At 70.9% G+C, this 113448-nt stretch carries 107 protein-coding genes, 1 tRNA gene and 1 pseudogene (2 of these 109 only partly in view); 57 read left to right on the top strand and 52 right to left on the bottom strand.

The genetic code is table 11. The features are described from left to right. Positions 1-245: the 5' portion of a phosphoenolpyruvate carboxylase gene (ppc, locus tag G4Z16_RS20960; RefSeq protein WP_425508097.1), read on the bottom strand. It extends 2560 nt beyond the left edge of the window; 245 of the gene's 2805 nt are visible here — the first part of the coding sequence; it begins with the start codon at positions 243-245; its stop codon lies off the left edge, out of view. 264 nt (positions 246-509) lie between these two features. On the opposite strand from ppc, the gene G4Z16_RS20955 reads away from it, so the two are divergent. Continuing rightward, the gene (locus tag G4Z16_RS20955; protein WP_197352247.1) at positions 510-1517 is read left to right on the top strand and encodes an acyl-CoA desaturase; all 1008 of its coding nucleotides are present in this window, start codon (positions 510-512) and stop codon (positions 1515-1517) included. Then, complete coding sequence (locus G4Z16_RS20950) at positions 1514-2209, top strand: TetR/AcrR family transcriptional regulator (RefSeq protein ID WP_197352246.1); 696 nt, start codon at positions 1514-1516, stop codon at positions 2207-2209. Before G4Z16_RS20955 ends, G4Z16_RS20950 begins: the two co-directional genes overlap by 4 nt. A 54-nt stretch (positions 2210-2263) precedes the next feature. On the opposite strand, the gene pip is transcribed toward G4Z16_RS20950, so the two are convergent. The 3 genes from pip to G4Z16_RS20935 all read right to left on the bottom strand — a co-directional run bounded on the left by pip (position 2264) and on the right by G4Z16_RS20935 (position 4775). Further along, positions 2264-3238, bottom strand: a complete 975-nt coding sequence (gene pip, locus G4Z16_RS20945; protein ID WP_197352245.1) for a prolyl aminopeptidase — start codon at positions 3236-3238, stop codon at positions 2264-2266. 107 nt (positions 3239-3345) lie between these two features. Further along, complete coding sequence (locus tag G4Z16_RS20940; RefSeq protein ID WP_197354800.1) at positions 3346-3723, bottom strand: VOC family protein; 378 nt, start codon at positions 3721-3723, stop codon at positions 3346-3348. Between the two features lie 74 nt (positions 3724-3797). After that, positions 3798-4775: a methyltransferase domain-containing protein gene (locus G4Z16_RS20935; protein ID WP_197352244.1), complete on the bottom strand. Its 978-nt coding sequence runs from the start codon at positions 4773-4775 to the stop codon at positions 3798-3800. 71 nt (positions 4776-4846) lie between these two features. Between G4Z16_RS20935 and G4Z16_RS20930 the strand changes: the two genes are divergently transcribed. Further along, on the top strand, positions 4847-5344 hold the full coding sequence (locus tag G4Z16_RS20930; RefSeq protein WP_197352243.1) for a MarR family winged helix-turn-helix transcriptional regulator: 498 nt from the start codon (positions 4847-4849) through the stop codon (positions 5342-5344). A gap of 264 nt (positions 5345-5608) precedes the next feature. Further along, a complete protein-coding gene (locus G4Z16_RS20925; RefSeq protein WP_197352242.1) occupies positions 5609-6376 on the top strand; it encodes an SDR family NAD(P)-dependent oxidoreductase in 768 nt (255 codons plus the stop codon). Between the two features lie 52 nt (positions 6377-6428). Here G4Z16_RS20925 and G4Z16_RS20920 read toward each other — a convergent pair whose 3' ends face one another. Further along, on the bottom strand, positions 6429-7334 hold the full coding sequence (locus G4Z16_RS20920) for a response regulator transcription factor (RefSeq protein ID WP_197352241.1): 906 nt from the start codon (positions 7332-7334) through the stop codon (positions 6429-6431). Between the two features lie 296 nt (positions 7335-7630). Between G4Z16_RS20920 and G4Z16_RS20915 the strand changes: the two genes are divergently transcribed. Next, positions 7631-8068, top strand: coding sequence for a GNAT family N-acetyltransferase (locus tag G4Z16_RS20915; RefSeq protein ID WP_197352240.1), 438 nt, complete (start codon positions 7631-7633; stop codon positions 8066-8068). Here the strand turns inward: G4Z16_RS20915 and galK are convergent. The 9 genes from galK to G4Z16_RS20870 form a co-directional block, all read right to left on the bottom strand. Further along, positions 8055-9212, bottom strand: a complete 1158-nt coding sequence (gene galK / locus G4Z16_RS20910) for a galactokinase (RefSeq protein ID WP_197352239.1) — start codon at positions 9210-9212, stop codon at positions 8055-8057. The two genes, G4Z16_RS20915 and galK, sit on opposite strands and share 14 nt — an antisense overlap. Beyond that, entirely contained in the window at positions 9209-10261 is a 1053-nt protein-coding gene (gene galE, locus G4Z16_RS20905) for a UDP-glucose 4-epimerase GalE (protein WP_197352238.1), read from the bottom strand. Before galE ends, galK begins: the two co-directional genes overlap by 4 nt. Then, a complete protein-coding gene (gene galT / locus G4Z16_RS20900; RefSeq protein WP_197352237.1) occupies positions 10215-11405 on the bottom strand; it encodes a galactose-1-phosphate uridylyltransferase in 1191 nt (396 codons plus the stop codon). The genes galE and galT overlap by 47 nt, the downstream gene beginning before the upstream one ends. Positions 11406-11628: 223 nt before the next feature. Continuing rightward, positions 11629-12315 carry a response regulator transcription factor gene (locus G4Z16_RS20895; RefSeq protein ID WP_197352236.1) on the bottom strand — a complete coding sequence of 229 codons (687 nt, stop codon included), beginning with the start codon at positions 12313-12315 and terminating at the stop codon, positions 11629-11631. A 263-nt stretch (positions 12316-12578) separates the two neighbouring features. Next, positions 12579-14399 (bottom strand): outer membrane protein assembly factor BamB family protein, encoded by a 1821-nt coding sequence (locus G4Z16_RS20890; protein WP_197352235.1) that lies wholly within the window; start codon positions 14397-14399, stop codon positions 12579-12581. A gap of 304 nt (positions 14400-14703) precedes the next feature. Further along, a complete protein-coding gene (locus tag G4Z16_RS20885; RefSeq protein WP_197352234.1) occupies positions 14704-16584 on the bottom strand; it encodes an ABC-F family ATP-binding cassette domain-containing protein in 1881 nt (626 codons plus the stop codon). Positions 16585-16882: 298 nt separating this feature from the next. After that, positions 16883-17782 (bottom strand): DMT family transporter, encoded by a 900-nt coding sequence (locus G4Z16_RS20880; protein WP_197352233.1) that lies wholly within the window; start codon positions 17780-17782, stop codon positions 16883-16885. After that, a complete protein-coding gene (locus tag G4Z16_RS20875) occupies positions 17779-18276 on the bottom strand; it encodes a YbaK/EbsC family protein (protein WP_197352232.1) in 498 nt (165 codons plus the stop codon). Before G4Z16_RS20875 ends, G4Z16_RS20880 begins: the two co-directional genes overlap by 4 nt. 231 nt (positions 18277-18507) lie before the next feature. Next, entirely contained in the window at positions 18508-20154 is a 1647-nt protein-coding gene (locus tag G4Z16_RS20870; RefSeq protein WP_197352231.1) for a penicillin-binding transpeptidase domain-containing protein, read from the bottom strand. A 640-nt stretch (positions 20155-20794) separates the two neighbouring features. Between G4Z16_RS20870 and G4Z16_RS32970 the strand changes: the two genes are divergently transcribed. After that, on the top strand, positions 20795-22135 hold the full coding sequence (locus G4Z16_RS32970; protein WP_197352230.1) for a calcium-binding protein: 1341 nt from the start codon (positions 20795-20797) through the stop codon (positions 22133-22135). Positions 22136-22251: 116 nt separating this feature from the next. Here the strand turns inward: G4Z16_RS32970 and G4Z16_RS20860 are convergent, their stop codons facing one another. Then, on the bottom strand, positions 22252-24051 hold the full coding sequence (locus tag G4Z16_RS20860) for a dolichyl-phosphate-mannose--protein mannosyltransferase (RefSeq protein WP_197352229.1): 1800 nt from the start codon (positions 24049-24051) through the stop codon (positions 22252-22254). Positions 24052-24265: 214 nt separating this feature from the next. Between G4Z16_RS20860 and rsmI the strand changes: the two genes are divergently transcribed. From rsmI to G4Z16_RS20835, 5 genes are all read left to right on the top strand, one after another. Then, positions 24266-25117, top strand: a complete 852-nt coding sequence (rsmI, locus tag G4Z16_RS20855; protein WP_197352228.1) for a 16S rRNA (cytidine(1402)-2'-O)-methyltransferase — start codon at positions 24266-24268, stop codon at positions 25115-25117. Between the two features lie 218 nt (positions 25118-25335). Continuing rightward, the gene (locus G4Z16_RS20850; RefSeq protein ID WP_197352227.1) at positions 25336-26169 is read left to right on the top strand and encodes a TatD family hydrolase; all 834 of its coding nucleotides are present in this window, start codon (positions 25336-25338) and stop codon (positions 26167-26169) included. A gap of 244 nt (positions 26170-26413) precedes the next feature. Then, positions 26414-27865: a ubiquitin-like domain-containing protein gene (locus tag G4Z16_RS20845; RefSeq protein ID WP_246530974.1), complete on the top strand. Its 1452-nt coding sequence runs from the start codon at positions 26414-26416 to the stop codon at positions 27863-27865. 86 nt (positions 27866-27951) lie between these two features. Then, on the top strand, positions 27952-28803 hold the full coding sequence (rsmA, locus tag G4Z16_RS20840; RefSeq protein ID WP_197354798.1) for a 16S rRNA (adenine(1518)-N(6)/adenine(1519)-N(6))-dimethyltransferase RsmA: 852 nt from the start codon (positions 27952-27954) through the stop codon (positions 28801-28803). Beyond that, on the top strand, positions 28800-29747 hold the full coding sequence (locus G4Z16_RS20835) for a 4-(cytidine 5'-diphospho)-2-C-methyl-D-erythritol kinase (RefSeq protein WP_246530973.1): 948 nt from the start codon (positions 28800-28802) through the stop codon (positions 29745-29747). The genes rsmA and G4Z16_RS20835 overlap by 4 nt, the downstream gene beginning before the upstream one ends. Before the next feature lie 44 nt (positions 29748-29791). Here G4Z16_RS20835 and G4Z16_RS20830 read toward each other — a convergent pair whose 3' ends face one another. The 4 genes from G4Z16_RS20830 to G4Z16_RS20815 are packed head-to-tail and all read right to left on the bottom strand — an operon-like array spanning position 29792 to position 32905. Then, positions 29792-30982, bottom strand: a complete 1191-nt coding sequence (locus G4Z16_RS20830) for an AAA family ATPase (RefSeq protein ID WP_197352226.1) — start codon at positions 30980-30982, stop codon at positions 29792-29794. Positions 30983-31010: 28 nt separating this feature from the next. Further along, positions 31011-31814: an SDR family NAD(P)-dependent oxidoreductase gene (locus G4Z16_RS20825; RefSeq protein WP_197352225.1), complete on the bottom strand. Its 804-nt coding sequence runs from the start codon at positions 31812-31814 to the stop codon at positions 31011-31013. A gap of 12 nt (positions 31815-31826) precedes the next feature. Further along, on the bottom strand, positions 31827-32069 hold the full coding sequence (locus G4Z16_RS20820) for a DUF397 domain-containing protein (RefSeq protein WP_197352224.1): 243 nt from the start codon (positions 32067-32069) through the stop codon (positions 31827-31829). Beyond that, the gene (locus G4Z16_RS20815) at positions 32066-32905 is read right to left on the bottom strand and encodes a helix-turn-helix domain-containing protein (RefSeq protein WP_197352223.1); all 840 of its coding nucleotides are present in this window, start codon (positions 32903-32905) and stop codon (positions 32066-32068) included. The genes G4Z16_RS20820 and G4Z16_RS20815 overlap by 4 nt, the downstream gene beginning before the upstream one ends. Positions 32906-33300: 395 nt before the next feature. Between G4Z16_RS20815 and G4Z16_RS20810 the strand changes: the two genes are divergently transcribed. Both G4Z16_RS20810 and G4Z16_RS20805 read left to right on the top strand, forming a co-directional pair. Further along, entirely contained in the window at positions 33301-33507 is a 207-nt protein-coding gene (locus G4Z16_RS20810; protein ID WP_197352222.1) for a hypothetical protein, read from the top strand. Between the two features lie 1918 nt (positions 33508-35425). Continuing rightward, a pseudogene (locus G4Z16_RS20805) lies at positions 35426-37132 on the top strand (ATP-binding SpoIIE family protein phosphatase); the annotation flags it as partial. A 73-nt stretch (positions 37133-37205) separates the two neighbouring features. On the opposite strand, the gene G4Z16_RS20800 reads toward G4Z16_RS20805, so the two are convergent. From G4Z16_RS20800 to G4Z16_RS20785, 4 genes are all read right to left on the bottom strand, one after another. After that, entirely contained in the window at positions 37206-37523 is a 318-nt protein-coding gene (locus G4Z16_RS20800) for a hypothetical protein (RefSeq protein WP_197352221.1), read from the bottom strand. Then, a complete protein-coding gene (locus G4Z16_RS20795; RefSeq protein ID WP_197352220.1) occupies positions 37520-38338 on the bottom strand; it encodes an SAM-dependent methyltransferase in 819 nt (272 codons plus the stop codon). The genes G4Z16_RS20800 and G4Z16_RS20795 overlap by 4 nt, the downstream gene beginning before the upstream one ends. Positions 38339-38573: 235 nt before the next feature. After that, complete coding sequence (locus tag G4Z16_RS20790) at positions 38574-38831, bottom strand: DUF397 domain-containing protein (protein ID WP_197352219.1); 258 nt, start codon at positions 38829-38831, stop codon at positions 38574-38576. Continuing rightward, positions 38828-39709: a helix-turn-helix domain-containing protein gene (locus G4Z16_RS20785; protein ID WP_246530972.1), complete on the bottom strand. Its 882-nt coding sequence runs from the start codon at positions 39707-39709 to the stop codon at positions 38828-38830. Before G4Z16_RS20785 ends, G4Z16_RS20790 begins: the two co-directional genes overlap by 4 nt. A 182-nt stretch (positions 39710-39891) precedes the next feature. Between G4Z16_RS20785 and G4Z16_RS20780 the strand changes: the two genes are divergently transcribed. Continuing rightward, positions 39892-40344 (top strand): ATP-binding protein, encoded by a 453-nt coding sequence (locus G4Z16_RS20780; RefSeq protein ID WP_343070874.1) that lies wholly within the window; start codon positions 39892-39894, stop codon positions 40342-40344. A 36-nt stretch (positions 40345-40380) separates the two neighbouring features. Here the strand turns inward: G4Z16_RS20780 and G4Z16_RS20775 are convergent, their stop codons facing one another. Genes G4Z16_RS20775 through G4Z16_RS20760 form a run of 4 tightly spaced genes read right to left on the bottom strand, consistent with a single transcriptional unit; the run spans position 40381 to position 44625 of the window. Next, entirely contained in the window at positions 40381-41670 is a 1290-nt protein-coding gene (locus G4Z16_RS20775; protein WP_246530971.1) for a serine hydrolase domain-containing protein, read from the bottom strand. A 48-nt stretch (positions 41671-41718) separates the two neighbouring features. Beyond that, complete coding sequence (locus tag G4Z16_RS20770) at positions 41719-42543, bottom strand: energy-coupling factor ABC transporter ATP-binding protein (protein ID WP_197354793.1); 825 nt, start codon at positions 42541-42543, stop codon at positions 41719-41721. A gap of 23 nt (positions 42544-42566) precedes the next feature. Beyond that, on the bottom strand, positions 42567-43328 hold the full coding sequence (gene cbiQ, locus G4Z16_RS20765; RefSeq protein WP_197352217.1) for a cobalt ECF transporter T component CbiQ: 762 nt from the start codon (positions 43326-43328) through the stop codon (positions 42567-42569). Position 43329: 1 nt separating this feature from the next. Next, complete coding sequence (locus G4Z16_RS20760; RefSeq protein ID WP_197352216.1) at positions 43330-44625, bottom strand: energy-coupling factor ABC transporter permease; 1296 nt, start codon at positions 44623-44625, stop codon at positions 43330-43332. Between the two features lie 271 nt (positions 44626-44896). On the opposite strand from G4Z16_RS20760, the gene G4Z16_RS20755 reads away from it, so the two are divergent. From G4Z16_RS20755 to G4Z16_RS20745, 3 genes are all read left to right on the top strand, one after another. After that, positions 44897-45310: an SsgA family sporulation/cell division regulator gene (locus tag G4Z16_RS20755; protein ID WP_197352215.1), complete on the top strand. Its 414-nt coding sequence runs from the start codon at positions 44897-44899 to the stop codon at positions 45308-45310. A gap of 291 nt (positions 45311-45601) precedes the next feature. After that, positions 45602-49189 carry a S41 family peptidase gene (locus G4Z16_RS20750; protein ID WP_197352214.1) on the top strand — a complete coding sequence of 1196 codons (3588 nt, stop codon included), beginning with the start codon at positions 45602-45604 and terminating at the stop codon, positions 49187-49189. A 40-nt stretch (positions 49190-49229) separates the two neighbouring features. Further along, positions 49230-49421, top strand: a complete 192-nt coding sequence (locus G4Z16_RS20745) for a hypothetical protein (RefSeq protein ID WP_197352213.1) — start codon at positions 49230-49232, stop codon at positions 49419-49421. 66 nt (positions 49422-49487) lie between these two features. Here the strand turns inward: G4Z16_RS20745 and G4Z16_RS20740 are convergent, their stop codons facing one another. The 3 genes from G4Z16_RS20740 to G4Z16_RS20730 are packed head-to-tail and all read right to left on the bottom strand — an operon-like array spanning position 49488 to position 53049. Then, on the bottom strand, positions 49488-50378 hold the full coding sequence (locus G4Z16_RS20740) for an SDR family oxidoreductase (protein ID WP_197352212.1): 891 nt from the start codon (positions 50376-50378) through the stop codon (positions 49488-49490). Beyond that, complete coding sequence (locus G4Z16_RS20735) at positions 50375-51451, bottom strand: alpha/beta fold hydrolase (RefSeq protein ID WP_197352211.1); 1077 nt, start codon at positions 51449-51451, stop codon at positions 50375-50377. The genes G4Z16_RS20740 and G4Z16_RS20735 overlap by 4 nt, the downstream gene beginning before the upstream one ends. Then, positions 51451-53049, bottom strand: coding sequence for a flavin-containing monooxygenase (locus G4Z16_RS20730; protein ID WP_197352210.1), 1599 nt, complete (start codon positions 53047-53049; stop codon positions 51451-51453). Before G4Z16_RS20730 ends, G4Z16_RS20735 begins: the two co-directional genes overlap by 1 nt. Before the next feature lie 367 nt (positions 53050-53416). Here G4Z16_RS20730 and G4Z16_RS20725 point away from each other — a divergent pair, with 367 nt between their 5' ends. Further along, complete coding sequence (locus G4Z16_RS20725; RefSeq protein ID WP_197354792.1) at positions 53417-54232, top strand: MerR family transcriptional regulator; 816 nt, start codon at positions 53417-53419, stop codon at positions 54230-54232. A gap of 325 nt (positions 54233-54557) precedes the next feature. Here G4Z16_RS20725 and G4Z16_RS20720 read toward each other — a convergent pair whose 3' ends face one another. The 4 genes from G4Z16_RS20720 to G4Z16_RS20705 form a co-directional block, all read right to left on the bottom strand. Beyond that, positions 54558-55292, bottom strand: a complete 735-nt coding sequence (locus tag G4Z16_RS20720; protein WP_197352209.1) for an SRPBCC family protein — start codon at positions 55290-55292, stop codon at positions 54558-54560. A gap of 4 nt (positions 55293-55296) precedes the next feature. Beyond that, on the bottom strand, positions 55297-55695 hold the full coding sequence (locus tag G4Z16_RS20715; RefSeq protein ID WP_343070873.1) for a VOC family protein: 399 nt from the start codon (positions 55693-55695) through the stop codon (positions 55297-55299). Positions 55696-55709: 14 nt separating this feature from the next. After that, positions 55710-56315 (bottom strand): ArsR/SmtB family transcription factor, encoded by a 606-nt coding sequence (locus tag G4Z16_RS20710; RefSeq protein ID WP_197352207.1) that lies wholly within the window; start codon positions 56313-56315, stop codon positions 55710-55712. 529 nt (positions 56316-56844) lie between these two features. Next, positions 56845-57648 carry an exodeoxyribonuclease III gene (locus tag G4Z16_RS20705; protein WP_197352206.1) on the bottom strand — a complete coding sequence of 268 codons (804 nt, stop codon included), beginning with the start codon at positions 57646-57648 and terminating at the stop codon, positions 56845-56847. Between the two features lie 23 nt (positions 57649-57671). Here G4Z16_RS20705 and G4Z16_RS20700 point away from each other — a divergent pair, with 23 nt between their 5' ends. After that, positions 57672-58148 carry a GNAT family N-acetyltransferase gene (locus G4Z16_RS20700; RefSeq protein WP_197352205.1) on the top strand — a complete coding sequence of 159 codons (477 nt, stop codon included), beginning with the start codon at positions 57672-57674 and terminating at the stop codon, positions 58146-58148. On the opposite strand, the gene G4Z16_RS20695 is transcribed toward G4Z16_RS20700, so the two are convergent. Beyond that, positions 58130-59023 carry an ACP S-malonyltransferase gene (locus G4Z16_RS20695; protein ID WP_197352204.1) on the bottom strand — a complete coding sequence of 298 codons (894 nt, stop codon included), beginning with the start codon at positions 59021-59023 and terminating at the stop codon, positions 58130-58132. The genes G4Z16_RS20700 and G4Z16_RS20695 overlap by 19 nt on opposite strands. 206 nt (positions 59024-59229) lie before the next feature. Here G4Z16_RS20695 and G4Z16_RS20690 point away from each other — a divergent pair, with 206 nt between their 5' ends. From G4Z16_RS20690 to G4Z16_RS20670, 4 genes are all read left to right on the top strand, one after another. Further along, the gene (locus tag G4Z16_RS20690) at positions 59230-60039 is read left to right on the top strand and encodes an SAM-dependent methyltransferase (RefSeq protein ID WP_197352203.1); all 810 of its coding nucleotides are present in this window, start codon (positions 59230-59232) and stop codon (positions 60037-60039) included. A gap of 87 nt (positions 60040-60126) precedes the next feature. Beyond that, on the top strand, positions 60127-61134 hold the full coding sequence (locus G4Z16_RS32625) for a nucleoside triphosphate pyrophosphohydrolase family protein (protein WP_246530969.1): 1008 nt from the start codon (positions 60127-60129) through the stop codon (positions 61132-61134). Next, positions 61131-61637 (top strand): HIT family protein, encoded by a 507-nt coding sequence (locus G4Z16_RS20675; RefSeq protein ID WP_246530968.1) that lies wholly within the window; start codon positions 61131-61133, stop codon positions 61635-61637. Before G4Z16_RS32625 ends, G4Z16_RS20675 begins: the two co-directional genes overlap by 4 nt. Before the next feature lie 63 nt (positions 61638-61700). Continuing rightward, positions 61701-62615: a phosphatidylinositol-specific phospholipase C gene (locus G4Z16_RS20670; protein WP_197354789.1), complete on the top strand. Its 915-nt coding sequence runs from the start codon at positions 61701-61703 to the stop codon at positions 62613-62615. Positions 62616-62640: 25 nt separating this feature from the next. On the opposite strand, the gene G4Z16_RS20665 is transcribed toward G4Z16_RS20670, so the two are convergent. The 3 genes from G4Z16_RS20665 to G4Z16_RS20655 are packed head-to-tail and all read right to left on the bottom strand — an operon-like array spanning position 62641 to position 63629. Continuing rightward, a complete protein-coding gene (locus G4Z16_RS20665) occupies positions 62641-62943 on the bottom strand; it encodes a hypothetical protein (RefSeq protein WP_197352202.1) in 303 nt (100 codons plus the stop codon). Between the two features lie 35 nt (positions 62944-62978). Beyond that, positions 62979-63359, bottom strand: a complete 381-nt coding sequence (locus G4Z16_RS20660) for a cupin domain-containing protein (protein WP_197352201.1) — start codon at positions 63357-63359, stop codon at positions 62979-62981. A gap of 21 nt (positions 63360-63380) precedes the next feature. Beyond that, positions 63381-63629 carry an SCO4226 family nickel-binding protein gene (locus G4Z16_RS20655; protein ID WP_197352200.1) on the bottom strand — a complete coding sequence of 83 codons (249 nt, stop codon included), beginning with the start codon at positions 63627-63629 and terminating at the stop codon, positions 63381-63383. 207 nt (positions 63630-63836) lie between these two features. Between G4Z16_RS20655 and G4Z16_RS20650 the strand changes: the two genes are divergently transcribed. Beyond that, positions 63837-64328 (top strand): hypothetical protein, encoded by a 492-nt coding sequence (locus tag G4Z16_RS20650; protein WP_197352199.1) that lies wholly within the window; start codon positions 63837-63839, stop codon positions 64326-64328. 327 nt (positions 64329-64655) lie between these two features. Here G4Z16_RS20650 and G4Z16_RS20645 read toward each other — a convergent pair whose 3' ends face one another. Beyond that, on the bottom strand, positions 64656-65225 hold the full coding sequence (locus G4Z16_RS20645) for an HAAS signaling domain-containing protein (protein WP_197352198.1): 570 nt from the start codon (positions 65223-65225) through the stop codon (positions 64656-64658). Positions 65226-65262: 37 nt separating this feature from the next. Then, entirely contained in the window at positions 65263-65616 is a 354-nt protein-coding gene (locus G4Z16_RS20640; RefSeq protein WP_197352197.1) for a PadR family transcriptional regulator, read from the bottom strand. A gap of 312 nt (positions 65617-65928) precedes the next feature. Between G4Z16_RS20640 and G4Z16_RS20635 the strand changes: the two genes are divergently transcribed. From G4Z16_RS20635 to G4Z16_RS20610, 6 genes are all read left to right on the top strand, one after another. Continuing rightward, positions 65929-66879 (top strand): 5-dehydro-4-deoxyglucarate dehydratase, encoded by a 951-nt coding sequence (locus tag G4Z16_RS20635; protein WP_197352196.1) that lies wholly within the window; start codon positions 65929-65931, stop codon positions 66877-66879. 88 nt (positions 66880-66967) lie between these two features. After that, positions 66968-68299 (top strand): gluconate:H+ symporter, encoded by a 1332-nt coding sequence (locus tag G4Z16_RS20630; protein WP_197352195.1) that lies wholly within the window; start codon positions 66968-66970, stop codon positions 68297-68299. Positions 68300-68361: 62 nt separating this feature from the next. Then, entirely contained in the window at positions 68362-69690 is a 1329-nt protein-coding gene (locus G4Z16_RS20625) for an enolase C-terminal domain-like protein (RefSeq protein WP_197352194.1), read from the top strand. A 158-nt stretch (positions 69691-69848) separates the two neighbouring features. Further along, the gene (locus G4Z16_RS20620) at positions 69849-70436 is read left to right on the top strand and encodes a DinB family protein (protein ID WP_197352193.1); all 588 of its coding nucleotides are present in this window, start codon (positions 69849-69851) and stop codon (positions 70434-70436) included. After that, on the top strand, positions 70433-70894 hold the full coding sequence (locus G4Z16_RS20615) for a VOC family protein (RefSeq protein ID WP_197352192.1): 462 nt from the start codon (positions 70433-70435) through the stop codon (positions 70892-70894). The genes G4Z16_RS20620 and G4Z16_RS20615 overlap by 4 nt, the downstream gene beginning before the upstream one ends. Positions 70895-71149: 255 nt before the next feature. Next, on the top strand, positions 71150-72670 hold the full coding sequence (locus tag G4Z16_RS20610) for a PstS family phosphate ABC transporter substrate-binding protein (protein WP_197352191.1): 1521 nt from the start codon (positions 71150-71152) through the stop codon (positions 72668-72670). Positions 72671-72724: 54 nt separating this feature from the next. On the opposite strand, the gene G4Z16_RS20605 is transcribed toward G4Z16_RS20610, so the two are convergent. Together G4Z16_RS20605 and G4Z16_RS20600 are read right to left on the bottom strand one after the other, a co-directional pair. Further along, positions 72725-73270: a DUF1707 SHOCT-like domain-containing protein gene (locus G4Z16_RS20605; protein WP_197352190.1), complete on the bottom strand. Its 546-nt coding sequence runs from the start codon at positions 73268-73270 to the stop codon at positions 72725-72727. 259 nt (positions 73271-73529) lie between these two features. Continuing rightward, entirely contained in the window at positions 73530-74072 is a 543-nt protein-coding gene (locus G4Z16_RS20600) for a GNAT family N-acetyltransferase (RefSeq protein ID WP_197352189.1), read from the bottom strand. A gap of 95 nt (positions 74073-74167) precedes the next feature. Here G4Z16_RS20600 and G4Z16_RS20595 point away from each other — a divergent pair, with 95 nt between their 5' ends. From G4Z16_RS20595 to G4Z16_RS20505, 19 genes are all read left to right on the top strand, one after another. Next, on the top strand, positions 74168-74455 hold the full coding sequence (locus tag G4Z16_RS20595; protein ID WP_197352188.1) for a GrpB family protein: 288 nt from the start codon (positions 74168-74170) through the stop codon (positions 74453-74455). A 167-nt stretch (positions 74456-74622) separates the two neighbouring features. Beyond that, on the top strand, positions 74623-75312 hold the full coding sequence (locus G4Z16_RS20590; RefSeq protein WP_246530967.1) for a GntR family transcriptional regulator: 690 nt from the start codon (positions 74623-74625) through the stop codon (positions 75310-75312). Between the two features lie 273 nt (positions 75313-75585). Then, on the top strand, positions 75586-77106 hold the full coding sequence (locus G4Z16_RS20585; RefSeq protein WP_197352187.1) for an NCS1 family nucleobase:cation symporter-1: 1521 nt from the start codon (positions 75586-75588) through the stop codon (positions 77104-77106). Between the two features lie 67 nt (positions 77107-77173). Beyond that, the gene (locus G4Z16_RS20580) at positions 77174-77899 is read left to right on the top strand and encodes an aspartate/glutamate racemase family protein (protein ID WP_197352186.1); all 726 of its coding nucleotides are present in this window, start codon (positions 77174-77176) and stop codon (positions 77897-77899) included. Positions 77900-78006: 107 nt separating this feature from the next. Further along, positions 78007-79383 carry an allantoinase AllB gene (gene allB, locus G4Z16_RS20575; protein ID WP_197352185.1) on the top strand — a complete coding sequence of 459 codons (1377 nt, stop codon included), beginning with the start codon at positions 78007-78009 and terminating at the stop codon, positions 79381-79383. 744 nt (positions 79384-80127) lie between these two features. Next, on the top strand, positions 80128-80907 hold the full coding sequence (locus G4Z16_RS20570) for a HalD/BesD family halogenase (protein WP_197352184.1): 780 nt from the start codon (positions 80128-80130) through the stop codon (positions 80905-80907). A gap of 28 nt (positions 80908-80935) precedes the next feature. Beyond that, complete coding sequence (locus G4Z16_RS20565) at positions 80936-82063, top strand: fatty acid desaturase (protein WP_197352183.1); 1128 nt, start codon at positions 80936-80938, stop codon at positions 82061-82063. A 182-nt stretch (positions 82064-82245) separates the two neighbouring features. After that, on the top strand, positions 82246-82521 hold the full coding sequence (locus tag G4Z16_RS20560) for a hypothetical protein (RefSeq protein ID WP_197352182.1): 276 nt from the start codon (positions 82246-82248) through the stop codon (positions 82519-82521). After that, a complete protein-coding gene (locus tag G4Z16_RS20555) occupies positions 82518-83882 on the top strand; it encodes a DegT/DnrJ/EryC1/StrS aminotransferase family protein (protein ID WP_197352181.1) in 1365 nt (454 codons plus the stop codon). The genes G4Z16_RS20560 and G4Z16_RS20555 overlap by 4 nt, the downstream gene beginning before the upstream one ends. A gap of 4 nt (positions 83883-83886) precedes the next feature. Beyond that, positions 83887-84975 carry an ornithine cyclodeaminase family protein gene (locus G4Z16_RS20550; protein ID WP_197352180.1) on the top strand — a complete coding sequence of 363 codons (1089 nt, stop codon included), beginning with the start codon at positions 83887-83889 and terminating at the stop codon, positions 84973-84975. 23 nt (positions 84976-84998) lie between these two features. Beyond that, positions 84999-86261 (top strand): ATP-grasp domain-containing protein, encoded by a 1263-nt coding sequence (locus G4Z16_RS20545; protein ID WP_197352179.1) that lies wholly within the window; start codon positions 84999-85001, stop codon positions 86259-86261. Continuing rightward, the gene (gene purD / locus G4Z16_RS20540; RefSeq protein ID WP_197352178.1) at positions 86258-87601 is read left to right on the top strand and encodes a phosphoribosylamine--glycine ligase; all 1344 of its coding nucleotides are present in this window, start codon (positions 86258-86260) and stop codon (positions 87599-87601) included. The genes G4Z16_RS20545 and purD overlap by 4 nt, the downstream gene beginning before the upstream one ends. A 120-nt stretch (positions 87602-87721) precedes the next feature. Further along, positions 87722-88765: an NAD(+) diphosphatase gene (gene nudC, locus G4Z16_RS20535; protein ID WP_246530966.1), complete on the top strand. Its 1044-nt coding sequence runs from the start codon at positions 87722-87724 to the stop codon at positions 88763-88765. Between the two features lie 33 nt (positions 88766-88798). Then, on the top strand, positions 88799-90100 hold the full coding sequence (locus tag G4Z16_RS20530) for an ATP-grasp domain-containing protein (RefSeq protein ID WP_197352177.1): 1302 nt from the start codon (positions 88799-88801) through the stop codon (positions 90098-90100). Positions 90101-90103: 3 nt separating this feature from the next. Then, positions 90104-91441: an MFS transporter gene (locus tag G4Z16_RS20525; protein ID WP_197352176.1), complete on the top strand. Its 1338-nt coding sequence runs from the start codon at positions 90104-90106 to the stop codon at positions 91439-91441. A gap of 78 nt (positions 91442-91519) precedes the next feature. Beyond that, positions 91520-92773: an ATP-grasp domain-containing protein gene (locus tag G4Z16_RS20520; protein ID WP_197352175.1), complete on the top strand. Its 1254-nt coding sequence runs from the start codon at positions 91520-91522 to the stop codon at positions 92771-92773. A gap of 8 nt (positions 92774-92781) precedes the next feature. After that, the gene (locus G4Z16_RS20515) at positions 92782-93207 is read left to right on the top strand and encodes a rhodanese-like domain-containing protein (RefSeq protein WP_197352174.1); all 426 of its coding nucleotides are present in this window, start codon (positions 92782-92784) and stop codon (positions 93205-93207) included. Further along, positions 93207-94340 (top strand): alanine racemase, encoded by a 1134-nt coding sequence (gene alr, locus G4Z16_RS20510; protein WP_197352173.1) that lies wholly within the window; start codon positions 93207-93209, stop codon positions 94338-94340. Before G4Z16_RS20515 ends, alr begins: the two co-directional genes overlap by 1 nt. A 239-nt stretch (positions 94341-94579) precedes the next feature. Then, positions 94580-95320 carry a class I SAM-dependent DNA methyltransferase gene (locus tag G4Z16_RS20505; RefSeq protein WP_197352172.1) on the top strand — a complete coding sequence of 247 codons (741 nt, stop codon included), beginning with the start codon at positions 94580-94582 and terminating at the stop codon, positions 95318-95320. A gap of 169 nt (positions 95321-95489) precedes the next feature. Here G4Z16_RS20505 and G4Z16_RS20500 read toward each other — a convergent pair. The 7 genes from G4Z16_RS20500 to galU all read right to left on the bottom strand — a co-directional run bounded on the left by G4Z16_RS20500 (position 95490) and on the right by galU (position 101068). Continuing rightward, a tRNA-Ala gene (locus tag G4Z16_RS20500) sits at positions 95490-95563 on the bottom strand. 142 nt (positions 95564-95705) lie between these two features. Beyond that, positions 95706-96917, bottom strand: coding sequence for a divisome protein SepX/GlpR (gene sepX, locus G4Z16_RS20495; RefSeq protein WP_246530965.1), 1212 nt, complete (start codon positions 96915-96917; stop codon positions 95706-95708). A gap of 174 nt (positions 96918-97091) precedes the next feature. Next, a complete protein-coding gene (locus tag G4Z16_RS20490) occupies positions 97092-97697 on the bottom strand; it encodes a GNAT family N-acetyltransferase (protein WP_246531334.1) in 606 nt (201 codons plus the stop codon). 14 nt (positions 97698-97711) lie between these two features. Then, positions 97712-98218, bottom strand: coding sequence for a MogA/MoaB family molybdenum cofactor biosynthesis protein (locus tag G4Z16_RS20485; RefSeq protein WP_197352170.1), 507 nt, complete (start codon positions 98216-98218; stop codon positions 97712-97714). Next, positions 98215-98784, bottom strand: coding sequence for a cyclic pyranopterin monophosphate synthase MoaC (gene moaC / locus G4Z16_RS20480; protein ID WP_197352169.1), 570 nt, complete (start codon positions 98782-98784; stop codon positions 98215-98217). Before moaC ends, G4Z16_RS20485 begins: the two co-directional genes overlap by 4 nt. A gap of 70 nt (positions 98785-98854) precedes the next feature. Then, complete coding sequence (gene glp / locus G4Z16_RS20475) at positions 98855-100162, bottom strand: molybdotransferase-like divisome protein Glp (RefSeq protein ID WP_197352168.1); 1308 nt, start codon at positions 100160-100162, stop codon at positions 98855-98857. Between the two features lie 3 nt (positions 100163-100165). After that, a complete protein-coding gene (gene galU, locus G4Z16_RS20470; RefSeq protein WP_197352167.1) occupies positions 100166-101068 on the bottom strand; it encodes a UTP--glucose-1-phosphate uridylyltransferase GalU in 903 nt (300 codons plus the stop codon). 102 nt (positions 101069-101170) lie between these two features. Between galU and G4Z16_RS20465 the strand changes: the two genes are divergently transcribed. Then, complete coding sequence (locus tag G4Z16_RS20465) at positions 101171-101782, top strand: 5-formyltetrahydrofolate cyclo-ligase (protein ID WP_197352166.1); 612 nt, start codon at positions 101171-101173, stop codon at positions 101780-101782. 89 nt (positions 101783-101871) lie between these two features. On the opposite strand, the gene G4Z16_RS20460 is transcribed toward G4Z16_RS20465, so the two are convergent. Next, on the bottom strand, positions 101872-104574 hold the full coding sequence (locus tag G4Z16_RS20460) for a penicillin acylase family protein (RefSeq protein WP_197352165.1): 2703 nt from the start codon (positions 104572-104574) through the stop codon (positions 101872-101874). 220 nt (positions 104575-104794) lie between these two features. Here G4Z16_RS20460 and G4Z16_RS20455 point away from each other — a divergent pair, with 220 nt between their 5' ends. From G4Z16_RS20455 to mscL, 6 genes are all read left to right on the top strand, one after another. Continuing rightward, entirely contained in the window at positions 104795-106291 is a 1497-nt protein-coding gene (locus tag G4Z16_RS20455) for a potassium/proton antiporter (RefSeq protein WP_197354785.1), read from the top strand. A gap of 266 nt (positions 106292-106557) precedes the next feature. Further along, positions 106558-108021 (top strand): MFS transporter, encoded by a 1464-nt coding sequence (locus G4Z16_RS20450; protein ID WP_197352164.1) that lies wholly within the window; start codon positions 106558-106560, stop codon positions 108019-108021. Positions 108022-108087: 66 nt separating this feature from the next. Beyond that, the gene (locus G4Z16_RS20445) at positions 108088-108492 is read left to right on the top strand and encodes an FmdB family zinc ribbon protein (protein WP_197352163.1); all 405 of its coding nucleotides are present in this window, start codon (positions 108088-108090) and stop codon (positions 108490-108492) included. Between the two features lie 121 nt (positions 108493-108613). Further along, positions 108614-109459 carry an S-methyl-5'-thioadenosine phosphorylase gene (locus G4Z16_RS20440; RefSeq protein ID WP_197352162.1) on the top strand — a complete coding sequence of 282 codons (846 nt, stop codon included), beginning with the start codon at positions 108614-108616 and terminating at the stop codon, positions 109457-109459. 264 nt (positions 109460-109723) lie between these two features. After that, positions 109724-110326, top strand: coding sequence for a hypothetical protein (locus G4Z16_RS20435; RefSeq protein ID WP_246530964.1), 603 nt, complete (start codon positions 109724-109726; stop codon positions 110324-110326). Positions 110327-110398: 72 nt separating this feature from the next. Beyond that, positions 110399-110923 carry a large conductance mechanosensitive channel protein MscL gene (mscL, locus tag G4Z16_RS20430; protein WP_281393704.1) on the top strand — a complete coding sequence of 175 codons (525 nt, stop codon included), beginning with the start codon at positions 110399-110401 and terminating at the stop codon, positions 110921-110923. Positions 110924-110930: 7 nt separating this feature from the next. Here mscL and G4Z16_RS20425 read toward each other — a convergent pair whose 3' ends face one another. After that, positions 110931-111134 carry a hypothetical protein gene (locus tag G4Z16_RS20425; RefSeq protein ID WP_197352161.1) on the bottom strand — a complete coding sequence of 68 codons (204 nt, stop codon included), beginning with the start codon at positions 111132-111134 and terminating at the stop codon, positions 110931-110933. 44 nt (positions 111135-111178) lie between these two features. Between G4Z16_RS20425 and G4Z16_RS20420 the strand changes: the two genes are divergently transcribed. Next, positions 111179-112240, top strand: a complete 1062-nt coding sequence (locus G4Z16_RS20420; RefSeq protein ID WP_197352160.1) for a P1 family peptidase — start codon at positions 111179-111181, stop codon at positions 112238-112240. 278 nt (positions 112241-112518) lie between these two features. On the opposite strand, the gene G4Z16_RS20415 is transcribed toward G4Z16_RS20420, so the two are convergent. Then, positions 112519-113448, bottom strand: the 3' portion of a protein-coding gene (locus G4Z16_RS20415; protein WP_028437161.1) for a sigma-70 family RNA polymerase sigma factor. It continues 87 nt past the right edge of the window; the window shows 930 of its 1017 coding nt (coding positions 88-1017); the start codon falls outside the window, past its right edge; it ends in the stop codon at positions 112519-112521.

Raw genomic sequence — 113448 nt, 5'->3', positions numbered from 1 at the left:
GCGGCGGCCTCGCCGTCGCTGCGCGTCAGCGCCCGCACGCGTTCGACCAGGTCGAGCAGTTCCGCGCCCTCCTGGCGCACGAGGGTCTCGCCCAGCAGGTCTCCGAGGCGGCGGATGTCGGCGCGCAGGGCGCTGTTCGTCTCGGTCTCGGCGGCTGTGTCGGAGACGGGGCCGCTGCCCGCCGCGTACCCGGCTCCGCCCTCCTGGTGGCGGGTCTCGGCACGGCTCACTTCGGCACTGCTCACAGGTGGGGCTCCTTGCAGCATTTGCTTCGGGCAGGTCACGGACCGCGCTGTCCGACGCTCCCCAGGATATGCAGGGCGCCCTTCCGCCCCTGGTGCCGTCCGATGGGTGAGCACGGTCTCGTCTCCCCATGCCCCCACTTGCTACGCCTGTGTGGGCTGCCATACTTACGAAGCCGTAGGTTACGGTTCCGTAGGACTTGCGTGGGCACAAGACGCAACAGTGCACGACGCAGAAGCCCCTTACCGCTCTGACAAGGGACATCTATGACCACCAGCCCCCCGGACGTACTCGACAGCTCCCCCGACGCCCAGAACGAAACCGCCTCCCGAGCCCAGGAATCCCCCGTCGCATCGGCGACGCTCGGCGATGAGAAGCGCGGCTCGGTGGAGCAGATCGCGCTGCTGGCCTTCATCGTCGTTCCCTTCATCGCCCTGCTCGCAGCCGTGCCGCTGATGTGGGGCTGGGGTGTGAGCTGGCTGGACCTCGGCCTGCTCACGGCGATGTATTTCATCGGCTGCCACGGCATCACGATCGGCTTCCACCGCTACTTCACGCACGGCTCCTTCAAGGCGAAGCGGCCGCTTCGCATCGCGCTCGCGGTCCTGGGCTCCCTGGCCGTGGAAGGGCCGGTGGTGCGCTGGGTCGCCGACCACCGCAAGCACCACAAGTACTCCGACGCCGAGGGCGACCCCCACTCGCCTTGGCGCTACGGCGAGACCGTCCCCGCCCTGATGAAGGGCCTGTGGTGGGCGCACGTCGGCTGGATGTTCGACGAGGAGCAGACCCCGCAGCAGAAGTACGCACCCGACCTGATCAAGGACCCGGCGATCCGGGCCGTCTCCCGGCAGTTCGTGCTGTGGACGACGACTTCGCTGCTGCTTCCCGCCGTCATCGGTGGCCTGGCCACGATGTCCTGGCAGGGTGCGCTCACGGCGTTCTTCTGGGGCTCGCTGGTGCGTGTGGCGCTGCTGCACCACGTCACCTGGTCCATCAACTCCATCTGCCACGCGGTGGGCAAGCGGCCCTTCAAGTCCCGCGACAAGTCCGGCAACGTGTGGTGGCTGGCGATCCTCTCCTGCGGTGAGTCGTGGCACAACCTGCACCACGCTGACCCGACGAGCGCCCGTCACGGCGTGGAGAAGGGCCAGCTCGACTCGAGCGCGCGCATCATCCGCTGGATGGAGCTGGCGGGCTGGGCGTACGACGTGCGCTGGCCGGTCCGCTCCCGTATCGACTCCCGCCGCAAGGAGACGTCCCGCCAAGCGGCATGATGGACCCTGTGCCGACCGATGACAGCTCCGCCGGTCCCCCGAGAGCGACCAGGGCCGCCAAGAAGGAGAAGCGCGCCGCCCGTCGCCGGATGAGCGGCAAGGAACGCCGAGAACAGCTCCTCGACATCGGACGTGCCCTCTTCGCCGAACGCGGCTTCGAGGGCACGTCCGTGGAGGAGATCGCGGCCAAGGCGGGCGTCTCCAAGCCCGTGGTGTACGAGCACTTCGGCGGCAAGGAAGGTCTCTACGCCGTCGTCATCGACCGTGAGATGCGGCAGCTCCTGGACATGGTGACGGGTGCCCTCACAGGAGGGCACCCGAGGGAGCTGCTGGAGCAGGCGGCGTTCGCGCTGCTGGACTACATCGACGTCTATACGGACGGCTTCCGCATCCTCGTCCGCGATTCGCCCGTCGCGCAGTCGACGGGCAATTTCGCCTCGCTGATCAGCGACATCGCCACACAGGTCGAGGACATCCTGGGCCGCGAGTTCAAGTCCCGCGGCTTCGACCCGAAGCTCTCGCCGCTGTACGCGCAGGCCCTGGTCGGGATGGTCGCGCTGACGGGGCAGTGGTGGCTGAACGTCCGCAAGCCGAAGAAGGCCGAGGTCGCCGCGCATCTGGTGAACCTGGCCTGGCACGGATTGGACGGACTCGAGGCGAAACCGCGTCTCATAGGTCACAGACGCAGCTGACGCGCCGGGCCAGGTCAGGCCGGGCCAGGACCCGGTGGCCGCCCTGCGACGGGATCAGGTCGTGGCGAAGTCGTCGAGGGCGGTGCGGATCTCGCCGCCCATCGCGTCACTGCCCAGATGTCCGGCGTCCTCCACGACGACGAGACGGGAGCCGGGCCAGGCGCGCGCCAGCTCCCACGCGGTGCCGAGGGGCCCGCCCAGGTCGAAGCGCCCGTGGATGAGCACGCCAGGGATTCCGGCCAGGCGCCCCGCGTCCCGTATCAGCTGCCCCTCTTCCAGCCAGGCGCCGTGCGAGAAGTAGTGCGCGGCGATGCGGACGAGGGCGTGACGGGCGGCGGACGGACGGTCCCCGAACGGCTTCGAGGGCGCGCTCGGGGACGGCTCCATGGACAGGACCGTGTCCTCCCAGGCGCACCACTCGTCGGCGGCCGCGGCGCGGACCACGGGGTCCGGGTGCTCCATGCGCCGCGCGTACGCCGCGAGGACCCCGGGGAGGCCGGCGTCGGGGTCGGCCTCCGGCACCGCCTCGCGGAAGCGGTGCCACTCCTCCGGGAAGAACCGGCCGGCACCGCGGTAGAGCCAGTCGATCTCGGAGCGCCGTGTGGTGGTGACGGCGGGAATGACGATCTCGGAGACGCGGTCCGGGTGCTGCTGCGCGTAGGCGAGGATCAGCGTGGAGCCCCAGGAACCGCCGAAGAGCAACCACCGCTGGATCCGCAGATGTTGACGCAGCAGTTCCATGTCGGCGATGAGATGGCCGGTGGTGTTGCAGCTCAGGTCCGCCGACGGATCGGCGGCGTGCGGGGTGCTGCGTCCGCATCCGCGCTGGTCGAAGAGGACGACCTTGTAGCGGTCGGGGTCGAAGCGGCGCCGTACGAGCGTGCCGCATCCCGATCCGGGGCCACCGTGCACGACGAGCGCGGGCTTGCCGTCCGGGTTTCCGCATACCTCCCAGTGGATGCGGTGGCCGTCGCCGACGTCGAGCATGCCCTCGTCGTAGGGCTCGACGGGCGGGTGAAGTGCGGACATCGTCTCGGTCACCCTCTTCTGTCATGGGGAGACCGCACGATGCCGGGCCTGGACCGCAGCGGCAACTGCATTGCGGGCAGGCGCTGTTGAGCTGCGCGTTCCGGACGTCACACCCCGAGCGCCGGCTCCAGGAACTCCAGCCGGTTGCCCGCCGGGTCGTGGGAGTAGAAGCGGCGGTGGCCGGGGAGGTCGTCGTCCCAGAGGACGGACGCGCCGGCGTCGGTGAGGCGTGCGGCCAGGGCCGTGAGGCCGCGCACGCGGATGCCGGGATGGGCCTTCAGCGCGGGACGGAAGTCCTCCTCGATCCCCAGGTGCAGCACGACGGAGCCCGCCGAGAACCAGCAGCCGCCGCGTGCGGCGAGCACCGGGGGCTTGGGGATCTCCGTCATCCCGAGCGTGCCCGCGTAGTACGCGCGCAGGGCGTCCTCCGAGCCCGGTGGCGCGGCGAGCTGCACATGGTCCAGGGAGTCGATCTCCGCGGGCATCCGTGCGGCTCCGGGTGCGGCATCCGCGGCGAGGTCCGGGGAGGGGCCCGCCGCGGGATCCGCCGCCGGGTCCGTCATCGCTTCACCGCGACGACGAAGATGCGGCGGAAGGGGAAGACGGTCCCGCGTGAAGGGTCCCCTCCTAGCGGCGGATAGGCCTCTCGCAGCAGCTGCCCGTACTCGGCGAGGAAGGCCTGCTGCGCCTCGGGGTCGTCGGCCAGCAGCGTCAGGACGGGACGCAGCGCCGTGCCCTTGACCCAGTCCAGGACGGGGTCCTCGCCGTTGAGCAGCTGCGCGTACGTCGTCTCCCACGCGTCGACGTCGCAGCCCAGCGGTTCCAGCTCGGCCAGGTATTCAGCGGGGCCGCGGACGGAGCCGCCGCGCGCCTCCGAGCCCAGACGTCCGCGCCAGCGCGGCGAGTTGCGCAGTTCCAGCAGCAGGGTGTGGCTGGGGGCGTCGAAGTTGCCGGGGACCTGGAAGGCGAACACACCGCCGGGCGGCAGGGCGCTGATCCACGTCGGGAAGAAGCCGGTGCCGGCCGCCGCTCCGTCCTCGGGCGCGGGCGGGAGAGGGCCGGGTCCGGCCCCGTTCGGGTGTGCCTGGGCCCCGCCCGGGCGTGCCGCGTCACCCCCGTCCGGGAGGACCCGGCCCTGCACCTCGTGAGGGAGAACCCAGCTCTTACCCGCGGAAGGGAGAACCCATTGCAGAGCCGCGTTGGAGAAGATCAGGTCGAAGCGTTCGCCGCGGGCGGGGCGCCAGGTGGAGAGGTCGGCGTGGGTGAATTCGAGGCTCCCGCCGGCGGACGTCCTCCCGGCGTAAGCGCGGGCCTCGTGCAGCATGGCCGGGGAGTTGTCGTAGCCGGTGATGTGCGCGCCGGGCCAGCGGTCGGCAAGCATCACGGACGGGCCGCCGGGCCCGCAGCCCAGGTCGGCGATGCGCGGGGCCTCGTCGTCCGGCAGTGCGGGCACGCGGGCGAGCAGGTCGGTGATCGGGCGGTTGCGGTGCCCGGAGTGCCGTGCGTACTGATGCGGGTCCCAGACAGGTGACGTCATGGTGGCAGCCTCCAACGAAAGTATCTCGATGTCAAGAGACTTCATGTCGACACAACTACTACACTGATCACATGGAGGACGAGGTCGACCGACTGGTGGCAGCCTGGCGCCGAGAGCGCCCGGACCTCGACGTGGAGCCGTTGGAGGTGCTGAGCCGCGTCAGCAGACTCGCGCGTCACCTCGACCGCGCGCGCAGAATCGCCTTCTCCGAACACAACCTGGAGCCCTGGGAGTTCGACGTCCTCACGGCCCTGCGCCGGGCGGGCACGCCGTACCAGCTCTCGCCCGGGCAGCTCCTCACTCAGACGCTCGTGACCTCGGGGACGATGACGAACCGCATCGACCGGCTCGCCAAGAAGGGGCTCGTCGAGCGTCTCCCCGACCCCAGTGACCGGCGGGGCGTGCTGGTGCGGCTGACGGTTGACGGCCGCGACCGGGCCGACAGCGCCCTCGCAGGTCTCCTCTACCAGGAGCGCGCCATCCTCGCCGAGCTGTCCTCCGCGCAGCGGGCCGAACTGGGCTCCCTGCTGCGCAGGTTGACCGCCCCCTTCGACAACATCCCCGGCTGAGGGCGCCAGCCGTACGGCGCGGATGCGCACCCTGGAAGCACGTGGTGGCCACCGGCACGGGTATCGAATCGGCCGACCCCTGGCAACGTCCCTGAACCCGGTTGCCCGCAGCCGTCGTTCGCGGAGCGGCTCGTCCCGGCGGAACGAACTCACCGCCAGGGAGGACGGGACGAACTCACCGCCAGGGAGGAACTGTCGCCCCGGCGCCTCGCCCGCCGGGATGCCCCGCTGCGTCGGACCCGTCGCAGCCCGTAGCATCCGTGCATGGGCGGACGTCATTCGGAACGATTCGCGGGACGTACCGTCCTGATCACCGGTGGTGGTGCGGGTATCGGCGCCGCGACGGCTCACAGGCTGGCCGATGAGGGCGCCGCGGTCGTCATTCTCGACAGCGACGAGGAGGACGGTCACCGCACGGCGCGCGAGATCACCGCATCCGGCGCACGCGCGGCGTTCGTACTCGGAGACGTCACCGACGAACCCGCCTGGGCCAGGGCCCTGCGCACGGCGCACGAGGGGTTCGGCCCCGTCGACGGGCTGGTCAGCAACGCCGGGCTGATGCTGCCGGGACCGGCCGGTGAGCTCTCCCTCTCCGACTGGCAGTGGCAGTTGGGCGTCAACCTCACCGGTGCCTTCCTCGGCTTACGGGCCTGCCTGGAGGATCTGCGCTCACGCCGTGGATCCGTCGTACTGACCTCGTCCGTGCAGGCCCTCGTCGGTCTGCGGGAGCGGCCGGCGTACGCGGCAGCCAAGGCGGGACTGACGGGGCTCGGCCGGCAACTGGCCGTCGACTACGGTCCGGAGATCCGCGTCAACAGCGTGCTGCCCGGGCCGATCGTGACCGGCGCCTGGGAGGGCACGAGCGAGGAGGACGCCCGGCGGACGGCCGAGCAGACGGTCGCGGGCCGCTACGGGCACCCCGAAGAGGTGGCCGCCGTCATCGCCTTCCTGCTCTCCGACGACGCGTCATACGTGACGGGCACGAACCTCGTCGTGGACGGCGGTTGGAGCGTGTACAAGACCTCGCTCTGACGCGCTGCGCACGAGCCGCCCGGTCCGGCAGGCCGCCGACCCCGGCATCGGCTCAGCGTGCGGCGCTGCTCGGCTCCAGGTCGACGGGGCCGACCCCCGCCCTGCGGGCCAGCGCGACCGCGGCAAGGGTCGAGTGGACTCCGAGCTTGCCCAGCACGTTCTGCATGTGCGTGCGGACCGTGTGCGGCGAGAGATACAGCCGCTCGGCGACAGCCTTGCGGCCGAGTCCGGCGACCATGCAGCGCAGCACCTCGCGCTCCCTCGGCGTCAGCGACTCCACGAGGCGCTCGCTCTCGGTGCGGTGCTTGCGAGAGGCCGTCAGTTCCTTGAGCACGCCCGTCAGAAGCGCGGGCGGCAGATGCGTTTCGTCTTTGAGCACTCCGCGGATGACCTGGAGGAGCCGGGAGAGCGAACAGTCCTTGGCGACCCAGCCGCCGGCGCCGGCCTGCAGTGCCGAGGCGGCCTGCCTCGGGTCGTCCCGCTCGGCGAGCACCACGCTGCGCACGTCGGGGTGTTCGCTGCGCACGCGGCCGACGAGTGGAATGCCACCGGGGCCCGACTCGGAAGACGCCGCATTGCCACCGGACGGACGTGCACCGCCACCGGTGGCCGAACTGTTCGCCGCGGCCGACCCGTTGAGGGTGCCGTCACGCGGAACCACGGCCGAGACCCGGTCGGCCCCGTTCGCGGCGACGGCTGCCGGACCCGGGGCAGCCGCACCACCCGCCCCGGCGCCCGAAGCCGCGGCAAGGCCGCCGGCAGGCGACGACAGGTCCGCGTCCACGAGCATCACGTCGAAGCGCCGCCCGTCGGCGGCGCCCCGTTCAAGACAGCGCAGCGCCGCCTGGACGCTGCCGGCGGCGGCGACCTCCACGTCCTGCTCGGCCGCAAGCGCAGCGGCCAGGGACTCTGCGAAGATCCGGTGGTCGTCGACCACCAGCACACGGATACGTTGCATGTCGCCCCCTGGCAGTGCCGGTACCGTCACCCCCGCGGCGAAGGGAAGAGATGCATGTGCTGGGGGAATCTCCTCGCCCCGCTGGGCCCCCTCCGACATCGAAGCCGTGGAGAGGACACCGCCACGCCCGTGCCTGCCCAACCCGGCATACCTGCCCGGCGTGGCCTGCCCGGCCGCCCGCCCCCTGACTGGCACCGGCCCCCACCGGTGCGATGCATACGACTCAGGGTAAGCCCGGGGGATGACAACGGAAACCGATTGGCGAAACTGCTTGGCCATGGCGTGAACTGAGGGACATGTTCCGTATCGAGACACAGGCCGACGAGCGAAGACGCCACCAGGTTCATCAAGGCCTCCGCGAAACCAACTCCCGCAGATCACCCATGATGCGAGATCTGCGCGGAACACCTGCGGATTCCGAAGTGCCCGTCGAGGTCTACGCGTTCGAGGGCGAAGAACTCGCCGGCGGACTCGTCGGCAACGCCTGGGCGCACTGGCTGCACATCGAACTGCTGTGGGTGGCCGAGCAGTTGCGCGGTTCGGGTCTGGGCTCCCGGCTCATCGCCGCCGCGGAGGAGAAGGCCCGCGAGGAACACGGCTGCACGGGTTCACGCGTGGAGACCTTCGGATTCCAGGCCCCCGGCTTCTACTCGAAGATGGGCTACACCCTCGTCGGAACGGTCGAGGACTACCCGCCCGGGTCAGCCGACCATCTCTTCGTCAAGCGTCTGTGACCCGCCGCGCGCCGGGACCGGGCACCGCCTCGAAGACTCGTGGCTCGCGGTGGCCGGCCTCCGCGAAGGCCTCGCCGACCGCCTTGGACACGGAATCCGCATCCCCGGCCCGTACGAGCACGATCGCCGAACCGCCGAATCCGCCGCCGGTCATGCGGGCGCCCAGCGCGCCGCTCGCGTTCGACGCCTCGACGACCAGGTCGAGTTCGGCGCAGGAGACACCGAAATCGTCGCGCAACGAGGCGTGCCCCTCGGTCAGTACGGGCCCGATGGCGTGCGTCTCGCCCGCGTCGAGGAGGCCGATGGTGCGCTCGACGCGCTCGTTCTCGGTGACGACGTGCCGCACCAGCGGACGCAGCGCCTCGTCCCCGATGCGTTCGAGCGCGGCCGGAAGCTCCCCGTACGGGACCTCACGCAGACTGCCGACGCCCAGTGCCGCGGCGCCCGCCTCACATCCGGCTCGGCGTTCGGCGTAGGCGCCGTCACCCAGCGCGTGCTTGACGCGGGTGTCGACGACCAGCAGCCGCAGGCCCTGCGCGGCGAGGTCGAAGGGGACCTGCCTGCTGCTCAGGTCGCGGGTGTCCAGGTACAGCGCGTGCCCGGAGGTGCAGCAGGCCGAGGCCATCTGGTCCATGACGCCGCACGGGACGCCGACGAAGTCGTTCTCCGCGCGCCGGCACAGCTCGGCGAGGCGGGCTGCCGGGATGTCCAGCCCGTACAGGTCGCTCAGGGCCAGGGCCGTGGCGACCTCCAGGGCCGCGGACGAGGACAGCCCTGCCCCGGTCGGCACGCTGCTCTCGAAGTGCAGGTCGGCTCCGCCGACCCGGTGTCCGGCGGCGCGCAGCGCCCACGCCACGCCCGCCGGGTAGGCGGCCCAGCCGCCGCGGTCGCCGCCCATGGCACCCTGCGGGGCGAGTCCGTCCACGGAAAGCTCGGTGACACCACCCGGTGCGTCGGCCGAGTGCAGCCTCAGTACGCCGTCGTCGCGGCGGGCGGCCTCCACGCGGCAGGTGTGCGGGAGGGCGAGCGGCATGACCAGGCCGTCGTTGTAGTCGGTGTGTTCACCGATCAGGTTGACCCGGCCCGGCGCCGCCCACACACCCCCGGGCGCCGCCCCGTACACCGCGCGGAAGCCGTCCGTCATGAAGTACCGGCCTGCCCGGTGTACCGCTGGGTGAAGTCCCAGGCGTCGTCGACGATTTCGGCGAGGTCCGTGCGCGAGGGGTGCCATCCCAGGCTGTTGATCGCGCGCTCCGCGGACGCCACGAGCGCGGCCGGGTCGCCCTCACGGCGGGGCGCCGGCGTCTCGGGCACGGGGTGGCCGGTCACCTTGCGCACGGTCTCGATGACCTCGCGCACGGAGAATCCGTTGCCGTTGCCGAGGTTGCAGATCAGATGTGTGCCGGGCGGCACCTCTCCGGGCCCGGACTCCCCGGAGTCTCCACCGGTCATGGCCGTCATGGCGAGCAGGTGTGCCTCGGCGAGGTCCGCGACGTGGATGTAGTCGCGTACGCAGGTGCCGTCGGGCGTCGGATAGTCGTCGCCGAACACTGAGACGGCTTCGCGGCGGCCCTGGGCGACCTGGAGCACGATCGGGATCAGGTGCGACTCGGGGTCGTGCCGCTCGCCGTAACGCCCGTACGCGCCTGCGACGTTGAAGTAGCGCAGCGACACGGCGGCGAGGCCGTGCGCACGGCATTCGCCGCTGATCATGTGGTCGACGGCGAGCTTCGAGGCACCGTAGGGGTTCGTCGGCGCCTCGAACGCGTCCTCGGTGATCGGCGTCCTCAGCGGCTCGCCGTAGGTGGCCGCCGTCGAGGAGAAGACGAGCCGGCGCACGCCCGCCTCGCGCATGGCGCCCAGCAGCTCGATGCTGCCGCCGACGTTGTTCCGCCAGTACTTGGCAGGGTCCTGGACGGACTCGCCGACCTGCGAGTGGGCAGCGAAGTGCAGCACACCGTCGTAGGAGGCGTCGAGCACACGGCCGGCGTCCTGCACGCGCCCCTCGACGAACTCGGCGCCCTCGGGGACGGCCTCGCGGAAGCCGGTGGAGAGGTCGTCGAGCACGGTGACGGAGTGCCCCGCCTCCAGCAGGTGCGCGGCGACGACGCTTCCGACGTATCCCGCACCCCCTGTGACCAGGTACTTACCGGAGTTCGGTGCGGGGTTCGCTCCCCGTTGGCTGGCGGTCACTGGCTACCTCTCGCAGTCGCTCGGCCGCGCGCTCCGGCGGCACATCATTGATGAACACGTTCATCCCGGATTCGGAACCCGCGAGAAACTTCAGTTTGCCGGAAGTCCGTCGGATGGTGAAAAGCTCAAGGTGGAGCGCGAAGTCCTCGCGGGTCACGGACACCGCTTCACCGTCCGCCCGTGCACCGTGCTGCCGCCCGCTCGCGGGCAGATTGAACGGCGCCTGATGCCAGGCGGCTATGTAGGGGGTGGGCGGCTCGTCCGGGCCGAAGAGGCGGTCGAAGCGGCGCAGGACCTCCAGATACAGGGCGGGGAAGTCGGCCCTCGCCTCCTCGCTCAGTGCGAGCAGGTCCGGCACCCGTTCCCTGGGGTAGAGGTGCACCTCGTACGGCCAGTGCGCGGCGTGCGGCACGAAGGCGACCCAGTGGGCGCTCTCGCACACCACGCGCCGGGTGTCGGCCAGTTCGGCGGCGACGACGTCGTCGAAGAGGTTGCGTCCGCCGGTGGCGGCGGCGTGCCGGGCGAGGGAGCCGAGCATGCGCTCCGTGCGGGGCGTGGTGAAGGGGTAGGCGTAGATCTGGCCGTGCGGATGCTGGAGGGTCACGCCGATCTCCTCGCCGCGGTTCTCGAAGCAGAAGACCTGCTCGACACCGGGACGCTGGGAGAGTTCGGCGGTGCGGTCCGTCCAGACATCCAGCACCAGCCGGGCCTGTTCGTCCGTGAGGGAAGCGAACGAGGCGTGGTGGTCGGGGGTGAAGCAGACGACCTCGCATCGCCCGGCGCCGGGCCGCTGCGCCATCAGGCCGTGCGGCCCGGCCGCGGCCCCGGGGCCGGGGCCTCCGGTGAAGGAGGGGAACCGGTTCTCGAACACGGCGACGTCGTAGCCGGGTTCGGGGATCTCGCTGAGCCGGCCGTCGCGGGTGGGGCACAGCGGGCAGGCGTCCGCGGGCGGGTGGTAGGTGCGCTCCTGCCGGTGCGCGGTGACGGCGGTCCACTCCGAGAGCAGCGGGTCGTAGCGGATCTCGGAGGCCGTCGACGTGGCGCCGAGCGGGCGCTGGTCCACGGCGTCGCGCACCGTGTCGTCACGCAGGTCGTAGTAGATGATCTCGCGGCCGTCGGCGAGCCGGTTCGAGGTCTTCTTCAAGGGGGCCACTCCTCACCGTCCAGCCGAACCTCATCGCCAACATAATCGCACACAAGAAATCAGAGACCAACAGAAGACCAACAGACCTGGACGGCAACGGCCGTTCGCGGGCAGGCGCATACGGTACACATGCGACATTCGGAGATTCAGAGCATGCCGCTGGGACACCGGTGGGATCCCCCGGTGTGTGGAAGGCAGTTCGCCACGGTGCGGGCGGGCGGGCCTATTGCTCCTCGTCGGAGAGCGGCTCGTACGCCCGCTCCAGCAGCCCCGTGCGGGCCGCCAGCGCCGCCGCCTCCAGCCGGGAGCCGACGCCCAGCTTCATCAGGACGCGCTGCACGTGCGTACGGGCGGTGCTGGGCGCTATCCGCATGCCCGTGGCGATCAGCCGGGTGTCCTCCCCCTCGGCCACCCGCATCAGCACCTCCACCTCGCGGCGCGTGAGGAGCTGGAGGAGACGAGCACCCTCGTCGTCGGGTTCGGGTTCCGGGTTGAGCAAGTCCGCGAAGGACTCCTGCAGCAGCTGCGGCGAGACCGCCGCGTCCCCCGCCCGGGCCTTCATCATGGCGCGCTCGACGCCTTCGATGCGCTCGTCGTGCCGCACGTAGCCGGACGCGCCGGCGGCGAAGGCGGAGGCCACTCCGCGCGGGCTGGGCACAGGGCCCAGCACCACCACCGCTATCTGCGGCTTCTCGCGCTTGATCCGCACGACCGGGTCGAACGCGCCGGGCTCGGCCGGAGAGGCCGTCCCCAGCAGACAGACTTCGGGCGCCCTGCTCAGCACCAGATCCGCCGCACCCGCGCTCGGAGCGGCGGCAGCCAGCACCCGGTGGCCGCGCAGTTTCAGCGCCGAGGCGAGCGCCTCGGCGAGCAGTCTGTGATCGTCAACCACCATGAGCCGGACGCTCATGCGCAACAACCCCCCACGCCGCACCCTGCGGCCGCACCCTCAGGACCCCTGGGGCCCGGGCGGCCCGGGCGGCCCGGGGGCGCAAGGGAACAGCCCCTCCTGTGCTCCCGGAAGCTACACGTTCGCCCGCCGTTCCGGGCCGCTTCGGGGGGAGAAGTGGGAGGAACGGCGGACGAACGGTGATCAGTCCCCCTCGGACTCCGGCCCGGGTGGCGGTCACCCGGCGAAGCCGTGGGGAGACGCGGGAGGCAGCGCCCTACAGGTCATTGGGCTCCGAAGCCGATGCCGAGGTACTTGCCGTAACTGGTGCTGCTGCGCTTCGAGATCAGCGTCTGGTGGAGGAAGAGACGCCCGTTCTGGTAGATCGGCGGTTCCCTCAGGCTGATGCCGCCGAGGTTGTTCTCGTCCTCCGCGCTGTCGTCGGGGTGACGCATGTACAGCTCCTGCTTCCCCTGCGCGCCGGGGTCGACGGCGACGACCTGTCCGCCCGCGTCATAGGTCGGCTTCTTGTACGCGATGAGCTTGCCGTCCAGCATGCGCACGGGGACGATGGTCCGCTTCTCACCGGCGTCCGACTTCCACTTGGGGCTGCCGCTGTTGATGTCGAAGGCGATGATCTCGTTCGTGGAGGCGGAGTCGCCCTGGTGCCTCGCCGAGGGGAGATAGACGTAGTCGTCGTCCACGACGATGGAGGTGCACGACTCGACGCCGGTGCTGCACCCCGGCTCGTACTTGTTGTCGCCGAGCGAGATCTTGGCCTTGAGCTTCTCGTCGTCCCCGATCGTCATGACGTCGGTGGCGGTGCTGGAGCCCGCTCCGACCGCGATGACGACGGGGTCCGCGGAGACGATGCGGGCGGTCTGCACGCCCTTGGGAACGTCGAACTCCCAATTCGCCTCGCCCGTCTTCGGGTTGAGCTTCTGCACCTTCAGCTTCGGGTCGCCGTAGCTGCCGCACTGCACGACCGCCATGAGCTCTTCGCCGCCCGCGAAGCCCTCGTCCTCGCAGCCGCCGCCGCTCTGGGACTTCCACAGCGGGGTGCCGCCGGACATCTTGTACGCCACCGAGCCGCCGATCCACTTGGCCGCGACGACGTTCTTGCCGATGGCCATATTCATGCCCAGCGTGACGGCGCTCTCGCTGCTGGGCATCGTCTCCTGCCAGAGCTTCTTGCCCTTGTCCAGGTCGATGACGGCCATCTGATTGCACTTGGCGCGGGAGGACTTGGTCTCGGCCGTGATGACCGCGGCCTTCCCGTCGTCGGTGGACTGCCGGGCGGCGGCGCAGATCTGACCGTCGAGCGAGATCTTCCAGGCCTGCTTCCCGCTGGCCGCGTCCATGCCGATGATGCCGTTGAGGGTGCTCTTGGCGAAGATCTTGTCGGTGGCCCAGGCGCCGGTGACGCTCGCGGTCTCATCTTCCGAGAGCTTCGGCGAGGGGATCTTGAACAGTTCCCTGCCCTCCGTGGAGGCCGGCTTGTCGCCGCCGGGGTCGTTCGTTCCGGTCTTCGGGTCCTGCCGGGCCTCCGTGCCGTCGTCCTTGTTCACCAGGAAGATACCGATGGTGACGACCGCGACGACGATCGCGACCGCTGCCGCGACGATGGCGATGACCTTGCCGTTTCCGCTGCCTCCCGGGGCACCGGGACCGCCGGGCCCGTAGCCCGGCGCCGTCGGGTACATGCCCGGGCCCTGACCGTAGGGCTGGCCGGGATGCTGCTGGTAGCCGTAGCCGTATCCGGCACCCTGCGGCGGCTGTTGGGGGAATCCGTAGCCGCCTCCGCCCCCGGGCGGCTGCTGCGGGTAGCCGTAGCCACCGGCGGCCGGAGGCTGCGGCGGCGGGGCTCCGAAACCGCCGGACGGCGGCTGCTGCGGATAGCCGTAGCCACCCGCGGGCGGCTGCGGCGGCGCACCGAAGCCGCCGGAGGGGGGCTGTGCGGGCTGCTGGGGCGTCTCACCCTGGGACGGGGACGCCTGCTGAGCTCCCGGCTCCTTCTTCTCCAGGTTCGGAGTCTCTTCGGGCTTTTCGGGGTCGGGTGAGTCCCCTCTGGAGGGCTGACCGGGGGGCGGAGGCGGCTGCGACATGAGCGATTCCCTCGTTGACGATCAGACCGGACGTCCACCCCTCAAACCCCCGTAGGGCGGAGCGAATCGGACATCAGGTCCGCCTTCGGCTGGCTTGTGCGCGGATGTCTTTCTATCACCGGACACCGCGAACCGGCGGTCCGGTTCCAGCCGCGAATCAGCGGAAGAGACAACCCGAGACGCTTACGTTGCGAGGCCGTTAGCGAACCGCGAATACTTCCCGGTACACGGAACGGAACGGCCGTACGGCAGTTCCCGGACCGGCCGTGCGCCCGTACCGTCCGGCGCCGGGACGCCTTCCGCTTCAGCCGTCCTCGGCGAGCTCCAGCCAGCGCGACTCCAAGTCCTCGCGCTGCGAGTCCAGTTCGCGCAGCTCGGAGTCGAGCCCCGCGACGCGCTCGAAGTCCGTGGCGTGCTCGGCGAGTGCCACGTGCAGCTCGGACTGCTTCACCTCGATGCGCTCCAGCTGACGCTCGATGCGCCGCATCTCCTTCTGACCCGCTCGCGCGTCCGCCGCCGGCTTGCGCGGTGCCGGTGCGCCCGCGGGCGAGGACGACGCTGCCGAAGCCGCCGAGGACGGCAAGGACTTGGCCGGAGCTCCGGAGCGGGCAGGCGCGTTCGCGTTCGGCTGCGCCGACTCGCGCTGCCGTGCGCGGCGTTCGAGGTACTCGTCGATGCCTCGCGGCAGCATCCGCAGGGAGCCGTCGCCCAGCAGCGCGTACACCTGGCCCGTCGTGCGCTCGATGAAGAACCTGTCGTGGGAGATGACCACCAGCGAGCCCGGCCAGCCGTCCAGGAGGTCCTCCAGCTGCGAGAGCGTCTCGATGTCCAGGTCGTTGGTCGGCTCGTCCAGGAAGAGCACGTTGGGCTCGTCCATCAGCAGGCGCAGGATCTGCAGCCGGCGGCGCTCACCGCCGGAGAGGTCACCGACCGGCGTCCACTGCTTCTCCTTCACGAAGCCGAAGCGCTCGCACAGCTGCGACGCCGTCATCTCCCGCCCCTTGCCGAGGTCGACGCGCGAGCGGATCTGCTCGACGGCCTCCAGCACGCGGAGCTTGTCGTCCAACTCGGCGACCTCCTGCGAGAGATACGCCAGCTTCACCGTCCTTCCGACCTTGACGCGGCCGCCCGTGACCAGCTCGGACTGCCGCTCGCCGCCGCTGCGCGCGGCCTCCGCGAGCGCCTTCAGCAGCGACGTCTTGCCGGAGCCGTTGACCCCGACGAGGCCGATCCGGTCGCCGGGACCCAGCTGCCAGGTCTGGTGCTCGAGCAGCACCTTGGACCCGGCCTGCACGGTGACGTCCTCGAGGTCGAAGACGGTCTTGCCCAGACGGGAGTTGGCGAACCGCATGAGCTCCGCGTCGTTGCGCGGCGGCGGTTCGTCGGCGATGAGCGCGTTGGCGGCCTCGATGCGGAAGCGGGGCTTGCTGGTGCGGGCGGGCGCTCCACGGCGCAGCCAGGCCAGCTCCTTGCGCATCAGGTTCTTGCGCTTCGACTCCTCCTGCGCGGCGATGCGTTCCCGCTCGGCGCGGGCGAAGACGTAGTCGGAGTAGCCCCCTTCGTACTCGTGCACCGCGCCGCCCTGCACGTCCCACATCCGCGTGCAGACCTGGTCCAGGAACCAGCGGTCGTGCGTCACGCACACCAGCGCCGAGCGGCGTGCGCGCAGATGCCCGGCGAGCCAGGCGATGCCCTCGACGTCCAGGTGGTTGGTCGGCTCGTCGAGGACGATCAAGTCCTGTTCGGCGATGAGCAGTTGAGCGAGGGCGATGCGGCGCCGCTCGCCTCCGGAGAGGGGTCCGATGACGGTGTCGAGGCCCTGCGGGAAGCCGGGCAGGCCCAGACCGCCGAAGAGCCCGGTCAGCACGTCGCGGATCCGGGGGACGCCCGCCCACTCGTGGTCGGCCATGTCGCCGACCACCTCGTGCCGTACGGTCGCGGCCGGGTCGAGGGAGTCGTGCTGCGTCAGCACGCCCAGGCGCAGACCGCCCGAGTGCGTCACGCGGCCGTCGTCGGCGGGCTCCAGCTTCGAGAGCATGCGAATCAGCGTCGTCTTGCCGTCCCCGTTCCTCCCCACGACGCCGATGCGGTCGCCCTCGCTCACACCGAGCGAGACGCCGTCGAGCAGCGCCCGGGTGCCGTAGACCTTGCCCACGGCTTCCAGATTGACGAGGTTGACGGCCATCTCACTCCCTGTCGCGCGCTGCCAGGACGATCAGCCCCGGCTTCAGCCCTCCAGGGTACTGAGGTGCTCACGGCCCCCTGAGCCCCGCTGGGCAGGGTCCGACCCGGCGGTCGTGGAACGGATCACCGGGCGGAACGGGGACGGGGATCGTGGGCACGCTGTGGCTGCACGACCCCGGTCAGGACGTGAGGACGGACGGAACGTGCCCCCTGCCGGCGTCGTCAGGGACTCCGGGGACGACTCGGCCTCCCGAGGCGAGGCCCGCGGGCGCCCGCCGGGAAGGCCGGGGCGTTCGGGCTCAACCTCCGTGCAGCATCAGGGCTATGCCGCCCACCATCAGCGCGGAGGCGGCCACACGCGGAGCGCCGAAGCGCTCCTTGAAGAAGAGCGCGCCTATGGCCGCACCCGCGATGATCGAGGATTCGCGCAGGGCGGCGACCGGCGCGAGAGGCGCGCGGGTCTGTGCCCAGAGCACCAGGCCGTAGGCCGAGAGGGACAGGACGCCTGCCGTGATGCCGCGCAGAGCGAGGGGACGCAGCTCGGCGATGAGGACGCCCCGCCGGCTGACGGCGGCGTACGCGGGGATGACCACGCTCTGCAGCATCATCAGCCAGGCCACGTATCCGAGCGCCGAGCCCGCGGCGCGCACCCCGGCCCCGTCGACGACCGTGTACGAGGCGATCGCGAGACCGGTGGCGACGGCGGCCGTCAGCGCCGGCAGCCGCGAGGACGCGGAGGGCTCCCGCGGGGACGCCTCACGACCACCGGTCCCCGCCCGGTCGCTCTTCCTCCGTATCCCCCACAGAGCGACCCCGAGCAGCCCCGCCGAGGCCACCGCCACACCCGTCAACTGCCAGGCGTCCGGCAGCTCCTCGAGGAAGACCGCGGCGAGGACGGTGACGACGAGCGGCGCCGTACCCCTCGCGATCGGATACATCTGGCCGAAGTCGCCGAGCCCGAACGAGCGCATCAGCAGCAGCTGGTAGACGACATGCAGCGCCGCGGAGACCGCGAGCGCGGGCCACGCCTCCTTCGCCGGTACCGGAACGAAGAACGCGAGCACCAGCCCGCACAGCGCGCCGCCGAAGCCGACGAGCGTGAAGGCGAGCAGCTGGTCCTTGATGTTGTGCGCGAGCGCGTTCCAGGAGGCGTGCGTGACCGCGGCGACCAGCACCGCCGCGACGACCAGCGGCGTCACGGAACACCGGCGGTCTGCTCGCGCACGTCCACGACCGAGCCGCCGGCGTGTGCGATCAACTCCCCGGGTGCGAGGGCGAAGACGGTGTGCGGGGTGCCCGCGGCGGCCCACACGGTCCCGTGCGCGAGCAGACCACGGTCGGCGAGCACCCGCATCCGGCTGACGTGGCCGAAGGGCGGCACGCCGCCGATCGCGTATCCGGTCGCCCGGCGCACGAGGTCCGCACCGGCGCGGCTCACTGTCCCCGCGCCCAACTCGGCACGTACGAGGCCGACATCGACGCGTGACGCCCCGTCCATCAGGACCAGTACGGGCTCGCCGTCGGCCTCGAAGACGAGCGACTTGACGATCTGGCTCAGCTCGCATCCGATCGCCTCGGCGGCCTGCGCCGCGGTGCGGGTGGCGTCGGGGAAGGCTCGGATCTCGACGTCGTCGAGGGCCAGGTCGGACAGGGCCTCGGAGAAACGGGGGTGGGCTGTTGGCGCCTTGCTCATGGAGCGGACGCTACCCGCCGGGGGACGGCCCGCGCGACGCGGTTTCCCGCGCATTCCTGCGCCCCGGTTTCCGGCCTGCAGGCATTCCCCGACGGATTCCCGCACGTGGCCCCGCCCTTGGGCCCCGGCGGGCACACGGTACGCACACAGCGAGCGGCGCCCCCCTGGAGACCAGGAGAGCGCCGCTCGCCGTTCTGCGTGCCTGTGCGCTGTCGCGCCGCCTGCCGGGGCTCAGCCCGCCGCGGCGTCCAGGATCTTGCGCACGACCGGGCCGGCGTTCTCGTTGCCGTGTCCGGACTCGGGAACGACCGCGGCGGCGGCGATGTCGCCGTTGTACGCGGTGAACCAGGCGTTCGGCTTCTTCTGACCGTCGACCTCCGCCGAACCGGTCTTGGCGCCGACGTCACCGCCGAGCCCCGCCATCGGCTCAGCGGCGGTGCCGCTGTTGGCCGTCAGCTTCATCAGGCTCTTCAGGTCGTTGTGGACCTGCGGCTTCATGCTGCGCCCGGCCTTCGCGATCGTCCGGTCGTCCAGGCTCGGCGAGACGATCACCGGCTGCTTGAACGTGCCGTTCTGCACCGTCGCCGCCACCGACGCCATGTTGAGCGCGTTCATCCGCACGCTGCCCTGGCCGATGAGGGACGCGGCCATCTGGGCGTCCGACTGGACGGGCACACTGCCGTCGAAGGTGCCGGTGCCCACCTGCCAGTTCTGGCCGATGCCGAAGACGTCGCGCGCCTCGCTGCTCAGGTCGCCGTCCTTGAGCTCCTTGGCCTGGCTGATGAAGGCGGTGTTGCAGGAGCGGGCGAAGCTCTGCGCGAACGTCCCGTCCTTGATCTCGAACTTGTCGTCGTTCTGGAACTTCCAGCCGCCGTACTCGACGTACTTGGGACAGGGGTGCTGCTTGCCCGGCGAGGCAAGGCCCTTGTCGAGCAGCATCGCGGAGCTGATCACCTTCATGGTGGAGCCCGGCGCGAGGGAGCCGCGGAAGGCGTTGTTGTAGCCGTCCGCTGGGGAGTTGGCCACGGCGCGCACCTCACCGGTGCTCGGCTGGACCGCGACGGCGGACGCCTTCGGCTTGCCCTTCACGGACTGCTCGGCGGCCACCTGCATGTCCTTGTCGAGGGTGGTCTTGAGCGTGCCGGGGGTGCCCTTGGAGAGCGTGCGCAGGGTGGTGCCGGTGTCGTTGCCCTTGGCGTCGACGATGCGGGTCTCGATGCCGGGCTTGCCGTCCGTCTTGTCGCCGTACCGCTTGCGCAGGTCGTCGAGGATGCTCCCGAGCATCGGGTGCTCCTGCTTGGACAGGGTGGCGCCATTGCGGTCGACGGCCTTGATCGGCGGGGTGCCGGCCTTGCCGGTCCTTATGGACTGGCCTTCCTTCAGCTTCGGGTTCAGCACCGACGGCTTCCACGCGACGACCGGCTTGCCGGACTTCTTGTCCCGCACGACCTCCAGCGAAGAGGCGTAGGACCACGTGGAGTTCTGCTGCATGTAGGAGACCTGGGCCGTCACGTCGAACGGCACCTTCGCGCCGGAAGCGGAACCCGGCGACATCTTGACCTTGGCGATGTGGGCGTCCTCCCGGAAGCCCTTCAGTGCCTGGGCGGCCTGAGCCTTCTCATCGGTGAGCTTGGCGGCCGTCTTCGAGTCGCCGGAGGTCCAGGCGGTGAGGAAACGCTTCGCGGTCGTGCGGACTTCGGCCGCGCTCGGCGGGCCCTGCTCGACCTTGTCCTCGTTGCTGCCGTCGGACGAGGCGATGCTCCCGCTGCCGCCTCCCTTGCCGTCACCTCCGACGAGTGCGTAGACGCCGAAGCCGGTCGCACCGACGACGACTGCCGCGGCGCCACCGATCAGCGCCATCTTCTGAGTGTCACGCATCTGAGAATCTGCCCCTCCACCCCGCCTCGGCCATGCGGCCGAGGACCTGTGCGAGGCACCCTAGAGCACGCGCGCAACATCACGTGCCCCCGGTAGCCCCGTTCGGGAGCATATGGACGAGATGCGGTTTCGAATAATCACCGGATCAGGGGGCGGGACACGTACCGGAACCTTACGGGAGCCGCCGTCGTGTCCAATCGGGCTCAACTGACCTTCACTTGGCTTCACTCAGGATTCACCCGGGTTTCCTCGCGAGGTCACCCCGCCGGCCCGGCCGCGGGAGCGCTACCGCCCCTCGGAGCCAGGATCTCGAACCGCATCCGGTCGCGGCGTCCCCTCCTGCGAGCCGGAGCACGGAGCGGTTGCGGGATGGACGGGCGGGGTGGACGAGGGGGCCCGTCGGGCGGGGTGGACGAGGGGGCCGTCGGGCGGGGTGGACGAGGGAGAGCGGTCGTGGTGGCGGGGCCGCTCCCGCGCTGCGGCTCGGGAACGGGCAACTGCTGTTCGATGGAGAGCGGCGCCCATGACGGTGTGCCTATGGGGGTTGCACAGGAGGGGTGTGGGTTGATCGTCGGGCGGTCCCCCACAGGGACCGTGACGTCCGTGGTCCATCTGCCCTCTGACCGAGGAGGCCCCGATCGTGAGACCGAACCTGTGCCATGCAGTATTCCCACCACGTGATCACAGCGCCGCCGATGTGCGGACGCGGCGCCCGGCTCGGCGAGCTGCCGTCCTGCTCGCCACGGCAGCCCTGCCGGCGGCGCTGCTGATGTTGCCCACGGCCACGGCCGCCGAAGCGGCGACCGCAGCCGCGCCGACGACCGTGACCTTCGGCGCCGGCGCCAACCAGCCCTTCACCGTCCCGGCAGGCGTCACCCAACTCACCATCACCGCCACCGGCGCCACAGGCCAGAACGGGCCCTTCGGCGGGCAGGGCGGGACCGGCGGCACCGTCACGAGCACCGTTCCGGCAACAGCCGGCACGACCCTCTTCGTCAACGTCGCCCAGGGTGCCGGTCCCGCCGGCGGCAGCGCATTCCCGGGCGGTACCGGCGGCGGCGCCAGCGACGTCCGCACCTGCAGTTCGGCCACCGTCGGCTGTGTCCTCACCGGCGTCCCCGCCTCCGACCCCCGCCTCATCGTCGCGGGCGGCGGCGGAGGAGGCGGCGGAGGCCTCAACGCCGGCTTCACCAACCCCCAGGCCACCGGCGGAGCCGCCGGAAACACCGGGGGGACCGGCGGCTCCAGAACGCTCAGCGGTCAGGGCGGTGGCGGCGGAACCCAGACGACCGGCGGCACGGCCGGGGCCGCGTGCCCGACCGGCGGTACAGCCGGAACCGCGGGCACCGCCGGCACCGGCGGCGGTGGCGGGGCCCTGATCGGGGGCGGCGGCGGTGGCGGCGGCTGGTTCGGCGGCGGAGGAGGAGGCGGCTGCGACGGGATCGGCGTCAGCACCCAGGGATCCGGTGGCGGCGGTGGCGGGTCGAACCGCGTCCCGACGGGCGGTACCTCCGGACCTGCTACGGGGCCGGCCCAGGTGACCATCACCTTCGAGACCTCCCCCGGGACCACCTGCGCGACCGCCACGCCCACCATCACCGGCACCAACGGCAACAACATCCTCACGGGCACCAACGGCAACGACGTGATCTTCGCCCTCGCCGGCAATGACACCGTCGACGGTCGCGGCGGCAACGACCTGATCTGCGGCGCCGACGGCAACGACTCCCTCAACGGCGGCGACGGCGACGACCGGATCGAGGGCGGCAATGGCAACGACGCACTGATCGGCGGAAACGGCAACGACACCCTGACCGGCGAGAACGGCAGCGACGTTCTCAACGGCGGGAACGGCAACGACGCCCAGTCCGGCGGTGAGGGCAACGACGCTCTCAACGGCGGCGCCGGTACCAACACCAACGACGGTGGACCCGGCAGCAACGCCTGCTCCAACCCCAGCGCCGGGCCCGGCTGCCCCTGACCCGGCAGCCTGATCCCGGCCGGTGAACGATCACCGGAAACGGGCCCCGCACCTCGGCGTCGTCCGAGGTGCGGGGCCCGCCGGTCTCAACTCTCCGCGAACGACTCGCGCGTCGCTCAGATCCAGGTCTCGAACCACATCCGGTCGCGCCAGGCGTCCATCGGGATCGTCTGCCCCGTGTAGATCGGCCAGAAGTACACGAAGTTCCACACGATGAGCAGCACCAGGACGCCGGAGGCGACGATGCCGGCGGTGCGTCTGCGTTCGCCCACGCCCGGTGGCCCCGCAAGCGCGCCGATCATCATGGACAGCGCGAGGCAGAGGAACGGCACGAAGACGACCGCGTAGAAGAGGAAGATCGTCCGCTCCTGGTACATGAACCACGGCAGATAGCCTGCCGCGATGCCGCACAGCACGGCGCCCGCGCGCCAGTCGCGCCGCAGCAGCCAGCGGTAGAGCGCGTACAGGACCGCGAAGCAGGCCGCCCACCACAGCAACGGCGTGCCCAGCGCGAGCACTTCGCGGGCGCATCCCTCCGTCTGGGCCGGGCAGCCGTCGTGGCCCGCCTTCGGCGACTCGTAGAAGTACGAGACCGGGCGTCCGAGGATCAGCCAGCTCCACGGATTCGACTCATACGTGTGACCCGAGGTCAGTCCGACATGGAAGTCGTAGACCTCGGCCTCGTAGTGCCACAGGCTGCGCAGCGGTCCGGGCAGCCATCCCCACGGTCCTCCGGCGCCGTCCTTCTCCGCCCAGTCGCGGAAGTAGCCGCCGGAGGTGGCGAACCAGCCCGTCCAGGACACGACGTAGGTGGTGAATGCGACGGCGACCGTGGAGGCGAACGCCGGTAGCGCGTCACGGCGGAGCACCGCGAGGAAGGGCCGGGGGGCTCCTGCCGTACGGCGGGCCCCCATGTCCCACAGGACGGTCAGCAGGCCGAAGGCCGCCAGGATGTAGAGGCCGTTCCACTTGGTCGCGAAGCCGAGGCCGAGGCAGAGCCCGGCGGCCAGCCGCCACGGGCGCAGGCCGAAGCGCAGGCGCCCGCCGGTCTCCGGGTCGGGACGCACGTCCGCACCGTCACCGGGCGGCGGGGCCGCCACGGCAGGACCCGCGTAGCGGTTTCCGTGCGGCGCGACCACGGGCACGTCCGCGGACGCCGCCGACGGCAGCGCGTCCGCGAGCTTCGCCCGGGTTCTGTCCCGGTCCAGCAGCAGACAGCCGAAGGCCGCCAGCACCCAGAACATCAGCACCAGGTCGAGCAGCGCCGTGCGGCTCATCACGAAGTGCAGCCCGTCTACGGCCATCAGCGCACCGGCGAGGCAGCCCAGGACGGTGGAGCGGAAGAGGCGCCTGCCGATGCGGCAGAGCATGAGCACCGACAGCGTGCCGAGCAGCGCCGTCATGAAACGCCACCCGAAGGGGTTCAGCTGGAACATCGCCTCGCCGAGCCCGATGATCCACTTCCCGGCGGGCGGGTGGACGACGTAGGCGCCCTCGGGCGAGAGCGGGATCTTCTGGTCCGGGGCGAGGATCTGGTCGTTCGCCTTGTCCGGCCAGCTGCCCTCGTAGCCGTACTGGAAGAGCGACCAGGCGTCCTTCGCGTAGTACGTCTCGTCGAATATCACGGCGTGCGGCGTGCCCAGCTGCCAGAAGCGGATCATGCCGGCGACGAGCGCGACCAGGAGCGGTGCGCCCCAGGCGGACCAGCGCGCGAGGCGGGCGGCCGCCAGCGGTGAGAGCCCGAAGGCGGCGCCGAAGCGCAGGTCCGGCTTCGGGAACGGCTGCACCAGGCGCTCGCGTGTGCCGACCCGGGGACGTCCGGAGTAGCCGAAGCGCCGCAGGCGGGCCTGCCACGTGGGCTGGGCATCCTGGGTCTGCGCGGGCCGGCTCTCGGCGGCGGTCTCGCTGGTGGTCACCGGGCCATCGTAGGGAACCCACCCGGGCGGGAGTGCCGCCACGCGAACTCCGCGCAAGTGCTCGCGGGCCTGTGGCGCCGGTGTGTACCGCTGTGCACCACTGTGCCGGGAGCGTTCCGCGGAGCCGGGCGGGGCCAGGCGGAGCCGGGCGGGGCCGGGGGCGGAGATCCCACGGCGATCTCACGGCCGGCGCCCGCCCTGCGAGGATGGGGCCGTGACAGGGACGCTCGTACTCGCCGGAACACCCATCGGGGACGTCGCGGACGCTCCGCCGCGCCTCGCCCGCGAACTCGAGGCGGCCGACATCGTCGCCGCCGAGGACACCCGGCGGCTGCGGCGCCTCACGCAGGCACTGGACGTGCAGCCGCGGGGGCGGATCGTGTCGTACTTCGAGGGCAACGAGGCGGCCCGCACGGCCGAGTTGGCAGAGGCCCTGGAGGGCGGTTCGCGCGTGCTGCTGGTGACGGACGCGGGCATGCCTTCGGTGTCCGACCCGGGGTACCGGCTGGTGTCCGCGGCGGTGGAGCGAGGTGTGGGTGTCACGGCGGTGCCCGGGCCGTCCGCCGTGCTGACGGCGCTTGCGGTGTCGGGCCTTCCCGTCGACAGGTTCTGCTTCGAGGGCTTCCTGCCGCGCAAGGCCGGCGAGCGGCGTACGCGGCTGCGCGAGGCGGCGGACGAGCGCCGCACCCTCGTCTACTTCGAGTCGCCGCGACGGCTGGAGGAGACGCTGCGGGCCATGGCGGACGTCTTCGGCGGCGAGCGGCCCGCCGCGGTGTGCCGTGAGCTGACCAAGACGTACGAGGAGGTCCGGCGGGGTTCGCTGGACGAGCTGGCCGGCTGGGCCGCCGAGGGCGTACGCGGCGAGATCACCGTCGTGGTGGGCGGCGCCCCCGAGCGCCGCGGCGAGGAGCTGGACGCCGCGGAGCTGGCCCGCAGGGTCGCCGTGCGCGAGGAAGCGGGCGAACGCCGCAAGGAAGCGATCGCCGCCGTGGCACAGCAGGTCAGCGTGCCCAAGCGGGAGGTCTTCGACGCGGTGGTGGCCGCGAAGAACGCGGCTCGCGGGTAACGCCACCGGGGGCTCCGCCCCGGCACATCCGCCCGGCTCCGGCCCACCCCCGAACGGGGCCAACTCCCGCACGGGCGGCCCGAATCGACGCGGTCCGCGCCGGGCCGCGACCCACCGGCACGGCGGAGCCCGTTCCGCGAGCCCCCGCGGGGCGCCCGGGCGCCGGGCGCACGCGCCCGGGCGTCCGCGCCCTCCCTGGCGGCGCCTAGGATCGCGGCATGCCGACTTCCACGCAGAAGCCGCAGCCCGCGCCGCCGCTGCCCGAACCGCTCCGCGTGCCGGTCGCCGATTCGCACACGCACCTCGACATGCAGGAGCCCTCGGTGGAGGAGGCGCTGGCCGCGGCGGCGTCGGCCGGGGTCACCACGCTCGTACAGGTCGGCTGCGACCTGGAGCGCTCCAAGTGGGCGGCGGAGACCGCGGCCGCTCACCCCTCGGTGCACGCGGCCGTCGCCCTGCACCCCAACGAGGCGCCCCGCGCGGCCCAGCGGGGCGAACTGGACTCGTCCCTCACCGAGATCGAGAAGCTCGCCGCGCTGCCGCAGGTGCTCGCCGTCGGGGAGACCGGGCTCGACTACTTCCGCACGGGCGAGGACGGGATCGCCTCGCAGCAGTACTCGTTCCGCGCGCACATCGCCATCGCCAAGCGGCAGGAGCGCGCGCTCGTCATCCACGACCGCGACGCGCACGCCGATGTGCTGCGCATCCTCGACGAGGAGGGCGCCCCCGAACGCACCGTCTTCCACTGCTTCTCGGGAGACGCGGACATGGCCCGGCACTGCGCTTCCCGGGGCTGGTTCATGTCCTTCGCGGGAAACGTCACGTTCAAGAACGCGCAGCCGCTGCGCGACGCGCTCGCCGCCGCACCGCCCGAGCTGGTCCTCGTGGAGACGGACGCGCCCTTCCTGACACCGGCGCCGTACCGCGGACGGCCCAACGCGCCGTACCTCGTTCCGGTCACGCTGCGCGCGATGGCCGAGACGAAGGGCATGACGGAAGACTCGCTGGCAGAGCACGTGGCCGCCAACACCGCGCGCGCCTTCGGGTATTGAGCGGACCCTCGGCGAAGCCTCAACAAGCCCGCGAGAACAACTCTTTGTGGTCAATCGACTTTGGAGAGTGACCGGTGCTCCGGTTACAGTCCGCGCGACATCCCGCCGGACCTTGGAGCGCGTGTTGAGCCAGACGCAGGGAAGTCATCGCGCGGTGCGCCGTGAGGGTCGCGACGCGCGCGGGGGGCAGGTGACGCCGTCGCCGCGTGTGCCCGAGCAGAGGTACGAGGAGTACCGGGGCCTCATGGTCCGCCCAGGACTTCCCACCATGTACGTGCCGCCGGTGTACGCCTCCGCCCCCGCCAGCGGCAGGCGCCGGGCGTACGGGCAGCCGGCGCACGGCCCGTATCCGCAGTACCCGCCGCGCGCTCCGTATCCGGTGCCCCGGCAGCCAGTCGGGCAGCCCCGGCCCATGACCGCCCCGGCGCCTGCTCCGGCTCCGGCTCCGGCAGCCCCGCCGGCCCCGCCCGCTTCCCCGTCGCGCCACCGACGGAATCCCGACGACACCTACCGGCCGTCCTACGAACAGGCGGAAGCCAAGCGGCCCGAGGGCGGACGCGCCGCCCTGCGACGCGCGGCCCGCGAGCGCAAGGCCGCCCAACGCCCTGAAGTCCTGCGCCGGTTGGTGCCCCAGGCGCTCGTCGTGGCGTTCCTGGCGGGCGGCACCTCGGCCTTCGTCGCGCACGACAAGGAGGTCCGGCTCAGCGTCGACGGCTCGCCCCGCACGCTGCACACCTTCGCCGGTGACGTCGGTGAACTCCTCTCCGACGAAGGCGTGGTGCTGGACGAGCACGACAGCGTGGGCCCGTCCCCTGACCGCCCGCTCTCGGACGGCGACGAGGTCGCCTTCAGCCACGGCCGCCCCCTCGACCTCACTCTCGACGGCAGGCGTCACCGCGTGTGGACCACCGCCCGCACCGTTCACGACGCGCTGAGACGCTTGGGCGTGCGGACCCAGGGCGCGGCTCTGTCGCTCGCCCCGAGCGCCGACATCCCCCGAAGCGGCCTGCGGCTGGAGGTGGCCACGGAGCGCACCGTCATCCTCCTCGCCGACGGGGAGGAGAAGAGCCTGCGCACCAACGCCGGCACGGTGCTCGAAGCGCTCACGGAGGCCGGGATCGAACTGGACGGTCTCGACGCCACCTCCGCACCGATGGACAGCTTCCCGCACGACGGTCAGACGATCACCGTCATGAGGATCACCGGCAGCGAGAAGGTCAAGGAGGAGCGGATCCCGTTCAAGACCGTGCGGCACGCGGATCCCCAACTCCCGCAGGGCACGGAGGTCGTGGCGCGCGAGGGCAGGACCGGTCTGCGCCGCGTCACATACCGGCTGCGTACGGTCAACGGGGTGCGGGAGAAGCCGCGCCGCATCGCCGTGGAGGTGCTGCGGCATCCGCGCAAGCAGATCATCCGCGTGGGCACGCTCCCGCTGCCGCAGTCCGTTCCGGGCGCCGACCACCTCAACTGGGCGGCGCTGGCGCAGTGCGAGTCGGGCAACCGCCCCGGCGCCGTGGACGCCTCGGGACACCACGGCGGGCTCTACCAGTTCGACACCCCCACCTGGCATGCCGTGGGCGGCAGCGGTCGTCCGCAGCACGCTCCCGCGCATGAGCAGACCTACCGCGCGAAGAAGCTGTACGTCTCGCAGGGGGCGAGTCCCTGGCCGTACTGCGGCCGTAAACTGTCCCGGTGACCGCAGCCCACGACCCTGACCACGAGTCCGGTCAGGAGCTCGACGACCAGCCCGACGCCGGGCCAGAGCACGGCCCGGGTCCCCTCATGGGCGCCGCGGACATCCGTGAGCTGGCGGGCGCGATGGGTGTGCGGCCCACGAAGCAGCGCGGGCAGAACTTCGTCATCGACGCGAACACCGTGCGCAGGATCGTGCGCACGGCGGACATCCATGCCGACGACGTGGTGCTGGAGGTCGGGCCCGGCCTGGGCTCGCTGACCCTGGCGCTCCTCCAGAGCGCCGACCGCGTCGTCGCCGTCGAGGTCGACGACACGCTCGCTGCCGGCCTTCCGGCCACCGTCGAGGCCCGACTGCCGCACCGCGCCGGGCACTTCACGCTCGTGCACGCGGACGCGATGGACGTGACGCGGCTGCCGGGGCCGCAGCCGACCGCACTGGTCGCCAACCTCCCCTACAACGTGGCCGTTCCGGTGCTGCTGAACATGCTGGCGGCCTTCCCGACGCTGCGCCGCGGCCTTGTCATGGTCCAGGCGGAGGTCGCCGACAGGCTGGCGGCGGCGCCCGGTTCGCGGGTCTACGGCGTGCCGTCGGTCAAGGCCGCCTGGTACTGCGAGGTGAAGCGGGCGGGCGCGATCGGCCGGAACGTCTTCTGGCCCGCACCGAATGTGGACTCCGGCCTGGTCTCGCTCGTACGGCGTGATCCGCCGCGCACGCGTGCCTCGCGCGAGGAGGTGTTCGCCGTCGTGGACGCGGCGTTCGCGCAACGCCGCAAGACGCTCCGGTCGGCCCTCGCACGGTGGGCCGGTTCCGCGGCGGCGGCCGAGGAGGCGCTGACCGGCGCGGGCGTCTCGCCGCGTGCGCGCGGGGAGCAGCTGACGGTCGAGGAGTTCGCCGCGATCGCGGAGCAGCGCACCGAGCACGAGGAGAACGCCGCGTGAGTGACGAGCACGTGTCCGCCGCGGACGGGGTGACCGCGCGGGTGCCCGCGAAGGTCAACGTCCAGCTGGCGGTGGGGGGTCTGCGCCCCGACGGCTTCCACGGGCTGGCCAACGTCTTCCTCGCCGTCGGGCTCTACGACGAGGTCACCGCGAGCCCTGCCGCAGAGCTGCGGGTGACGGTCTCCGGCCCGGACGCCCGTCACGTTCCGCTGGACGACAGCAACCTGGCTGCTCGGGCGGCCCGCCTTCTCGCCGAACGGCACGGCCGCGCGCCGCACGTGAGCCTGCACATCGTGAAGGACATCCCCGTCGCGGGCGGCATGGCGGGAGGCAGTGCCGACGCGGCGGGTGCGCTGCTGGCGTGCGACGCGCTGTGGGGCACGAGGACGCCGCGGGACGAACTGCTCGCGTGCTGCGCGGAGTTGGGGTCCGACGTGCCGTTCGCCCTCGTCGGCGGCGCCGCGCTCGGTCAGGGGCGCGGCGAGCTGCTGACGCCGGTGGAGACCGGCGGGACGTTCCACTGGGTGTTCGCCCTCGCCGACGGCGGACTGTCGACACCGGCCGTCTACCGGGAGTGCGACAGGCTGCGGGAGACCTCCGGCACGGGCGCGGGGATCGACTCCGTGCCCGAACCACGGCCGTCCCAGCGGCTGTTCGACGCGCTGCGCACGGGCGACGCGGAGGAGCTGGCCATCTCCGTCTCCAACGACCTTCAGCCGGCGGCGCTTTCGCTGCGCCCGTCGCTGAGCGACACGCTCAAGACCGGCACCGCGGCGGGCGCTCTGGCGGCGCTGGTCTCCGGCTCGGGCCCGACGTGCGCGTTCCTGGCGTCGGACGCGCGGTCGGCGGAGGCGATCGCCTCCGCGCTGGAGGAGTCCGGGCACTGCCGCTCCGCTCGCACGACCACCGCGCCGGCGCCCGGTGCGACCCTGATCCACGGCTGAACAGCCGTATCGCGCCCCTGATCCACGGCTGAACAGCCCTGTTCTCAGCGGGACTTGCGGGCCGCCCCGGTGTGGCCTGCCCGTCCGGCCGCGCTCGTCCATCCGGTCCGGGCCACGACGGCGTCGGCGACCTCCTCGACGGTGCGCCTGTCGGTGTCCACGGACAGGTCGCCGATCGCGGCGCGTTCCAGGACGTCGGCCTCCGCCGCCGCCCTGTCGGCGACCCGGAGCAGGTGCGCGGTGGATCTCCCTTTCAGCGGGTCGCCCGGTTGCGCCCAGCTGCCACCTTGCCCGCGCTGCAGGATCCGCTCGGCCAGTCGGTCACGTGAGGCGCGGAGACGGCACAACGTGAGCGTGGCGGCGGGCAGTTCGCCGGCGTAGGTCCTGATCGTGTCCTCGTCCTCGACCGGGCCGACGACGATCAGGCGCCGGGCCCCGGCCGCGCGGAAGGTCTGCCACAGGGCCGCCAGATTCCGGGCCTTGACCCGGTGGTTGCCGGGGTCGTCGGCCATGACGGGGCCGCAGAAGCCGAGTTGGCCGACGTCGACGTACGCCGCGGCGTGCCCGGCGCGCAGGGCCTTCTGGTAGACCTCGAACCCGACCGTCGACTTGCCGACGCCGGTCGCACCGCACAGCCAGAGGATCCGGCCGTCGGCGGCCGTCACCGGGTGTCCGTCGGGACGTGTTCCCGCGGAGGCCCGGCCCGGACCGGTGAACAGCGGCCATCCGCCGGTGCGCTCCCGTACGAGCCGCGCCACCTCGGCCACCGGCAAGCCGCTGGTGTCGATGCACAGATCGGCGAAGTCGCCGGCATCCAGGGCGTCGGATTCGCGCAGCGCGTCCTCCGCCGCGTCGTCGCCCTGAGAGCCGCGCGCCTCGAGCCGCCGCTTCAGATCACCTCGTCCGGCGCGCAGCCGGCACACCGTCACCGCGGCGCCCGGGAGCTGGTCGAGAGGCGGGCCGCGTTCGGCGTCGACGACTCCGGAGACGATGACGCGCCGGGCGCCCGACTGCCCGAAGTTCGCCACCAGCGCGCCGAGGTTCCGCGCCTTCATCCGGTGGCGGCCCGGGTCGGACGCGGACTCCGGGGAGCACATGCCCAGTTGGTCGATGTCGACGTAGGCGGTTCCCGTTCCGGCCCGCGCGCAACGGGAGTACAGCTCCCAGCCGACCGCGGTCTTGCCGACGCCCGGTGGTCCGCACAGCCACAGGACGGGGATCGCATCACGACTCAACGGGCCGCCACCTCATCAGGCTGTGGGCCTAACCGGTCCGGCCCGGCTCGTCCGGAACGCTCAGGGCCTGCGGGAAGGCGGAGTTGACCGAGGTGATGCCGCCGTCCACGGGGAGCGTGACGCCCGTGATCCACTCCGCGTCGGGCGACGCCAGGAAGGCGACGGCAGCGGCGATGTCGTCGGCGCGGCCGACCCTGCCCAGCGGGTAGAGGGCGGCCAGTCGTTCCAGAGCCGCGTCGCGTCCCGCCCACGCGTCGGTGTGCACCGTGCCCGGGGCGACGAGGTTGACGCGCACGCCGCGCGGTCCGCCGTCTCCCGCAAGCGTGCGGGTGAGGGATGCGAGACCGGCCTTGGCGGCGCTGTAGGCGTGGTTGCCGAAGTCCTGGATCCCGTTGACGGAACCGATGTTGACGATCGCGCCGCGCCCTCCGGCCGCCGCGAGATGCGGCATCGCGGCGCGGGCGCAGCGGAAGGCACCGGTGAGTGTGATGTCGAGGTCGCGGTCCCAGACGTCGTCCGGCTCGTCCTCCAGCAGCGCCGCGTCGGGGTTGCAGGAGTAGGCGTTGTTGACGAGGACGTCCAGCCGGCCGAAGTTCCGTACGGCCAGCGCGACCGCTGCCTCCACGGCCGCACGGTCGCCCACGTCGCACGCCGTGGCCGCGGCCTCGCCGCCGTCGGCGCGGATCGCCTCGGCGGCGCGCTCGGCCCGCGCACCGTCGAGATCGGTCACCGTCACTCGCGCGCCTTCCGCTGCCAGGCGACGGCAGACGGCCGCGCCGATCCCCTGCCCCGCACCGGTGACCAGCGCCGCGTAACCCTCGAACCGCCGCATGGGAAGCGGGAGTTACGCCTGTGCGGCGTACGAGACGAAGGCGGTCCAGGCGCCGGGCGCGACGGCGAGCTGGGGGCCTTCCTTGTCCTTGGAGTCCCGCACGTGGACGGTGCCGGGGCACGCGGCGACCTCGACGCAGTTGTCGCCCTCGGTGCCGCTGTAGCTGGACTTGCTCCAGGAGAGGGCGACCTCGACACAGTTGTCGCCGTCGGGGCTGCTGTAGGTCGACTTGAACCAGGCCGGTCCGCTGCTCATAGCGCTCCTCGCATCCGCTTCAGCAGGCTCGTCGATTCGGCATGGGAGAGAGCCTGTGAGCGCATCTTGGCATAACGCATCTGGAGCACGCTGACGTCTTTCGCGTCGGAGATCAGCCGGCCGTTCTTCTGGCCCTCGCTGTAGCCGAGCCAGCGGTGGTACGGCGTCTCCAGCAGCGCGACGGGACCGTCGAGGCACGCGTGCTCCTCCCGGTCGGCGGGCACGACCTGGATCTCCACGTTCCGCAACGTGCCCCGCTCCAGGAGGTGTTCGAGCTGCTCACGGGTGGTGGCTGCACCGCCCAGCCGCCGCATCAGGACGGACTCCTCGATGATGAAGCTGAACGGCGTGCCGGGCCGCTCGGTGAGCAGCCGCTGCCGCTCCGTCCGGGCGGTGACCTGCAATTCGAGCTGCGTGTCGGTCAGCGGCGGCAGGCTGTTGTCGAACACGGCACGCGCGTACGTCTCGGTCTGGAGCAGTCCGGGGACCAGGCGGCACTCGTACGTGCACAGGTTGACGGCCTCCTTCTCCAGCCGCGCCCACTCACGGAACCAGGTCGCCAACCCCGGCTGGCGCCCCACGTGTTGGGCCGCCGCACGCAGCACGCCGAAGGCGTCCAGCGCCTCTTCGGCCTTCTCGACGAAGTCGGGCGGCGGCAGGCGGCGGCCCTGCTCGATCGAGCTGATCATGGGGTGCGAGTACTGCACCAGCGCTGCCAGCGCGTCCTGCGTGATCCCCGCCCGTTCCCGGAAGACCTTCACGATCGCGCCGAAGGACTTGAGGCTGTCCGACGTCTCCGGCTCCCCGGCCCACGACCTGCCCGCGCTGTGCGCCATTTCCGGCCCCCTCCGGTACCGCTCCCCTGGTCTGCCGCAATTCACTGATGATCACAGAGAGTTAACGAGCATGTCCATCGGGTCGCACTCGTACGCACTCACCGCGTACCAGCCGCGACATGACCCGGAGCCGCCCCCGGCCGGGTCCGGGCCCGGGAGGCGATCGCCCGTTCCGACCACGGCGTGCCGCGGACGGAGGGTTCCGGCCTCGGGGGCTTCCCGGGGCGGTGCGGCGGCACCGGCGGTCAGCGGCGTTCACCCGTCCGGGCGAGGAGAAAGCGCGCTGCTGACGGCGTCACGCAGTGCAGTCATGACCTTGCCGTGCTGGACTGGGCAAGTACGGCACTGTAAGCACCTGGGCGATCGCAAGGCGTGACATGAGGCGGAGGCAGCCCGTGGCGAAGTCGCGAGACGACGAGCAGCTCGCCGGGCGACTGGTGGTCGTGGCGGCGCTGGCTCTGGTGCTGATCCTTCCGCCGTTCCTGGCGCGGTTCGATCGCACCGACCGCGTCTTCGGCGTCCCCGTCCTGTGGGCCTACCTCTACATCGTCTGGATCGTCGTCATCGCTCTGGTCGCCGTCATCGGCGGCAGATCGAGGTAGCGCCGTGCTCCAGACCTGGGTCATCGTCGTGTTTTCGGTGGGGTACCTCGGTCTGCTCTTCGCTGTGGCCTTCTACGCCGACCGGCGGGCGGACGCCGGCCGGAGCATGATCAACAACGCGACCATCTACGCACTGTCGCTCGCGGTGTACGAGACCGCCTGGGGCTACTACGGCAACGTGGGCACGGCCGCCACGGACGGAGTCGGCTTCCTGTCGGTCTACCTGGGGCCGATGCTCATGTTCGCGCTGGGCTGGCTGGTGCTGCGACGAATCATCCGGATCAGCCGACGGCTACGGATCACCTCGCTGGCCGACTTCGTCTCCGTCCGCTACGGCAAGAGCGCCGCGCTGGGCGGCCTGGTGACGATCATCGCGGTGGTGGGGATCGTTCCGTACATCTCGCTGCAGCTCAAGGCGATCTCCAACACCTTCGAGATCCTCCGCCGGCACCCCAAGATCACCTCCACGGTGGACCTGGGCGACGTCCCGCTGTTCCAGGACACCGGGTTCTACGTGGCGCTGCTGCTCGCCGCGTTCACCATCCTCTTCGGCACCAGGCACCTGGACACCACGGAACGCCACGAGGGCGTCGTCGCCGCCATCGCCTTCGAGTCCGTGGTCAAGCTCGTGATGTTCCTCTCGGTCGGGATCTTTGTGACCTTCTGGGCGTTCGGCGGGCTCGGAGACCTGTTCTCCCAAGCGGCGGACGCCGGTCTGACCAGTCTGTTCACCGTGCGGGAGCAGACGAGCTACGGCGAGTGGATCTGGCTCAACGTGCTGTCCATGCTGGCAATCGTGCTGCTGCCCCGGCAGTGGCAGATGATCGTCGTCGAGAACGTCGACGAGAGGCACCTCAAGCGGGCGATGTGGCTCTTCCCGCTCTACCTGCTCGCGATCACCTTCTTCGTGCTCCCGATCGCGGCCGGCGGACTTCTGCGGTTCGGAGACTCCGTTGACTCCGACACCTATGTGCTGACCCTGCCGATGGCCGACGCCCCCGAGGTGCTCGCGCTGCTCGTCTTCATCGGCGGCATCAGCGCGGGCTCCAGCATGATCATCGTCGAGACGATCGCGCTCAGCACCATGGTGTCGAACTCACTCGTGATGCCCCTGCTGCTGCGCGGAAAGTCCCGGCTGACGCGCCGGCACGACCTCGCCGGACTGGTGCTGGGCATCCGCCGGGCGACGATCGTGCTGCTCCTGCTCCTCGGATACGCGTACTTCCGGCTGGCCGGCGAGGGGCCCGCGCTGGGGGCGATCGGCACGGTGTCGTTCGCTGCCGTGGCGCAGTTCGCACCGGCCATCCTGGGCGGCCTGTTCTGGAGGGGCGGTACCCGCCAGGGCGCCCTGGCGGGACTGACGGCCGGATTCGCCGTGTGGGCGTACACCCTGCTGCTGCCGAGCTTCGCCGATTCCGGGTTGCTGCCCCATTCGTTCCGGGAGCACGGCCCGCTCGGCATCGAGTGGCTCCGGCCGCAGCACCTGTTCGGCCTGGAGGGCATGGACCCGGTCAGCCATGCGATGTTCTGGAGTGCGCTGCTGAACATCGGTCTCTACGTCGGAGTCTCACTCGCCGGGCGGCCCAACGCGTTGGAGCAGACGCAGGCCAAGCAGTTCGTCGACATCCTCGCCGAGCCCGTGAAGGGGCGGCGCTGGCACTCCAAGACCTCGTTCGGCGAACTGCAGAAGCTGCTGGAGCGCTTCCTCGGGAAGGAAGGCGCCCAGCGGGCGCTGCGTTCCTACTCGGGCGAGGAGCCCGGCTCACCGGCGGTCCGGGCGGACCCTGAGCTGGTCCATCACGCGGAAGCCCAGCTCGCCGGCTCGATCGGTGCCGCGTCCGCGCGACTCGCGGTCGACGCGGTGGCCGGAGAGGAGCAGGTCGACACCGCCGAAGTCATGGAGATGATCGGCGAGGCGTCCCAGCGGGTCGAGGTGGTCCGGCGGCGCCTGAGGTTGCTCTACGACGCGACGGGCGGCATCGGCACGACCCTCGACGTGACGCATACGGCCGAGGAGCTGGCGCAAGTCGCGGTCCCGCGCCTGGCCGACTTCGTGACCGTCGAACTGGCCGAACCCGTGCTCCGCGGCCACGAAGCGGGAGTGGAGGGCACGGGCGTCGGCGAGGGCGGCATGCTGATGCGGCGCCTGGCCTTCAGCGGCATCCGCGAGGACGCCCCCCTCTTCCGCGTCGGGGACCTCATCACCTTCGTGCCGTCCTCGCCACCGGCCCGCAGCATCGAGAGCGGGCAGGCAGTGCTGGTGCCTCGTCTCAGCGAGTCCCAGGGATGGCAGGCGGTGGATCACGAGCGGGCCGCCCGCATCCTCGAATACGGGATCCACTCGCTCATCACGGCACCACTGCGCGCACGTGGCGTGCTGCTGGGCGTCGTCAACTTCTGGCGCTCGGAGAAGCCCGAGCCCTTCGAGCAGGACGATCTCGCCATCGCGGCCGAACTGGCCACCCGCGCCGCCACTTCCCTCGACAACGCACGCCGCTACACCCGCGAGCACAGCATGGCCGTCACGCTGCAACGGAGCCTGCTGCCACGCGCCCTGCCCGAGCAGAACGCCGTCGAGGTGGCCTCGCGCTATCTGCCCGCGAAGGAGGGTGTCGGCGGCGACTGGTTCGACGTCATCGCCCTGCCCGGCACCCGCGTCGCACTGATCATGGGCGACGTCGTCGGGCACGGCCTGCACGCCGCCGCCACCATGGGACGCCTGCGCACAGCCGTGCACAACTTCTCCGCCCTCGATCTGCCGCCCGACGAAATCCTCAGCCACCTCGACGAGTTGGTCACCCGCATCGACAGGGAAGCGATCGACGCCGGCGACGAGACGGCGATGATGGGCGCCACCTGCCTCTACGCGATCTACAATCCGGTCTCCCGCAACTGCACCATCGCCTCGGCCGGTCACCCCACCCCCGCGCTCGCGCGGCCCGACGGCACCGTCGAGTTTCCCGACCTGCCCTCGGGGCTCCCCCTCGGCATCGGTGGACTGCCCTTCGAGACAACCGAGTTGGAACTTACCGAGGGCAGCAGGATGGTCCTCTACACCGACGGCCTCGTCGAGCGCCGCGACCAGGACATCGACACTGGGCTCCAGTTGCTCCGCGAGACCCTGGCGCACGCGGACCGGCCGCCCGAGGAAACATGCGACGCCATCCTCGGCGCCCTGCTGCCGGATCCTCAAAGAGACGACATCGCGCTGCTCGTCGCCCGTACTCAGGTGCTGAGGGCCGACCAGGTCGCGGAGTGGGACGTGGAATCCGACCCGGCCGCCGTTCGCCGCGTACGCGCCGACGTCTCCGCCAAGCTCACCGAGTGGGAGCTGGACGACCTCGTGGAGACCACGGAGCTGATCCTCAGCGAACTGCTCACCAACGCCATGCGCCACGGCGCCGGCCCCATCAACATCCGGCTGCTGCACGACCGTACGCTCATCTGCGAGGTCTTCGACCACAGCAGCACTGCGCCGCATCTGCGCTACGCGGCCACCATGGACGAGGGCGGACGCGGTCTCTTCCTCGTCGCTCAGATCGCCGAACGCTGGGGTACCCGGTACACCAAGGGCGGCAAGGTCATCTGGGCCGAACAGGCACTCCCGGGGACGACGGCAGGCTGACGGAGCCCATGACCTGGACCGGCCTCGGCCGAGGTCGGCACGCCCCGGCCCGGTGTGCACCGGACCGGCCGGGTCAATCCTCCGACCGGTCCCCGGAAGCATCGTCGCCGCGTGCCGCTCGCGACAGCGGGATCACGGGGGCCAGTTGCGCCGAGTCCTCCTCGTCGCGGTCCGTCCCGGACGGGCCCGCTCCGCCGTCGGCGAGGGGAGCCTCGGGCCCCGTCGACGCTGCGCCGGACTCCGCCCCGTGACGGCCCGCGCCCATGAAGACGGACAGCACATGCGAGAGGGACTCGCCCGTCACGCGTGCACGCACGCGCGCCATCGCCAGCTGCTGTTCGGTCGGCCTCGGGCCGCCTTGCCCGGACGACTTTCCGAGGGGGACGCTCATGGCTTCCTCCCGACCCCCGCGTAAAGGGTGGCGCTGCGGAGCAACTCGGCCTCCTCGCCGGTGACTTCGACGGGCTCCTGGGGCCTCCAGTCGTGTGCCGCGGTCACTCCGGGCTCGAGCAGCTCCAGTCCGTCGAAGAAGTTCTCGACCTCCTGCTTGTCGCGCAGCGCCACGGTGGTGCCGCCCGCGTCGTAGACCTTCTTCACGCCCTGCCAGGCCGCGGCGTCGAAGTCGGCGGTGACGTGGCTGAGCACCAGGAAGCTGCCGGAGGCGAGCCGGTCGATCAGACCGCGGACGATGTCGTACGGCTTGCGGTCGTCCGGGACGAAGTGCAGGAGCGCGACGAGCGACAGCGCGACCGGCTTGTCCAGGTCGATGACCTCACGCAGCCGCGGCGAGCCCAGGATGTCGTCGTCGCGCACGTCCGCGTTGATGTAAGCGGTGCGGCCCTCGGGCGTGCTGCGCATCAGCACGTGCGCGTACTCCAGCACGGTGGCGTCGTGGTCCGCGTAGACGATGCAGGAGTCGGGCGCCACCTCCTGGGCTATCTGATGGAGGTTGGGAGAGGTCGGAATGCCGGTGCCTATGTCGACGAACTGGCGGACTCCGTACTCGGCGGCGAGAGTTCGCGTCGCACGGTGCATGAAGTACCGGTTGGTCTCGGCGGTGCGGCGGATCTGGGGGCAGACCGCGAGGACCTTCTCGGCGGCCTGCTCGTCGACGGGATACCAGTCCTTGCCGCCCAGGTAGTAGTCGTACATCCGGGCCGAGTGTGGCCGGCTGGTGTCGATCTCCGGCTTGCCGGACGTGGTCATCGGTCATCCCATTTCTGCCGTACGGGACCGGCGGGGAAGGCACACGGCGAAAGTGCTTCCCCGCCGGCCGGCCCGGCGTGGTCGGTGCAAGTGAGGGGGCGGTGCGTGGTGCGGGGTGGTGCCGGTCGGTGCGGGGTGGTGCCGGTCGGTGCGTGCCGCTGCGTCGTGATGCCGAGTCGTGAGGCCGGTCGGCCCGTCAGCGATCGGTCGCGCCGCTCCGCAGCTGTTGAGCTGTTCAGCCGGTGAGGAAGTCGGCGTCACCCGACTTGGCCGCCTCGATGAAGTCTGTGATCCCGTGCTCCGAGTAAAGCAGGGCGGGGCTGTCGGGGTCCGTGGACTGACGAAGTGCCACGCGGCCGTCGGAGAGTCTCTTGGCCTCCACGCAGGCACCGCCGTTCTGGCCGCTCCACGGCTTGTGCCAGCCCTCGGTGCCGAGTTCGCGTGCGGGCATCCCGTTGCGGACGGCGCGGTTGCCGGCAGCTTCAAGGGTCATTTGTCGAACTCCTTACGCAGATTGCTCAGATACGTGCGGGGATCCGGCACATGCTCCGCCGCAAGCAGCGAGACGCGGGTGAGCGCCTCCAGATGCGTGACCACATCGGGGCGCTGGTCCAGATAGACGGCGCTGGTCAGCCCGACCTCGGTGTAGACGATGTCCTGCAACTCCCGTTCGCGGAACCGGAAGTAGGTCACGTGGCCGCCGGTGCCCGGGTGGGGTCCCGCGGCGAGCGGCACGATCCGCAGCGAGACGTTCGGCATCTCTGCCGCCTCGGCCAGCCGGTCCATCTGCGCCCTCATGACCGCCGGGCCGCCCACCTCACGCCGCAGCGCGGCCTCCTCCAGCACGACCCACAACGTCGGTGCGTCGTCGCGCTCCAGCAACTCCTGCCTTCGCACCCGCAGTTCGACCCGGTGTTCCAGCACGTCGTCGGGCTCGTTGGGGAATCCGGCGCTGATGACCGCGCGGGCGTAGTCCCGCGTCTGCAAGAGCCCCGTCACGTAGTGGGGTTCGTAGACGCGGATGACCTCCGCGTCCGTCTCCAGGCTCACGTAGCCGCGGAACCAGTCGGGCAGGGCGTCGCGGAACGGATACCACCAGCCGGGGGCGTTGGCGCGCTCGGCCATGGAGATGAACTCGTCGACCTCGGCCTCCGCCACGTCGTAGAGCCTCAGCAGCTCCTTGACATAGGGGACTTTGAGACCGACCTGCGCGTTCTCCATCCGCCTGATCGTCAGGTGGTTGACGGCCAGGGCCTTGGCCGCGGCGTCGAGCCGGATGCCCTTGCGCTCTCGCAGCTCCTTGAGCCGCTTCCCGAGGATGATGCGCAGCACCGTCGGAGCACTCGAACCGCTCGGCAGTGCATCGGTCACGCCCTCACCTCCCCGAGGTCGCGCGGTGGTCACCGGCGCGGAAGTAGGACCGTACAGCACCTGCCGCGGCTGGTCGGAGCCGGACCAAAATGCCCCAACTCGGGCCGCCCGTCTGCGTCTTCACTCTGAAATTATCAGAAGGAAGCTTGCGAGTTGAAGACCGCACCACCCATAGTTAAGCCGTGCTGCCCTTGAGCGTGCCCCCCACGCACCGCCGCCCACCGCGCCCGCCGTCCGGCCCCGGTGCGGATTCACATGCGCTCCGGCTCCCGGCTGAGGACGTCAGCGTCCCCCGGGCCCGGCACGCGATGGACCGTTGGCTCGACCGCCGAGGCGCCTCGCCCGATTTACGAGAGCAAGCCGCTCTCGTTCTCTCGGAGTTGCTCACCAACGCCGTCACGCACACCGACAGCGCGTGGATCGTGTGCGCCACGTCCTACTCCCCGTACGACGGGGTCCGGGTGGAGGTGCACGACGACGACACGAGCAGCCGTGCGCCGCAGCGGGGTGCGCCGTCGACCGAGAAGGAGAGCGGCCGCGGGCTGTTCATCGTCGAGTCGCTGGCGGAGTGCTGGGGCGTGGCGGTCTCCCCGGTGACGCGCGGCAGCGCGGTCTGGGCCCAGCTGCTGGGCTGACCGTCAGCGCCTCTGTGCGGGTGACGCGATGCTCCGTCAGATGCAGGCGCGCAGCGCCCGCACGAGGGCGTGGGCACGCGGGTCCGAGGTGACCGAACGCTGCATGGCTGCCGTGACGTAGGCGAAGGCGGTGCCGGACTCGGGGTCGGCGAAGGCGAGCGAGCCGCCACGGCCCGGGTGGCCGAACGAGCCCTGCGCGAGCATCGGCGCCCCCGGCCCGTGCAGCATGAACCCCAGGCCGAAGCGGGAGCCCACGACCAGCACACGGTCGGGCCCGCCCGACTCCTGGGAGCGCGCCTGCGTCAGCGTCGCGGGCGTGAACAGGCGCCCGGTCGCGATGCCCGTACTCCGCCCGTACGGGCGTCCGTTGACGCCCCGGCCGGCGGGCGGGCGCGTGCCGGGGGGCGCCTCGACCGGCCCGATGAGCGCCGCATAGAAGCGCGAGAGGGAACGGGCCGTCGCGACGCCTCCGGAGCCGGGCAGCCCGGCGGCGAGCCAGGCCGGATCGCTCTCGTCGGGACGCGGGGCGACCGCGTCGAACGCGCGCCTGGTCAGCGACGCCGGATCGCCGTATGCCTGGGTCACCGACCTCTTCGGACGCGAGCGCAGGCCGGTGGCGGCCTGCTGTTCCGGCGTGGGCACCTCCTGCAGACGCGCCAAGTCCACGCCCCCGTCGGGGACTTCGGGCGTCGCGGGCAGCCCGAACCACATGCTGAGCCCGAGCGGCCCCGCGACCTCCTCAGCGAACCAGCGCCCCAGCGCACGTCCCGTCGCCCGCTGCACCAGCTCGCCGATGAGCCAGCCGTAGGTGTGCGGGTGGTAGCCGTGGTCCGTGCCCGGCTCCCAGAGCGGGGCCTGCGCGGCAAGGGCTGACGGGCCGCTCACGCCGTCGACGGCCTGCTCGGGGGTGAGCGGGGAGTCGAGCACGGGCAGACCGGCACGGTGCGCGAGCACGTGCCGCACCAGCAGGCGTTCCTTGCCGTTCGACTTGAACTCCGGCCAGTAGGTGGCGACGGGCGCGTCCAGGTCCAACTGGCCCCGCTGGTGGAGCAGATGGAGCACAGCCGCGGCCGGCCCCTTGGAGGCCGAACGGATGACGGCGGCGGTCTCCTCCTGCCACGGGCCGCCGCCCTCCTGCTCGGGGCCAGTGTTCTTGCGGCCGCCCCACAGGTCCGCGACGACGAGCCCGTCCTTGTGCACGGTGAGGGCCGCGCCCGTCTCGCCGCGGTCGGCGAAGTTGGCCGCGAAGGCGTCCCGCAGGGGCTCGTAGCCGTCCGCCACCGTGCCGTGGACGTCCACCGCGTTCTCAGCGCCTGGAGCCTTCACGCTCTTGTCCGTCCCACTCGTACCGTCGTCCGTGCACCGTCCATGGTGCTATCGCTGGGGGGCGTTCACCGAGCCGGGGTCGAAGCCGAACGGCAGTTCCAGGCGGTGGGCGGCCAACAGCGCCTCGTCGCGGAGGAGTTCCTGCGTCGCACCGTCGGCGACGATGACGCCGTCACTGAGCACCACCGACCTGGGGCACAGCTGGAGCGCGTACGGCAGATCGTGCGTGACCATCAGCACCGTCACGTCCAACCGCTCCAGGATGTCCGCCAGTTCGCGGCGCGAGGCCGGGTCGAGGTTCGAGGACGGTTCGTCCAGTACGAGGATCTCCGGCTGCATCGCGAGCACGGTGGCCACCGCGACGCGGCGGCGCTGCCCGAAGGAGAGGTGGTGCGGCGGACGGTCGGCGTGCGCCTCCATGCCCACCTGGGCGAGCGCGTCGTGCACGCGCGATTCGAGCTCCGCACCGCGCAGTCCGGCCGTCGCGGGACCGAACGCGACATCCTCCCGCACCGTCGGCATGAACAGCTGGTCGTCGGGGTCCTGGAAGACGATGCCGACCCGCCGCCGGATCTCCGCGAGATTCCGCGGCGCCACGGGCAGCCCCGCGACGGTCACCGAACCGGCGCCGGCGGTGAGGATGCCGTTGAGGTGCAGCACCAGCGTGGTCTTTCCCGCACCGTTCGGGCCGAGCAGCGCGACCCGCTCACCGCGCGGGACGGTCAAGTCGACGCCGAACAGGGCCTGGTGGCCGTCGGGGTAGGCGTACGCGACGCCCGCGACGTGGAGGGAGGGCGGCGGCGGCGTCGCACCCGTCGCGTCGCCGGCGCCCTCCGAGGGCCGGCCGGAGCGTCCGCTCGTGATGTCGTGCATGCTCTCGCTCGTGCTGTCGCCGCTCACAGCGCCCATCCCATCAGGCAGACCGCGAGCGCCGCGAGCGGGAGGGCCGCGGCCCCCGTCCACTGGGCGCGCGTGGCGTTCACCTCGTCGATGACGGGCATCGTGCCGGTGTAGCCGCGGCTGACCATGGCGAGATGGACGCGTTCGCCGCGCTCGTAGGAGCGGATGAACAACGCCCCGGCGGACTTGGCCAGCACGCCCCAGTGCCGCACGCCGCGCGCGCGGAAGCCCCGGGAGAGGCGTGCGATGCGCATCCGGCGCATCTCGTCGGAGATGACATCGCCGTAGCGGATCATGAAGGAGGCGATCTGCACGAGCTGCGGGGGCAGCCTCAACCGCTGGAGCCCCAGGAGGAGTTCACGCAGCTCCGTCGTCGAGGCGAGCAGCACCGAGGCGGCGACGCCGAGCGTGCCCTTGGCGAGGATGTTCCACGCGCCCCACAGCCCGGGCGAGGACAGCGTGACACCCAGCACGTCCACGTACGGGCCCCTCGCGACGAAGGGCATCAGCAACGCGAAGGCCACGAACGGCACTTCGATGACCAGCCGCTTCAGCAGATGCCCGTACGGCACGTGCGCCGCGCGGGCCACGGCGGCCAGCAGCACGGCGTACAGAGCGAAGGCCCACATCGCCTCGCGCGGGGTCGAAACGACCACGAGCACGAAGCAGAAGACGGCGGCGAGCTTGCAGTGCGGCGGCAGCGCGTGCACGGGCGACCGCCCGTGCAGATAGAGCGTGTGGGCATGACCCGCGCCCATGTCAGACGGTCTCTTTCCCGCTCCGGCCGCGGCTCTCGTCCTCCGAGGTCGCGGCGTCCGCGGCCCTGTCCGTCTGCTGCGGCCGTGCCTCACGGCGGCGTCGCACGGCGATGAACACGCTGCTGCCGACGGCGAGAGTCGCGCCCGCGCCGATGACACCGGCGAGTCCGCCGGAGAGGCGGGCGTCGGCGATGCTCTCGACGCCGTAGTCGGCGAGCGGAGAGTCCTCGGCCGCGTGGTCCTCGGCCTGCTTGTCGATGCCGTTGTCGGCGGCGACCTTCTCCAGGCCGTCGGGGCTGGCCGACGCGTAGAAGCTGACGACTCCCGCGCAGATCATGGTCGCCGCCAGACCTCCGATCCACAGGCCGCGGTTGGGGCGGCCCGGACGGGACGCCGCGGCCGCGGCGGGCTCCGGCACGGGCGAAGTCGCGGCGCCGGTGGCGGAGTCGGCCGTCGAGTCGGCCGGGGCGCCGGTCGTCGAGCCCGTCGCTGCGGTCGTGGAGTCGGTCGCTGCGGTCGTGGAGTCGGCCGGCCGCGGGACGGGGCCGCCGCCCGGAGTCGCCACCGTCGCCGTACGCAGCTCCAGCGGCCGGGCCGCGAAGTCCCGTGCGCCGTGGACCAGATCGGGACGCACCGCGACGACGGCTCCGACCGTGGCCGCGGTGATCGCCGCCTCGCCGATGCCGATCAGCACGTGCACACCCGTCATGGCTGTGAAGACCTTTCCCAGTGCCACGTCCGTCGTGCCGCCGACGGCGAAGAGCCCCGTGAAGGCGATGGCCGCCGCGGGCACGGAGAAGAGCGCCGCCACGAACGAGGCTCCGGTGACGGCACCACGGCCGCGCGGCAGGATCCGCAGCAGCCCACGGAAGATCCCGTAGGCGACGAGGACCGTCACGACACCCATGTCCAGGATGTTCACGCCGAGCGCGGTCAGCCCGCCGTCCGCGAAGAGCACGCCCTGCATGAGGAGGACGACGGAGACGCAGAGCAGACCTGTGTACGGGCCGACGAGTATCGCGGCCAGCGCTCCGCCCAGCAGATGACCGCTGGTCCCTGCCGCCACAGGGAAGTTGAGCATCTGCACGGCGAAGATGAACGCCGCGACGAGCCCGGCCAGCGGCGCCGTACGCTCGCCGTCCGCCGGTACGTTTCCGGCCGCGGGTCCCCCGGACCGGCCTGCCACCGTTCCCAGTTCGCGGCGTGCGCCACGCAGCGAGACCGCGACCGCGCCCGCCGCCACCGCGCCCGCGGCAACGGACACGGGGGCGTTGATGAATCCGTCCGGCACATGCATGACGCCACTCCGCTTCTGGGGTCGGCCCGCTCCCGCGGCCACTCACAACTGTTCGATGATAGTGGCTTACTGCAAACTGATTGCAAGAGCGCCAGGCTTGCTTGAAATGCCGGACGGTGTTCCGGTGTTCACGAAGGACCGGTTGCGGGCAGCCTGTGGCACACCTCACCCGGTATTTACGGTGACTCCGTGCCTTCCCGTGCGTCTGTCATGGGGATAGGGCTACACGGGAGGGACGGCCGGGGCCGCCCCGACGACATAGGAGCAGAGGATGTACGCAGCCTTCGATCAAACCGTGCAGGCCCGTCTCATCGCCGACCCGCACGCGACCAGGGACCTCAGCGCAGCACTCCGCTACGACGCCGCCGATCCGCTCGCGGTCCGCATCGTCTTCCCCGCCGACGCTTCCCTCGACGGTGGTGAGGTGGCCTGGGCCTTCGGACGCGAACTCCTCGACGACGGCCTCCACGCACCGGCCGGCGAGGGCGATGTGCACGTGTGGCCGCGGGACGGCTCCCGCACGGTGATCGAACTGCTCTCCAAGGAGGGCGTCGCCGTGGTCGAGTTCGACAGCGCGGATCTGCGCGCCTTCCTCCTCCGCTCGTACGACGTCGTCGCCGCGGGCCAGGAGCACGGCGAGACGGACATGGACACGGGCCTGGCCGCCCTGCTGCGCGGCGTCTGACCCCGGAGCGACCTCCCGCGTGACCTGTCGATCTTCTGCGTGACACCCCGCGCGGGCCGGCTGAGGAGGCACGCCGCGCTCATGCCGCCGCCGTCCACGAGTTGCCGCCCCGCGAACCTGCTCGAACCATGGCATCCATGGCCATGCGTCACGATCCGCCACCTTCGCCCACGGGAGCCGTACGGCGTGGCCGTGCTGCGGTGACGGCCCCCGACCGGGACACCGCGTGGGCGGACCCCCGGCCGGCGCACCACGGGCCGGCGCACCCCGGACGGCGGGCAGGGGGCCACCGTGACTGACGACGCCCACTCGCCGTATCTGCGCCACCCGCATCTGAACGGCGACCTCGTCTGCTTCGTCGCGGAGGACGACGTATGGGTCGCGCCCCTCACCCCCGGCGGGACGGGCAAGAGCAGCGGCAGAGGTGACCACGGACGCGGACGTGCCTGGCGGCTCACCGTCGACCGCACCCGCGTGACCTTTCCTCGCTTCTCGCCGGACGGAAGGCGGGTCGCCTTCACCTCCTGGCGCAGCCTCGATCCCGAGGTCCATCTGGTCCCCGTCGACGGCGGACCGGCACGGCAGCTGACGTACTGGGGTGCATCCGAGGCGCGCGTATGCGGCTGGACACCCGAGGGAGACGTTCTGGCCGTCTCCTCACACGAACAGCCGTTCCACTACCGCACCTGGTCCTACCGCCTCCCGACCGACGGCAGCCCCGGCAGCCGACTGCCCTGGGGCCCCGTCGCCGACATCGCCGTCGCCGAGATCGGAGGCGTACGCCGCACCCTGCTGCTGACGGGCAAGCCGCCGCACGACCCGGCCTCCTGGAAGCGCTACCGGGGCGGCGCCACCGGACGGCTGTGGCTGCACGGCGAGCGACTGCTGCCGGAGCTGGAGGGCCACCTCGACTCGGTGATGTTCGTGGACCACGAAAGCCGCATCGCCTTCCTCTCGGACCACGAGGGCATCGGCAACCTCTACTCCTGCCGCCCGGACGGCACCGACCTGCGCCGCCACACCGACCACGACGACTTCTACGCCCGCAACGCCTCCACCGACGAGCACCGCGTCGTCTACCAGTGCGGGGGCGATCTGTGGCTCGTCGACGACTTCTCACCGTCCGGTAGGCCCCGCCGGCTGGAGGTCACGCTCGGCGGGCCGCGGGCGGGCCGCCGCAGGTACCAGGTCCCGGCCGCGGCCAACCTCGACGCGCTCGCGGCCGACACCACGGGGCGTGCCAGCGCGGTGTGCGTGCGCGGCAGCCTGTACTGGCTCACGCACCGGGACGGCCCGGCGCGTGCCATCACCGACACCCCGGGCGTGCGGGTGCGGATGCCGAGAATGCTCGGCGACACGGGGAAGGTCGCGTACGTCACGGACGCGGAGGGCGAGGACGCCGTCGAGATCGCGGATCTGCCGGGCGCGACGCGGACGGTCCCGCCCCGGCGGATCGCCGCCGGCCTCCTCGGACGCGTGCACGAACTGGCCGCCTCGCCGGACGGACGGACGCTCGCCGTCGCGAGCCACGACGGGCGGCTGCTGCTGCTCGACGTCAGCGGCTTCACGGGAGCGGACGGCGGGACCGGCGTGAGCGGAACGCCATCGCGGCAGGACGAGGAGCCGGCCGGGGAGGGCCGGGCCCCCTCCCGGAGCGGCGCCGAGCCGGGCGGCGGGGCGGGCACCCGGACCGCCGCCCGGCTCGGCGCGGAACCTGGCGCCGGGGTGGGCGCCGAACCGGAAGAGCTGATCCGGTCGGACAACGGACCAGTGCGCGACGTGTCGTTCTCCCCCGACTCGGGCTGGCTGACCTGGGCGCACCCGGGTGTGGGGCGTTCACTCAGCCAGATCAAGATCGCCAAGATCCCGTCCGGGACCGTCATCGACGTCACCGACGGCCGGTTCGAGGACGAGCAGCCCGTCTTCACGCGGGACGGCCGCTATCTGGCCTTCCTCTCCTGGCGCGGCTTCGACCCCGTCTACGACGTGCACACCGGCGACCTCTCGTTCCCCCTCGGCTGCCGTCCCTATCTCGTACCGCTGTCGTCCGCGACCCCGTCGCCCTTCGCGCTCTCGCCCGAGGGCCGACCGGCAGCCGGCGGCCTCGACCCTTCCCCTGCCTACGGCGGGGAGACCCCGACCACCGCCGACGGCGAACTCCCGTACCCGGGTGGCGAGGTGGGGTCGGTGCTCGTGGAGGCCGAGGGCCTGGCGAGCAGGGTCACGCCGTTCCCCGTCACGGCGTCCAAGTACTCGGCGCTCGCGGCGGTCAGCGGCGGAGGGCTGATCTGGCTGCGTTACCCGATCTCCGGTGCGCTCGGCGAGACCTTCGTCAACCCGGCGGACACCTCCGGCCGTCCCACTCTCGAACACTTCGACCTGGCCACGGCGCAGCGCACCGAGCTCAGCGAGGACGTCGACTGGTTCTCGCTCAGCGGCGACGGCTCGCGGCTCGTCGTCAACGACGACGGAGAGCTGCGCGCAGTGCCCTCCACCGAGCCCGCCGAGGCGGAGACGACCACCCTGATCGACCTGCGGCGCGTCCTGCACGACGTCGAGCCGCCCGCGGAGTGGCGGCAGGCGTACGAAGAGGCGGGCCGGATCGTGCGGACGTACTTCTGGGAACCGCGCATGTGCGGCATCGACTGGACGGCGGTGCTGGACCAGTACCGTCCGCTGGTCGGGCGCGTGGCGACCCCCGACGAGTTCGCGGACCTGATGCGCGAGGTGCTCGGCGAACTGGGCACCTCCCACGCGTACGTGGCCCCCGCGCGGCGCCACGAGGGCCCCGCCCACTACCAGCGGCCCATCGGGATGCTCGGTGCGAACCTTGCCCGCACGCCGTCCGGGGAGTGGCACGTCCAGCGCATCCTGCCGGGCGACTCCTCGGACTCCAAGGCCCGTTCGCCGCTCGCCGGTACGGGCGTGCGGGAGGGCGCGGTGCTCACGCACATCGACGGGCGCGAGGTCGATCCGGTGGCCGGGCCGTGGCCGCTGCTGGCGGCTGCCGGGGGGACGACCGTCGAGCTGGGCTTCACCCAGCCCGAGGCCGAACACGACGGCGCCGGCAACGGATTGGGCACGGGTGCCACCACCGGTGCGGACTCCTTCATCCACTCCCCGGCTCCCGCCGCCGCGGACGGGCAGCCGCCGCGCCGCATCGCGGTCCTTCCCCTCGTCGACGACCGGGCCCTGCGCTACCAGGACTGGGTCGCCCAACGCCGGGCGGTGGTACGGGAGTTGAGCGACGGCAGATGCGGCTATCTGCACATCCCCGACATGGGCGGCTCCGGCTGGGCGCAGTTCAACCGCGACCTGCGGATGGAGGTGTCCCGTCCGGCGCTGATCGTCGACGTACGGGGCAACGCGGGCGGGCACATCAGCGAGCTGGTGGTCGAGACGCTGACACGAACGATCCTCGGCTGGGACCTCACGCGGAACGCGAAACCCGTCAGCTACGCGAGCAACGCACCGCGCGGCCCGGTCGTCGCCCTCGCCGACGAAATGACCTCCTCCGACGGCGACATGATCACCGCGGCGTTCCGGCTGCTGGGTCTGGGCCCGGTCGTCGGAGCCCGCACCTGGGGCGGCGTCGTCGGCGTGACGGGGCGCCACCGGCTCATCGACGGCACGTCGATCACGGTGCCGACCCACGCGGCGTGGTTCGACGCGTACGGATGGTCGGTGGAGAACCACGGCATCGCACCGGACATCGAGGCCGTGCGTTCGCCGGTGGAGTGGGCCGAGGGGCGGCCCTCGGTTCTGGAGAGGGCCGTGCGAACGGCACTCGAACTCCTGGAACGCAACCCCGCGGCCGTACCGCCCGACTATGCGCGCGTGCCCGATCTGAGCCGCCCTCCGCTGCCCCCGCGCAGCTGAGCGGGGCCCCGCGGCCGCGGCGGAAGGCGCGTTGGCCGTGATGGCGGAAGGTGTGGTGGCCGAGGTGGCGGAAGGGGTGGTGGCCGAGGTGGCGGAACACGAGCGGGCCGTCGAGCGGCAGTTCGGGGATCAGGGAGGGCGCACCCCCGGCAGGGTCCGGTACGCCCTCCCCTCGTGCCGCGCCGTTCTCGCGTCACGTCCACAGGGCGCGTCACGTCCACAGGGGGCGTGACGACACATGGGCCTCACGACCACGTAGGGCCTCACTCCCCCCATGGCGCACTGGGTCTGCGCAGGGTCACTGCCTGACGGCGCGCTCCCCCTCGTCCGCGGCGCCGCCCGCGCCCACGAGCCCGGTGCGGGTGCCGGTCCCGGCGAGCCGCGGTTCGAAGCGGCGCATCTCCCGCTGCCCCACCGTGCCGATGACGGGCGGCAGATAGCCGCGGATGCCCTGCATGCCCCGCAGCCACCACTGCGCGTACACGTGGCGCGACCGGCGTTCGATCCCGGCCACGATGCGGTCGACGGCCGGGCCCAGCGGATAGGTGCGGTTCGCCGGCCACGGGAGCCGCTTGCGCAGGTCGCGCATGACCTCGTCCTCGTCGGCGCCGCGCACCATGTCGGTGTCCGTCCAGGACAGATAGCCGACCCCGACCCGTACTCCCTTGTGGCCGACCTCCGCGCCCAGGCAGTGCGCGAACGCCTCCACGCCCGACTTCGACGAGCAGTACGCGCTCATCATCGGAGCGGGTGTGATCGCGGCGAGCGAGGCGATCTGCAGGAAGTAGCCGCGTGAGGCGATGAGTTGGGGCAGGAACGCCCGCCCCGTCACGGCGCCGCCGATCAGGTTGACCTCGATGACGCGGCGCCACGAGACCGGATCGGAGTCGACGAACGGACCTCCGCTGGCGACGCCCGCGTTGGCGACCACGACGTCGACCTTGCCGAACCGTTCCTTGACCTCCCCGGCTATGCGGGTCATCGCGTCATGGTCGGTGACGTCGCCGTGCCAGTGCGCGGACTCCGTGCGCAGCGACTCGCTGACCCTCTTCAACTCGTCCGGTTCCAGGCCGATCAGCGCGACCTTCGCGCCCCGCGCGGAGAGCTTCCGCGCCAGCAGCTCCCCCACGCCACGGGCGGCTCCGGTGACGACCGCGACCTGCCCCTCCAGGCTCCGACGACGGCTCACGGCGTCTCCTCCTTCTTCTTCTTGGTCCTCGACTCCGGCTCCGGTTGCGAATCCGGCTCCGGCTGGGGCTTCGACTTCGGTTGCGACTTCGGCCTCGTCGCCTGCTTGCCCACACGCTGCTTCGCAGACGTCCCGTCCGCTGCCGGGTCGGTGTCCGTGAGGTGGTCGCGCACGAGCCCTCGCAGGACCGCGCTCACCACCGACGGCGTCTCGATCGGCGTCATGTGCCCGCGCCGGGGCAGCTCTTGAAGCCCGGTGCAGTTGGGAAGCGCGTCGGCCAGTTCACGGGCGAGCGCGGGTGGCGTCAGCCGGTCGGCACCACCGCAGATCACGGCCGTGGGGGCGCGGAGCGCGCGGGCGTTGGCCGCGATGTCCAGCTTCGCGAGCACGCGGCCCCAGGCTCCGCGCTGGCGCGGCCGGCAGGCGTGCACGATGCGGCCGACCGCGGCGACCTGCTCGGGAGTCGCGTCCGGGCCCATCGTCCCGTACTTCAGCGCCTTCTTCGTCACCGGCGTGACGGGACCGAGCGGCAGCCTGGACAGCAGCAGGAACCGGTGCGCGCGCTCACGGGCACTCTGCGAACGCAGAGGTATCACCCGCGCCGAGGCCGCCAGCTTGTGCGCACCCGTGTTGCACAGCATCAGGGCGGCGGCCCGCTCCTCGAGAACCGGGCGGCCCGCGGCGGCTATGAGAGTCATGGCTCCCATGGAGTGGCCGCCCAGTACGGCACGTTGGCCCGGTGCCAGGGTCGCGTCCAGCACGGCGCACAGATCGTCCGCGAGGGTCGCCGGGCTGTAGGCGTGCGGGTCGGTGCCGGGCGAACGGCCGTGCCCGCGCTGGTCGTACGCGATCACCCGGTGGCCCTTCTCCGTCAAGTCCCGTATGACGGCACCCCAGAACAGTGTGGAGCAGGTCCAGCCGTGGATCAGCACCACGGCCGGGTCCGTCTCCTTCCCGTGCGTCTCGACGTGGAGCCGGGCGCCGTCGGCGGAGGTGACCGTCAACTCCCTTGCGGCGGGCGGCGGATCGTAGCGTCCGGGCGTCCTGCCCAGCGATGCGGTCAGGCGCGCCATCAGCCCTCCTCCGCCGCGTGGAAGGCGGCCGTCTTCGTGCCGCGTCCGGCCGAGCCCGGCACGGTCACGGCGCCGGCCCCGCTGTGAACGGCTGTCGATCCGTTCTGCGTCGGCCGGCGGTGCACCTGGTACTCCTCCAGCCGGACCTCGCTGGTCACCTTGCGGAACTCGGAGGTCGTGCCCGGCCACACGGTCGTGTTGCGGCCGTTGGCGTCGAGATACCAGCTGTCGCAGCCGGTGCTCCACACGCTGCGCCGCATGCGGTCCTGGACGTGCCGGTTCCACGCTCCGACGGCCTCGGGACGGGCGTCGAAGGCGACCTTGCCGGACTCCCCGCCGAGGGTCTCCAGCTTCTTGACGTAGTCGACCATGTAGTTCAGCTGCGCCTCGATGATCAGGATCATCGAACTGTTGCCGAGGCCGGTGTTGGGCCCGATCACGGTCATCAGGTTGGGGAAACCGCTCGCGGAGCAGCCGCGCAGCGCCTCCATGCCCTCCGACCAGGACTCGGCGAGCGTCATGCCGTCGGCGCCCTTGATGCGGTGGGCGATCGGCATGTCCGTCACGTGGAACCCGGTGCCGAAGATGACGGCGTCGACCTCGGCCTCGGTGCCGTCCGCGGCGACGAGGGTGTTGCCGCGCACCTCCTTCAGACCGGAGGCGATCAGGTCGGTGTTGGGCCGGGCGAGCGCCGGATAGTAGCTGTTGGACAGCAGGATGCGCTTGCAGCCGATGCGGTACTCCGGCGTGAGCTTGCGCCGCATGGCCGGATCCTTGACGGCGCGCTTCATGTGCCGCGTGGCGAGCCCCTCGATGAGGCCCAGCATCTTCGGGTGCTTGGCAAAGGCCGAGACCTGCAACTCCCGTATTCCCCACAGAATTTGACGCCGCAGATAGTGCGTCGCCGGCACCTTGGCGTGCAGCTTGCGCTCCAGGGCGGTGATCTCCCGGTCCGCCCTGGGCATCACCCACGCCGGGGTGCGCTGGAAGAGGGTGAGCCGCTCGACCTCGGGCTGGATCGCGGGCACGACCTGGATCGCGGAGGCGCCCGTACCGATGACGGCTACGCGCTTGCCGCGCAGGTCGTAGTCGTGGTCCCACTGCGCGGTGTGGAAGACCTTGCCCCCGAAGCCCTCCAGGCCGGGGATGTCCGGGATCTTGGCGTCGGAGAGCGGGCCCGTCGCGTTGACCACGAAGTCCGCGGTCAGCCGGGTGCCCTGCCCGGTGGTGATGCTCCAGTGCAACTCCTCCGCGTCCCAGCTCATCAGCTCGACCTCGGAGTTGAAGCGGATGTGCTGCCGCAGCCCGAAGGTGTCGGCCACCTTCTCCAGGTACGCGCGGATGTGCTCCTGGCCGGAGAAGGTCCGCGGCCACTCCGGGTGGGGCGCGAACGAGAAGGAGTACAGGTGGGAGGGCACGTCGCACGCGCATCCCGGATAGGTGTTGTCGTGCCACGTGCCCCCGACCGCCTCCCGGCGTTCGAGGACGACGAAGTCGGTGATTCCGGCGCGGCGCAGCCGAACGGCGGCCCCCAGGCCGCCGAATCCGGATCCGATCACCGCCACCCTTACGTGCTCGTGCTCGCGCTCGGCCGCCATGCCGCCGCCTCCCGAGGGTCTGACTGTTCCGCCGCCTGCAACATGCCAGTAATCACTGGCACGGTCGGAGCCTAAGCCAGAGAGATACCGATGGGTAGGGGTCGCGCAAAGGAAGTTACCGCCGGTTGCAGCGAGCGGCGGTGGGGCGGGCTCACGGGTGTGGTCCGGGACGGGACCCGCACGTACGAACGATCCTGCTGGTTAAGCTGCCCCGGTGACCGACGACAGAGAGCGATCGCCCCACGCGGACCCGGCCGTCCCGGGCGCCGCCGGTCACGCCGTCCCGAACCAGGACGACGGCGCGGCCAGGAGGCGTGCGGGCGGCGGCGACGGGGTCGCCGCCGGTGCGGGAGCCGGGAGCGGTGGCGTGAGTGCCGGGGGCGGGGCGGCGGTCGGCGCGCGGGAGTTCCGTGCGGCGGAGCTGGCCGAGCTCGCCGGCATCACGACGCGCACCCTGCGCTTCTACCGCGAGCGCAAGCTGCTGCCGCCACCCCGCCGGGACGGCCGCATCGCCTGGTACGACGAGCACCACCTGGCCCGGCTGCGCACCATCTCCGGTCTGCTCGCCAGAGGTCACACCCTGGGGGGCATCGCGGATCTGCTCGGGGCCTTCGAGAGCGGACGCGACTCGCACGGCACCGCCGAGCTGCTCGGGCTCGAATCGTCGATGATCACGAACCTGTTCGCGGAGGAGACGCCGATCCGGCTCACCCCCGAGGAACTGGCCGACTACTACCAGGGCGAGGTCACCGTCGAGAACCTCGCCGCCTCCCTGGACATCGGCTACATCGCCGTCGACGGCGATGAGTTCGTCCACGCCAGCCGCCGTCTGCTCGACGCCTCCTCGGAGTTGGTGAAGAAGGGCATCCCGCTCGCGGCAGTGCTCGCAGCGGGGAGGGAGCTGCGGACGCAGGCGGAGGCCGTCGCCGAGGTGTTCACCGGTCTCTTCCGCACACATCTCCTCCCGAAGGAGCAGGCCGCCGCCCCCGAGGGCCTCGACGCCGAGCGCCTCAACGACCTGCTGACCCAGCTGCGTCCGCTCGCGAAACAGGTCGTCGAGGCCGAACTCGGGCTGGCCCTGGACCGTCGCGTCCGGGCCGAGATCGACGAGTGGATCGCCCAGGGCAATGCGCCGACGGCTGACGACACCCCGGATGCACCCCCCGGCGAGGACCCCACCTGAGCTGACCCCACGGGGGACGGACCCCAACCGGGCGGCTCCCGCCCGGAGTTCACCGTCCCGTGCGACAGCTCCTGGCCGGACCGGACCCGGCACCGAGAGGGTCAGGGCGCTCACGGAGGCGCACCGCGCAGCAAGCCACAGGCCGCAGCTTCATAGGAGATCTCGTCGCGAGTCGGGCCAGAAGCGGCCCCGAAGCATCCTCACCGCCCGGCAACCCGGCAACCCGGCAACCCGGCAACCCGGCAACCCGGCAACCCGGCAACCCGCTGAATGATGCCGATCCGGACCGCCCTGCGGCACACGGATCGAGCGGTCCTTGATGGCTTCATTCCCCGGTGAGGCGGTCGAGCCAGGACTGCCAGCGCGCTGTGCGCGGCGCGCGGTCCACCGTGACGCCGTAGAAGTACTGGACCGTGCTCACCATGTGATGCAGGTCGTCTGCCATGAAGCGGTAGAAGCCGTGCTCGGTGCGGATGCCGAGCAGCATCCTGTCGCGCTGGTCCACCACGCCCTCGATGGTTTCGAGGCCCTCCGGGGTGAGGCGCACCCGCTCGCCGGGAGCGGGGTCCGCGCCGAGCTGCGCGATCAGCCTCGCCCACACCGTTTCGCCGGGCAGAGTGGTGAACCCGGTGGCGACCACGTTGGCCACCGGCAGCCCCGGGAAGTGCCGGAAGTACTCGGCCAGGTTGTGGAGGAACATGTCCCAGCCCTTGCCGAAGCCGTCGTACTCGGCCTCCCAGTCGTCGCCGAAGAAGCCGCTCTGGACGAGGCGGAGGATGGTGGTGCCGCCCTCCTTGCCCTCGACCAGAAACTCGAACGTCATCGCGGGTTCGCCGTCCGGGCCGGGCGTTCCGTAGAGGGCCCGCCTGCCCGGCTCCCACTCCAGCACCTGGCCGGCCTGGGTGTTGCCGCCGCCGAAGTCCGCCTCGATCTCCCCGTCCGCGCTCTCGTGCGGCACGAACCAGATCGACATGCCCTCCGGGGTGGAGATCGCCTGCCAGACCTGTTCCGGGCTGGCGGAGAGCTCGATCTCCTTCGCCAAGTACCGGCGCTCGTCCACGGGTTCAGTCCTGCTGGGTGAGCATGATGAGGTTGCCGCAGGTGTCGTCGAACACCGCCTGCGAGCCGAAGTCGGTCTTCGTCGGCTCCTGGGTGAACTCGACCCCGTGTTGCTTCATCCGCTCGTAGTCCTTCTGCAGGTCCGTGCTTCCGAGCATCGTGTACGGCATGCCAGCGTCGTAGAGCGTCTTCTTGAACACCTGCCCCGCCGGCTTGCCCTCGATCTGAATTCCGGGGTTCCAGTCGGGTTCGAGCAGCAACTCGACGCCGTCCGGCGCTTCGGGCGATACGACGGTCAGCCATTTGGCACCACCGACCGGGATGTCGGTCTTCTTCACGAAGCCCAGCGCGTCGGTGTAGAACGCCAGGGCCTTGTCCTGGTCGTCGACCAGGATGCTGGTCACCGGAATGAACATCATCAACCCCTGTCTTCTCGTTTCTCTTCTCGTCGAACTGCTGGATGCAGGGCGATCACCATCCGGTACGCCCGCCCGCCGGCCGCGGACTCGTCGTGGTACTTGGAGACCAGCGACGTCACCGCCCCGGCCAGCTCCTCGGCGAACGCGGCACGGTCGGCCGCGGAGGCGAACCGGACCTCGCCGTCGACGGCGAACGTCGCGAGCCGCTTGCGGGCCCTGGCCGCCCCCGTGATCAGCTCGCCCACGTCGCGCACCAGCCGTGCCGCCACCGCGAGCAGCCAGCGCGCGGACAGCTGGTCCCGGGACCGCTCCGGATCTGGCTCGACCGCGGCCAGGACGCCGGGCGAGATCACGTACGAGGCCGCGGTCGCCCGCAGCATCCGCTCGGTGCAGTTGCCCTTGCGCCGCTCCTCGACCAGCTCGACCAACCCGTGCCGCTCCAGCGCGCGCAGGTGGTAGTTGACCTTCTGCCGGGTCAGCCCGATCCGTTGCGCCAGCGTGGTCGCCGAGCCCGGTTCGGAGAGCTCGGCGAGCAGCCTGGCACGCACCGGGTCCAGCGAGACCTCGGCCGCACCCGGATCGTCGATCACCGCTATGTCGTGCATGACCACACGGTCGTACCGACAACTTTTTTTGTCAAGGCCCGGGTCGAGCACACCGAGCGGCCTGCTCCCGCCGGAGGCCGGGCCCGCTCGGGCACCGGGCACCGGGCACCGGACACCGGACACCGGGCCCGCAGGTCGAGCAGGCAGATCAGATGCGTCACCAGGTGCGGCTTGCCCCGTCCCGGCGGGCGCGCAGGACACCCTGAGCCGGCGCCGCTCTGTGCGGGCACGAGCAGCGGGCCGAATCCCCCGTGCCTGCTGCTCATGGACAGCGCACAGCAGGGACCATCTCGCCGCAGTGCTGCCGCAACTCCTCACCGGTCAGTGGCCGTTCGGGAAGCCTGCGGGTTCGAGGGGCCCGATCGGTTCGCAGAGGCGCGGGCGCGGGGGCGCGGCGCGGCGAAGTGGGGCCGCGGCACGCGCGACAGTGCCGTGGAAGCGCACCTTCTCCGAGGATCACGGGGCTCGGCGTCCATGACGTCGTTCGGTCCATGCCGTCGGCACGGTCGGTCCCGCCCCGGGCGTTGCCCTACAGGACGAAGTCCACGCTCACCGGAGCGTGATCGCTCCAGCGCTCGTCATGGCTCGCGGCCCGCTCCACGACCGCCTTGACCGCGCGGCCCGCCAGGCCCGGCGTCGCCACGGCGTAGTCGATGCGCCAGCCCGTGTCGTTGTCGAAGGCGCGTCCCCGGTACGACCACCACGAGTACGGGCCCGCGACATCCGGATGCAGCGCGCGTACGACGTCCGTGTAGCCGCCGTCCGAGGCGTCGAAGACCCGTGAGAGCCACTCCCGCTCTTCCGGCAGGAACCCCGCGTTGCGGCGGTTGGCGCGCCAGTTCTTCAGGTCCGCTTCCTGGTGCGCGATGTTCCAGTCGCCGCACACCAGCACCTCACGTCCGTCCGCCGCGGCTCGTTCGCGCAGCTCACGCAGGTACGGCAGGAAGGCGGCCATGAAGCGTTCCTTCTGGGCCTGCCGCTCCGTGCCGACGTCACCCGAAGGCAGATAGAGGCTGGCGACGGTCATGCCGGGCAGGTCCACCTCGGCGTAGCGGCCGGAGTCCTCGAACTCCTCCGCGCCGAAGCCGATCCGCACCTGGTCGGGCTCACGCCGGGTGAGCAGCGCCACTCCCGCCCTCCCCTTGGCCGCCGCAGGCGCGTACACCGTGTGCCAGCCCTCGGGCGCGCGCACGTCGTCCGGCAGTTGGTGCGGCTCCGCACGCACTTCCTGCAGGCACACGACGTCCGCGTCGGTCGCCGCCAGCCACTCGCGGTAGCCCTTCTTCGCCGCCGCACGCAGCCCGTTCACGTTGATCGTCGTCACCTTCGGCATTCCGGTCACCCTACGATGCGTGTATGCGAGTCGAGCGTGTGGCCTACGACCATCCGGATGCGATGAAGCTGAACGACGCCGTGCAGCTGGAGTACGCGGAGCGCTACGGCGACGGCGGCGACATCACGCCACTCGACCCCGGCATGTTCGAACCTCCGAGGGGCGTGTACCTGATCGCGTACGAGGACGACGGCCGCCCCGTGGCGACCGGCGGATGGCGCACGCAGAACCGCAACGACGAGGGTTACGCGGACGGCGACGCCGAGATCAAGAGGATGTACGTGGTGCCCGAGGCGCGCGGGCGCGGGCTCGCCCGGCGGATCCTGGCCGCGCTGGAGGACGACGCGCGCGCGGCGGGGCGCACCCGCATGGTGCTGGAGACGGGGATGATGCAGCCCGAGGCGATCGGCCTGTACTCGTCCTCGGGCTACGAACTCGTGGAGAAATTCGGCCTCTACCGCTTCGAGCCCGCGAGCCGCTGCTACGCCAGGCCGCTCTGATCCGGCTGCGGCCCTCCGGTCATGCCCGGGTCCTGGTCGCCGGCGCGCGGGGCGTCCGGTCCGCCGCCGGGGCCGTGGGGCGGACCGCCCGGAGCCCCGCCGGCGTCGGCCGACCGGGCAAGCTCCGCCGCCACCGCGATCCCGTGCTCCTCCACCGACACCGCCCGCATGCCCGGCAGTTGGGCCGCCAGCTGCCCGGTGAGCGCTCGGCCCGGCGGCAGCTCGACGCAGCAGTCGACGTTCTTCTCCGTCAGCGTCGACGTCACGTCCGCCCACCGCACGGGCCGGGCGACCGACCAGGCCAGGTCGTCGAAGACGGCGTTCGTGTCGCCGAGCAGGGACCGCCCCTGCACTCCGCCCACATAAGGCACGGACTGCGGACGCCTCTTGACCGTCGCGAGGTGCTGCGCGAGCCGGATCGCGACATCGCTCTCCGGCGCGTCGGTGCCCTCGGTGCCGTGCAGCAGCTCGCCCCGCAGACGCGCGGCCCGCAGGGCCTCCTCGAGGGTGAGCACGCCCGCGAGCACGGCGGCGGCGTAGCCCCCGGTGCCGTGCCCGGCGACGAAGGCGGGGCGCACCTCCTCGTCCTCGATCAGCGCACGCGCTCCGGCGACACCGGCGATCAGGAGCGCCAGATGGCAGGCCACGGGTGAGTGTTCCAACGCCTCCGGGGAGTCCAGCTCGACGATGCCGTCCGCGTACTCCCGGACCGGCCCCGATCCGGCGCCTTCCTCACGGCCTGTGCGGGACGCGATCGTCCTCAACGCCCAGTCGGCCTCGGCCAGTACGGTCGCGGACGCCGCGGTGTCGGGCAGCCGGTGCAGCATGCCGGGACGCTGCGAACCCCGGCCGGGGAAGAGGAACGCGATGCTCATGGGGTCAGCCTGGCCCGCGGTGCACCCGGGGCGCCAATCGGCCCCACACAAGGAACCCCGTCGAACTCCCTTGCCCACAAGGGCTGGAGAGCGGCCCGTCGCCGTTCCCCGCGCACAGCACGAACCCTCGGAAACGCACAGCACGAACCCTCGGAAAGCAGCCGAACCCGGTTCAGCTCCTCACTCGTCCGTGTGAGGGTGACTTCATGCAGTCTTCCGAGGGCCCCCAGCTGGCAGAGAAGATCCAGGCAGACACGGCGCACTCGGCGCGCGTATGGAACTACCTGCTGGGCGGGCGCGACAACTATCGCCCGGACCGCGACGTGGGCGACATGATCCTCAAGCTGTTCCCGGGCATCGCCCGCGTCGCCCGCCTCCAGCGCCGCTTCCTCGTACGCGCAGTGCGCTACCTGGCTGCCGAGGCCGGGATACGTCAATTCCTCGACGTGGGAACGGGATTGCCTACGGTGGACAATACGCACGAGGTCGCACAGCGCGTCGCTCCGGCGAGCAAGGTCGTCTACGTCGACAACGATCCGCTCGTACTGGTCCACGCGCAGGCCCTCCTCACCAGCAGCAAGGAGGGTGCCTGCGACTACGTCCACGCCGACGTCCGCGACCCCGGCACCATCCTCGAAGCCGCAAGCAGGACACTCGACTTCGGCGAGCCGGTCGCGCTCACACTGCTGGGCACGATGGGACAGATCCCCGACTCCGACGATCCGAACTCCGTCGTGGCGCAGCTCATGGACCCGCTGCCGTCCGGGAGTCATCTCGCGCTGAGCGACGGGACCGACACCAACGAGGCGCTCAACGACGCGATCGCCGCCTACAACGAGAACTCCGCGAGCTCGTACCACCTGAGGAGCGCGGATCACATCGCGAGCTTCTTCGACGGCCTGGAGGTGGTGGAGCCCGGCATCGTCACCACGTCCAACTGGCGCCCCGACGCGACCGATCCGCGCGAGGCGCCCGGGCTCGTGGACGCCGTCTGCGGCATCGGACGCAAGCCGTGAGCCACGGTGCGGGCGCGGTCCCTGCCCCCGCGCGGACGGTACGGACGGCGCACTCTGCGCGCGCCCTTCCGGGCTGTTGCGGTCCCCATGACGGCTGACCAGCACCCCTTGCTGGGTCTCTTCCTCGCAGCGGCCGACGGGCGCTTCCCACCCGCCGACGGCGGCGTGACCGTGCTCGGCCCGCTCCCGCGCGGCCTGGAGTGCTCTGTCGCCTTCACCGGTCACGCGGTGATCGCCACGTCCCTCCCGGAGGACGAGGTCGAGGCCCTGAAGCCCGACGGCTTCGGGGGTTCCCTCTCTCCGGATCTCCTGCGGGCGCTCGCCGGGCCGGACGGCACGATCGGCTGCATCGACGCCACGCTGGCCGCCCGCGGTACCGGCGGCACACCGAGGCTGCCCGCACGCACCGGTCTTGAGGACCACCCACGCGTCCGGCTCGCCCGCGAACTGCGCGCGGACGTAAGGACGTTCGGCGACGGGCGCGGACTGGTCACCCTCGCCCGGGGGCTCGCCGGACGCCGCGAGCTGAGCACCGAAGTCCACGACCCGGCAAGCAGCGCGGGCAGCGGTCTGGGCCGCTCCCTGGTCCGCGACGCCCTCTCGCTGGTTCCCGCCGGTGAGCCCGTCTTCGCCGCCGTCTCCCCCGGCAACGCCCGGTCGCTCCGCGCCTTTCTGGCGGCCGGCTTCACACCGGTGGCCAGCGAATCCATCCTCCGCCCGTCCCGTTCGCGGCTCGCGCGAACGGCACCGTCCGCGGCCCTGGCGGAGCTGAGCCGCAGGGCGCTGCACGTCCACGACCTCTACGACCGGCTCAACTCCCTGGAACGCGGCCGCGTCTGGAGCCGCGAGGAGTTCATGCTGGGCTTCACCGGCGACGTCGGTGACCTCGCGAAGCTCGTCATGGCCGAGGAGGGAGCACGCGAGGTCCCGGGCGGGCGGGCCGCGCTGGAGCACGAACTCGCCGACTGCCTCTGGTCCGTGGTGATCCTCGCCCACCGCTACGCGGTTCCGCTCGAGGAGGCCTTCCACCGCACGATGGACGAACTCGACGCCTCGATCAGCGCGAGAATCGCGCAGGTGGAAGGGGACGCATGAGCACGGACCGGCGGCCCATGGACCTCGGCGCATACGAGGCCCGCGCCCGCTCGGGGCTTTGCTTCGTCTGCGCGTTCGTGGCCGGCGACCCGGAGTTCGCCCACGAGACCGTGTACGAGGACGAGGAGCACATCGCCTTCCTCGACCGCTACCCCACGCTTCCCGGCAAGGTCCTCGTCGCCCCGAAGCGGCACATCGAGCATGTCGTGCGCGAACTGAGCGAGTCCGCCTATCTGCGCCTGATGGGCGTGGTGCGCGGGGTGGCCCTGGCCGTCGAGGACGTGCTGGCGCCGGAGCGGACCTACCTGCTCTCCCTGGGCAGCCGGCAGGGCAACGCCCACCTGCACTGGCACATCGCGGGGCTGCCGGAGGGAGTGCCGTACCGGGAGCAGCAGTTCCACGCCCTGATGACGGAGAACGGCGTGCTGGCCATGCCTGCGGAGGAGTCGGCGAGGCTCGCGAGGCGGCTGCGCGCGGCGTGTGCCGCGAGGCTCGGCGGATAGGACGAAGGCTCGATCGCCCTCTGTAGAAAGTCTGTACCTTGTGTTTCCATCATTGTCATGACCATGGGGCGTCGCGCTTTTCTACGGGGCACATCCGCACTCACACTCACCGCCCTGGCCGGGGCGACGGCGGCCGGCGAGGCGCAGGCAGCGTCCACCGGCACCGGCGGGCGCGCCGGACCGGACGCCTGGATGTCGCAGCTCCCGGACGGCACCCTCCTGCGCGAACTGACCATCCCCGGCACCCACAACTCCGGCGCCCGCCACGGCGGTCCGTGGACCGAGTGCCAGAACACGGCCATCGCGGATCAGCTCTCGTCCGGGATCCGCTTCCTCGACATCCGCTGCCGCCTCTTCGACGGCTCGTTCTCGATCCATCACGGGCCCTACTACCAGCACCTCAACTTCGACGACGTGCTGGTCAGTTGCCGGGACTTCCTCGGCTCCCACCCGTCCGAGACGATCCTGATGCGCGTGAAGCAGGAGTACTCGGAGGAGAGCGCCGAGCAGTTCCGGCTCGTCTTCGACGACTACCTGGACAACCGCGGCTGGCGCTCACTCTTCCGACTCGACCCTGTGCTCCCGGACTTGGGCACCGCGAGAGGAGGCGTCGTCCTGCTCGGCGACTCCGACGGGCTGCCCGGCGTGCGCTACGGCGACGGGCAGCTCTTCGACATCCAGGACGCATACATGGAGGAACCGGGGGCCAAGTACCCGCTGATCGAGGGCCAGTTCCGCAAGGCCGTATCCCAACCGGGCAAGGTCTACGTCAACTTCGTCAGTACGGCGGCGCTTCTCCCGCCCCGCTCGAACGCCGACCGCCTGAACCCTCGCGTCCGGGACCTGCTGAACTCGCCCGAGAACGCCGCCTGGCAGGGCCTGGGAATCGTCCCCATGGACTACCCGAACGAGCACGGTCTCACCGAGGCTCTGCTCAGCCACCAGCCACGGAGCTCGGCCGCCCGCCAGGCCGGGTAGCGGACGGCCGAGGGCACCCCTCAGCTCACTTCTGTTTGATCTCCTCGCGCTTGACCTCCAGATTCACGAAGCGCGGCTCCGACTTGCACAGCGCGCGGAACTGGTCCGCGCTCTGCTGTGTCTCCGGCAGCTGGTTGTTCTCCATCGCCGCCTGGTAGGACGGGAATTCGATGATGTCGACGAAGTGGGTGGACATGTCGCGGTCCTGGCCGTGCATCTCGTGCATCACGGTCCGCTTGCCCTCCGTGGCCTTCATCCACTGGTCGAATACCTTCTCCACTTCTTCCGGGCGGTCCGTCTCGTAGTCGACGAGCTGGACGAATGTCATGACACTGCCTCCTGTCTTACCTGCCTTGCCGTGCCCTACCTGCTCCCGCGGGAACGGGCGGCCGCACCTGTCGCGTAGTCGGCCGCGCGGCCCCCGAAGTCATAGGCCACGAACTCCTCGTCCCCGACGATCCACGCGTCGTGACCGGGCGGGCACACGAAGACGTCCCCCGGTCCGACCTCGGCCTCCTCACCGTCGTCCATCCGGATCCGCATCCGCCCGCTCGCCACGTAGCCCGCGTGGGGCAGCCCGCAGCTGTCCGAGCCGACGAGGGGGCCCACCTCCTCCGACCAGCGCCAGCCGGGTTCGTAGGTGGCGACGCCGAAGGACATGTCCCCGAGATCCAGGACGTCGAAGTGACCGTGCGCGAAGTCGCGGCGTTCATCCGCTTCGGCCAGGTTCTTGACCTCCGTCAACGCGGATCATCTCCTTCGCTCTCACACGCTGAGCGACACCGGATGGATCTCGTCCACGGGGTGCCCGGCCCGTTCGTGCGCGCGCCGCACCGCTTCCTCGGACGGCGCCTCCGACAGGCAGAACACGGTTCCGGACCGCGGATCGGCCCAGACGTGCTCGAAGTGCACGCCCTCCTCGCGCTCGGCCGCCCGGTCCGCCCTGTGGACCTCATCGAGCTGCTCCGCCGTGATGCCGGTCATCCCGCGCTTGATGTCCATGTATCTGGGCACAGCTCTCGACCTCCGGTGGTCGCAGTTACGGCCCCGCCTATTCCATGGTGCTACCGGCGGACAAAACACCCAAACAGTACCCGGACAGGCATATGGAACCTGTCGCTCCGGGTGCCGGCGGTAACCCTTCACGCCGGTGACAATTACGGCCGCGCGACGGGGGTGCGATCTAGAGTCGTGGAGCCTTCTCCGTCCCAGGGAGCGCTGATGAAAGACCAGTTGTCACCGGCCGAGGCCGACAGCCCTCAGCGGCGTGACGAGGGGACGCCGCTGGGAGCCCCGTCGCGGCGTCTCGGCAGGTTCGCCCTCCCGGCGGTCGCGGCAGCCTCGGCCGTCCTGCTGCTCGGCGGGTGCAGCGGCGACTCGGGCACCGTGAACGTCTCGAAGTCCTCCAAGCCTCCGACGGTGGAGAAGCTGGCGTCGGCGCTGAAGTGCAAGGCCGACATCCAGAAGAAGGTCGAGGACTACCGCCTGGGCGTCTGCAAGGCCGACAAGACGACGTACACCTTCGTCACGTTCAAGGACAACCATGCCAAGCGTGGCTGGCTGGACTACTCGAAGGACTACGGCGGCACCTACCTCGTCGGCTCCCGCTGGCTCGTGGTGACGGTGAAGCCGTCGAAGCTGGGTCCGATCCAGGCGAAGTACGGCGGGACCGTCGAACGCGGCAGGGGCCACGGAGGCCACGGCCGTTCCTAGGCCGTGCGTGCCAGGCGTCGCAACCCAGACGGGATTTGTCAGACAGGGCCTAGGGTGCCTCGCTCCGTCAACTCCCGCTCGCGCGGTGGCAGTCGGTGAGGCCGCACACCAACACCCGTTCCCGCACAGTCGTTTCCGTACGGCCTGCCGCGTGTGGCGGAGCCGCCACGACGGCGTGGACGACGAGCGGCAGGCGAAGGAGAGCGGCCCGCGCCCGGTGGAGCTGGCCGCGGTCACCTCGCCAACGGCGGCGACAACATCGGCGTGTACGTGCCGGTGTTCGCCACCGTCGGACGAAGTGACCCCGTGCGCACGGCAGTTCAGGCGTCATGACGAGGTGCGGCGTCCGGTCCGGAAGAGGTGCACCGATGCTGCGGCCGGGAGCAGCGCGATGGCGGCGTAGAGGGACAACTGCAACCGCGGGCTGCCCGCCGACGATGCCGCATGGATCAGGCCGACGAGGACGGCGCCCGTCGGGACCAGGAGCGTGGCCGCCGTGCCGATGATCTTTTCCCGCCTGCCCCAGTGGGGTGCTGCCCACAGCAGCACGAGGCCCGCAATCCCCGCGATGCCGCTCAGTACGGGTTGGAGACCCACGAGAAGTCCGGCCAACGGCAGAAGGATCAACGGGGCGGTGCCGTGCCATGCGCTGACGGGCGGCGTCACAGCCGTCTCGCCTTCCCGGGCGGTGGCCACGATGGTGCGGGGGTCGCCGAGGCGGTCCAGCACGGCCTTCACGTCCGCCTCGCCGTGGGCCGGCCGCTCGGCGAGGGCGACCGCGACGTGTTCCGCCAGATCGGCGAGGAGTTCGTCCCGGCGCTCGGGCTCCAGGGTCGCGGCCTCGCGTTTCACGGTCTCCAAGTAGGCCACCACAAGCGGGTGTTCGACGGTCTTCATGGCGAATCTCCAGGTCGGTCGGTGGTGAAGTCGGTCTTCAGTCGGTGGTGAAGCGGTCCACGGCATCGCGGAAGTGCGGCCAGATCTCGCTGAACTCGGCCAGCGCGGCCCGCCCTTGGGGTGTGAGCACGTAGTAGCGGCGGGGCGGCCCGCTCGGGGATTCCTGCCAGGTGGTGTCCACCAGGCCGTCGCGCCGCAACCGGGCCAGCAGGGGGTAGATCGTCCCCTGGCTGGTGGTCATCACGCTGACGGTGCCCAGCACTTCGAGCAGTTCCACCCCGTAGCGGGGGCCGTCCCGGAGCAGACCCAGGACGCAGTACTCCAGCACCCCCTTGCGGAGCTGGCTCTCGGCCCTCCCTGCGTCGCTCTTACTTGCCGCATCAGGTTCCATGCATTACATAGTAGCTGGCGTTGCGATGTACGTCGACAGCTTCGGGCACACAAGAGGCCGTCACGGGCGGGCAGTTCACGTATGCGACCGGCAACGGGGTGCGTACGCGGCGGAATCGGCACGGCAGCCACACCGGACCACCTCGCCGAGCGTGCCGCTCTCGCGAGACGGGACCGGCACCCCGGGCCGCCGCACCCGCCCGAGGAGCACCACCGGAATCAGTGCGCCCGAACCCATTGACCCAAGAGCGTTCACGAATTTAGCCTCCATTCTCATATATAAACTCTGTCTACATGTACGGAGCGTGGGTCCATGGCGCAGATCAGCGCGGAGGCCGACGGAGTCGCCCGTCGGCTCCGCGACAGCATGAGCAGGGGCGTGCTGTCCTTCCCCCTCACCAGCTTCCGTGAGGACGGCAGCCTCGACCTGGAGTCGTGCCGTACCTGTCTGACCGCCACGCTGGCCACCGGACCGGGTGCGGTCTTCCCCGCCTGCGGAACAGGCGAGTTCAGCGCGCTGAACGAGGACGAGTACCGCGCGGTCGTCACAGCCGCCGTCGAGGTCTCCGACGGGCGGATACCGGTGGTCGCCGGCATCGGCTACGGCTGGGCGCAGGCCCTGCGCTTCGCCCGTATCGCGGAGGACGCCGGCGCCGACGCCGCGCTGCTGATGCCTCACTACCTGGTCGAAGCCCCGCAGGACGGTCTGGTCGAGCAGGTGCGGCGGATCGCCGCCGGCACCCGGCTGCCGCTGATCGCGTACCAGCGCGGCCAGGTGTCCTTCACCGTCGGCAGTCTGCGCCGGATCGCCGAACTCCCCACCGTCATCGGGCTGAAGGACGGGCACAGCGATCTCGACCGGCTGCAGCGCCTCACGCTCGCCGCACCCGACGGCTTCCTCTTCTTCAACGGTGCCGCCACCGCCGAGATGCAGGCCCGCGCCTATGCCTCGGTCGGGGTGCCCGCCTACTCGTCAGCCGTCCACGCCTTCGCGCCCGAGATCGCGAACGCCTTCTTCAACGCCCTTCGCGACGGGGACGACGCCTCCGTGACCAAGCTGCTGCGCGACTTCTACGTGCCTCTGGTCGAACTCCGCGACCGCGTCCCGGGCTACGCCGTCTCGCTGGTCAAGGCCGCCGCCCGGCTGCGCGGCCTCCCCGTCGGCCCCGTACGCGCACCACTCCTCGACCCGGGTCCGGACGATCTCGCGGATCTCGAGGCCGTACTGGACACCGGTCTGGCCCTGGTCGGCGCCGCACGGTGACCGGCCCGCAGCACCTCATGCCCCTCACTCCACCCGTACCGCAGCCCGGTCCGCGGACCGCGACCCACAGTTCGAAGGGGAACTGAACATGCCTCTCCTCGTAGTCGGGATCAGTGTTCTGATCCTGCTCTTCCTCATGACGAAGCTCCGGCTCAACGGCTTCGCCGCGCTCCTGCTGGTGGCGGTAGGGGTCGCGCTCGTCCAGGGGATCCCGACGGCGAAGATCCCGGAGGTCCTCGCGGGCGGCATCGGCGACCAGATCGGTGACACGATGCTCACCATCGGGCTGGGTGCGATGGTCGGCCGCGTCATGGGGGACTCGGGCGCCGCGCAGCGAATAGCCGACAAGCTCCTCGGAGCCTTCGGCCCGCGCTGGGTCCAGGTGGCCATGGTGGTGACGGCCATGCTCATCGGCGTCACCATGTTCTACGAGGTCGCCTTCGTGATCATCGTGCCGATCGCGTTCACGATCGTCCGGGTCACCGGGAAGAACCTGCTGTGGGTCGGGCTGCCGATGTCGATCGCCCTCTCCACCATGCACAGCTTCCTTCCGCCCCACCCCGGGCCGGTCGCCGTTGCCGCGACCTTCCACGCGTCCGTCGGGCTCACGCTCTTCTACGGGCTCTTCATCGCCGTTCCCGCCGGTGCGCTCATCGCCCTGCTCTGGCCGCGCCTTCCGTTCGTCAAGGCGATGAACCCGTCCATCCCCGAAGGCCTCGTCAGTGACCGTGTCTTCGAGGAGGAGGAGATGCCCGGCATGGGCTGGTCCCTGTCGGTGGCCCTCTTCCCCGTCGTTCTGATCGCGGGCGCCGCGGTCACCGACATGGCGGTGGCCGGTTCGGGTCCGCTGCTGAACTTCGTGCTGTTCATCGGCTCGGCGCCGATCGCGCTCCTGCTCACGCTGCTCCTGGCCATATGGGCCTTCGGACCCCGCATCGGACGCAGCCTGTCGGAGGTCAGCGCCTCGTGTTCGTCCGCGGCCAGGGCGATGGCAATGATCCTGCTCGTGATCGGCGCCGGCGGTGCCTTCAAGCAGGTACTCGTCGAGGGCGGCATCTCCGACTACATCAAGGACCTCACCCACGGCTGGCCGATCTCACCGATCATCCTCGCCTGGCTCATCGCCGTCATCCTGCGTGTGGCCCTCGGGTCGGCGACGGTCGCCGTCGTCACGGCATCGGGTGTCGTGCTGCCGCTGCTGTCGGGCAGCGGGGTACAGCCCGAGCTCATGGTTCTCGCCGTCTCCTGCGGTTCGATCGCTTTCTCCCACGTCAACGACCCGGGATTCTGGATGTTCAAGGAGTACTTCAACCTCTCGGTCATCGACGCGATCAAGGCACGCACGACGTATACGACCGTGCTCGCGGTCATCGGTCTGGGCGGCGTGCTGGCACTCGAAGGGATCGTCGGCAGCGTCTGACCACCTCGTCCATCCGCAACCGTCACGACGAACAACGCCCGCACGCCTGGAGGCACCCGGCCATGAAGCAGCCGACCGTCACCGAATTCTCCGTCTATCCGGTCGCCGGCCGCGACTGCATGGAGCTGAACCTCTCCGGCGCGCACGGCCCGTACTTCACCCGCAACATCGTGGTCCTCAAGGATTCCGAGGGACGTACGGGACTGGGCGAGGTACCGGGCGGGGAGAAGATCACCCGGACCCTGCGGGACGCCGAGTCCCTGGTCGTGGGCGCGAAGGTCGGCGACCACAAGCGGGTGCTCCGCGAGATCGGGGACAGGTTCGCCGGGCGTGACGCGGGGGGACGAGGCGAGCAGACCTTCGACCTGCGTACCACCGTCCACGCGGTCACCGCCGTCGAATCGGCGCTCCTGGACCTGCTGGGGCAGCACCTCGACGTTCCCGTCGCCGCCCTCCTGGGCGACGGGCAGCAGCGCGACTCCGTACGCGTGCTGGGCTACCTCTTCTACGTCGGCGACCCCGGCCGCACCGACCTGGAGTACGTCCGCGAACCCGACTCGGCAGTGGACTGGTACCGAATCCGGCACGAGGAGGCCCTGACCCCGGAGGCCATCGTCGGGCAGGCCGAGGCCGCCTACGACCTGTACGGCTTCCGCGACTTCAAGCTCAAGGGCGGCGTGCTGGAGGGCTCCGAGGAGGTGAAGGCCGTACGGGCGCTCAAGGAGCGCTTCCCCCGGGCCCGCATCACGCTCGACCCGAACGGCGCGTGGTCGCTGCGCGAGGCGACCGAGCTGTGCCGGCCGCTGGTGGGCACGCTCGCCTACGCCGAGGACCCGTGCGGCGCCGAGGACGGATTCTCGGGGCGGGAGATCCTGGCCGAGTTCCGGCGCGCCACCGGGCTCCCCACGGCGACCAACATGATCGCCACGGACTGGCGGCAGTTGACCCACGCCCTGGCCCTTCAGTCGGTCTCCATCCCGCTGGCCGACCCGCACTTCTGGACCATGCAGGGCTCGGTACGGGTGGCTCAGCTGTGCAACGCGATGGGCCTCACCTGGGGATGCCACTCCAACAACCACTTCGACATCTCCCTCGCCATGGTGACCCACTGCGGAGCGGCGGCCCCCGGCGAGTACAACGCCCTGGACACGCACTGGATCTGGCAGGAAGGGCTGGAGCGGCTCACCACGGACCCGCCCCGCATCACCGGCGGCGAGATCGCCGTTCCGGAAGCGCCGGGACTCGGAATCGGCATCGACATGGACCGGCTCCTCGCTGCCCACGCCCTCTACCAGGAGAAGACGCTGGGCTCGCGTGACGACGCCGCCGCGATGCAATACCTCATCCCCGGCTGGGAGTTCGACAGCAAACGCCCTTGCCTCGTGCGCTGACGGCGTCGGCGGTCACCGCGACGGCGGGCCGTCGGTCTCCTTCCCCGAGCCGGGCCGGCGGCGGTCGGGGCCGGACGCGGTGGACGCCGGCGCGGGACGCGGGGACCCGCCCGGGAAGGCGGACCGTATCTGTCCGCAAGCGGTGCCATGGTGGCTCCATGGACGCAGACGGACTCGACTGGAACCGGACGCTGCGCTTCCAGTGGGAATTCCACTGGGAGCATCAGCTCCGAGCACGACTCGAAGGGCTCACCGACGACGAGTACTTCTGGTCGCCGGTACCGGACGCCTGGAGCGTGCGGCCCTGCGGCAGCTCGAAGGCGCCCGTGGCTGTCGGTGGCGGTGACTTCACGATCGACTACGCCTTCCCGGAGCCGGTTCCTCCCGCCTTCACCACGATCGCCTGGCGACTCGGCCACGTCATCGTCGGCGTGCTCGCCGCACGCAACGCGGCGCACTTCGGCGCGCCGGCGGCGTCGTACGAGACCTGGGAGTACGCCGGCAGCGCGGCCACGGCGCTCGACCAGCTCAAGACCCAGCTCGACGTCTGGCTGACGGGGGTGCGCGGCCTGGGCGAGGACGGACTCCGGGTCCCGGTCGGCTCGAAGGAGCCGTACCCCGAACTGCCCATGGCCGATCTGGTGCTGCACATCCACCGGGAACTGATCCACCACCTCTCCGAGGTGTGCCTGCTGCGCGACCTCTACCTGCACACGAACCCTTCTTCGAACGGAGTGAACCGATGAGCCGTCACATCCAAGTCACCTTCGACGCCCACGACCCGCTGGCGCTGTCGTCCTTCTGGCGCGACGCGCTGGGCTACGTCCACCCCGGTCCGCCCGGGGTCGAGCTGGCCGAGGGCGCCGACCCGCTGGCCGCATGGGACGAGTTCCTGACGCGGATCGGCGTGCCCGAGGACGAGCGCGCCACGAGGTCGGCCGTCGAGGATCCTGACGGGCACGGCCCACGGCTGTTCTTCCAGCGGGTACCTGAGGACAAGGTCGCCAAGAACCGCGTCCACCTCGACATCCGCGCGGCTCCCGGCCTGGAGGGGGACGAACGGATGGCGGCGCTGGAGGCCGAGTGCGACCGGCTCGTCGCGCTGGGAGCGACGCGGGTGCACCGCGACGAGCCCGCTCCCCCGTTGAGTGGCGGCTTCATCGTGATGACCGACCCCGAGGGCAACGAGTTCTGCCTGGACTGACGCAGCTCGGACGCCTCGTCACCGGACACCCGTCACCGGACACCCGTCACCGGATCCCGTCGCCGACCCCCTCACCCCCGGCGCGACGGCGACAACTGCTGTGACGTACGCGCCTGTTGGGGCGTACGCGGTGGACGACCCGGCATGCGACCGTAACGGACGGTGAACAGGCGTCGACGGTTGAGGGCAAGTCGACGCCGTGCCCCGCCTGACCTCGTAGGTTGAGCGCACATCGGTCAAGCGTGCGAGGCGTCCATGGATTGGTTGAGCCCCGAGAACTTGCTGGCAGTGCTCGGCGTCCTCGCGACAGTGGGCGTCCTGACGTACGAGCGGCTCATGCCGGGCCTCAAACGCATCGGTTACCGCGTCCAGATGGACACGCCGATCGGCGGTCGCGCGGTCAACGGTGAACCGGACGTGCGGCTGGGCCTGTTCGGGGAAGCACCGGAGATGTCGGACGCGTCGCTCGTACTGCTGCGCATCGAGAACGACGGACTGCGCGGCATTTCCGGCGATGACTACACCGCCCGCGAACTCGCCGGTCTCACCGTCGCGTTCACCGACCGCACGGTCACCGGGCTCGCGGTCACCGAACCCAGCCACAGCCATCTGATGCAGCACTTCACCGGACACAGGGGACTGCGCCACGAGGGCAATGTGATCTCCGTGCCCAAGGTTCCGCTGAACAAGGGCGAGCACTTCAAGTTGCTGGTGCTCCTCACCGGTTCGGGAATCGGTGGCGCGGTGACCGTGAGCGGCGGCATCAAGGACGGTGCCGTCAAGCGCAACCGGAAGCAACCACGGCCCAGCAACCGGGTGTTGGGGCTCGTCACCTTTCTCGCCGTGCTGCTCGCGGTCGAACCGCTCGTGCTCAGCGTGGACAAGGGCTCCCCCGTCGCGCTGGGCTGCGCGCGAGGCGAACTGACCGTCACGGGCTCCACCGCGTTCGCCCCGGCGCTCACAGGCGCGAGCCGTGCCTATGAGAAGGAGTGCCCCGGCTCGGAGATCACCGTCGAAGCCACGGGAAGCGTGGCCGGGACAAGGGCGCTGGACCTGGCAGGCAGGGCCTCCAAGAGCGGAACGCCGGCGCATCTCACGTTCTCCGACGGCCCGAAGCCCGCCAGCTACAAGCACCTGAAGGGAAACCGCGTCGCCGTCTCCGTCTTTGCGCTCGTGGTCAATCACAAGGCGGGAGTGCGCGATTTGTCGCTCTCCCAGGTACGGGACATCTACCGCGGGGCGACGCGCAACTGGAAGGACGTCGGCGGCAAGGACCTGCCCATCCGGCTGGTGAGCCGCGGCGCCGACTCGGGGACCCGCGAGGTCTTCCAGCGGCGGGTCCTCCAGGGTGGCGAACCGGCGTACTCCTCGCGCGACTGCGTGACACGCGACGACCCCCGCGCACCCGTCCTCCGCTGCGAACTCGACAGCAACGAGGAGGCGTTGAAGACCGTCGAGGAGACGCCGGGCGCCATCGGCTACTCCGAACTGCGCGCCGCCTCCGGCTCCCGCGACCTGCGCATACTGACGCTGAACGGCCGTAAGGCCTCCACCGAGGAGACCACGGACGGCGGCGTGGCGAAGGACCTGCTGTCAGGCGCTTACCCGTACCGGGAAATCGAGTACGCGTACACCTACGGACAGCCCGCCGCGGGATCCCTCGCTGCGAGCTTCCTCGACTACCTGGTCACGGGCGCGGGCCGGCATGTCATCCGCGACCAGGGACACCTTCCGTGCGCCCTGCCACCGAACGAGGAACTCTGCCGATCGCTGTGAACTCCCGGAGGTGCGGGGCGACTTGGGCCGCGGGGAAGCGCCGGTCGCCGCGGATCAACGGCCGCGGTGCCTGATCTTCAGCCTGCCGAACCCCATGGTTCCTGAGATCCGGATGTGCGGCCCACCCGTGCTGCCGCGCCGCCCGGCCTTGTGGACCGGCTGCTTCCAGTCCGCGCTCAGCCCGTCGTAGTCCACCGTCGCACCGCGTGGGAGGACGAGCCGGGCCCGGCCGAACCGGAGCCGCAGTTCGATGTCGATCACCGGGTATTCGATGACCGCCCGGGACAGGTCCAGATGCACCTTGCCGAACTCCGACTCGACCTTGAACGTCCGGGGCACCCGCCACGCACCGCGCCGCTGGATCCGTCCGCCCACGGCCTCGATCTCGACGGTCGGGCCCGCGTCCCTGTCGGGCAGCGAGTCCAGGACCGGCACCAAGTCGCCGTGCGTCCTGGCGGTGAGCGCTCCCTGCAGGCGCTCGTCCAACTCCTCCTGGGTGATGTACCCCTCGGCGAACGCCTCATGAAGACGCTCGATCGCCGTCTCGCGATGGTCGTCGGAGATCCGCGCCGACATGTCTTGGGGCATGGAGGACGTCATCCGTTTCTCATAGCAGCGACAGCAGCCGTACGGCACCAACCGCGACGATAGACGCAGCGCCTTGCCGGTGTCTGCGGTGGTCCGCGGCCGCGATGCCATGAGCGGGTGGCAGACGGAAGCCAGCTCACCACGAGGCGGGCGGGGCGACGTTACTCAACTGCGCCACGGTGGGCCGCGACCCATCTCGGTCTCGGCGCAGTGGGGCGCCCGTGACTCGGTCTCGGCGAAGTGGGGCGCCCGTGACCTACGGGCGGACGCCCTAACCCTCTGAGTCCGGCTTCCAGTCCTTGACGAGGAGCCCGAGCAGCACCTCGTCGAGGAACTCGCCCATCACCCAGGCCGAGGAGCGCAGCACGCCCTCGCGGACGAAGCCGTTGCGCTCGGCGGAGCGCAGCATCGCCGCGTTGTCCGACAGCGTCTCGATCTGCAGCCGGTGCAGGCCGCGCACGACGAACCCGTAGTGGCACAGCACAGCGACGGCGTCGGTGCCGTAGCCCTTGCCGCGGGCGGGCGGCAGCAGCCCCAGCCCGATGTGCGCGAACCGGTTGTGGTTGTCGATGCCCCACAGGTTCGCGCTGCCGATCAGCGTGCCGCCGTCCAGCTCCACCACGGAGAAGGAGACGTGCTTCTGCTCTTTGTCGTCCACCACGAAGGGTGCGTCCTTCGAGCCGTGCGTGATCGGCCGCCACGGCCCGCCTTCGGCCCGCGAGGCGTTGACGACGTCGTCGTGGAGCTCGGCCTGCAGGATCGGAACGTCGTCCTCGTGCCGGGCCCTGAGCCCGATCTTGCTCCCCCTCAGCATGCGGTCTTCCTATCCGACCGAGCTGCGGGCGGCCAACCCATTTATGGGCGTCCGGCAGAACGGCGAATGCCGTACACCTCCTGGGCGACACCTCCGTGCCGGATCCGGCCGCCGAGCCGGTGATCGGCCTGACGGCGTCGGTCGCCACCCTGGACGACGTCACCGCCGGCACCTGGGACACGCGCAACGAGCGGCTCTTCCGTGACCACATGCGATCGCATCCGCAAGTGGCAAGGGAGTACGGCGAGTTGAACCAGCGCGCCACAGGCGAAGGAGCCGACGGACCCGCGTACGGCAAGCGCAGGACGGAGCTGATCCGGCGCGTCGTGGACCACGAGCGTGCCGTTCGCGACCTTCGTCTCGTGCTTGTTCGGGAGGAGTGAGCCCGGGCCCGGCGGGCACCGCCCGGCCGGACATCCGGCGGCTTCCGTGTGAGGCGGCGTGCGCGACGGGCCGTGCTCCGCTCAGCCTCGGCGCCCGGCACACCCCGGCCAGGTCCCGGGAGCAGAGCTTAGGCTGGGGTGCGACCACCTGAGGAGGTTCCGTGTCCGTGGCTGAGGACCCCGCTACGGGGAAGTCCGGGTTGCGATCCGGCTCGGGCGGTTCCGGTCGGCGCGCACCGCTGCGGGACCAGATCCACGATGCGCTGCAGGCCAGGATCAGTCAGGGCGTCCTGCGGCCGGGCGACCGGATCTTCGAACAGGAGGTCGCCGTAGAGTTCGGCGTCTCCCGGGTGCCCGTGCGCGAAGCCATCCGCATGTTGCAGAGCGGGGGCCTGGTCGACGTGCTGCCGCAGCGGCGCGGGGTCTTCGTACGCAGTCTCGGCCGCCGGCAGGTCGAGGAGCTCTTCGACGTCCGCGAGGCGCTGGAGGTGCTGGCGGCGAGGCTGGCGGCGGAGCGCGCACCGTCGGAGACCGCGGACCGGCTCGGCGAGCTGGCCGGCCGGGCACGCCGCGCATGGGAGGCGGGCGACGTCGAGACGATGTCCGATGCCAACGCCGAGTTCCACGACCAGCTCGTCGTGCTGTCCGGCAACGAGGTGCTCGCGTCCATGCTGGAGCCGCTGCACGGGCGTCTGGCATGGCTGTTCCGGATCAACCGGGAGCCCGACCGGGTGTGCGGCGAGCACGAGGAGTTGCACGCCGCGGTCGTGGCCGGGGATGTGGAGCGGGCGCAGGACGTGGCGCGACGGCACGTGCGGTCGAGTCGCATGATGGTCCTCGACCGCGTCCTGTACTGAAACGGCTTCCGGCCACCGACGGGGGTGGCAGCGAGGGATCCGATACGGGCTCCGGCCCCCGCGCACGCGGGGTTCCCCTGGTCGCGGGCTCGACACCGGATGCAGAGGTGTCACGCGAGGTTCCGGCTCGTCCATTGCTCAGCGAGAGCTGTGCGCTCATCGTGTGCGTCAGCTCTTGACCCCGGAGCCGACCACTCCTAGCTTACGTATACGTTCAAATATACTTTCGCATCGCGGAAGAAAGAATCCGTTTCGCGGTAACTAGGAGCAGCCATGTCTCCTGAGCACGCCCACGCCACAACCGCGGTGACTTCCTTGGAGCCGCCACCTCATCGCCCGGCCCGACCCCTCAGCTCACGCCTCTACAACGAGGACCTCGCGCCGCCCGCCGAGCGCCGCTGGAAGACGTACAGCATCTTCGCGCTGTGGATGAACGATGTGCACAACATCGGCAACTACACGTTCGCCGCCGGTCTGTTCGCGATCGGACTCGGTGCAGTCCCCTCGTTCTTCGCCCTGCTCATCGGGATCCTCGTCGTGTTCTGGGGCATGAACCTGATGGGACGCATGGGACAGAAGACGGGGGTGCCCTTCCCCGTGATGTCCCGCATCAGCTTCGGCATCCACGGCGCTCAGATCCCGGCGCTGATCCGTGCCGTGATCGCCATCGCGTGGTACGGCATCCAGACCTACCTCGCCTCGCTCGCGGTGGTCGTGCTCGCGCTGCGCATCGATCCGGATCTGAAGCCGATGACCCAGGACTCGATTCTGGGCCTGTCCAGCCTCGGATGGATCTGCTTCATCGGGCTCTGGGTGGTCCAGCTGGTGATCCTCACCTTCGGCATGGAGATCATCCGCAAGTTCCAGGACTGGGCTGGCCCGGTCGTCTGGATCGTCATGCTGGCCATGGCCGTGTGGGTGTTCGTACTGGCCGGCGACCGGATCTCGTGGATCCCGCCGAACGCGCTGTCCGGCCCGTCCATGTGGTGGGAGATGCTCGGCGCCGCCGGACTGACGATCTCCACTTACGGCACGCTGATGCTGAACTTCTGCGACTTCTCCCGCTTCGCGCCCGACACCCGCTCGGTGATCCGCGGCAACTTCTGGGGCCTTCCGGTGAACTTCACGGCGTTCGCCATGGTCTCGATCGTCGTCACGGCCGGGGCCTACGCCCTCTTCGGCAAGATCATCACCGATCCCGCGGAGATCATCGCGCGCGTTCCGAACACGTTCGTCCTGGTCGTCGGCGCGCTGATGTTCGCCTTCGCCACCATCGGCGTGAACATCGTGGCGAACTTCGTCTCACCCGCGTACGACCTGGCGAACCTCGCGCCGAAGTACATCAACTTCCGTCGCGGCGGGATCATCAGCGCCATTCTGGCCGTCGCGGTACTTCCGTGGAACCTCTACAACAGCCCGACGGTGGTGAACGTCTTCCTGTCCGGACTCGGCGCCGTGCTCGGCCCGCTGTTCGGGGTGATCATGGTGGACTACTGGCTGCTGCGCCGGGCGAAGATCAACGTTCCCGAGCTCTACACCACGGACCGGGACGGCGAGTACGCCTACCGCCGAGGCTTCAACCCCCGAGCGCTGATCGCCTTCCTGCCGTCCGCCGCGATCGCGACCGTGCTCGCGCTGATGCCCGCCTTCGAGATCCTCTCGGCGTTCTCCTGGTTCATCGGTGCCTTGCTGGCCGGGGGCCTCTACTACGTCGTGGCCGACAGGAACCAGACCTTCACCGACGTCTCCGGCGAGCACCTCGGGCAGAGCACTGTCGCCGCCGGAATCCACTGAGCCGGTCGTGGGGGCGGTGGCCGGTCGTCGCCGTCCCACCTCCACGAACCACCTTGAGAGGAGCCGCATGCGCATCGTCGTCGCCAATGTCAACACCACCGGGAGCGTCACCGAGGCCATCCGCCAGCAGGCAGTGAAGGCTGCGGCACCCGGGACCGAAATCGTGGCGGTGACACCGGAGTTCGGGCCTGCATCCGTGGAGTGCAACTTCGAGAGCTACCTCTCGGCAGTCGCCGTGATGGACCGCCTGCAAGCGGTCGAGGCACCCTTCGACGCAGTCGTGCTGGCCGGTTTCGGCGAACACGGCAAGGAGGGTGTGGCCGAGCTCCTCGACAAACCCGTCGTGGACATCACCGAGGCTGCCGCGCACATGGCCTGCCTGCTCGGACGGCGCTTCTCCGTGGTGACGTCGCTGAAGCGCACCAGGGGGCAGATCCACGACCGGTTGCAGTTGATCGGGCTGGCATCCCGGTGCGCCTCGGTCCGCGCCACCGAGATGACGGTCCTCGACCTGGAGGACGATCTCGAACGTACCGGCGAACGAGTCGTCGAGGAGGTTACCTGGGCGGTTGAGGCCGACGGCGCCGACGTGATCTGCCTGGGATGCGCGGGCATGGCGGGCGTGGCCGAAGGCGTGCAGGCCGAGGTCGGGGTGCCGGTGGTCGACGGTGTCACGGCCGGGGTCGCCCTCGCCGAGTCACTCGTACGGCTCGGCCTCAGCACGTCCAAGGTCGGCAGCTGGGCGCCACCGCCACCGAAGACGATCACGGGCTGGCCGATCTCCCGGCGGTGACCGAGTGCCGCGGAAGGCGCGCCAGGCGTCTTCACCGGACTCGGTTCCGGGGCAGCGCGAAGGCTGCTCCTGCAATCTTTCGACGACGAAGGCGAGGGGTGGCCGCAATGTCCGAACCTGCCGCGGAGCCCACCGCGGAGCTCGATGTCCTCTTCCGCGCGCGACGGATGGCCGGACCGGACGGAGAGGGGCCCGGCAGCGTCGGCGTCCGTGATGGCAAGATCGTCGCGCAAGGCCCGCTGGACGCCGGTTTCCGTGCCGCGCGCGTCGTGGAGCTCGCCGCCGACGAGGTGCTGCTTCCGGGCTTGGTCGACACCCACGTGCACATCAACGACCCGGGCCGGGCCGAGTGGGAGGGGTTCGCGACGGCGACCCGCGCGGCCGCCGCAGGCGGGATCACCACCCTTCTCGACATGCCCCTGAACAGCTTTCCGCCGACCACCGACGTCGACGCGCTGAAGGTGAAGCGCAAGGCCGCGCGGGACCGCGTGCACGTCGACGTCGGCTTCTGGGGCGGCGCCGTCGACGACAACCTCACGGAACTGCGCGGACTGCACGATGCCGGGGTCTTCGGCTTCAAGTGCTTCCTGCTGCCCTCGGGGGTGGACGAATTCCCGCCGCTGAACCCCGGTGAACTCGAAGACGCACTCCGCGAAGTCGCCGAGCACGACGCGCTGATGATCGTGCACGCGGAGGACTCCGATGCGATCGAACACGCCTCGGCCGCCCACGGCGAAACATACGCCGACTTCCTCGCCTCCCGGCCGCGCGGTGCCGAGAACACAGCGATCGCGCAGGTCATCGAACTCGCCCGCAGGACCGGCGCCCGAGTGCACATCCTCCACCTGTCGTCGTCCGACGCGTTGCCGATGATCGCCTCGGCCCGTGCCGACGGAGTGCGGGTCACGGTCGAGACGTGTCCGCACTACCTCGTCTTCACCGCGGAGGAGATCCCCGACGGCGCCACACAGTTCAAGTGCTGTCCGCCGATCCGGGAGGCCCGCAACCGCGAACTGCTCTGGGAGGGCCTTGCCGACGGCATCATCGACTGCGTGGTCAGCGACCACTCGCCCTGCACACCTGACCTCGAACGGTTCGGCATCGGCGACTTCGGCGTGGCCTGGGGCGGCGTCTCCGGACCGCAGGTCGGACTCTCCGCGGTGTGGACGCAGGCCCGCCTGCGCGGGCACACGCTGTCCGACGTCGTGCGCTGGATGTCGCGCAATCCCGCCGGACAGGCCGGCATGCGGCACAAGGGAGCCATCGCTCCCGGGCACGATGCCGACTTCTGCGTCTTCGCTCCCGACGACGCGTTCGTCGTGGACGCCGACGGCCTGCACCACCGCAAACCCGTATCGCCCTACCACGGCCGCACCCTCGCCGGCACCGTGCGCGGCACCTGGCTGAGGGGCGTTCAGATCGCCGGCGCCGGAACTGAATCGCCCGCACCCCGGGGCGAGTTGCTGAAAAGAGGCGAAGTGTGAGCGAGCCGGGACACCGGTCCGCAGCACAAACAGACTCGCCTGCGCGCTGCCCGGCTCCCATCGGTGACCTTCGGCATCGCATCGGCGTCGTCGAAGATCGTCTCCCCTTACCCACAATGATCGTTTCCCGGAACGACGAAGGGTGGGCGCACGGTCGGCACCGATCTCCTCGGCGGTGCTTTTCGATCAACAACCCCAAAGGAAACAAAGCAACAAATCGCCGAAGAATGCATACTTCGTACCGAGCTCCTGCCCGGCAAAACCCTTGACGCTTTCACGAGCCCCTGTTAACTTCAGCGAGTCAATGAGGACTTGCCAGACTTTTCGGCTGAATTCTGGGCCGACGTCAGCACGCGGGGGAAATATGAATAAACTTGCAGCGCCCCAGCACGGCCCGTTCGCACAGACCCATTGGCCCGGGAACCGGGGGCCTTGCACCCCTCCGGAGTGAGGAATTCGGGCAACCGTGAGAAAGCCCGGACCTGCCCGTGCTCTCGTGGATCCCATCCACGCCCCGATAGACCTTCAAGGCCCTTTCCGCAGGGTTCCTTCTGCCTGAAGGAATTCACTTCAGGTATTGCCGCGTCAAAGCGCCGCGTCGATTCGATGCGCCGGTTCGCTGTGCCCGGCGACCAGCCCTGACGCACAAAGGAATTCGCGGAACCCGCCGAATGACCGGTTGCCCGTACTGCACTCTCCCCTGCCTTGTTCATCTGACTTAAATGGGACGAGGAAAACACCATCATGACGAACAACGCCGCCCTGATCACCGCCTCCGACGTGAACGGGCGTCTCGCCGGCCACGTGCGTGAGAACTTCGGCCCCGACCGGATGGCGGAGCTGCGCGAGAAGTTCGCTTCGGAGCACGTCGTGGTGCTGAACGGCTTATGCCCGCAGGACCTCCAGGAAGTGATCAAGGACGAGGCCTGCGCCATCATGGACCGGCACGGCACCACTCACGACCTTGTCTTCGAGATCACCGACAACACTCCTCGCCGGATGACGACGGTCGGCCAGCCGGTCATCAAGGACGAGGGCCCGCTGATCGACGCGTTCTACTTCTCCCCCACGCTGCTCGACGTGTGCTCGGAGGTCGTGGGTGAGCAGGTCCACACGTGCCCGTACGCGGGAGAGCACTACGTCATCAGCAGGCTCGACAAGTCCGGTGACACCCACGGCTGGCACTGGGACGACTACACCTACGGCATCATCCTGGTGCTCGAGGCACCGCACTACACCGAGGGCGGCTTCATCCAGGCCGTGCCGCACACCTCCTGGGACAAGGAGAACCCGGACGTCTACGGCGCGCTGCTCAGCAGCCAGGTCCGGTCGTACGCGCTGGAGCCGGGCGACGCCTACCTGGTGAAGACGAACACCACCATGCACCGGGTGTTCCCGATCCGCGGCGACGGCCGACGCACGATCGTCAACATGACGCTCGCGAGCACGGCCGACCTCTCCATGCCGCTCACCCACGAGACGAACGATGCGCTCTTCGGTGGGACGACGGACCCGCGCGGCTGAAGTACGCGCGGCACGAGGGGAGTTCGTGATGCGACCACGCGAAAGCATGCAGGATCTGCCTCGGTTCACCCAGCCGTTCCTCACCTGGGTCACCGGGGTGCCGCGCTCCGGCGACACCCTGCGGGTGCGGTGGAGTCCGGCGCTGGCCGCGCTGGCCGGAGTCGCTCAGACGGCGGCGGGCATCGGCCTGGGCGTCCTCGCCCTGACCCTGCCGTGGTTCGGCATGGTGCCGCTGCTCCTGTTCGGCTGGCTCACCACGGCAGGCGGTATGCGCAGGCTCGATGTCGTACTGGTGCACCAGACGCTGCACCAGATGGTCACCCAGGGGAAGTCCGGCAACCGGGTCGTCAGCGAGATCGTCACGACCCTGCTGTGGCGGCCGCCGTACGACGAGAACCGCAAGGAGCACCTGCTGCACCACGCGTTCCCCTGCTCCCTGCGGGACGGCGACACGCTGTACCTGCGGGCCACGGGGGCGCGGCCGGGCATGTCCGAGGCCGAGTTCCGGCGCTATCTGGTGCGGGCCGTGTTCTCACCGAAGCACCACTGGGCGTTCATCTCCGGCCGGATCAGGGCCAACTTCCTTTCCCGCCAGCCGGTTTACCGGCTCGCCATGGCCTACGCCTGCCTGGCCGCCACCTTGACCGCGCTGGCCCTGACCGGCTGGTGGGTCCAGTGGCTGCTGCTGTGGGTCGTGCCCGTCACCTTCTTCTTCCAGAACCAGACGCTGCTCTACACCCTCAGCGAGCACCGCTGGTGGCTGTTCGACAACGCGGAGCGGCTCACCCGGGCGCAGCGCGACCAGCTCACCTTCGGCCGGTTCTGCGGCGAGGCGGTGCCGGACACCCGGGGCCTCGGCGCTGCCCGCCGGTGGCTCGCCCGGTCCGGCTGGTGGGCCCGGATGGTGCTGGTGTACGCGCCGTACCGGATGTTCGTCCTCGTCGGCGACACCGTCCAGCACGACCTGCACCATGTGCGCCCCAAGTGCGACTGGGCGAACTCCTCCTGGGTGCGGAACGAGGACCTCGCCGAGGGCAGGGCCGACCGCTATTACGAGGCGTGGGGCGGGTTGCTCAGCCACGTGTACGTCGGCAACAGCGTGCGCGGCTGGCAGACGCAGGCCGCGGCGGCGCCGACGCCGGTGCCCGCCGAATGACGCCCGGCAGAGCGGGCCCCGGCAGAACGATCCCCGTCAGGGCGACGCCCGAAAGAGCCGTGCCCGGCAGGGCGACGCCCGAAAGAGCCCTGCCCGTCAGCCCGATTCCCGCCGGTGAGCGGCCCGTCATCGAACCGACCCGGAAGGCCCCCATGCGCGGGAACCCGCCAGAAGAGCTCGACATGCCGTCCGTCCGCGAGGCCGTCGCCGGGCTCGTGGAGTCCGACCGGCTCGACCACTGGCTGGTCGAGGCTCCGGAAACCGTGCTGATCCGTCTGATGGCGCCGCTGGAGATGCTGGCGTTCCAGTACCACCGGGAGCCCCCGCAGGACCGGCATCTGGTCCGCGCCGCCCGCGTCGCCTGCGAGGAGCTGGAGGACGCGCTGGAGGAGTGCCCCGAGGATCTGCTGCGGGCCGTGCTGCGGCTGCGCCGCACCTTACTGGCGGAGGCCCGATGAGCCGCACGACGCCGCCCGTCACCGCGGAGCCGCCCGAACGCTCAAGGGCCGCCGGCCCGTCCGCGGCGCCCGCCGTGAAGGTGCCCTACCCCGGCATCGGGAGCGTCTTCGGCAGCCGCGAGTGCGAGGCCGTACGCGAGACGGTGCTGTTCGGGCGGACGCTCTCGGCGGGCGAACGGCGCGCGGAGTTCGAGTCCCGGTTCGCCGAACACCTCGGCAGGCGCCATGCGTTCAGCGTGACCAGCGGCACCGTCGCCCTGGAGTTCGCTCTGCACCTGCTGGACCTTCGGCCCGGTGACGAGGTGATCGCCACCCCGCAGACGTATCTGGCCACCGTCCAGCCCCTGCTGGGCAAGGACGTCACCGTGCGCTTCGCCGATGTGCTGCCGGAGTCGCTGAACATCGACCCGCGGCGCGTCGAGGAACTGGTCAACGACCGCACGCGGGCCATCGTGCTCGTCCACTACGGCGGCCACCCGGCCGACATGGCCGCGCTGCGCCGCATCGCCGAACGGCACGGCCTGCTGATCGTCGAGGACTGCGCGCACGCGCTCGGGACGACGGACGCGGGCAGGCCGGCGGGGGCGCGGGGAGACCTCGCGTGCTTCAGCTTCCACTCCAGCAAGAACATCAGCACCCTCGGCGAGGGCGGCATGGTCGCGTTCGACCGGGACGCCTGGGCCGAGCGGCTGTCCCGTATACGGGCGAACGAGCCGGACGCCGACCATGTGCCGGCGCCGCATGCCTTCGGGGACTCGGCCGGGCCCGCCGCCGGGGCGCTCTACCCGGGTCTCGCCTACACGCACGACTGCGTGACGCTGCGGCACCCGGGGACGAACGCGACGCTCAGCGAGCCGGCCGCGGCGGTCGGCACGGTGCAGCTGGAGCGCCTGCCGGAGCTTGTCGGCCGGCGCCGGAGCATCGCCGCCCGGCTGACCGAGGTACTCGACGGGGTGGAGGGCATCCGGGTGCCGCGGGTGCCGGACGGCGCCGAGCACTCGTACCACCTGTTCACGTTCTTCGTGGAGCCGGGCGGGCCGGTGAGCCGGCAGGAACTCCTGGATCAACTGGCCGCCGACGGGGTGCAGACGTATCTGCGCTACTTCCCGCTGCACCTGCTGCCCGAGTGGCGGCTGCGCGGCCACCGGTACGGGGAGTGCCCGACGGCCGAGCGGCTGTGGTTCGAGCAGCACATGAACCTGCCGTGCCACCCGTCCCTCAGCGACGGCCAAGTGGACTGCCTGGCCGCCTCGTTGGAGCGGGCCCTGCACGGCAGACCGGCCATGCGGGGCAGTCCGGTTCTGCGGGGCAGTCCGGCCCCCAGCAGCACACCGGCACTTCACGGAACGGGAGCGGGGTAGGGCCATGACCGACCTGCGCATCATCGACGAGCGGACCGTGCGGGCCCTGCTGCCCCCGCAGGACGCGGCCGACGCCATGGTCCGTGCCCTGACGGGCTTCGACGCGGGCGAGCTGTACCAGCATCCGAGGGTCGTGGTGGACCCGGCCGGGGACGGCGGAGCGAGCGGGCTGGCCCTGCTGATGCCGGCCGCCACCACCGGCGGCGACCGACCGTTGCTGGGCGTCAAGCTCCTCAGTCTCTTCCCCCGGGCCAGGGAGCGAGAACTGCCCCGGATCCAGGGCCTGGTGCTGCTGATGGACGCCGTGCACGGTGAGCCGCTGGCGCTGCTGGACGCGACCGCGCTCACCGAGATCCGCACGGCCGCGGTCTCCGCGGTGGCGACGGAACATCTGGCCCGTCCTGACGCACGGACGCTCGCGGTGCTGGGAACGGGCGTACAGGCACGCGGTCATCTGGCCGCGCTGGCGCAGGTGCGGAACTGGACGTCCGTACGGGTCCACGGCCGGACCGAGGAGGGCACGCGAGCCCTCGCGGAGTGGGCGTCGCATCTCGGCCTTCCTCTGGAGACCGCGGCCACGGCGGCGGAGGCCGTCGAAGGAGCCGACGTCATCTGCACCGTGACGTCGGCCTCCGAGCCGGTGCTGCCGGCGGGCCTCCCGACGTCCGGTGTGCACATCAACGGCGTGGGCGCCTACGGGCCGGAGTGCCGGGAGCTTCCGTCGGAACTCGTCGCGCGGGCCTCGCACTTCGTGGAGAACCGGGAGGCCGCCGCCCGGGAGGCGGGCAATCTGCTCATCCCGCGCAGGGAGGGCTTCCGGGTCGCCGAGCCGGTGGAGCTCGCCGAGGTGCTGACGGGCCGCCACCCGGGCCGCACCGGCGAGGAGGAGCTGACGGTCTTCACCTCGCTGGGGCTGCCGGTTGAGGACGTCGTCGCCTGCGAGCTGATCCACCGGCGCTCGGTGGACCAGGACCTCGGCCATCTCGTCCGGCTCTCCTCCCCCGAACGTCCCGATGAACGTCCCGGATCCGCCGCTCCGGCCCCGGCCGCCCGGCGGGCCGCGTCAACCACCGACCGAGAGGCTGAACGTTGAAGGCTTTTGTTCTCTTCGAGCTGATGAATCAGATGGTCCTGGTGGCGCAGGAGGCGAAGGCCCGCGGCTTCCACGTCGTGGCGCTGAACCACGATCCGCTGCGCGACTCGGGCGACTTCGCCGTCCCCGAGGGGGTGGTCGACGAACTGCTCCACGTGGAGTCCTGGTCCGACGGGGACGCGGTGCGCGCGCTGCTCGACAAGGTCCGCGGCTCGTACGAGATCGCGGGCACGTACGCCGGGTTCGAGCACACCCTCACGTACGAGACGGAGCTGCGGGAGCAGGTGGGGCTGCCCCGCAACGGCATGCGCGAGACCCGGCTGACCCTCGACAAGGGCGAGGTCCGCAGAAAGCTGTACGCCGAGGGCCTCTCCCGGCTGCGGTCGGTGACGCTGGCGGAGGCGCTCCGGTGGGAGGAGTGGCAGTTCGCCGGCCCCGCGGTGCTCAAGCCGACGCACGGCACCGGGAGCGCGCTGTGCTACATCGTCTCCACGCTCGACGAGCTGCGGGCGGCGGCCCGGAAGGCGGAGGCCGCGGACGTCATCAACCCGCTGATGAAGGAGTACATCCTGCGCGGCAGCGGATTCGTCCTGGAGGAGAAGGCCGAGGGCGAGCTGCTGTCCGTGGAGTCGCTCGTCCACGAGGGCACCATCCACCACGTCGGCCTGACAGGCCGTTACGTGCTCGCGGAGAACCCGGTGGTGGAGCAGGGACTGTTCTTCCCGTACGACCATCCGCGGCGGGTGGAGATCATCGAGACCTGCGAGCGCCTCCACCGGAGCCTGGGCATCTTCCACGGGCCGACGCACCTGGAGGTGATGGTCCCGGAGGAGGGGCCGGTGGAGCTGATCGACTTCAACCTGCGTTTCGCCGGGCTGGCCGCGACGGTGCTCGTGAACGAGGCGTTCGGGCTGCCCTTCGAGGCGTATCTGACGGACATCGCCTGTGGTCTCGAACCGGACATGGCGAAGCTGGGCGAACCCGCACGCTGCGCCGCCGATGTGCTGGTGATGCCGCCGCCCGGGGTCAGGGAGTTCCGGGATCTGACGTTCCCGGCGCAGGCCTCCACCCGCCGGCTGATGAAGAAGCTCGGGCAGCAACTCACCGGGCGCTCCGACCAGTTGGACGCCGTGGCCATGTTCACCGTCTCCGGCGACACCCCGGCGGAGACACACCGCAAGGTGCTCGAAGCACGGCGGGAGACGGTCTTCAACGGCGCTGCTCTCGGCGACATCCCGGCCACCCGTGTCGCCTTCGGCGGTCACCTGGGCGGTGAGCAGCCGTGACCCAGCGCACTGACGGCCCGCCACGGGTCCTCGTCGTCGACGGGACCGGCCGCGGCCACGCCCTCTGCCGCCTCTTCACCCGCACCGACCCGGACGTCACCGTCTACTACGGGCCGGGATGCGACGTCGTCCAGGAGGACCGGATCGTCGTCGCGGACTCGATCCGGGTCACCGAGCCGGAGACGGTGCTGACCTTCCTCGACGCACATCCGGTCGACTTCGTCTTCGTCTCGCACATCGACGGCCTCTCCATCGGGCTGGTGGACGCCCTGCGCGCCGCCGGCCACCGCACCATCGGCCCCACCCGGGAGGCCGCCCTGCTCGAAGCGAGCAAGGAGCGCGGCAAGCGCTTCTGCACCGACCACGGCATCCCCACGGCGCCCTACCGGGCGTTCACCGATCCCGCCGGGGCCAGGGCGTACATCGAGACCCTGCCGTACGCGTGCGTGGTGAAGACGGACGGGCTCACGCCGGACGGCGACGGGTCGGTGGTGTGCTCGTCGGCCGAGGAGGCCCTGCGGGCGGTCGACCACTTCGCCGACGAGTCGGGCGACGGCTTCCACGTCGTCGTCGAGCAGCGGCTGAGCGGCGAGGAGGTCTCCGTCTTCGCCCTGCTCGACGGCGAGAACGCACTGCTGCTGCCGACCGCACGGGACTTCAAGCGCACGCTCGAAGGCGACCTCGGGAAGAACTGCGACGGGATGGGCTCGATCGCGCCGCACCCCTCGGCCGGCCCCGACCTCGACGCCGAGATCCGCCGCACCCTGCTGGACCCGCTGGTCCGCGGACTGGCCGCGGAGGGCCTGCACTTCTCCGGGTTCCTGTACATCGGCGCGATGATCACCACCGACGGTCTTCAGGTCATCGAACTCAACGCCCGCTTCGGCGACTCCGAGGCGCAGGTCGTACTGCCCGGTGTGAGCAGCGACTTCACCGAGCTGTGCCGGGCGGTGCTCCGGCGGCAGCTGGCCGGGCGGGAGATCGTCTCGGACGGCCTGGTGCGCTGCAGCGTCGCCCTGACCCAGGGCAGCCTGGACCCGTCGGACCCGGAGGCGCTGCCGGGCTGGCCATTCGGCGCCTTCGCCTCGGGGCAGAGGGTGAACGGCCTCGATGACGTCGACCCCGGCGAGGCGGCCGTCTACTGCGCGAACCTGCGGCTCGGCGCCGGCGGACAGCCGGTCACCAGCGGCGGACGCGTGCTGCACGTGGTCGGCTCGGGCTCCTCTCTCCCGGAGGCACGGGCCCGCGCGTACCGAGGACTTGAGCGGATCTCCTTCGCCGGCATGCGCTACCGGGACGACATCGGGCTCACCGCGTCCAGGGAGAAGGCCCTCGCATGACCTCACGCACGCGAGCCCTCGTCCGGCTTCCTGCCTGCTCACCGGTTCGCCGGATGTCCACCGGCAAGATCAAGGAGGCCTCAGGGCGTTGACGATCGACGGATTGGACGGTCCCGCACCATGACCTCTGGAAACCCTCCCGCGCAGGCGGCACCCCTGTACTACACCGGCAGCCCGCTGGAGAAGGCCGGGAACCGGCGCACGGACCCGCGGTGGCTGAAGGAGACGCTCGAAGCGCCGGACACGCGGGTGATCCCGCTCTGGCGCGACCGGTGCCTGGTGCGCGGCGCCTCCCCCGCCCCGGTGAGCCTGGACGCGGCCGCCTGCTCCCGGTTGCCGGCCGGGGCAGGTGAGCCCGCGTTCCTGGGGCTCGCCGCCGACGCGGCCCGAACCGGCGACGGAAACAGCGACGGCGACGGCGAGGGCCACGGGGTGTTCGCCGTGGACCTCTCGGACCTCGATGAGGAGCAGGCACGCCGACTGACCGGCGCAGACGCCGTGCTCGACGTCCGCGCCCTGGTCGGGACCGTCGACCGGCACGAGGCCGCGCTGCTGGCGTACGCACGCGGGCTGCTGTTCTGGAACCGCCACCAGCGCTTCTGCGGTCGCTGCGGTGCGCCCGCCGAACGCCGCAACGGAGGCCATCTGCGGGTGTGTTCGGGCCCCGACTGCGGAAAGCTCCTGTTCCCGCGCATCGAACCCGCGGTGATCATGGTCGTCGAGTCCCCGGACGGCGAACGCATCCTGCTGGCCCGGCACCGGAACTCCACGCTGGGCACCTACTCGACGCTCGCCGGGTTCGTCGAGGTCGGCGACAGCCTCGAGGACGCCGTCCGCCGCGAGGTGCGGGAGGAGACCGGCGTCCGGGTCGGCGAAGTGGCGTACGTGGCCTCCCAGTCCTGGCCGTTCCCGGCCGGTCTGATGCTCGGCTTCCGCGCCACGGCGCTCGACGGCGGCACGGACGACATCACCGTCGACGACGACGAGGTGCTGGAGGCCCGCTGGTTCACCCGGGCCGAACTGGCCGCGCAGGCGGCGGACGACGGACGCCTGGGCCGCGTGGACTCCATCGACCAGCTCCTGCTGCACACCTGGCTGCGGGGCGACCGGCCCTGTCCGGGCCCCGGCGCCGGTCAGCAACCGAAGCCGCTGCCCAAGAACTGACGCCATCTCAAGACACGTGAAGGGTCGCACTCTGTGGACACCATCCTGATCATCGGCGGACGGCCGCACACCGTACGCAAGGCGAAGGAGCTCGGCCTGCGCGTCGTGCTGATGCAGCACCCCGAGTTCTACGCGCCCGAGGTGGCCGGCTTCGCCGACGGCATCCTGCTGGCCGACTACACCGACTGGGAGGTGGCCAGGCCCCTGGCCCTCGCCGCGCACGAGGCGTGGGGCTTCTCGCGGGTGGTCTCGCTGGTCGACCAGGCCATGCAGAACGTCGGCCGGATCAACGACCTGCTCGGACTCCCCGGCACCTCGCACGCCGTCTCGCACCGGTTCTTCGACAAGCTGGCGATGCGGCGCCGGCTGGAGGCGTCCGGCCTGGAGGCGGTCGCGGCGGAACCCGTCGAACACCCCGACGACATACGGGCGTTCGGCGCCGAGCACGGCTATCCGCTGGTGCTCAAGCCGGTGGACGGCACCGGCAGCCGCGGTGTCACCGTGATCGGGAAGGCCGGGGAGATCGACGAGGTGTGGAAGCGCTCGGAGGAGCTGCGCAGCACGGTCGTGACGGGCCCGGCCCGGTTCTACCCCGTGGACCGCTTCGTCGTCGAGGAGTACATCGACGGCCCCGAGTACGCGGTCGAGTCCTTCAGCTTCGGCGGCCGGCACATCGTCGTCGGCATCACCGAGAAGCTGTCCGCCGGAGTGGTGGAGGTCGGCCACGCGGAGCCCGCCATGATGCCCCCGGACGCCGAGGCCGCGCTGATCGGGCACATCACGGCGTTCCTGGACGCCATGGGCCTGCGGGACGGCAACGCCTGCACCGAGATCAAGATGTCCTCCCGCGGCCCCCGCATCATCGAGTCGCAGGACCGCGTGCCGGGCGACCGGGTCATGGACCTGGTGGAGCAGGTGTACGGCTTCGACATGGAGCTGTACTCCGTCGGCTGGCCGTTCGGCCTGCTGCCGGAACTGACGGAACGTCCGCCCGTGCGCTGCGGGGCCGCCACGCGCTTCCTCTCCGCCGACCCCGGCACGGTCACCGCCATCGAAGGGGTGGAGGAGACGGCCGCGCACCCGGACGTGCTGGACGTCGCCATGGAGGTGGGGATCGGCGACGAGGTCAAGGCGCTGGAGGACAACTACGACCGCATCGGCCAGCTGCTGACCACCGGCCCGGACGCGGCGGCGGCCGTCGAGCTCTGCGACCGCCTGCTCACCTCGATCACCGTCACGACCGCGCCCACGCCGGCGCACCCGCCCACGCCCGCACCCACTCTCCCGCCCGAGGGCGCCGATCGCCCCGAGACCCCGACGACCGCGAAGGCCTGAGCCATGGCTTCCCCACAGCCCAAGACGGGCAGATTCGGTTCGCTGCTCGACCTGATAGGCGTACCGCGGACCTCCGGGCACAACAGGTTCGTCTCCGCCACCGCCATCGACAGCATCGGCACCGGACTCGTCACCGCCTTCATCCTCATCTACTTCACCGAGACGACCCCGCTCTCGCTGGTCGCCGTCGGCGGTGCCATGACGACGGCGCGGCTGCTGGCGCTGCCGACGGCACTGGTGGTCGGTCCGCTGGTGGACCGCTTGGGGGCGCGGGTGGTCGCCGCGTCGAGCAACCTGGTGTCCGCCGTGGGCTACCTCGGCTTCCTGGCGGCCGACGAGCTCTGGCACGTCGTCGTGGTGGTGCTGATCGTCCAGATCGGGCACAGCGGCTACTGGACGTCCTCGAGCGCCCTCGTCGTCCTCGCCTCACCCGGCGGCAACCAGCGCACCCGCTGGTTCGGCTTCGTCCACGCGCTGCGCAACGCAGGTCTGGCACTGGGCGGCGCGATGGGTTCGGTGTGGCTGGCGGTGGACGATGCCGCCGGCCTCAACGGCATCATCCTGATCAACGCGGTCATGTGCGTGATCGCCGCCTCGCTGCTGCTGGCCTGGCGTCCCGAGCCGGGCCCGGACGAGGCGGACGGCCCGGACTCCGGGCAGACGCGGGCGAGTTACATGACCGTGCTGCGCGACGCCCGGTATCTGCTGCTGATCGGCATCAACGTCACCTTCGTCTTCGCGGCGCTGGTCATCAACGTCCTGCTGGCGATCTACATCGTCGAGGGGTTGCACCGGGAGGCGTGGATCGCCGGTGCCCTGCTGGTCCTGGCGGCCGTGCAGGTCACGTTCACCCAGACCATGGTCAGCAAGTTCGTCGAGCGGTTCCGTGCCACGCGGGTGCTGATCGCGGCGTGCGGCTTCAACGTGCTGGCGTTCGCCCTGTTCGCGCTGATGGACATCGCTCCGGTGTGGGCCGTGGTGCCGGGACTGTTCCTGGCGATGATCGTGCTGTCGGTGGGCGAGACGGTCTCGGCCGCACCGGGCGACCAGCTCAGCGTCGACCTGGCCCCCGAGCACGTACGCGGCCGCTATCTGGCGCTCTACCAGCTGTCCTGGACGTTCGGGCAGGTGACGGCCCCGGCGATCTTCACCTTCCTGCTGGCACGCCAGGCGGTGCTGCCGCTGATGTTCCTGATCGCGCTCAGCGCGGTCGCCGTGCCGATGCTCATGTGGCTGGAGCGGATGATCGCCCGCCCCGCCGCGGGCCCCGTGGACGACGCAGACCCGGACCAGGCGGACAAGGCGGCGCCGACCGAGCCCGCCGCCAACACCGCCCCCTGACCCTCCCGGCCCGGCGGGCCCCGCCGCCCGCCGCCGGCTCCTGCCCGAGCGCAACCCGTTCTAGCGAAGCGAGACACCGTGAAGACCGTTGTCATGATCTCCACGCGCGGTTCCGGCGCGTTCCGCCACGACCTGCTCAAGGCACCGGAGAACGCCCGTTTCATCGGGATGTACTCCGAGTACGACGTCGACAACGTCACCGACGCCCAGCGCGCGTACCTCGACGAGATCCATGTGCTGCCGTGCGGCCAGCCCGATCCGACCGTCGCCGAGTCCTCGCTCATCGACCGCGACCGTGCCCGCACACTGATCCACGGCCTGCTGGAGGAGACCTCCCGCGAGGACCTGGCGATCCTCTGCTACGACGAGCGCAATCTGCTCCTCGCCGCCGAACTCCGGGGAGAGTTCGGCCTGTCCGGCCCTCGCTACGAGGACATCCTGCCGTTCCGCGACAAGTGCCTGATGAAGGAGAGGGTGCGGGCCGCCGGCGTCCGCGTCCCGGCGTTCGGCCGCTACGACACGGAGGCCGCCGGAGCCGACCCGGCCGCCTACTACGCGAAGATCGCCGACGAGGTCGGGCTGCCCTTCGTGCTGAAGCCGGTCGACGGCAACTCCGCCGACGGCGTCTTCATGATCTCCTCCCGCGCCGACCACGACGCGGCGACGGCCGGTGGCTTCCACCGCCCCTACGAGTACGAGGAGTTCGTCAAGGGGACGATGTACAGCGTCAACATCGTCTCCCAGGGCGGGAGTTCGGTGTTCGCCGGCGTCACCGAGTACCTGGTGAACTCGACCCAGGTACAGGAGGGCCGCACCAACGTCGACGTCAACCTGATCGACTCCGACCCCCGCGTTCCCCGCATGATCGCCTTCGGCGAGCGGGCACTTGACGCCCTGGGCCGCCCCGACGGCGCCTCCCATCTGGAGCTGTTCCGGACCGCCGACGACGAACTGGTCTTCCTCGAAGTGGCCGCCCGCTTCAAGGGCATGGCCGGCGTGGAGGCGATGCAGCGCAACTACGGCGTGGCGCTGGTCAATCTGTCCGTGGAGATCGAGTCGGGCCTGGAGTCCGAGCCGTACGACGGCGAGCAGATCTACTGCTACGACGGCGTACTGCCCAAGCGCGCCGGAGTCGTGGAGAGCCTCGTCGAACCGGACATCGAGAGCGACTACGAGATGAGCTGGAAGCTGCGTCCCGGCCAGGTCATCGGCCAGGGCGAGTCGCTGTCCGACAACGGCGGGACCTTCCTCGTCTGGAACAAGGACTACGAGGCCATCTACCGGGACTTCCAGCGGTTCGCCCACTACACGCCCGTCACCTACCGGCAGTGAGGAGCGCTGTGCACGAGAACACGCGAGTGCTCGGCACTCCCCCGGCCGAACCCCGGGACGCCCTGCGCCACTTCCGCGACATCAGGCTGGCCTGCGAGACGGACCCCTACGACGTCCACTGCGACCTGGCCGCCGGGGCCGCCGGATTCGTACTGCTCGACAGCCGCCGCCGCACGGACCACGACCGCTGCCACATCCCCGGCGCACGGTCCTTCGCGCACCAGGAGATGACTGACGCCGCTCTGGCCGCACTGCCGAAGGACACCGTGTACGTCACGTACGGCTGGGGGCCCGGGTGCAACGCCGGCACCCGCGCGGCGGCCCGGCTGGCCGAACACGGCTTCCGGGTCAAGGAGATGATCGGCGGACTCGAGTACTGGCAGCGCGCCGGCTACGAAACGGCCTGCGCGCCTTCCCCGGCCCCCGCGCAGTGATGTGGCAGGCGGAGATACGGGTCGACCTCGACGCCGTACGGCACAACGTCACCCGGGTCAGGGCCGCCACCACGTCCCAGGTGATGGCCGTCGTCAAGGCCGACGCCTACGGCCACGGATCACCGGAGGTCGCCCGCGCCGCACTCGAGGCGGGCGCCGACCGGCTCGGCGTCGCCACCCTCGCGGAGGCCATGAGCCTGCGGACGGCAGGGTTCACGGCCCCTGTCCTGGCCTGGCTGGTGGGGCCCGGGATGCCACGGGCCGAGGCCGTGGCCGCCGGCGTCGAGCTGTCCGTATCCTCCCTCGACGAACTGGCCGAGGTACGTGCCGCCGCCCGCATCGCGGGCCGGCCTGCCGCCGTGCACCTCAAGGCCGACACCGGCCTTTGCCGCGGCGGCGCAAGGCCCGAGCACTGGCTCACGCTCGCGGAGGCCACCGCGAAGACCCAGGCGGACGGCCTGGTCGAGACGGTCGGGGCATGGAGCCACCTGGTGCACACGGACCGCCCCGAAGACCCTGTCTGCGTACGGCAGTTGAGCCTCTTCGCCGAGGCCCTGGAGGACCTGCGGTCGGTCGGCCTCCACCCCCCGCTGCGCCACATAGCCAACTCCGCCGCGGCCCTCGCCGCCCCCGCCACGCACCTCGACCTCGTCCGCGTCGGCTCCGCCGTCTACGGCCTGCCGCCCATGCCGGGCCGCGACTTCGGCCTACGCCCGGCCATGACCGTCCGGGCCCGGGTGCTGATGACCAAGCGGGTACCGGCCGGCTGCGGCGTCTCCTACGCCCACGACTACACCACCGACCGCCCCGCCACCCTCGCCGTGGTGCCCCTCGGCTACGGCGACGGCCTTCCCCGCGCGGCAGGCACCGCGGGCCGGGTCCTGGTCCACGGCGTCCCCAGACCGATCGCCGGCCGGATCTCCATGGACCAGTGCGTCGTCGACTGCGGCGACCTGCCCGTCGCCGCCGGGGATGTCGTCACCGTCCTCGGCGACGGCCGGGACGACGCCCCCACCGCCGACGCGTGGGCCGCGACCCTCGGCACCGTCAGCTACGACATCGTCACCGGCTTCGGCTGCCGATCCCGCCTCCCCCGCCACCACACGGGCCACAACGACCTCGCGCCTTCGTGAGCGGGCACGGACGCGGACGGCGGCGCCCGAACCGAGTTCGGGGGCGCTCCACGACTCGCGCACGCACCGTGGATCGCATCGACCGCCGGCCGGGGCAGCCCAGTTGGCGCGAAGCCCACCGTCACGCCCCTGCCGACGAGAAGTCAGACGTCCCCGAGTCCGTCGCTCCTGGGCGCCTCGTCCAGAACTGAGGTAAATGCGTCGACAAGGCCGCACGGCAACCGGCAGAGTGGCCGCCCGTGACGAGCAGTGAGCTGTGGACCCGTGAGACCGCTGAGCGCTACGACGCCGCGGAGGCTGAGAGGTCGTCGGCCGACGTACTCGGACCGGCTCTCGCCTTCCTCGCCGAACTCGCCGGAACGGGCCGGGCGCTGGAGTTCGCCATCGGAACCGGACGAGTGGGGGTCCCGCTCCGGGAACGTGGCGTGCCGGTGGTCGGTATCGAACTGTCCGAGCACATGGCAGCGGTTCTGCGGCGCAAGGTCGACGAGGACACGCTCCCGGTTGCCATCGGGGACATGGCAACCACCGTGGTCTCCGGCGAGTTCAGCCTGGTCTATGTCGTCTACAACACCATCACGAACTTGCTCACCCAGGACGAGCAGGTCGAGTGTTTCCGCAACGCGGCCCGTCATCTGAGGCCCGGGGGTCGATTCGTCATCGAGCTGGGCGTGCCACCGTTGCGGTTCTTGCCGCCCGGCCAGGTCGCGGTGCCGTTCGACGTCTCTGAGCAGCATCTCGGCTTCGACACCTTCGACCTGGTGGAGCAGACTCTTGTCTCCCACCACTTCACCCGCGACGGCGACGACGGTCGCTACCGCCGCGACAGCTCCCGGCACCGCTACGCCTGGCCGGCAGAGCTCGACCTGATGGCACGGATCGCCGGGCTCGAGCTGGAACGTCGCATCGAGGACTGGGACGGGGCACCGTTCACGCAGGACTCCACGAAGCACATCTCCGTATGGCGCAAACCGGTCTGATGCCGGCCACCGGGCCGTCGGCGCAAGCCCCTGAACTGCATCTCGGCGGACCGTCCAGCGCGATCAAGGACGGTCACCGTAGTTGCTGTACATCGCTGCTGTACGGCACGACAAAGCCCCCGCTGGATCTCTCCGACGGGGGCTCGACCTGGTGCTGCTCTGAGTTAGGTGGACCTGAGGGGATTTGAACCCCTGACCCTCTCGTTGCGAACGAGATGCGCTACCGGACTGCGCCACAGGCCCTTGCGACGGATGAAACCTTAGCATCCCGGCCGCGCCAGGCGTTAATCGGTTCCGGCGCTGGTCACCGCACATCCCGGCTCTCTCACCAGGCCCAGAGCCCCGGTGCCGGGCCCGGCGGAGGGCCGGTGCCGGTCACCGGGGGTCACTCGTTGGCGGCGCGCGGGCGGCCGTCTTCCTCGTACTGGTCGAAGAGCGGCGTCTGGCGCCGTCCACGTCCGCGACGTGCCCCGCTGCCGTGCTCCTCGTCCTGCTCCTGGCCGGACCCGGAGGAGGTGGCCGGGGGCTCGCTGCTCGCGCTGCTGGAGCGCGCGGAGCTCCATGTGCCGGGGGCCTCCAGGTCCACGCCACGCGTGCTGCGCGGGGCGACGGGCGCGCTGACGTACGTCGGGAGCGGCACCGGCACGGGGTCCCAGCCCTCTGCGGGCTCGCGGCCGCCGTCGCGCTGCTGGTCGACCCACTCCGCGTGGTCCGTCTGCTCCACGAGCGCGCGCCGGCCCGCCGCCGCGGGCTCCTCCTCGTGCGCGGTCGCGCCGGGCTCGGCCGCCGGAGCCTGCCCGGAGGGGCCGGGGTGAGCCTCGGTGGGGACGCCCGCGCCGGCCTTCGCCTCATCCGCCGCCTTCCGGGCGCGCTTCTCCTTCGCCGCGGCCTTCGCTCGGCGCTTGTCCATGACGGCGGCGAAGCGCCGGCGTTCCTGCACGCGCAGATGGACGATGTACGTGCTCAGCAGCAGCCCGGGCGCCGCCGGGGCCCACAGGAAGGCGAGGCCGCCGACGGCAGCGACGATCGTGCCCGCGGTGAAGGCGAGGAAGAGAACCATCGTGGTGCGCCGGCGCCGGGCGAGCACCTTGGCGCGCTTGCTCTTCTGCCGGGCCTTGTCGCGTTCCGCCTTGCCTCGTTCGACGCCGTCCCGCTCGGAGGAGCTGTGGCCGTTCTCGCTCCGGCCGTCGGCGTTCGCACCATCGGCATCCGCGGCCTCGGAGCCGGAGGCGCCGAGCACCTCCGTGGGAACGCTCGTAACGCCCTGGCCCACCATGGTCTTTGGGTCGGCGTAGGCACGTACGTCGACCGACTCGTCGACGTCGGCGGAATCGTCCGCGCCGTCCGCGTTCTCGGGGGCGGTGCCGGGGGCCGAGAGATCGCCGTGTTCCTCGGGGACTTCACCGTCGCGGCGCTCGTTCTCCCTCGCGTAGCGCCTTTCCATTGCCGCCTTGCCTGACAGCAGACGGATGGCGGTGCTGAAGCGTTCCGTCGGACGGGATTCGTTCAGCTCGTCCTGCCTGCGGAGCCACATCGGCACCAAGTAGGCAGCCCAGGCCCCGACGATGACTGCGTAGATGAGGCCACTGCTGTTCACCCTCACACGGTAGAGGGGTTGAGCCGCACCCATCTGCCAAATACGGCGGTGTGTCGCATGATCCGGCTGATCTCTCCATGTTTTTCACCGCCGTTGAGCGCGGAACTGCGCCTGTTCAATTCCCGGGCGCACACCGGGTGTTCAGCAGGAACCCCATAATATCGAACGTCTATTTTATTTTCTGGAGGCGCCCGGAGCCGTTCGGTGCCAACGCGTGAGGAGTCCTTCCGGCACTTCTTCTGCCGTCAGGGCGAATACGAGATGGTCGCGCCACGCACCGTCGATATGCAGATAGCGCGGCCTCAACCCCTCCTCGCGGAAGCCGAGTTTCTCCACCACGCGCCGGCTCGCCGCGTTCTCGGGGCGGATGCAGATCTCGATGCGGTGCAGCCCGACCGTACGGAAACAGTGGTCCGTGGCGAGCGCGACGGCCGTCGGCATCACACCGCGTCCGGCGACCGCGCGGTCGACCCAGTAGCCGATGTGGCCGGAGCACATCGAACCCCAGGTGATCCCCGCGACCGTCAACTGGCCCGCGAGGCGCCCCTGATGCTCCACGACGAAGGGAAGCATCCGGCCCGCCTGCGCCTCGGCGCGCAGATGACGGACCATCTGCCGGTACGAGGGACGGCTCGGCGGCGTGAGCCCGGGCGGTGCGGGCGGGATGGTGGCTTCCCAGGGCCGCAGCCATTCGCGGTTGCGCTGGTTCACTTCGCGCCAGTCACGCTGGTCGCGCAGCTTTATGGGACGGAGGGTGGTCTTACCGTCCGTCAGCACGATCGGCCAGGAAGCGTTCAGTTGAGGTCCCCTCTGGGGTGGTCACCACCGTGGATCTGGTCGACGGCATGCGTCAACAACCGTTCCAACACCACGAGTCCGTCGCGTACTCCGCCAGACGAACCCGGAAGGTTGACGATCAGCGTGCTGTTGGCGACGCCTGCGATCCCCCGCGACAGGGCGGCCGTCGGGACCTTCTCCGCACCCTGGGCGCGGATCGCCTCGGCGATGCCCGGAACCTCGTAGTCCAAGAGGCGGCGCGTCATTTCGGGGGTGCAGTCGGTGGGTGAGACGCCGGTGCCGCCGGTGGTGACGACGACGTCGTAGCGGGCCGCGACGGCGGCGCCGAGCACTTCAGCGACCGGTTCGCCGTCCGGTACGACGCTCGGCCCGTCCACTTCGAAGCCCATAGCTGCCAGGGCCTCGACGATCAACGGGCCGCCCGTGTCCTCGTAGACACCTTCTGCAGCGCGGTTCGATGCCGTGACGGCGAGGGCGCGGTAGGGATTCAGGGCTGGGCTCATACGGCTGACTCCTCCTCGCTGGACTCGCTGCGCCGGCCATTGTCTCCCTGACGGGCGCGGGACGAACTCGCCCCGGCACGCGTCCAGTTCCCGGAGCGGCCGCCGCTCTTCTCCTCGACGCGAATGTCGGATATGACTGCCGACTTGTCCACGGCCTTGACCATGTCGACCACGGTGAGGGCCGCGACCGTCACCGCCGTCAGGGCCTCCATCTCGACGCCCGTGCGGTCCGTCGTCTTCACCTGCGCGGTGATCTCGACGGCCTCCTCGGTGACCGACAGCTCCACCGCCACGCCGGAGACGGCGAGCGGATGGCACAGCGGGATGAGGTCCGGCGTCCGCTTGGCTCCCATGATGCCCGCGATGCGGGCCGTGGCCAGGGCGTCTCCCTTCGGCAGCCCCTGGCCGTCCTCGCCGCGAAGAAGCTCGACCACGCGGGGAGAGACCAGCACACGCCCGGCCGCGCGGGCCGTGCGGGCGGTGACGTCCTTCGCTGAGACGTCGACCATGCGGGCGGCCCCGCCCTCGTCGATGTGGGTGAGGTGCTGCTGCTCTGCGCTGCTCATCGTGCTCCCGAAACCGTCCCTGTGTCCGGATACGGTACCGGGCATGCGGCGAGGAGGCTCCGCCTCGTCGCTACTGGTCGAGCGGGATGACGGTCACTTCCTCCCCCGGAGTGAGGCGTGTCGTCTTCTCCGGGACGTCGATCAAGGAATTCGCCTGCGCCAGGGCCGCGACGAGATGCGAGCCGGCGCCCCCGACGGGACGGACCGTGCCCACCGCCTCGCCCGCCTCCGGCGGAAGGTAACCACCGCGCAGGAACTGGCGCTTGCCGTCGGGCGACGTCAGCGCCTCCTCCGACTCCAGCCGGGCCCTGGCCGTCTCGCGCCGCACAGAGGCACGGCCCATCAGCGCCCGCACGGCGGGTCTCACGAACAGCTCGAAAGAGACGTACGAACTCACCGGATTGCCCGGCAGGGCGAGGACGGGTGTGCGGTCCGGGCCGATCAGGCCGAAACCCTGCGGTTTGCCGGGCTGCATCGCCAGCCGGCGGAACTCCACGTTGCCGCTGCCGCCGTCGATCCTCGAGAGGACCTCCTTGACCACGTCGTAAGCACCGACGCTGACGCCGCCACTGGTGACGACCAGGTCCGCGCGGATCAGCTGGTCCTCGATCGTGGCGCGCAGGGTGTCCGCGTCGTCCACGACGGCGCCCACCCGGTAGGCGATCGCGCCGGCGTCCCGGGCGGCCGCGGTGAGCACGAAGCTGTTGGAGTCGTAGATCTGGCCCGAGCCCAACTGCTCCCCGGGCTGCACGAGTTCACTTCCCGTGGAGACGACGACAACGCGCGGGCGCGGACGCACCGTCACGGTGCCGCGGCCGATCGCCGCGAGCAGGCCCACCTGGGGCGGGCCGAGGACCGTGCCGGCGCTGAGGGCCATCGCACCGGCCCGCACATCGCTGCCCCGGGGGCGCACATGCTGCCCCTCCTCGACGGGACGGTGGACGCGGACCTCGCCGGCCGCTCCGCGGGGGTCGTGGCTGCGGGCTCTCATCGTCTCGACCGGGGCGCCGCCCAGGCCGCCGTCCGTCCACTCCACGGGGACGACGGCCTCGGCTCCCGGCGGCAGCGCCGCACCCGTCATGATGCGGGCCGCCTGGCCTCGCTCGACCACGGGCAGATCGCCCTCGCCGGCCGCCACATCCCCTATGACGGTGAGCACCGCGGGGAACTCCTCCGTGGCGCCCTGGACATCGGCGGTGCGCACCGCGTATCCGTCCATCGAGCTGTTGTCGAAGGGGGGCAGTGAGACGGGCACCGTGACGTCCTCGACGAGCACGCACCCCTGGGCGTCGAGCAGTTGCAGCTCGATGGGCTCAAGGGGGCGGATGCTGCTGAGGATGTCGTCCAGGTGCTCCTCGACCGACCAGGTCTCGCTCAAGCCTCACATCTCCTCGGTGACGAAGCCGCGCAGCCAGTCCCGGAAGTCCGGGCCCAGGTCCTCACGTTCGCATGCCAGTCTGACAATGGCCCGCAGATAGTCGCCACGGTCACCGGTGTCGTAGCGGCGGCCGCGGAAGACGACGCCGTGCACCGGGCCGCCGAGCGAGGGTTCGGCGGCGAGGGTCTGCAGCGCGTCGGTGAGCTGGATCTCGCCTCCGCGTCCGGGGTCGGTCTTGCGCAGCACGTCGAAGACCGCCGGGTCGAGCACGTAGCGTCCGAGGATCGCGAGATTCGACGGGGCCTCCTCCACCCGCGGCTTCTCGACGAGGTCGGAGACCTGGACGACGTCCGGCTCCCCGGTGGGCGCCGCGGCCGCGCAGCCGTAGAGGTGGATGCTCTCCCGGGGGACCTCCATGAGCGCGATGACGCTGCCGCCGAACTCCTCGCGCACCTCGATCATGCGGGTCAGCAGCGGGTCCCGGGGGTCGATGAGGTCGTCGCCCAGGAGCACGGCGAAGGGCTGGTCGCCCACGTGCGGGGCGGCGCACAGAACGGCGTGGCCGAGGCCGCGGGGGTCGCCCTGGCGCACGTAGTGCATGGTGGCGAGGTCGCTGGACTCCTCGACCCTGCTGAGCTTCGTCTCGTCGCCCTTGTCGCGCAGGACCTGCTCGAGCTCGTAGTTACGGTCGAAGTGGTCCTCAAGGGGGCGCTTGTTGCGGCCCGTGACCATCAGAACGTCCGGCAGCCCGGCCGTGACCGCTTCCTCGACCACATACTGGATCGCCGGCTTGTCGACGACCGGAAGCATCTCCTTGGGCGTTGCCTTGGTGGCGGGCAGGAAGCGGGTGCCCAGGCCCGCTGCCGGGATGACAGCCTTGCTGATCCGTGCTCGGGAAGTAGTCATGTCCCGCACGATAACCGGTGGCTTTGTGCAGATGGCAACGCTTCGCACGGATATGTAGTGCTATGAGCAACAGCGCGCGAGCGGAAGGGATCCGAAGCGGCAGTGGGCGAAAACGACGCTAGTAAGCACGCGTTGCGGGAGAGCATCCTCGCGGTGAGGGCCAAGTTGACGGCGCGGGACGCGGAAGCAACGGCAACCGTACTCGCCGAACGCGCCCTGGAGTTGCCGGAACTGGCCGAGGCGCGCACGGTCGCGGCGTATGTCTCGATAGGACGGGAGCCGGGCACGGGCCCGCTTCTGGAAGCGCTGCGCGCGCAGGGCGTGCGTGTGCTGCTCCCGGTTCTGCTGCCGGACAACGACCTGGACTGGGGCGTGTACGAGGGCCACGACAGGCTCGCGAAGGCCCGGAGAGGGCTGTTGGAACCGGAAGGCCCGCGCCTGGGGCCCGATGCGGTCACGGAGGCGGACGCGGTGCTGCTGCCCGGCCTGGCCGTCGACGGGGAGGGCATCCGGCTGGGCCGCGGCGGCGGCTCGTACGACCGGGTGCTGGCGCGGATCGGGGCGGCCGGCGCGCGCCCGGCGCTGGCCGTGCTGCTGTACGACGCCGAACTGGTGGGCGCCGTACCGGCGGAGCCGCACGACCTGCCCGTGGCGGCGGCGGTGACGCCTTCGGCCGTTCACCGCTTCACGGCGCCGCCGCCGCACCACGCCTGAGCGCCCGGCCCCACCCCGCCCCGCGGCGCCGTGACCGGTTCCGGACCGCCACGGGCCCGGGACGGGGCCGGACCGGGACCGGCTCCTGGCTACGGCGTCAGCGCCATCTTCTCGTCCGTACCCTTCTCCACCGCCCGCTGGCTGAACGCCCAGGGCAGCAGGGCCCCTTCGGACCACTTGTCCATCTGGTCCACGTAGTGCGGGTTGTAGGCGTGCCCCGAGGCGCCGGTGAGGTTGATCCAGCGGGACTTGTCGAAGTTGTCGAGGTTCACGACCATCCGCATCGACGGCGCCCAGATCACGTCGTAGCCACCTGCGGCGTTCCAGCCGGTGGCGTTGACCGCGTCCTTGCCGCCGCCGAGGTCCCACGGGCCGCGGTTGAGCAGGAACTGCATGAAGCCCGGACCGTCGGTCCCTATGGTCTGGTTCTTCAGCATCAGGTGGTGCAGGCGGCCCCAGCTCCAGGAGTCGATGTCCTTGCCGAGCTTGGACGTCAGCTCCCAGCGCGCGTTCTTCATCGCGTGCGCGAGGAGGTCGTCGAGGTTCCGGTCGCCCGGGCGGCCGTTGTTGCCCGGCGTCTTCCACCAGTCGCTGTCCTCGTCCTTCATGAGCTTGCGCACGACCTCGTACCAGCGGTCGCCTCCGTCGGGCTGCGCCGAGGCCGTGTCCCGCATGCCGCACTCGCGCACCAGGCGGGGCTTGCCGCGGAGGTCCTCGACGGGGCCGGACTCGTCGGTGGGACGGACGTTGAGGCAGTCGCCCTTGACCCGCAGTTCCTTGGGCAGCTTGTTGCCGAAGGCGAGGAGCAGCATGTTGCGCCAGACGGCGTTGAAGTACGCGGCGGGAGCCGAGTCGGCGTCCTGGGTGTAGTTCCAGCCCTCGAGGAGTTGCTGGGCCTCACGCACGTACCCGTCCTCTATGTTGATCTTCAGCAGGCGAGGCACGAGCAGCTTCGCGATCTCGCTGCTGTTGTCCATCTGCAGGGTCTGCATGTCGCCCATGGAGATCTTGCCGCCGTCGGCGATCTTCGAGCTGATCAGGTCGTTGATGCGCTGGCTGCGTGTGCCGTAGCCCCAGTCCTTGGTCAGCATGTAGGGGTACTTCTTCTCGTCGACCACGGCCTGGTTGGCGGTGACTATGTATCCGCGGCTGGGGTTGTACTCCCATGGCAGCGCCTTCTGCGGTACGAAGCCCTTCCACCGGTAGCGCGAGTCCCAGCCGGGCGCCGGGTAGCGTCCGTCGCCCTTGCCGCGCACCGGGATGCGCCCGGGCGCCTGGTAGCCGATGTTGCCCTTGGTGTCGGCGTAGATCAGGTTCTGCGAGGGGACCGCGAAGTCGCTCGCGGCGGCACGGAACTGCTTGAAGTCCGCGGCACGGTTGATCTTGAAGACGGCGTCCATGGTCTTGGTGGGGCTGAGCGCCGTCCACCGCAGCGAGATCCCGTAGCCGTCGCCCCGGTCCGGTGCGACGTTGTCGACGGGTGACTCCTCGCCGACCTTGCGCAGTTCGCTGTCCCGGTCGGAGAGGACCGGGCCGTTGTTGGTCTCGCGGACCGTTATCTCCCGGTTCGCACCGCCGGCGACCTCGATGGTCTCCTTGCGCGTCTTGTACGAACGGCGCCTGCCGTCGTACAGGTAACCGCCGTCCTTGAACTTCTCCAGATACAGGTCGGTCACGTCCGCGCCCAGGTTCGTCATGCCCCAGGAGATGTCCTGGTTGTGCCCGATGACGACGCCCGGCAGCCCGGCGAAGGTGAACCCGGAGACGTCGTAGGGGCAGGCCTTGGAGACGTTCCGGCAGTGCAGCCCCATCTGGTACCAGATGGACGGCAACTGCGGTGAGAGATGGGGGTCGTTGGCGAGGAGCGGCTTGCCGGTCGTCGTGTGCTGCCCGGACACCACCCAGGAGTTGGAGCCGATCCCGCTGTTGCTCGGGCCGAGCAGCGAGGGGATCTTGTCGAGCCGGGTGGCGACGGAGCTGAGCTGCGAGCCCGCGCTCCGCACGGCCTGCTGCGCGCCGGCGGCGCCGTCCGCGGAGGCGGCCGACCGGCCCTTGGGGTCGAACTCCTTGTTGGCCGGGTCTATCGCGCCCTCGGTGACCGGCTTGTTCCGCTCGGTCGGGTAGTCCGGGTACAGCTCGGCGATCTGCTTGCTGGACAGGCGGCCGGCCATGAGCGCGCGGTCGATCTCGGACGACATGTTGGCGCGCAGGTCCCATGCCATCGCCTTGAGCCAGGCCACGGAGTCGACGGGGTCCCACTTCTCCGGGGAGTAGCTGCTCGAGAGGTCCAGTGCGGCGTACTCGAGGGAGGCGGCGGACCCCTTGTGGTCCTTGAGGTAGGCGTTGACGCCGGCGGTGTACGACTTGAGGTTGGCCTTGGTCTCCTTGGACAGCCCCGCGTACTCGCGCTCGGCGACCTTTCGCCATCCGAGGGTGCGCAGGAAGGCGTCCGTCTTGACCTGGCCCTGACCGAACATCTCCGACAGCCGCCCGGACGTCATGTGCCGCCGTACGTCCATCTCCCAGAAGCGGTCCTGTGCCTGGACGTACCCCTGCGCGGTGAACAGGTCGCTCGAACTGTCCGCGTACACCTGCGGAATGCCCTCGCGGTCACGGTGGACGGTCACCGGGTCCTCCAGGCCCTTCAGCTTCAGCGAGCCGCTGGTCTGGGGGAAGGAGTCGCGGACCGTGCTGATCGTCCAGAACGTCCCGCCGCCGACACCGGCCACGAGCAGCAGCACGACGGCGATCACGAGCAGACGGGCGCGTCGCGAGGTCTTCTTGGCGGGCATCGCTGTCCTTCGAGGGCAGGGTGGACCTTGGGCGTGAGGACCGGAGCGGAGCTGACGGAGCCACGCCGGACCAACCATAGGCGGAGCCGGAGCAGCGCTACACAGGGAGTCACAGCCCGGCCGTCCACGACATTCAAGCAATGGTAAATTGTTAGCAACGCGAACGAACTGACGAACGTGGAAGGGACTTCGCGGTTCGAGCGAGAGAGAGGATCCGCCCCTGAGTGTCGACCGCCTCAACCAACTGCTTCTCCTCAGCACCCTCGTCCTGCTGTTCGCGGTCGCCGCAGTAAGACTCTCATCGCGCAGCGGGCTTCCCAGCCTGCTGGTCTATCTAGGAATCGGCATCGCCCTGGGGCAGGACGGCCTGGGCGTGCAGTTCGACAACGCCGAACTGACCCGCACGCTCGGCTACGCGGCCCTTGTGGTGATTCTGACCGAGGGCGGCCTCAGCACGAAGTGGCGTGAAATCCGCCCCTCGGTACCGGCCGCGGCCGTCCTCTCGACGGTCGGTGTGGCCGTGAGCGTGCTGGTCACGGCGACCGCGGCCCACTACCTCATCGGCCTCACCTGGCAGACGGCACTGCTCGTGGGCGCCGTGGTCTCCTCGACCGACGCGGCCGCCGTCTTCTCCGTGCTGCGCAAGGTGCCTCTCCCGAAGCGGCTGGCGGGTGTGCTGGAGGCGGAATCGGGCTTCAACGACGCTCCGGTCGTCATCCTCGTCGTCGCCTTCTCCCAGCTGCACTTCTCGCCGAGCCACTGGTACGTGCTCGTCGGCGAGCTCCTGCTGGAGCTCGCCATCGGACTCGTCATCGGGCTCGCGGTGGGCAAGCTGGGCGCGATGGGGCTCGGCAGGGTGGCACTCCCCGCCTCGGGCCTCTACCCGATCGCCGTGATGGCGCTGTGCGTGCTGTCGTACGCGAGCGGCGCGATGCTGCACGGCTCCGGGTTCCTCGCGGTCTACGTCACGGCGCTGATTCTGGGCAACGCGAAGCTGCCCCACCGTCCCGCCGTGCGGGGCTTCGCCGACGGGCTGGCATGGATCGCGCAGATCGGACTCTTCGTGCTGCTCGGCCTGTTGGTCACGCCGCACGACCTGGTCGACGACTTCTGGCCGGCGATCGGCGTCGGGCTCGTGCTGACGATCGTGGCCCGCCCGCTGTCGGTGATGTGCAGCCTGCTCCCCTTCGACCAGCGCTGGCGCGACCAGGCGCTGCTCTCGTGGGCGGGGCTGCGGGGAGCGGTGCCGATCGTGCTCGCGACGATCCCACGCGTCGCCGACGTCGGGGGCAGCGAGCGCATCTTCAACATCGTCTTCATGCTCGTGGTCATCTTCACGGCGGTGCAGGGGCCGACGCTGCCCTGGCTGGCGCGCAAGCTGAACCTGAGCGACAGCGACGAACCGATGGACATCGACATCGAGTCCGCGCCCCTGGAACGGCTGCGGGGACACCTGTTGTCGGTGGCCATCCCCCCGCACTCGAGGATGCACGGCGTCGAGGTGGGCGAGCTGCGCCTCCCGCCGGGCGCGGCGGTCACGCTCGTCGTACGGGACGACAAGAGCTTCGTACCGCTGCCGACGACGATGCTGCGCCACGGCGACGAACTGCTCGTCGTGGCGACCGACCCGGTGCGTGATGCGGCCGAGAAGCGGCTGCTGGACGTCGGCCGGGGCGGCAAGCTCGCGGGCTGGCTCCACGGGTCAATGCGGGACTGAGGGGCGAGGTCCGTTCGGGGCGCGGATCCGGACCACTTCGGGGCGGGTTCGGAGGCGGGGTTCGGGACGGCGTTCGGGGCGGGGGTTTCAGGGCCTCACGGGGCTGGTTCACGGGGATCACGAGTGCCGACGAGGCCGTTATCCTCCAGAGGGCAAGAGAATTCACCGTTCCCGCCTGACGCAGGGCTGGCGCGGCCGGTCGGCACCGCGCAAGAGGACAGCCTTCGGCGCAGCAGCGCGCTACCAGGTGGCAGAGAGGCTCGGCCGTGGCAACCCCGGCCACAGCGACCGGCGACCGCCGGAGCGGCTACGGCGCACTGCTGCGCACACCCGGCGCATGGCGCTTCCTGATACCCGGCTTCCTGGCACGGCAGCCGATCGCGATGCTCGGCGTCGGCACGGTGCTGCTCGTCGAGCACACCACCGGTTCGTACGGGGCAGCGGGCATCGTCATCGCGCTCTCAGGGGTCTCGATGGCCCTGCTCGCACCGCAGGGCGGCAAGCTCACCGACCGCTTCGGGCAGGGGGCCGTACTGGTTCCGCTCGTGCTGCTGCACGCGTTGTCGGTCTCGGCGCTGATCGTGCTGGCGCTGCGCGAGGCGCCGCTGTGGACGTTGTTCGCGGCCGCGGTGCCGGCCGGTGCGACCATCCCGCAGATCAGCCCGATGGTGCGGGCGCGCTGGTCGGCCTGCCTGAGCGGCCGGGGCGGTTCGGAGGGCCTGGACGGATCGGAGGGCCCGGACGGTTCGGAGGGCCGGAAGGGCAAGGGCGGCAGCGGCGACGCGGACGGCACGAGCGGCCGGGACGATCGGGGTGCCCCGTCGCTCGTCACGACGGCGGCGGCCTTCGAGTCGGTGACGGACGAATTCAGCTTCGTCGTCGGCCCCGTACTCGCGACGGCACTGTGCACAGGGGTGCACCCGGCGGCCGGCCTCGCCGCGGAGGTCGCCCTGATGCTGGGCAGCGGACTGCTCTTCGCCGCGCAGCGAGGCACCCAGCCGGAGGTGCGCCCGGGGGCACGGCGCCGTGGCGGCCGTGCCGGCAGCGCCACCGGCGAGGGCTCCGGCGGCGACGCCACGGGCGGCGAAGGCGGCGTCCACTCGGCGCTCGGCGTCAGGGGCGTGCGGGTTCTGATCGCGGCGCTGCTGGGCATAGGCACCGTCTTCGGCGGCATGCAGGTCTCGGTCGCCGCCTTCACGCAGTCCGCGGGCGCCCCGGAACTCAACGGCGTGCTGTACGGGGTCTTCGCCGCGGGCAACATGTCGGCCGCTCTCGCCGTCGGCACGGTGCACTGGAGACGGAGCGCAGACGTGCGGCTGCTGATCGCCTATCCGGTGCTCGTCCTGGCTGCGCTCGCGATGGCCGTGACGGCCCAACTGACGCCGTGGCTGCCGCTGGTGGGCGGGCTCGGACTCGTGCTGGGGCTGTGGGTCGCGCCGTCCATGATCACGGGCTTCACGCTGGTCGAGCTGCTGGTCCCGGCGGCGTTCCGCACCGAGGCGTTCACCTGGCTGACGGGCGCGGTGGCGCTGGGGCAGGCGTCCGGCTCGATGGCCGCGGGGCAGCTGACGGATGCGGCGGGCGCCGGCGCGGGCTTCTTCGCGCCGCTCGCGGGTACGGGGCTGGCGCTGGCCGCACTCGTCGTCTTCCGCCGCCGGCTCGCGATACGCCCGGGAGATCGCTCGTCCGGAGGTGGGGTGGGTCACCGTCCACCTGTCCCGGTGGACTGAGGCGCGGGAATACTGCAATATGGAGCGTCGTTAGCACTCACCGAGTAAGAGTGCCAGGAGGAGAACGTGCCGACGTACCAGTACCAGTGCACCGAGTGCGGCGAGGGCCTCGAGGTGGTGCAGAAGTTCACCGATGACTCGCTGACCGAGTGCCCCAGCTGTGAGGGCCGCCTGAAGAAGGTGTTCTCGGCCGTCGGCATCGTCTTCAAGGGCTCCGGCTTCTATCGGAACGACAGCCGCAGTTCGGCGAACTCCGGCAAGTCGTCCTCCGGCTCCTCCGAATCGTCGTCCAAGAGCAACGGCGACTCCTCATCGACCTCCGGGTCGTCCTCGACGTCCTCGTCCTCCGACTCCGGCTCCGGTTCGGGCTCCTCGGACTCGGCGAAGGCGGGCTCCTCGTCCTCCTCGTCGAACTCGTCCGGCAGCAACGACTCCAAGAGCACGAGCAAGGCGGGCAGTTCGGCCGCCTGAGAGCGCGGCCGAGACCTCTCGTGGACCGGGCGGGCCCCTGCTGGGCGCCCGCCCCGGAACTGCCGTGGCGGGCTTCACGGCCCGCCAGCGCGCGTTCGCATGCTCCCCTTAGGGTGGCCGCATGAGTGAACAGGCAGAGATCGGCGTCATCGGCGGTTCCGGCTTCTACTCCTTCCTCGACGACGTGACCGAGGTCACGGTCGACACCCCGTACGGCACACCGAGCGACTCGCTGTTCATCGGTGAGCTGGCCGGCCGTCGCGTCGCCTTCCTGCCGCGGCACGGCCGCAAGCACCATCTGCCTCCGCACCGCATCAACTACCGCGCGAACATGTGGGCGTTGGCCTCCGTCGGCGCGCGGCAGGTGCTGGGTCCGTGCGCGGTGGGCGGTCTCCGCCCCGAGTACGGGCCGGGGACGCTGCTCGTGCCGGACCAGCTCGTGGACCGCACCAAGTCGCGTACGCAGACGTACTTCGACGGTGAGCCGCTGCCCGACGGGTCCGTGCCGAACGTCGTGCATCTGGCCTTCGCCGACCCGTACTGCGAGGCCGGGCGGCAGGCATCGCTGGCCGCGGCGCGGGAGCAGGGCTGGGAGGCGGTCGACGGCGGCACGCTGTGCGTGGTCGAGGGCCCCCGCTTCTCCACACGCGCCGAGTCGCGGTGGCATGCCGCGCAGGGCTGGTCCGTCGTCGGCATGACCGGCCACCCGGAGGCGGTTCTCGCCCGTGAACTGCGGCTCTGCTACTCCTCGCTGAATCTCGTCACGGACCTGGACGCGGGCGCGGAGACCGGCGAGGGCGTCTCGCACGAGGAAGTGCTGCGCGTGTTCGGGGAGAACGTCGGACGGCTGCGGAAGGTCCTCTTCGACGCGGTCGGGAAGCTGCCCGAGAAGCGCGAGTGCCATTGCGCGGATTCGCTCGGCGGACTGGACCCGGGCATCGAACTCCCGGGCGCTCCGCGGGAGTAGGGGCTGCTGCCCGCGAAGGCGGCGGGTGGCGCGGGCTGTGCTGTCGGGCGTCGCCCCTCGGGTGCTCCCGGGCGCTGTCGCGGCAACTCCCCTTCGTGACGCGGTTGTCCACAACTGCCTGCTTATCCACAGATCTCGGCCGATTTCTCCAGAGGCGGCGCCGAGCCTGCAGTCTGGCAGCGGAAGACGGATTCTCCGACGCTCCGACTGCAGGCGGTGATCGTGATGCCCCGGGATTCTCAACACCGGTTCCACGGTGGTGGCATGGGCGGCCACGGTGAGGGCCGCGACGCGCGGTCCCGCAGCCGCCGCGGCTCCGGCCACATTCCTGGCCCCCGCGCGGTTCCTGACCTGACACCGGTGCGTCCTGCCTTCCGCGGCCGGCACCGCCTGCGCAGGATCGTGCGCGGACGGCGGCGCGTCACGGCGGCCGGGCTCGCCGTCGCAGCGGCGGCGCTCGCCGTCTGGGTCCCCCGCGGAGAGCGTGCCGATCCGGCCCACGCTCACGCCGGACGGGAGTCGCCGCCGGGCCGGGCCGCCACCACGTCACTGCCAGATCGGCATCCCACGGGCGGGCGGGAGCCGGGGCCCGTCGTCTCCGCTCCGGTGCGGATCGCGGACGCCGCGTCCGTGCGGCTGCTCCACCCGGGAGACCGGGTCGATGTGATCGCCGGACCGGACGGGACAGGGCGGGCCAGGGTCGTGGCCAGGGGCGCGCGGGTGGATCGAGTGCCCAGGTCCGTGGAGACTGGCGCGGTCGGCGCAGCGGACGAAGGAGCACTTGTCGTGCTCAGAGTGCCGCGCGGGACGGCCACCGCGCTCGCGGGCGCGGGGGCCGCCGGCAGGCTGGCGGTGACGCTGTGCTGAGCCGGCGATCCGCCCGCCCCGTGCGCCGCTGTCCGTACCGCACAGAAGTCGACACGAGACGGGTCGAAGAGCGTGACAGCTGTCGAGAGCGAGAAGAAGGGCCTGCTGACGGGATTCAGGGAATTCCTGATGCGCGGCAACGTGGTCGAACTGGCCGTTGCCGTCGTCATCGGCACGGCTTTCAGCAAGATCGTGGATTCTGTCGTCAAGGGTCTGATCAACCCGCTTGTGGGAGCGATAGGGACGAAGGACCTGGACAAGTACAGGTCCTGCCTGAAGGCACCCTGCGAGATCAACAAGACGACGGGCGAAGTGACGAGCGGCGTCCCGATCAACTGGGGTCCGGTGCTCAGCGCCTCGCTGACCTTCCTGATCACGGCGGCCGTCGTCTACTTCCTCATGATCCTTCCGATGACCAGGTACAAGGAGCGCCTGGCCGCGAAGAGCAGCACCCCGGAGGCGCCTGCGGAGGTGAACGAGGTGGACCTGCTGACGGAGATCCGCGATCTTCTCGCCGCGCAGCGCACCGGTTCGGACGGACCGGTCGGCCGGCAGCGCGAGAGTCAGGACGGGACGGTGGGCACGGAGAAGCAGTAGCCGGGCCTCACAGATGGTGCGGCGGCTTCTCCTCCAGGAAGCGGGCCAGATCCGCGGCACTCGCGGACTGCCCGCCACGGGACGTGCCGCCGTCGCCCTCCTGGCCTTCGCCCCAGCCGCTGTCGGTGTCGTCCGCCGAGCGCAGGCTGAGCGGATCGTCGAACGAGAGCCGGGCAGCCGGGTCGGGGGGCTGCTGCGAACCGGTGGTCATGCATGAAGCCTACGGCGTCCCGGCACGCCTGGTATCCATGCCGCATGACTACTCAGGACGCTCTGACGGACGTGCCGGGTGTGCGGGTCGGCCATGCCCAACGGACGGCAGCGGACAGCCCCGGCTGGCTGACCGGCACGACCGTCGTGCTTGCCCCGGAAAGCGGCGCCGTGGCGGGGGTCGACTCCCGCGGCGGGGCCCCGGGCACGCGGGAGACGGACGCGTTGGACCCACGGAACGTCGTGGAACGCATCCACGCGGTGGTGCTCACCGGTGGCAGCGCCTTCGGGCTCGACTCGGCCTCGGGGGTGGTGAGCTGGCTGGAGGCGGAAGGCCGGGGCGTGCCCGTGGGTCCCGACCCGGCGCAGGTCGTGCCCGTCGTACCGGCGGCCGTCCTCTTCGACCTCGGACGTGGCGGCCGCTGGCAGGCCCGTCCCGACCCGGCACTGGGGCGCGAGGCCGTGAAGGCCGCGGCAGCGACGGAGGCCGGGGCACCGGTTCCACAGGGCAATGTCGGTGCGGGCACGGGTGCGGTTGTCGGTGGCCTCAAGGGCGGCACCGGCACGGCGAGCACCGTGCTCCGCTCAGGGGTGACCGTCGGCGCGGTCACCGCGGTCAACGCGGCCGGTTCGGCGGTGGATCCGGCCACGGGCGTCCTCTACGGAGAGATGTGGGACCGGCTGCCCCATGTGCCGGACGACAGCACGCACTCGGAGGCGCAGCGACGGCTTGCCGAGGCCCGGGAGGAGACGGGCAGGCGGTCGGCGGGTGTGCTGCGGCCCCCGCTCAACACGACGCTGGCGGTGGTCGCCACGGATGCCACGATCACGCGCGCCCAGGCCCAGAAGATGGCCGGCACCGCCCACGACGGACTGGCACGGGCTCTGCGGCCGGTGCACCTCATGCACGACGGCGACACGGTGTTCACCCTGGCCACCTGCGAACGCTCCCTGAAGGACGGGGAGTTGAACGATCTCCTGGCTGCCGCGGCGGACGTGCTGACGAGAGCGGTGGTCAAGGCCGTACTCGCGGCGGAGGGAGTGGACGGGCCAGGCGGCGTGTTCCCCTCCTACGGGGACCTGTACGGCTCTGGCCGCCAGGGCTGAGGACCGGAAGCCTCCCGCCCCGGCGGCGGCTGGAAAGGCAGCCACGGGGCGAGGCGTGTCGGGGCGGCGCGGCGGGGCTTCCGCACGGCCGCATCGCCGCACCGCCCTGCCGCATCGCCCCGGGCAGAGAAGAGTCCCGGCGCTCGGGGGAAGGCACCGGGACTCGTTCCTGGGGCGGCTCATGGTCGCCGCCGCTCGATATGCGGTTGTCGTCGTGCCGTCCGTCTCCGCGATCACGCCGCGGGCCGGCCGCTCCGGCCGGGACCACGGCTCGCCCGTCAGGCGGCCGCGTCGAAGCCGGTGTCCGAGGCGAGCTTCTTCAGCTCCAGCAGGGCGTGCTTCTCGATCTGCCGGATGCGCTCACGCGTCAGCCCGTGCTGCTTGCCGACCTCCGTGAGCGTGCGCTCCCGGCCGTCGACCATGCCGTAGCGCGCCTTGATGATGGAGGCGGTACGGGAGTCGAGGCGGCCGATGAGCCCGTCCAGCTCCTCGCGGCGCAGCAGCGTCAGGACCGACTGCTCGGGCGAGGCCGCGGAGGTGTCCTCCAGCAGGTCGCCGAACTGCGTCTCGCCCTCTTCGTCGACGGACATGTTCAGGCTGACCGGGTCACGTGCCCAGTCCAGGACGTCGACGACGCGCTCCGGCGTGGAGCTCAGCTCGGCCGCGACTTCCTCGGGCTCGGGCTCACGCCCGTTCTCGCGGTTGAACTCCCGCTGGACGCGCCGGATGCGGCCCAGCTCCTCCACGAGGTGGACGGGAAGCCGGATCGTGCGGGACTGGTCGGCGATGGAGCGCGTGATGGCCTGCCGGATCCACCACGTCGCGTACGTGGAGAACTTGAAGCCCTTGCGGTAGTCGAACTTCTCGACCGCGCGGACGAGGCCGGCGTTGCCCTCCTGGATCAGGTCCAGCAGGGGCAGCCCGCTGCGCGGATACCGCCGGGCCACGGCCACGACGAGACGGAGGTTGGAGCGGATGAATACGTCCTTGGCGCGCTCGCCCTCGGCGACGATCGCTTCCAGCTCCTCGCGGGTCGCTGTCGCGCTCGCGGACTCGGTGCCCAGCGGCTCCTCGTCCTTGTCCAGTATTCGCCGGGCGTAGACCCCGGCCTCGATGGCGAGCGACAGCTCGACTTCCTTAGCCGCGTCGAGGAGCGGTGTACGCGCGATCTCGTCGAGATACATGCCGACCAGGTCGCGGTCCGCGAC

This window comes from Streptomyces bathyalis, from assembly GCF_015910445.1.
GTDB lineage: Bacteria > Actinomycetota > Actinomycetes > Streptomycetales > Streptomycetaceae > Streptomyces > Streptomyces bathyalis.
This window is presented reverse-complemented; position numbering and strand designations above follow the sequence as displayed.

Bases quoted from the DNA above. Each gene is read 5' to 3' on its own strand.
- G4Z16_RS20955 (WP_197352247.1), top strand. From the start codon at position 510: ATGACCACCAGCCCCCCGGACGTACTCGACAGCTCCCCCGACGCCCAG.
- G4Z16_RS20950 (WP_197352246.1), top strand. From the start codon at position 1,514: ATGATGGACCCTGTGCCGACCGATGACAGCTCCGCCGGTCCCCCGAGA.
- pip (WP_197352245.1), bottom strand. From the start codon at position 3,238: ATGTCCGCACTTCACCCGCCCGTCGAGCCCTACGACGAGGGCATGCTC.
- G4Z16_RS20940 (WP_197354800.1), bottom strand. From the start codon at position 3,723: ATGCCCGCGGAGATCGACTCCCTGGACCATGTGCAGCTCGCCGCGCCA.
- G4Z16_RS20935 (WP_197352244.1), bottom strand. From the start codon at position 4,775: ATGACGTCACCTGTCTGGGACCCGCATCAGTACGCACGGCACTCCGGG.
- G4Z16_RS20930 (WP_197352243.1), top strand. From the start codon at position 4,847: ATGGAGGACGAGGTCGACCGACTGGTGGCAGCCTGGCGCCGAGAGCGC.
- G4Z16_RS20925 (WP_197352242.1), top strand. From the start codon at position 5,609: ATGGGCGGACGTCATTCGGAACGATTCGCGGGACGTACCGTCCTGATC.
- G4Z16_RS20920 (WP_197352241.1), bottom strand. From the start codon at position 7,334: ATGCAACGTATCCGTGTGCTGGTGGTCGACGACCACCGGATCTTCGCA.
- G4Z16_RS20915 (WP_197352240.1), top strand. From the start codon at position 7,631: ATGTTCCGTATCGAGACACAGGCCGACGAGCGAAGACGCCACCAGGTT.
- galK (WP_197352239.1), bottom strand. From the start codon at position 9,212: ATGACGGACGGCTTCCGCGCGGTGTACGGGGCGGCGCCCGGGGGTGTG.
- G4Z16_RS20895 (WP_197352236.1), bottom strand. From the start codon at position 12,315: ATGAGCGTCCGGCTCATGGTGGTTGACGATCACAGACTGCTCGCCGAG.
- G4Z16_RS20890 (WP_197352235.1), bottom strand. From the start codon at position 14,399: ATGTCGCAGCCGCCTCCGCCCCCCGGTCAGCCCTCCAGAGGGGACTCA.
- G4Z16_RS20885 (WP_197352234.1), bottom strand. From the start codon at position 16,584: ATGGCCGTCAACCTCGTCAATCTGGAAGCCGTGGGCAAGGTCTACGGC.
- G4Z16_RS20875 (WP_197352232.1), bottom strand. From the start codon at position 18,276: ATGAGCAAGGCGCCAACAGCCCACCCCCGTTTCTCCGAGGCCCTGTCC.
- G4Z16_RS20870 (WP_197352231.1), bottom strand. From the start codon at position 20,154: ATGCGTGACACTCAGAAGATGGCGCTGATCGGTGGCGCCGCGGCAGTC.
- G4Z16_RS20850 (WP_197352227.1), top strand. From the start codon at position 25,336: ATGCCGACTTCCACGCAGAAGCCGCAGCCCGCGCCGCCGCTGCCCGAA.
- G4Z16_RS20845 (WP_246530974.1), top strand. From the start codon at position 26,414: ATGGTCCGCCCAGGACTTCCCACCATGTACGTGCCGCCGGTGTACGCC.
- rsmA (WP_197354798.1), top strand. From the start codon at position 27,952: ATGGGCGCCGCGGACATCCGTGAGCTGGCGGGCGCGATGGGTGTGCGG.
- G4Z16_RS20825 (WP_197352225.1), bottom strand. From the start codon at position 31,814: ATGCGGCGGTTCGAGGGTTACGCGGCGCTGGTCACCGGTGCGGGGCAG.
- G4Z16_RS20820 (WP_197352224.1), bottom strand. From the start codon at position 32,069: ATGAGCAGCGGACCGGCCTGGTTCAAGTCGACCTACAGCAGCCCCGAC.
- G4Z16_RS20815 (WP_197352223.1), bottom strand. From the start codon at position 32,905: ATGGCGCACAGCGCGGGCAGGTCGTGGGCCGGGGAGCCGGAGACGTCG.
- G4Z16_RS20800 (WP_197352221.1), bottom strand. From the start codon at position 37,523: ATGAGCGTCCCCCTCGGAAAGTCGTCCGGGCAAGGCGGCCCGAGGCCG.
- G4Z16_RS20795 (WP_197352220.1), bottom strand. From the start codon at position 38,338: ATGACCACGTCCGGCAAGCCGGAGATCGACACCAGCCGGCCACACTCG.
- G4Z16_RS20790 (WP_197352219.1), bottom strand. From the start codon at position 38,831: ATGACCCTTGAAGCTGCCGGCAACCGCGCCGTCCGCAACGGGATGCCC.
- G4Z16_RS20770 (WP_197354793.1), bottom strand. From the start codon at position 42,543: ATGCACGACATCACGAGCGGACGCTCCGGCCGGCCCTCGGAGGGCGCC.
- cbiQ (WP_197352217.1), bottom strand. From the start codon at position 43,328: ATGGGCGCGGGTCATGCCCACACGCTCTATCTGCACGGGCGGTCGCCC.
- G4Z16_RS20760 (WP_197352216.1), bottom strand. From the start codon at position 44,625: ATGCATGTGCCGGACGGATTCATCAACGCCCCCGTGTCCGTTGCCGCG.
- G4Z16_RS20755 (WP_197352215.1), top strand. From the start codon at position 44,897: ATGTACGCAGCCTTCGATCAAACCGTGCAGGCCCGTCTCATCGCCGAC.
- G4Z16_RS20745 (WP_197352213.1), top strand. From the start codon at position 49,230: ATGGCGGAAGGTGTGGTGGCCGAGGTGGCGGAAGGGGTGGTGGCCGAG.
- G4Z16_RS20735 (WP_197352211.1), bottom strand. From the start codon at position 51,451: ATGGCGCGCCTGACCGCATCGCTGGGCAGGACGCCCGGACGCTACGAT.
- G4Z16_RS20730 (WP_197352210.1), bottom strand. From the start codon at position 53,049: ATGGCGGCCGAGCGCGAGCACGAGCACGTAAGGGTGGCGGTGATCGGA.
- G4Z16_RS20710 (WP_197352207.1), bottom strand. From the start codon at position 56,315: ATGCACGACATAGCGGTGATCGACGATCCGGGTGCGGCCGAGGTCTCG.
- G4Z16_RS20705 (WP_197352206.1), bottom strand. From the start codon at position 57,648: ATGCCGAAGGTGACGACGATCAACGTGAACGGGCTGCGTGCGGCGGCG.
- G4Z16_RS20700 (WP_197352205.1), top strand. From the start codon at position 57,672: ATGCGAGTCGAGCGTGTGGCCTACGACCATCCGGATGCGATGAAGCTG.
- G4Z16_RS20695 (WP_197352204.1), bottom strand. From the start codon at position 59,023: ATGAGCATCGCGTTCCTCTTCCCCGGCCGGGGTTCGCAGCGTCCCGGC.
- G4Z16_RS20690 (WP_197352203.1), top strand. From the start codon at position 59,230: ATGCAGTCTTCCGAGGGCCCCCAGCTGGCAGAGAAGATCCAGGCAGAC.
- G4Z16_RS32625 (WP_246530969.1), top strand. From the start codon at position 60,127: ATGACGGCTGACCAGCACCCCTTGCTGGGTCTCTTCCTCGCAGCGGCC.
- G4Z16_RS20675 (WP_246530968.1), top strand. From the start codon at position 61,131: ATGAGCACGGACCGGCGGCCCATGGACCTCGGCGCATACGAGGCCCGC.
- G4Z16_RS20670 (WP_197354789.1), top strand. From the start codon at position 61,701: ATGGGGCGTCGCGCTTTTCTACGGGGCACATCCGCACTCACACTCACC.
- G4Z16_RS20665 (WP_197352202.1), bottom strand. From the start codon at position 62,943: ATGACATTCGTCCAGCTCGTCGACTACGAGACGGACCGCCCGGAAGAA.
- G4Z16_RS20650 (WP_197352199.1), top strand. From the start codon at position 63,837: ATGAAAGACCAGTTGTCACCGGCCGAGGCCGACAGCCCTCAGCGGCGT.
- G4Z16_RS20645 (WP_197352198.1), bottom strand. From the start codon at position 65,225: ATGAAGACCGTCGAACACCCGCTTGTGGTGGCCTACTTGGAGACCGTG.
- G4Z16_RS20640 (WP_197352197.1), bottom strand. From the start codon at position 65,616: ATGGAACCTGATGCGGCAAGTAAGAGCGACGCAGGGAGGGCCGAGAGC.
- G4Z16_RS20635 (WP_197352196.1), top strand. From the start codon at position 65,929: ATGGCGCAGATCAGCGCGGAGGCCGACGGAGTCGCCCGTCGGCTCCGC.
- G4Z16_RS20630 (WP_197352195.1), top strand. From the start codon at position 66,968: ATGCCTCTCCTCGTAGTCGGGATCAGTGTTCTGATCCTGCTCTTCCTC.
- G4Z16_RS20625 (WP_197352194.1), top strand. From the start codon at position 68,362: ATGAAGCAGCCGACCGTCACCGAATTCTCCGTCTATCCGGTCGCCGGC.
- G4Z16_RS20620 (WP_197352193.1), top strand. From the start codon at position 69,849: ATGGACGCAGACGGACTCGACTGGAACCGGACGCTGCGCTTCCAGTGG.
- G4Z16_RS20615 (WP_197352192.1), top strand. From the start codon at position 70,433: ATGAGCCGTCACATCCAAGTCACCTTCGACGCCCACGACCCGCTGGCG.
- G4Z16_RS20610 (WP_197352191.1), top strand. From the start codon at position 71,150: ATGGATTGGTTGAGCCCCGAGAACTTGCTGGCAGTGCTCGGCGTCCTC.
- G4Z16_RS20605 (WP_197352190.1), bottom strand. From the start codon at position 73,270: ATGACGTCCTCCATGCCCCAAGACATGTCGGCGCGGATCTCCGACGAC.
- G4Z16_RS20600 (WP_197352189.1), bottom strand. From the start codon at position 74,072: ATGCTGAGGGGGAGCAAGATCGGGCTCAGGGCCCGGCACGAGGACGAC.
- G4Z16_RS20585 (WP_197352187.1), top strand. From the start codon at position 75,586: ATGTCTCCTGAGCACGCCCACGCCACAACCGCGGTGACTTCCTTGGAG.
- G4Z16_RS20580 (WP_197352186.1), top strand. From the start codon at position 77,174: ATGCGCATCGTCGTCGCCAATGTCAACACCACCGGGAGCGTCACCGAG.
- allB (WP_197352185.1), top strand. From the start codon at position 78,007: ATGTCCGAACCTGCCGCGGAGCCCACCGCGGAGCTCGATGTCCTCTTC.
- G4Z16_RS20570 (WP_197352184.1), top strand. From the start codon at position 80,128: ATGACGAACAACGCCGCCCTGATCACCGCCTCCGACGTGAACGGGCGT.
- G4Z16_RS20565 (WP_197352183.1), top strand. From the start codon at position 80,936: ATGCGACCACGCGAAAGCATGCAGGATCTGCCTCGGTTCACCCAGCCG.
- G4Z16_RS20560 (WP_197352182.1), top strand. From the start codon at position 82,246: ATGCCGTCCGTCCGCGAGGCCGTCGCCGGGCTCGTGGAGTCCGACCGG.
- G4Z16_RS20555 (WP_197352181.1), top strand. From the start codon at position 82,518: ATGAGCCGCACGACGCCGCCCGTCACCGCGGAGCCGCCCGAACGCTCA.
- G4Z16_RS20550 (WP_197352180.1), top strand. From the start codon at position 83,887: ATGACCGACCTGCGCATCATCGACGAGCGGACCGTGCGGGCCCTGCTG.
- G4Z16_RS20545 (WP_197352179.1), top strand. From the start codon at position 84,999: ATGAATCAGATGGTCCTGGTGGCGCAGGAGGCGAAGGCCCGCGGCTTC.
- nudC (WP_246530966.1), top strand. From the start codon at position 87,722: ATGACCTCTGGAAACCCTCCCGCGCAGGCGGCACCCCTGTACTACACC.
- G4Z16_RS20525 (WP_197352176.1), top strand. From the start codon at position 90,104: ATGGCTTCCCCACAGCCCAAGACGGGCAGATTCGGTTCGCTGCTCGAC.
- alr (WP_197352173.1), top strand. From the start codon at position 93,207: ATGTGGCAGGCGGAGATACGGGTCGACCTCGACGCCGTACGGCACAAC.
- G4Z16_RS20485 (WP_197352170.1), bottom strand. From the start codon at position 98,218: ATGAGCCCAGCCCTGAATCCCTACCGCGCCCTCGCCGTCACGGCATCG.
- moaC (WP_197352169.1), bottom strand. From the start codon at position 98,784: ATGAGCAGCGCAGAGCAGCAGCACCTCACCCACATCGACGAGGGCGGG.
- galU (WP_197352167.1), bottom strand. From the start codon at position 101,068: ATGACTACTTCCCGAGCACGGATCAGCAAGGCTGTCATCCCGGCAGCG.
- G4Z16_RS20460 (WP_197352165.1), bottom strand. From the start codon at position 104,574: ATGCCCGCCAAGAAGACCTCGCGACGCGCCCGTCTGCTCGTGATCGCC.
- G4Z16_RS20440 (WP_197352162.1), top strand. From the start codon at position 108,614: ATGAGTGAACAGGCAGAGATCGGCGTCATCGGCGGTTCCGGCTTCTAC.
- G4Z16_RS20435 (WP_246530964.1), top strand. From the start codon at position 109,724: ATGGGCGGCCACGGTGAGGGCCGCGACGCGCGGTCCCGCAGCCGCCGC.
- G4Z16_RS20425 (WP_197352161.1), bottom strand. From the start codon at position 111,134: ATGACCACCGGTTCGCAGCAGCCCCCCGACCCGGCTGCCCGGCTCTCG.
- G4Z16_RS20420 (WP_197352160.1), top strand. From the start codon at position 111,179: ATGACTACTCAGGACGCTCTGACGGACGTGCCGGGTGTGCGGGTCGGC.